The following is a 115,343-nucleotide window of genomic DNA, read 5'->3' on the forward strand; positions in this document are numbered from 1 at the left end:
TGAAAGCTATCTTTGATATTGTTTCTTATTCATGTAGTAAAATTGTTACTAATTCTTATAGTACCTCATTTTCCTTAGCCTCTAAAATGCTATCTGATTCTATCAGACAGGACATTTATAACATTTATGGTTTTGTTAGGTTTGCAGATGAGATTGTGGATACATTTCATGATTATAACAAAGAAGAATTATTCAATTGTTTTGAAGCTGAAATGTATAAGGCTATAGCTGATAGAATTAGTCTTAATCCTATTCTTAACTCTTTTCAAAAAACAGTTCACCAATATGATATACAACCCGAGCTATATGAAGCTTTTATGAAAAGTATGCGACTGGATCTCCATAAAACTAATTATCTAACCAATCAGGAATATAAAGACTATATCTATGGATCTGCAGATGTTGTAGGGTTAATGTGTTTAAAAGTTTTTGTAAACGGAAATGAAGAAAAATATCACGAATTAAAAGAAAGTGCTATGCATTTGGGATCTGCTTTTCAAAAAGTAAACTTTTTACGAGATCTTAAAGCCGATTATGAAGATTTAAATAGGACCTATTTTCCTGATACAGATCTTAATCACTTGGATGAAACTTCAAAAACTAGAATCATTAAAGAAATAGAAAGTGATTTTGAAAAAGGAATAAAAGGTATAATGAAATTACCTGTCGAAGCTAAATTTGGTGTTTACACAGCTTATATTTATTATAAAAAATTACTAAACAAACTTAAAAAAACACCTTCTTTAGAGATCAAAAACACACGTATTCGTGTTCCCAATTATCAAAAAATAGGTTTGCTTGCTAAATCTTATTTTGATTACCGATTAAACTTAATTTAGTATTATTTTTGTGTAAAACTCACTCATGAAAATCTTTATTCAAATAGTATCATTTCTTGCCGCTTTTGGCATTATGGAATTTATGGCTTGGTTTACTCATAAATATGTAATGCATGGATTTTTATGGTCTCTTCATAGAGATCATCATCATAAAGATCATGGCAGCTGGTGGGAACGTAATGATTTTTTCTTTGTATTTTATGCAATAGTTAGTATGTCCTGCATTTTTTTTCATGATAGTGATACTTTTTGGGTGGGCAGGCCTATAGGCCTAGGTATTTTAGCATACGGAATAGCATATTTTATTGTTCATGATATATTTATACATCAACGCTTTAAGCTATTCAGAAATGCAAATAACTGGTATGCAAAAGGTGTGCGACGTGCACACAAAATACATCATAAAAACATAGGTAAAACCAAAGGAGAATGCTTTGGTATGTTAATAGTGCCCTTAAAGTATTTTAGAAAAAGTTACTCTGCTAGTAGTTGATCTATCGTTTCTCGTACTTTATCACTATTCCAGTTTGCAGCCCCTACTTTATCAATAATTATATTTCCTTTTTTATCTATTAAGTACGTGGCAGGTATCGATTTACTTATAAAAGGTTTAGGGTGTTCTGACAGCGATCTGTATATGGGATAATTATAATCTTTATCACTCATAAACTTATTTAATTCTGGATCATCATCTGTAGTCACAAAAAGAAAAACCACTTTATCTTTATAATCATCATATAACTTTTGAAAAGAAGGCATTTCCGCTATACAAGGAGGACACCAGGTAGCCCAATAATTAATAAGTACTACTTTATCCTTAGCAGTGTTAAAGTTGATCGATTCTGTATTTACTCCATGCAATTTCCAATTATATGAAGCCACTTGAGTTCTCTCGTCTACATTAACAATCCCAGGACTAAATGAAAAAATTCTGGTAAGTAAGATCTGCATCATCCCTCTCGTATTTGGGATAAAAAACAGGATTAAAATAATTACAAAAATCAGGTTAGAGATCTTCTTTTTATTGAATTGCATATATCAAAAATTAAATCGAGACTACTTCTTTTGTCTATAAAAAAACAAAGCCTTACAAAAGTATATAATTGTATAAAAACCTAGTGTCTTATTTTATAATTAATAACAATAATGTATTATATATCAAAAATAAAGCGCAATCATAGATTGCGCTTTTGCTAACAAAAAAACAACAGCAGTTGAACTATCGGGATACGGTTCCTGAAGGGAATGAAGCCGCATTAAGTCCAAATGTATAGCTTGCTGGTGCTGTGTCTGTTCCTGCAGTTCCTACTAATGGCTTTAATAGAAAGGGAGCAGGAGAATTATCTGGATCTGGTTCTACAGAAATAACTACCATTCTGTTTCTGATATCTAAAGGAAATGTTTCTCCTGTTGGCGCATTTCTTAAGAAATCTTCACCTGGAATTTGTGGCCCGTTAGAAGCGGTTCCGCTAAATCCATCAGCATCTCCTACATTATCATCAAAATCATTAACAGCTGTAAATGTTCCTGTAGACAAAGGTCCTGAGTCACCAATTACCCACCCTTCATATTTCCAACCTGGATTTAAGGTTGGTAATGTTAAGCTAGGAGAAGGGGGCATTCCTGGTATTCCAAACCATACTCCGTTTTCGTCATTTCCATTATTAGGGGATCCTGGAGCTTCATCTGTTGGAGCTCTTAAAAAGAAACTTCCGGCAGAAGCATTAAAATCTCCATCGCCTACTGGTCCTAATCCTACTGTAGCTGTATTCCCAGTTCCAAACTCTGCTCTAAGAAGTTTTGTTGGTGCGGGGTCAGAACTTGGATCTGGATCTGGTTCAATAGATAATACAAATGCAGTTGCAGAATTTAAGGTGGCTGCATCAATACTAAATGTAGTCTGAGATAATTCTCCAGAATCATTTACTGAAAATGTTCCTGTAGAAACTGGTGCGTTATCAACGATTACCCATCCTTCATATAAGTAACCATTACCTAAATCTTCTAATCCAGAAAGATTAAGAGTTAAGTTAGATACAGGGGCTCCTGCATCATCATCATTGTTACAAGAGACTGCAATAAAACCCATTGCAAGTACTCCTATAATTGCTTTTTTAAACATTGCTTTTTGTTTTATAATTATTACATTATAAAATTACTCAGATAAAAATTTTTGAAATGTTAGCTAACTAACATTAAGCAACATTTTTTAATCGAATCTCTTTTCTATTGAAATCCAATATATTAGATTCTTTTAATTCGTTAAGGATAATATTAAGTGTAGGTCTCGAAGCTCCAATTAGATTAGCAATATCCTTTTGTGTATAGGGATGTTGAATAACAGTATCTCCAGTATTAGGACAACAATATCCATAGTCCTCTTTAAGTTCATCAAGAAATTCAAGCAACCTGGTTTTGGTATCTTTAAAAAGAAGTAATTGTAACCTTCTTTCTAATCGTTTAAAACGCATCCCGATAAATTTGTAGATATTAAGACTAAAACTGCGATTATCACGCATTAATTCATGCATAGTATCGACATCTATAGGACAGATTGAAGTAGTATTATCTACAGATTGTGCAAATTCTGTTCTTCGATTTTCTCCTAAAATTGCTTTTTCTCCAAAAATTTCACCTTTGGTGAGAATTGCTTTGATGACTTCTTGTCCATCTTCAGAGTAATACCCTATTTTAACTTTACCCTTTTCAATTAAATATACTTTATTGGCAGAGTCTTCTTCAAAATAGATGTAATCACTCTTTTTGTAAGCATCAAAATCGTGTTCTTCTTTAAATCTTTTAAATTTATGAGGACATAACATTTTGAAAAGATCAGCATCCTCAAAAAACCATATAGTACTCATGATGTTTGTGTTTTACGTTGTGAGTTGTAAATAAAAATACAGTCGTGAATATGAGTAATTCCTTACTGTTAAAGGGAAAAAACTGTATGTTTTCCGGTCTCTTTTATATTAATAAAACAGTTTTTTTACTAAAAACCCTAAAATTTATGGTTCATAAAAAAACTCTCAAAGAAGGTTTCTTTGAGAGTTTATAACTGTAATTAACAATGGTTTATTGTAAGAGTCTTTTTCTGATGGTTGATAAATCTTCTTCGACTACTAATTTTCCGTTTTTAAATATTGTATTTAATAATCCTTCATTTTCTTCTTTTATTGATACCTGATCTTTAAATCCAATTGTACCATTTTTTTGATATAATTGAATGAGTCCTTTTGCAGATTTTTTAGTTCCATCATCAGTAATTGGATCTTTAAAAATTTCTCTTCCTTCTCCTTTTACTTCTACATAAGTAGCCTTCATTGCAAATCCAAATGTATCTCTGGTATTGTACTGATAAGTAAAACTTCCTATCCCTAATACCACGTTTGTAGAAGCAAATCCTTTTTGCTTAAGGCGTTCACAAATCTGAGTAGCTCTTTCTATTGTAATACTATCACCATATATAGCTCCTATTTTGGGATTTAACACCTTATATCCTTGATCATTTATTATTCCTCCAAACTCATCCCAAAGTAATTCTATAACTCCTTTTGCTACTGCAGGGTCTTTGTGATCACAACCGCAAATAATATCTACAGGATCTCCTGAATCTGGTCTGATTACCAACTTACCTTCTCTTTCCAAAATTTCTTTCTTAAGTTTAGGAAGGTATTCTGTTAATACTTTCCATAAATCCCAGGTATCTGAAACTACAGATAAAATACCGGTTGGATAAGTTTCTAACAATCTCTTAAATGTTCCTATTTCGTCATCCTTACTTCCTGCACACATAACACTGTGTTCTGTAGCGTTAACACTACCTATTACCAATTCTTTTGTTACGTCTGCATTGTAGTATAATTCATAGGCTTTAGCTACCGGTAGAGTATCACTTCCTGAAAAGGAAAGTGCATGTCCCATACCACTCAATATTGAAGATTCTGTGCCAGACATTCCTCTCATTGAGAAATCATGTCCTTGCCATGTAATAAATTCTAGGTTTTCTTTATCCGTTTGAGATGCATAAGTACTAAGAATTTTTTGATACTGCTTCGCAATAGTAGCAGATGTACAAGGCTGCCAGATGATATTAGATAATAAGGTTTCCAGATAATTAGTTAACCAAAAAAAATCTGGTCGTGTATTTACCAATGTAAACATAGGAACTCTAATTGGCACCTCTGTTCCTTCTGGTAACGCTTTAATTTCAATTGGCAAATACCCCAAATCATGTAATGCTTCGATATGAGTTGTATCATAATCTACTCCCAGATAATGATCTACATATTTTTTATATTCTGATACAACGGTAACTTTAGGTTGATCAAAAAAGTCTTCATTAAACTTCTTTATCAAGTATTCTTTAATAAAATACTGCAATCCAAAGAACACAACATTATCTATTCCTTCAATTCTACTCTTTCTTGGAGTCCAGTTGGAATATACTAATGTTGTACCATTAGGGTATTGCTCTCTGTGACCTAATTTGTAACCATCTGTTAATAGTAGTGGATTCATCTTTGAATTATTTTGCGTTATTTATACGCAAATATAAAGTATTTTGTTCAAACTAAAAATAAATTGTTGCTCATATTTCAAAAAGCACTTATAAATTACTCTTCTTCAGTATATTTTTTATTGAGGTATACAGAAAAAACTTTTTGAAAATCTATAATTGTAATTTTCTCTTCCTTGGTGATTTTTCCGTTTTTATATTCTCGATAATAATTTTCATTCTTAAAAAACCTAATTCCATCTTTAATTCTTCCTTTTTCGTCTGAAGAAAAATCACCTATGGCATTTGGAGGATCATCTACCTTATTTTTAGTCAAAAACCCTTTATATACAATTATATCCTCCAAAAATTGATTAAAAATATCCACAGGATCTTTTGCATTATAAATTTCTAATTGATTAAAAATCTCTACCATTATCTGAGCTTCATCATATACTTTAAATGTAGTATCAAAGTTTTGATAGGACAATCCCTTGACTTCGCCAAACTCTTCATAAATACTTATATAACTATCAGCAGGGAATATAGATTTTTGCTCATCAATGTTTTGCATTCTGATCAAGGTCGAATCATTTTTAAGCAACTCGGCTGTTATGAAATTATTTTTCGAAAAAAGTTTAATTTTATAACCCTGATCTTGCATAGACTTCATCTCTATTACATTCTTTCTTTTTTCAAAACTGATCCTATTAAAATAATGTATTGCAAAAATATCGACATGAAAGCCTTTAATTTTACCCTCTTCATAGTATTCTGCTAATATCCCATCTTTTATATAATGATGTTTTACTCCATCATAAATTTCTCCATCTTTATAAATAGATTTAACACCTAATTTTAATCGATAATCTCCTTCTGAATCATCGTTATACATTTGTTGTAATACATCAGTAGAATAATTATATTTCTTAATTCCTTCTTCGTAATAATCTACTGTAAATAGTTCAACATCGTCTTTTTTGAAATACCCATTATAAGGTTTTTCTTTTACATATATTCCTTGGTAAAAACTCTTTGGATTTTCTATAATTACAAAAGAATTATCTTTTTTTATTGATTTCATTTCTTGCGCGGTACTACAGTTATAAGTAAGAATTACTAAAAAACATATGATGGTTTTCACAATTGTATAGTTGGTTGTTTTTTCATAAAATAAACTCATGGTATCAAAATTAAAATAGTCTCTAAAATTAGCCTACACTAATATTTATGAAACAAATATGAATGTATTTACCTTCTAAAAACACCCTGTTTCCCGTGAAATAGATACAGTTATATACCTCATATTATAGAGATAAAATGTTATCAACATCTCATATTACCCTATACGATCTTATCTAATCATATTGAATACTTAACCTATTCAGTATTTTATAGTACATATTAGCTCTATTTAAATATATTGTATCTTTTCTAAAATTTTTTTAACAAACTCTTTTACCTATTTAAAATTTTAAACAGAAGATGTCTAACCAAAAAAAAGTTTCTTTTTTCCATTTATTATTACCAATCCTATTTCTTATTATTCTTATAGTTTATGGATTAATCATTCAACCCAAACTTTTAAATCAACCTCCATTTCCTTTAGAGGTTATTTTTCTTTTGGCTACAGTTTTCTCTTCGGCTCATTTATTATTTCTTGGTTATTCGTGGAAAACTATTCAAGATTCTATTGTAGCTAAACTTTCAAAAGGTTTTCCGGCAGTACTGATTTTATTTGCAATAGGGATTATTATAGGTACCTGGATTATAAGCGGTACTATACCAATGTTAATTTATTATGGGATCAAACTCATTAATCCCAGTTATATGTATATCCTAGCTTTTCTTGTTCCAATTATATTTTCTACCATGACAGGTACTTCCTGGGGATCTGTAGGAACTATAGGAGCTGTTATTATTGGGGTTGCTTCTTCTGTTGAGGCAAATTTAGGTATTACCGCGGGTGCTATTATTGGCGGGGCATATTTTGGAGATAAGATGTCACCTTTATCTGATACCACTAATCTTGCCGCAATGGCCGTGGATATAGATTTATATGATCATATTAGATCTATGATGTATACTACTATACCTTCTGCTATAATATCTTCGATAGTATTTTTTTCTATGGGTTTTGTTTATCCTCCATTAAGAACAGAAATAAATGGTGTTGAGATTACAGAAACTCTATCTGCTATAGAATCTATGTTTTCTTTTAATATTTTTCTTTTAACCCCTCCATTAATTGTATTGTACGGATCTTTAAGAAAAAAAGAAACTTTACCTGTTTTGTTGGCTTCGGCAATTGCTGCTTGTGTTCTTGCTTTAATTTTTCAGAAATTCGGAATTGATGATGTGATGACCGTATTAAAAAGTGGATTCAACACAAATATGGCTCCCTGGATATCAGAAGTACCAGAACAATTACATAAACTTTTTAATAGAGGTGGGCTTTTTGAACTTAATGAAGTTATTGTTTTTACACTTATGGTTCTCACTTTTATTGGTATTATTGATGTTACTAATGCAATGCCAAATATTGTAAACCGTGTTTTTTCTTTTGCAAAAACAAGATCTGCAATTATATTATCTTCATTATTTTCTACTGCATTTACAAATTCTATTACCTCAAATCAAAGTGCGACAAGTTTTATCATTGGTGATGCTTTTAAGCGAAGATATGATGAATATAAGATTTCAAGACGCGTACTTTCCAGATCAATTGAAGATTATGGAACCATGCTAGAAAGTGTTGTTCCGTGGACAGCAACCACTTTGTTTATGTCTACTACATTAGGGGTTAATTTTGAGGACTATTGGCACTGGCAATTATTGTCTCTCATCAATCTCATAATTGCTCCTCTCCTAGCTATTTTAGGTATTGGTTGTTTTTACGACAAGAAAAAGGATCTCAAATAATAAACATAATACATTTCGATATATCATAAGCTTTATGAAAAAAGACTCAAAATTAGAAACAATACTTACTCATTACGGAGAAAGTCGAGGTAATTATCACGGTGCTGTAGTGCCACCTATTTTTCAAAACTCATTATTTACTTTTGATGATTGGGAGTCTATTGATACTGCTTTTGATGATCGAAAAAACAATTTTATATACTCTAGAGGAAAAAATCCTACTGTATCTATTGTTGAAGAAAAAATAGCAAAAATGGCTGGAGGGGAAAAAGCTCAATTATTTCCTTCTGGGATGGCAGCTATAACTGCAGCTTGCCTACATTTTTTAGAGCCCAATGATCATGTGATCGCTATTAAAAATCTTTATGGACCAGCGAGTACTTTGTTAAAAAGTTATCTGGCCAAAAAGATGAATATTGAAACCTCCTATGTATCAGGAGAGTGTGTTACAGAATTTGAAAATGCCATTCAAGAAAATACAAAATTAATATATCTAGAGAGTCCATCATCAGTAGTGTTTTCATTACAAGATATTGAAGCAGTGGCTCAGTTAGCTCAGTCAAAAGGGATCAAAACAATAATTGATAATACCTGGGCTACTCCTATTTTTCAGAAACCATTAGCAATGGGTATCGACCTAGAAGTACATTCTTGTTCCAAATATTTAGGAGGTCATAGTGATTTGATTGGTGGTGTAGTTATTGGTAAAGAAGAAGATATTGATAGTATTTTCTTGCACGAATATGAGTTATTAGGATCCAAAACCGCCCCAATGGAAGCTTGGTTGTTAATTCGTAGTTTAAGAACATTATCTATGCGTTTACAACAACACCAAACAAGTGCTCTAAAAGTAGCTGAATTTTTAGAAAATCATTCAAAAATCAAGCAAGTCACTTATCCCGGGCTTCCTAGTTTTCCACAATATGAGCTTGGTAAAAAACAAATGACTGGATACGGTAGCTTAATGGCTTTTCAATTAAAAACCAATGATCTTACTAAGATAAAGGCATTTTTTAATAGTTTCTCTGTCTTTCAGAAAGGTGTTAGCTGGGGTGGCCATGAAAGTCTAGTATATGTTCCTGCTATCAGTTACCTTAAAGAATTAGATGAAGAGCAATTTAAAGGTATGGGAATCTCTGTGGGTGATATAAGAATTTTTATAGGGTTAGAGCATGTAGATGACCTGATCCAGGACCTTGACGAGAGCCTAAAGTTGGTTTAGTTATATAGTTTTACATTTTAGTTCCTACCTCTTTCATTAGGATACAGAGAGGGTAAAGAGTCACTTTGCCAAAATTCTTTGGTGTCAGTATCCAAAATGGTAAGCTTTCCTTTAAATGCTGCCCCCGTATCTATATTCCATAGACTATAAGCCTTGATTGGAGTATTCTGACCATAATTTGTGGTTGGAGTATGACCTATATAAATCTCTTTATAATGCTGAAATCGTTCTGGAGCATAGCGATTATTTATTAATTGATTTTCATCTATTTTATCGGCCAGTAAAGCTGCTTCCCATAAAGTACGATCCCAATAATAATTAGAATCGTATTCTTCTCTTCCTACTCCGTGCATCGAAGTAAATCCTGCGTGGACATATAACTTATTATCAGCATCTAAATAATAATCTTTTAAATTCTTAAAAAACATTTTATGCGATTTTTTAGTCAAAAATCCTGTTTTCGTATAACTATTAATAGTCTCTTTTCCTCCATGAGCCAGCCAAACAGGATTTCTCTTGCCTTTATCTAACCATAAATCACACCAAAGGTCATGATTACCTCTAATAAAAATGCAATTATTGGATTCAGAAAGTTCTATCAGTTTTTGAATAGTTTCTGCAGATTCACTCCACCCATCTACATAATCTCCTAAAAATATAAGAGTATCCTGTTCAGTAACTTGTGCTCTTTCTAAAATCTGAACTAGCGCTCTATATCCTCCATGAATATCCCCAATTACCAGTGTTCTCATAAACTTAGTACTAAATTATGTTTGATACCCAAATTTAATTATTCATTCAACCTATACATAATATCTGTTCTTAAAACATATTTTGTACCCGATATAATTGGCTTTCCTTCATGGCGTAACGGATGGTGAAATAAAAGCGCATCTCCTGTTTTAGGCATAATTGTAATCCCTTTTTCAAAGTATGTCTCTCCTCCTTCAAAATCGTTATTCAGGTATATTAAAAAAGAAAAGAAGCTACGTTCTTTTTCGTTCTTACGATGGCTTCCATCTCTATGCATTTTAAATCTTTGTCCTGGTTTATATTTATAAATCCTGAACATCTCATTAAGCCCGTAAGATGTATGTCCTTCAAAAACAGGTGGTACAACAGACTGTATTTTCTTCCAGATACTACGTTCTAATTGATGATCAAAAAACAATACACGTTGATTATTACGGATTCCTTTATTAATCACTTGTCTTTGGCCTCCAACATTTACTTTTGCCTCTTCAAAAGAAACCAATTCTCCTTTCTCTATAAAATGATCGCATTTCTCTTTTGAAAGGAAATCTTTTATTAGAAATACTTCTGGATGTAATTCGATTTTGTTCACCCTTTACTTCTTTTAGAATTCAACTTTTAAACTCAATATATTCTGGTGGTACGGTTTCTGTTAACCATACTCCATTATCTGATTGATAAAACTTAAAACCGTTTGCCTGCATCTCACCGGACTTAATAGTCAAAATAATAGGTTTCCCTCTTCTGGAGCCTACTTTGGTGGCTGTTTCTAGCTCTTCACTAAGATGTACGTGATGCCTACTCATTTTCAATAATCCTTTCTCTCTAATGGCATCCATAAACTTAGCAACTGTTCCGTGATACAAAAACACTGGTGGTTCCTGAGGTTGGTAATTTAAATTTACTTTTATAGAATGTCCTTGATTAGCTCTGATTCTTGTGTAGTCTTCATTAAACGCATAGCGTTTTTTATCATTTGTTACTACAATTTCTTTTAATAATTCAAAGTTTAATTGTGGTTGCAGTCTTTTTGTTTTGTGTAGTAATTCTGTTACATCAGCCCATCCATTTTCATCTAATTGCAATCCTATCTTATCAGGATTATGCCTTAGAATCAGGCTTAAAAATTTACTTATATGTTTATGATTTGTTTTCATTTTTAAATCGGTATCTGTTTCTTTTCTCTAAAATCTTTTACATTTCTTCGATACTCGGATAATTTAGCATTAAACTCTCCTATAGTATTTGTATGCTTGATATACTCATAATATTTATTTTTATTGAGTACGTTTTCTAATCTAAAACACCAGTACATGGTCATTAATGGGTTAATCCATAACTCACTTCCTTTGGTTCTACCTGTTCGATGGTAATTACCGTAGTACCCTTCTAAAGCGCTGATAATAGAGTTAGAAACGATACTTTCCATTCCTTTCATATGGTCATCCACAAAATCAATTGCCTCTTTATATTTTTGACCTTCTGACATAGAATTCAGGATTTGAAATGATCCTAAATATGCTTCTTCTCTATCTAATTCTGCAAGGTTTTCTAAAAATCTGTAGTGCGAGACTCCATGATAATGATCAACTCCAAAGCCTATGCTTACTAACAATTTCTTATCTATTTTGGTTTGAAAAACTGCTGCCATAGAAGAAATATCTTCTTGCGGTGTTCCCAACCCTTCTTCATCCCCAAACATTAAACAATCTGTTCCTCCATCTACTAAGATCAAGGTATCAATTTCGTGTTTATGAACTAAGTATTCGTATGCCTTTTGCAATGGTTTGACAGCTATTCTTTCAAAACCATAGATATCAACCAAAATACCTTGTTCTTGAAACCACAACTTGAGGTACTTTTCTGGAAAATATTTAGGTTGAGAATAGATATTATCGCCAGATCGAATTTTATAACAATAAGGAAATACTAATTCAGATGATGTATCATTTAAATTTGTAAAAGAATAATTTGCAATAGTAACTTTTTTCCCTTGTTTAATCAGATTAAAATATAGTGGTAACGCTGCATAGATATCAAATCCTCCACCCATTCCTGCTAATAATATATTATTACTTTCTTCAATCTCCTGAAAAAATGGTATTCTATCTAATGTATACATAACTCGTCATTTTAATTTCTTCTGTACTTCATTTATCAATTCTTCTAAACTACTTACTTGTGGAATCTTATATCGTTCACAAACCACATCTACATTTCCTTTTCTCCAAAAACCTTCTGGACAACAAACAAGTAGTTTTCCGCTTCTTGCAAATAATCCTAGTTCTAACAATGTAATTGGTGACTTTGTTTCTTTATCAAAATACATAATGATTATATCTGCAAGTTCCAGCGCATCTAATTCCCAGTCGACTTGTTCCTTAAAAATTGGATTTTCTATTTCTTGTTTCCAACTACTATCCCAACTTGCTCTTCTAGGATTTAATAAGGTTACATTTGCTTCTGATAGCTCTTTAACAACTTTGTCTTGCCATCTTTCTGCAACACCAACTTCTATGCTTCCGGCCAAGAATACATTTAAATTCTTATCTAATTCTATTTTTGTTGGTGCTGTGATTATATTCATTATATATAATTTATAATTAGATTCCTGTCTACCTGAAATGATAAAACTCAACTAACTACTGAAAACTGTATTACTTTTTCTTCTTCTATATCTCTAAAAGAATTCGTAGTGAAAACAGTATCGAATGATTCTTTTAATGCTTCAAGTCCTTTACTAAAAATCCCATGACTTACTACTAAACTCAATTTTCCTGCATTTTTTTCTTTTAAAGAGGTTGCCAACCCCAAAAAAGTACCTCCTCCATCGCAGATATCATCTACAATCACACAATGTTTTCCTTTTAAATCTTCTTCATATACTCTAAACCCAGAAAGTTGTCCTGTTTTTACATCTCTTTTCTTAGAACATTCTATCACTTCGATTCCTCCTAAGTATTCAGACACTTTATATATCTTTTTTAAAGCTCCGCCATCTGGAGAAATTAGTAAAACCTCTTCGTCTATATTTTTTAAGCATTGTTTAACAAAGTCATAATTATGAATAACTTTTACATTATTTAATAATGCAGGTGTTACTTCAGAGTGAGGATCAAAAACTGTTATTTGATTATAATTTTGAGCATTAATTATATCTGCATATACTTTTACACTAAGCGCTTCTCCAGAAACCATTACTCTATCCTGACGTGCAGCCGGAAAATATGGAATCAAAACATTGATCAACTTTACATCCATTCTTCGCAATGCATCAGTAGCTATTAATAGCAACCCTAAATCATTAAATGAATTGATTCTATGCGTGATAGTAACCTCTTCTCCCACTGATTTTTCTAATATCTTTATATGTGGTTCTCCACCATTAAAAACAAATGATTCAAATGCAATTGATTCTTTAAAAAGTCTAAATGTTGGATCCAGATGTAAATAATTCATAATTGTGTTATTTTTACGCAAAATTAAAACACAAATTTGATTCAACAAAATATTTTGCGTAAAAAATACATTAAAAATTAATTAACAACGGGAAAATCAGGTTTCTAACCTGTATGTAAGTAAAGAGAATTATCTATTTAATATCAAATAAGAAACCTTCGTTTTTAAGTTTGAAGTATTGTTTTTGATTGAATTTAAAAAGATTTGCAGGCCTGCCTCTACCTTCTGAAACTTTCTCTTTCAGTTCTTCTAAAATGCCAAAACTCAGTATTTTCTTTCTAAAGTTTCTTCTGTCTATTTGTTTTTCCAGAATAGACATGTACAATTTTTCTAGATCCGAAAACAAGAATTTATTAGCTAATAAGTCAAATCCAATAGGTTCATAGATAAGTTTATTTTGTAATCGTTTTTTAGCTACATCTAAGATATTTTGATGATCAAACGCTAATTCTGGAAGTTCATTGATATCAAACCAAGCAACATCTTGTGCATCTGTATCTGCTTTGATTGTGTGGTGTTCTGGTTTTACTAACCCAAAATAAGTAATGCTTACCACTCTATTTCTAGGATCTCTACCCGGGTTACCAAAAGAGTATAATTGCTCTAAATAATCTACTGTAACATTAGTTTCTTCTTTTAACTCACGTTCAACAGCTTGCTCCAGGCTTTCATCTTCTAATACAAGTCCTCCTGGCAGCGCCCAAGAATTTTTAAATGGTTCTATATTTCTCTTTATTAATAATACATTTAGGGTTCTCTCCTTGTATCCAAAGACAACTGCATCTACCGCTACTTTTATATTTTGGCGTATCATATACGCAAATTTACAAATTTTATAAAGGTTCTAAAAACAAAAACTCCCTGATGATCTCAGGGAGTTTTATTAAAATATTTGGTATTTATATTCTTAAGCGTTTTGTTTCTTTATCAGATTTAACGCAGAACCTTCTTTAAACCATTCTATTTGAGAATCGTTATACGTATGGTTTAATTTTATAGTATCCTTTGATCCATCTGCGTGAACAATCTCTAGTGTTAATTGTTTACCTGGTGCAAATTGATTTAAATCTGTAAAGTTAAATGTATCATCTTCTTGTATTAGGTCATAATCTGCTTCATTAGCAAATGTTAACCCTAACATTCCTTGCTTTTTAAGATTAGTTTCGTGAATACGAGCAAATGATTTTACTATTACTGCAACCACTCCTAAATGTCTAGGTTCCATCGCTGCGTGTTCACGAGAAGAACCTTCTCCATAATTATGATCTCCTACAACTATCGTAGGAACTCCAGCAGCTTTATATGCTCTTTGAACATTAGGAACTCCGTCATACTCACCATTTAACTGGCTTTTTACAAAGTTTGTTTTCTTATTATAAGCATTTACTGCTCCAATCAAGCAGTTGTTAGATATATTATCAAGATGTCCTCTGTAACGTAACCATGGTCCTGCCATTGAAATATGATCTGTGGTACATTTACCAAAGGCTTTTATTAATAATTTACCTCCTTTAATTTCATCTCCAATTGGTTCAAACGGAGTTAATAATTCTAATCTTTCTGAAGTTGGGCTTACATTTACTTCTACACCTGAACCATCTTCTTGTGGTGCAATATATCCTGCATCTTTTACTTCAAAACCTTTTGGTGGTAATTCCCATCCTGTAGGTTCATCAAACATTACTTCTTGCCCTTCTTCGTTGATTAACTTATCTGTCAACGGATTGAAATCCAAACGTCCGGACACAGCAATTGCTGCTGTTAATTCTGGAGATGCTACAAATGCGTGCGTATTTGGGTTACCATCAGCGCGTTTGGCAAAATTTCTATTAAACGAGTGAACTATACTATTTTTTGGTGCATTTTTAGGATCATTATATCTAGCCCACTGCCCTATACACGGTCCACAAGCATTCGTAAATATTCTAGCATCCAAATTTTCAAATATCTCAAGGATACCATCTCTCTCTGCTGTATATCTTACCTGTTCAGAACCTGGGTTAATTCCTAGTTCTGCTTTCATTTTTAAGCCTTTATCTAGTGCTTGTTGTGCAATTGAAGAGGCACGGGATAAATCTTCGTAAGAGGAGTTTGTACAAGAACCAATTAATCCCCACTCTACTTTCAATGGCCAATCATTAGCTCTGGCTTTTTCAGTCATTGCTGTACCAACTTCTGTTGATAAATCCGGAGTGAATGGTCCGTTTAGTAACGGTCCTAATTCAGATAAGTTAATTTCTATAACCTGATCAAAATAATCTTCTGGATTTGCATATACTTCAGGATCTGCAGTTAAGTGTTCTTTTACTTGATTTGCTGCATCTGCAACATCTGCTCTTTCTGTAGCACGTAAATAACGCTCCATAGACTCATCATAACCAAATGTAGATGTAGTCGCACCTATTTCTGCTCCCATATTACAGATAGTTCCTTTTCCTGTACAAGACATTGCTGTAGCGCCAGGTCCAAAATATTCTACAATAGCTCCTGTTCCTCCTTTTACAGTAAGAATTTCTGCTACTTTTAGAATAACGTCTTTTGGTGCAGTCCAACCTGATAATTTACCGGTTAGTTTTACACCTATCAGTTTAGGAAATTTAAGCTCCCAAGCCATTCCTGCCATTACATCCACAGCATCAGCTCCACCTACACCGATCGCTACCATTCCTAATCCTCCTGCATTTACAGTATGAGAATCTGTACCAATCATCATACCACCTGGAAATGCATAATTTTCAAGTACAACCTGGTGTATAATACCTGCTCCTGGTTTCCAGAATCCAATTCCGTATTTATCGGATACTGATTCTAAGAAATTAAATACTTCGCTACTGGTATTCATAGCAGATTGTAAATCTTTATCAGCACCTACTTTGGCTTGAATCAAGTGATCACAATGCACTGTAGTTGGCACTGCAACCTTCTTTTTTCCTGCTTGCATAAATTGCAATAAAGCCATCTGAGCAGTCGCATCCTGACAGGCAATTCTGTCTGGTGCAAAATCAACATAATCTTTTCCTCTGGTAAACGCCTTCTTACTTTTACCATCCCAAAGATGTGAGTACAAAATTTTCTCTGCTAATGTTAAAGGTTTCCCAGTTACTTCGCGAGCAGTATCTACCCTCTCAGCAATTTGAGCATACACCTTTTTTATCATATCAATATCGAATGCCATAAGACTTTTATATATTTCCGTTATTTTATTTTTTAAGTATTCCAAGATACAAAATATAGAGTGACTACAAAAGGAGCTAAAGAATATAGAATGATTATAAAAAAAGAAGTTATTTACCTAGAAAATAACACCTTATAGATCCAAACAATTATCTCAAAAATTAAACTAAAGAGATCAATTTTAAATCTGATTAATTAATAAACTTCTTAATTAACAGAAAGTCTTTTACGCAAACCAAAACTCCTCTTATCAAACTCAGGTTATGCAATAAAAAAGCCTTAGCATAACAAATACTAAGGCTTTATATTATTATCATACATCTTTGATTATATGACTAATTGTTTTTGAGATGGCTTAAACTTAGTTAATACAATACCATCAACAGCTGTTTCATATTCTTCCATCGTAGGAGTTCTACCCAAAATTGTAGACAATACTACTACTGGGGTAGATGATAATAAAGATTCTCCTTTTTTCTCACCAGAATCCTTTACAACTCTTCCTTGAAATAAACGAGTTGAAGTAGCCATTACCGTATCTCCTGGTTCTGCTTTTTCTTGATTCCCCATACAAAGGTTACATCCTGGACGTTCTAAATAAAGCATATTTTCATATTTAGTACGTGCTAAACCTTTTGGCGCGCTATCATCAAACTCAAACCCTGAGTATTTTTGTAACACTTCCCAATCACCTTCTGCTTTTAACTCATCAACAATATTATATGTTGGTGGAGCAACTACTAAAGGGGCATTAAACTCAACATTACCTTCTTGTGCTTCTATGTTCTTTAACATTTGAGCTAGAATTTTCATATCTCCTTTGTGTACCATACAAGATCCTACGAATCCTAAATCTACTTTCTTAGTACCTCCATAATAGGATAATGGTCTAATGGTATCATGAGTATAACGTTTAGACACATCTTCATTGTTCACATCTGGATCAGCAATCATTGGTTCAGCAATCTCGTCTAAATCAATAACTACTTCTGCATAATATTTAGCATCTGCATCAGGTTTTAAAGCTGGTTTAATACCTGTATTTATTTCTTGAATTCTAGCATTTGCTTTATCTACTAAACCTTTTAGCATTTGCTTTTCGTTATCCATCCCTTTTTCAATCATAATTTGGATACGATCTCTAGCAATTTCTAACGATTCAATTAACGTTTCATCTTCTGAAATACAGATAGAAGCTTTTGCCTTCATCTCTGCGGTCCAATCTGTAAATGTAAAGGCTTGATCAGAAGTTAGTGTACCAATGTGAACCTCAATAATTCTTCCTTGGAACACATTTTCTCCGCTAAATTGCTTTAACATTTGTTGTTGCGTTGCATGAACTACATCACGGAAGTCCATGTAACTTTTCATATCTCCTTTAAAGGTTACTTTTACAGATTGTGGAATTGGCATTGTGGCTTCTCCTGTAGCTAAGGCTAAAGCAACTGTTCCTGAATCGGCTCCAAATGCAACACCTTTTGACATACGTGTATGAGAATCACCACCTATAATAATATCCCAATCACCTACTGTAATATCATTTAATACTTTGTGAATTACATCAGTCATGGCGTGATAGCTTCCTTTAGGGTCACGTGCAGTAATTAACCCAAAGTCATTCATAAACCTCATTAATCTAGGAATATTAGCCTTTGACTTATCATCCCATACTGAAGCTGTATGACAACCTGATTGATAACCTGCATCAACAATAGGAGATATCACTGTAGCAGCCATCATCTCTAATTCTTGAGAGGTCATTAACCCTGTAGTATCCTGAGAACCTACAATATTTACTTCAACACGAACATCAGAACCAGCGTGCAATGTTTTACCTGGTGTGGTTCCCACCGCATTTTTATTAAAGATTTTTTCTACTGCTGTTAATCCTTGTCCTTCAATAGAAATTTCTTTTGAAGTAGCATATACTTGAGGAACATCTATCCCTAAAGTTTTGGCGGCAAAGGACTGTAATTTTTTACCGAAAACAACTGCATAAGAACCACCTGCTTTAATAAACTCCATTTTTTGAGGTGTTAATGCAGCTGAAATATCCTTTAATTCTTTGTCTTCGTTATATAACTTTTTGGTTTTTGTATTAATGGTAAGCACTGTTCCTGTATCAACAGAATATTCTTGTTTCAAAATTGGTTCACCATCTTCATCTACAATAGTGTTTCCTTCAGCATCTTTTTGCTTTACCCAATTTTTAAGGTCAATCCCTATACCTCCTGTTACTCCAACAGTTGTCAAGAAAATTGGTGAAATTCCGTTTGTTCCTGCAATTACAGGAGCAATATTAATAAATGGAACATATGGACTAGATGAAATACCTGTCCATAAAGCTACATTGTTTACTCCAGACATTCTTGAAGAACCAACTCCCATAGTTCCTTTTTCAGCAATTAACATTACTCTTTTATTAGGGTGTTTTTCTTGTAATGCCAGCAGTTCATTTTGCATATCCTTGTTATGCTCAAAAATACATTGACCGTGTAATTCGCGATCTGATCTTGAGTGTGCATCACCACCTGGAGAAAGTAAATCTGTTGAGATATCACCTACACCTGCAATGTAAGTTACTACTTCAATTTCTTCATCAATCTCAGGTAATTTGGTAAAAAACTCTGCCTGGGCATAACTTTCAATAATATCTTTGGCAATGGCACTTCCTGCCTTGTAAGCTTCTTTTAATCGTTCAGTATCTGCTTCATAAAGGAAAACCTGGGTTTTTAAAACTTTAGCAGCTTCTTGAGAAATAGTTTCATAATTACCCAAAGCTAAGTCCAATAACACTTCTACTGAAGGCCCACCTTTCATATGAGATAATTGTTCAAATGCAAAAGCAGATGAAATTTCCTCAACAATAGATTCACCAAGAATAATTTCTTTTAAAAATTTAGCTTTTACCCCCGCAGCACTAGTAGTACCAGGTAAAGTGTTATAAATAAAAAAATTAAGAGATTCTTTTCGATGTGCGTTATCTTTATCTTTGATTTGCGAAATAACTTCGCTTAATAACTCAGCACCATCAATTGGTTTAGGGTGTAATCCCTGCGATTTTCTTTCTTCAATCTCCTTGATGTAATCTTTGTAAGTGTTCATATAATACGTAATAGAATTCTTTCAATGTTAAATGCAAATGTATAAACCAGTAATTATCATATAAATTTCTTTTTCACATCTGCATGAATTACAATAATCAATTTATATGGTTGTATTGTAACAACGTATAAGATCTGTAGCAAAATCGATATAGTCCTTACACCCTGTGTATACTTTATTGGTTTTAACTTTTCAAAGGCATGAACATCAAATGTTCTCTACGAATATTAGAGATTGTCCTGTTACTTAGCAAGTAGTATTTACTGTTTCAGAAACTTGGCATATATCTCTTTTATCATATCAATATCGAATGTAATATAGTCGTATTCTATGTATTGAAAAGCCCTGCAAAAATAAGAATTTTAAAGGATTTTATTAAATGAATACTAATAATGGCCTCTTTTTGTAAGATTGAAAAAATAAGGGCATTCATTTATCGAAATTCATAATTTCTAATTATTTAAAATATATAATCGCTAAAAAAAATCAAAAGAAAATGATTCGATAACTCTAGATTTCACGAAAACGTTATAGTAAATATGCTTTTAAAACGTTAAAAAAAGTTAAATTACGTGTATATAACAAAAAAGATGAAGTTTTAAGACTTCATCTTTATATATCATTAGGCAAAAAACTTATTTTCTAACAACGACCTCTTCTACCTCTTTTCCTTTTGTGTTTCATTTTTTTTATCTCAGAAAAAGTTACTAATTGTTCTTTACTAAGAGATTTTTTGAATTTTTCCTTTTCAGCTTTCATAGCTTCCTTATTCTTTTTGGTCATCGCTTTTTGGGACTCACTAAGTGTAGGAAGTAATGCTTTTCTCTTTCCTTTTCTGGAAAGATCTTCATTATGCACTATTTCCAGTTGCTTTTTTGAATAAGTAGCTTCAACAGTTTTGCGTTGTTTTTTACGCAGTTCTCGTTGATTCTTTAATAGTGTTTTTTGATCTTCTGAAAGGCTTTCATGAAACTCTTTAATAAGTTCTCTGTTTGCTTTACGATCTTCTACCGACTGTGCATGTGCAGGTGCCATAAAAATCCCTGAACATACTACGAATACGCATATTAAAATATTCTTCATCTTTTCTTTTTTTTCATTTTAGGTATTAAACATTAAATAGGTGAACGTTCAATACTAAGACACACGAAAACCAAAAAGGTTTAAGAACGATGCTTAAATATTTTTAAATAAAAATCTGAGAAGTTATTATAAACAGAATATGTATATAATCTATTAGAACAAACTTTTTACTACTTCTTCTACAGTAATTCCTTCTGCCTCTGCTTTATAGTTTTTAATAATACGATGACGAAGAATCCCCATAGCTACTGCTTGTACATCTTCGATATCTGGAGAAAATTTTCCTTTTACTGCTGCATTAGCTTTTGCTGCCAGGATTAAATTTTGAGAAGCTCTTGGTCCTGCTCCCCAATCAATATAGTTTTTAACTAATTCTGTAGCACTATCACTATTAGGCCTGGTTTTTCCAACCATACTCACGGCATATTCGACCACATTGTCTGCAACTGGAATACGACGAATTACATGCTGGAAATCTATAATTTCTTGTGTAGTAAATAGAGCATTTATAGTTTCGGTATTATCACCGGTAGTACTTTTTACCACCTCAACTTCTTCTTCAAAACTAGGGTATTGCAACTCTATTGCAAACATAAAACGGTCTAATTGTGCTTCTGGAAGAGGGTATGTTCCTTCTTGCTCGATAGGGTTTTGAGTAGCTAATACAAAATAAGGTAAATCAAGTTTGTAGTGATGTCCTGCAACAGTAACTGCTCTTTCTTGCATAGCTTCTAATAAAGCTGCCTGAGTTTTAGGAGGAGTTCTATTAATCTCATCTGCTAAGATGATGTTAGAAAATATTGGGCCTTTGATAAATTTAAAGTGTCTTGTTTCGTCAAGAATTTCACTTCCTAAAATATCACTTGGCATCAAATCCGGAGTAAACTGGATTCGTTTAAAATCCAATCCCAAAGCTTGGGATATAGTATTTACCATTAACGTTTTAGCTAGTCCTGGAACTCCTATTAGTAAAGCGTGCCCTCCTGAGAAAATAGAAAGAAGTATCTGATCGATTACTTCTTCCTGACCTATAATTATTTTAGAAATTTCTTTTTTGAGCTCGGCATGTTTGCTTACCAGTTTTTTTACTGCTGCAACGTCGTCTGACATATTATTTTTCTTTTTTTAACCAGTTACCGCTATACTCACAGTCTCTGTACTCTCCGTTAATTTTTATATATGTATCCCGAATTTTTTCTTCCTGCCATTTTCTAATCGCTTCAATCTGCTTCTTTTTTAAAGCCAATTCCTGGATTTTAAGATAATCTTTTGAGTAATCCGCGATATGCTCATCATAACGATTAAGTACAGTTATCAACTTATACTTTTTACGTCCTTGACGATCCTGATCAGGAATTACTAATGATACTTCATTAGTTTTTAACTTAGATACTTGATCGTACAATATAGGGTCAATTTTGGTAAGTTCAAAACGAGTATCTCCCGTTGTAGGGTTAATTAACTGACCACCATCTTCTCGCGTTTCTTTTTCATTACTAAATTTCCTGGCAGCTTCTTTAAACTCAATAGTTCCTGATGTTATGCTTGTACGCACAGAATCAATAAGTTTCTTAGCACTTTCTACACTTTTACTCGTTACATCAGGTATTAAAAGAATGTGTCTTACATCAATTTCTTCTCCTCGTATTTTATCTACTTTTATGATATGCCACCCAAATTCTGTTTTAAAAGGTTCACTTACTTCTTCTTCCTGAAGACTAAATGCTACGTTTTTAAATTCTCTGGCAAAAGGAGTCTGGCGATTTAATGTATATTTTCCTCCAGTAGATTTAGATCCCGGATCTTGAGAGTATAAAACCGCTTTTGTTGCAAAACTACTTCCGTTTTCTATAATATCTACTCTAAATTGATTTAACCTATCTATTACTTTTTGCTCTTCTTCTTCTGGTATCTCTGGTTCAATAACAATTTGAGCTAATTCTAATTCTGTTCCAAAAAGAGGTCTTTCTTTTTCTGGGATCGCATCAAAATACTCTCTTACTTCTTCTGGTGTTACTTCTATTTCTCTAATAATACTAGATCGCATATTCTCTGCAAGCTTATTTGATTTGTTAATATCAAAAAGCTCCTTTTTAAAATCTTCTGCATTATCTTTTCTATAGAATTTTAATACTTTTTCCAGGGTTCCTAACTCACGAGTCATGTAGCTCAATTGTTGATCCACCATTGCATTAACTTCTGCATCACTCACAGTGATACTATCCTGAACCGCGTGATGTGCATATAATTTATTCTCAAACAAACTTCCTGCTAATTGACAACGGCTTACATCTGTTGCAGAAACACCTTCACTAATTAATTGTTGATATGCAACATCGATATCACTATCTAATATTACATGTTCCCCTATTACTGCAGCTACTCCATCTATCTTTTTTCTCTGTGATTGAGGTTCACTTTCTGTCACTTCTGCTACTTCTTTCTTCTCATCTTCAATGATCTCCTGCCCCATAACTTGTGAACTTACACCTATGATCATTAAAAAGGTATAAAGTACTTTCATCTTAATTGTAGACTTCAAATTGTTTGTTCTTGACTGCATCTTTTGTAATATCCTTTTCTAAATTCTTTATCAATTCGCGCTTTCGCTGATTCAATATAATTTGCCGTATGGTCGGTTTTATATATTCTAAGGGAGCGGTCTGGTTTTGCTTTAATACTTTGGCAATTTTAACCATATATACCCCTGTTGAATCTCGTAATTGAGTATATTTCCCATCTTTTAAGAGAGTTTTTTGATCCTTTTTCCTTAAGATCGGTAATTTATTTAGTACACGATCAAAAGAAACCCATACAGAATCATTAAAGGAATGTGATATAAATTCTAATTTTCTTCCTCCTAAATCCTCTTTATCTTCATCATTAAAACGATTTAATTTTCGTTGCGTTGCAACAATATCGCTATAATCAGATGGCAAATGTAAGTAACGTAACTTTACTATCTCTTCATTAAGGTTAAAATTTTCAATATTTTGCTCATAAAATGCTAATAAGTCATCATTTGTGATCTCCATATTAATGGATTGAGTAATAACAGCATCTTTATACGCATTTATATATAAGGTGTTTTTATAGTCATCTACTAACTCATCGAATTCCTGAAGTTCATTTTCGGTAAGATTGCGTTTTGCCTGATCTATAAAGAGCTGCTCAGTAGCCCACCTCTTTATATAATTATTCACGATATTAGTACTATCATCTGATGAAGCTCCCTTGGGCGTAATATCTTTAATATCTTCTTTATAAAGATACTTATTATTCACTCTGGCAATAGCTTCTTTTTTAACCTTTTTATCAAAGTCTTTACAAGAAATTACTAGTAAAAATAATATTATGAGCTTGCTATATTGCATTTATATGGAAAGATCTTTTTTAATTTTCTTTAAAGTCTTTTTATTCAACTTTACCGAATATTTATTTCTTAATCCGTTTAACCATTGCTTTTCCAGGTTTTCCTGAAAATCATTAATTACTTTCCCTCTAGTTTCTTCAAACGTTTTTAACTTGGAAGGCACTACCTCTTTTACCTGCATTAAGATAATATAATCTCCTTCATTAGTCATTGTTAATCCTCCGCTTTTTGCAGAAAAACCTTTTGGTAATTTATCCTCTCCTTTAATTAATTCTTCTTCAGAAAAAAGAACAGATACTTTTTCATTTTTGTTAACTTCTTTCTTTATTTCATCTAATGGTTTTCCTTTTATCAATAGCTCCTTGGTATTGTCAATTGCTTCTTTATTTGATGATGAAGCTTTTAATACTTTATAGGTTTCATTTTGAACATACTGGTCTTTATGAGATTGATAATATTTTTGTAAACCTATTGAATCTGTTTTTGCAGCATTCCATATTTTTGATTCCATCAGATCAAATAATAAAAGTCCGTCACGATATTCTGATAATACATTAGCAAAATCTTCATTATCTTCTTCAAGATGTTCTTCATAGTAAGAAAGTAAGGTCGAGGATTCAAAATCTCGATACATTTCTTCTATAAACATATTCTTGTCTGTATATTTTCTGGCACTACCAATTTTTCGCTTTAAATGGTTTGCAAAATCTTTGTACTTATATGATTGATTTTTGATAGTAAAAATGTTCTTATCTAAATCTCCTCCTTCTTGAGCAACTTTCAATTGTCCTTTTAATGCTTCATCAGGAATTATTTTTTTAAAATAAGCAACCACTTCATCATTTTTCACAACACCATATTTCTCTTTTAAACCATTAATAAAAGATTTAGTAACTAGTTGAGACCTTCCATCTCGTTTTACCAATTTAGTGAGTTCATTTTTTTGTTCTGCAAAAGTCTTGGGTGGAAATTTTTCTATGAGTTTAATTATATGCCATCCATATTTTGTTTTCAAAGGTTTTGAAACTTCTCCTTTATTTTGAAGACCAAACGCAACTTTTTCAAATTCTACAGAATTAAGAGCTCCTTGTCCAAAACGATTAATCTTACCGCCGTTTACAGCTGTATTACGATCATCACTAAACTGTTTTGCCAAAGATTCAAAAGAAGTTCCTTGTTCTAATTGTTTATTGATTTCTTTAATTCTATTCTCAGCTTCTTCTGCATTTCGGTTTTTACCTTCTGCTACCATTATATGAGCAACACTTACTTCTCCAAGAGTTTTCTCTTTATCATCTACTTTTACAATATGGTATCCAAACTGAGTTCTGAAAGGTTCTGAAACTTTTCCAACTTCGGTTTTGTATGCAGCATCTTCAAATTGATATACCATTCTAAAAGCTGTAAACCATCCTAGATCTCCACTGTTTTTGGCTACAGAAGGATCCTCACTATATTCTTTGGCTATTGTTTTAAAATCCCCACCATTTAAAATTTTGGCACGAGCTTCATTTATTTTCTTTAATGCTGCAATGGTATCTTCTTTTGAAGCATTAGGTCTCGCCATTATCAAAATATGACTTGCTTTTATTCTTTGTTGTGAACGATCGTATGCTTCTTTTACAAGAGCTTCTGAAGCTTGTGAATCTGTAAGGTATCCAGAAGATAATTGTTTTTTATAGCCTTCTAATTCTTTAAGGTATGTCTCTTTTTTATCTAGCCCTAATTTCTTAGCTTCTTCAAGCTTTAGTTTGTAATTAACAAACAGATCTAGATATTCATCTACATCTTTCTGAGACTCATCTTTCACCAAGTCTATATTTTTAAGATATACTCGTTTAAATTCTGAAATATAAACGGGAGATTCATCAATTGTAAGCAATACAAGATCTTTCTCTTGTGCATAGATGAATGAAAAGAAAATTAATCCTAAAAACAGTAAAAATGAATTCTTATGCATAGTTTCTAATAATGAGGTCCTAAGTCGGACAAAAATAATAATATTAACACGTTTTACAAGCCATTAATCAAACGAAAGGGTATACATTATAGTATAGACTTTTAATTTTTTAATCAACTCTGCATCATACTTGCACAATAAGGCAGTTAATCAATTATATATTTTACTTAAAACTTTTATAGTAGAAAGAAAAAATGTTTCTAGTCAATATTAAAGTATATATTAGTCTTTAAATTTTTATCTATTGGAAAGAAAATTAAAACTGATATGGGATTTTAGAGGTCCCGCAGCCAGTAAAACAGCTCAACATCACGAAATACATCTTAAGGAATATATTGCCTTGGAAAAACTATCTATGTCAATCACAGGCTATCAAGACATTTCAGAAATGCATAGCATTGCTTTTATGGTGGTTACTGATTCTGAAATGAAACCTGTTAGAGATGCTTTAAAACCTCATCGCGGTCAACTTTATGAAGAATAGGTTTTTAAAAAATATTATTACTGGCACGTATATTGTTTAAGACCTTATATATTTGCAAAAATTAAAAATCAGTAATTAAAATAACAATGAAGAAAATATTATTCCCGATCTTATTATTGATCGCTAGTTTTCAGGTTATTGCGCAAACCAAAACGGGAACCGTAGATAGCGAGCTTATACTTTCTAAATTACCAGAACTTACTAAGGTTCAAGAGGATTTAAAAGCATACAATGCAAAACTTGAATCTGAATTGAAAGTAAAAATCGATGACTATCAGGCAAAAGTAAAGGACTATCAAGAGAAAGTGGCTAGCATGACTGAGCCAATGAAAAAAACAAAGCAGGAAGAAATTATTGCTTTGGAGAATGATATTGCTAAATTCAGACAGAATGGAGCACAATTAGTACAAATCGAGCAAAATAGATTGTTACAACCATTATATCAAAAAATTGGTAAAGCATTAGAAGAAGTAGCTAAAGCTGAAGGATATGCTCAAGTATTTACAATCTCTAATAGTGGATTAGCTTATATTGATCCAAAATTTGATCTTACTAAAACGGTTATGACTAAGTTAGGAATCAAGCCTGAATAGAGTTATAACAACTGTATTAATATAAAAAAACGCGATCTATTCTGGATCGTGTTTTTTGTTTCTATTTGCTTCTTATCTCTTTCAATTTATCTTCTACCTGCATTAGATAGATTTCATTGTATACCTCTTTATAAGGATCTGATTTTTTATATCCTTTCTGTATAAGGGTTTTTGCTTTCTCTATATGGATTATTGCCTTTTCTATTTCTCCTATTTCTAATAAGGTTAATCCCTTATAATAATATGCCATAGAAGATTTATCGTATACTTCTATAGCTTTATCAAAATCTACTAGCGCTTGTTTATGTTTTTTTAGATGAGATAAGCTGATTCCTCTATACACAAATGGAGAATCATCGGTAAAGTCTTTTTCTTCCTTTATCATAATAGTAAACTCATCAATAGCTTCTTTATGTTTTCCCAAAGCTTGTAAAATTTCTCCCTTCAAGAAGTTTACATTATTTCCCCAGGCGTAGTCTACTTTACCTGGTGTATAGTCATCATATTGATTTAAATATTCTAATGCTCTATCATAATCTTTATATAAATCCGTCATTAACCACGAAGTATAGTAAAGTGTTTCTTTAGGGTCTAATTGCATTGCTTTTTGTAATAAAGGAAACGCAATATGATAATCTCCTATTTTACTATGCGCAATTGACTTACCTGAATAATACTCTGCGTTTTGAGGGTCCAACATAATTAAAGAATCTGTATATGCTTGTCGCATACTACTTGCTTGATAATAAAACCCTCTTTCATATGTTAATTGCTTAACTTTAGTTTCTTTCTCCTCTGGAGTAAGGGATGAAAGATCAATTTCTTTTTGATTGCACGAACATACGCTCAATAACAAAAATACTTTAAGGATATATACGAATGATTTTCCCATCTTTTATTCTAAAACTTAAATAAATATAAGTATCTATTACTTGATTAGATTTTGAATTTCTACCCGGATTCCAATCCTGCAAACTCTTAGTTATCTCATAAATTTGATTGCTAATCTTTGGCGAAAACTCTTTTAAGTTATAATCATAATCAAAAGCTTGTTGTTCAAACATACCTGCTTTCCCTTCACAATTAACTACAAAACGTACTTGATAAATCCCTGACTCTTTAGAATCTTGTGGAGGATCATATTTTTCATTGAATATTTTACGAATATGATATAGTCCTCCTTTATATTCAGTTCCTTGATAATAATAGCGATCTCTAGGATAATTTTTATTTATATACGGATTACATAACTGAAAATCCATAGGTCTAGACTCTGGAACTTTTGAGGTGGGTTTATATTTTACTTTTTTAAAATCTCCATCAACAAAACCAAATGTTTCGATTTCGTCGCTTGTAACAGATATTATCTCTTCAATAAACTGAAAATCTCTTTGACAACTTAATCTATTTCCTTTCTTCAGTAAAAAAACGTGCCCCTTATAGGTAACAAGTTCAAAACAATGAGTACTATATTCATCACTATTTACTGGAGTAAACTCAAATGTTTGATCTTTTTCATAAAAACGAAAAGCGCCTTTTTCATTTTGCCAATAGCCAGAGCTTAAAATAGATTTTGTTTTCTTTATGTCCAATGGTTGCCTAGGACGTAATCGATATGCAATACTTTTTATAAATTGAAGTTTATTTTTATCAACACTGAATTTATTAATAGGAAGTCGCATACTATCTATCCCGATAGAATCTATTGAAAATTCTAATTTGTTTTTACCTAAAAGTTCTTCATTCTTAATATTTTTATAGTATACCGTATCACCATTAAACTCCATTATGATAGAATTTGGTCTATAAAAATCTTTATCCATATGAACTGCCTGAACAAGCCACTCTCCTTTTACATTTTCTCGAGTAAAGGATGGTTCATTTTTTATAGTACAACTCGTAAGATTTACGATTGTTAGCAAAGTAGTTAATAGAAGATATATTCTTTTCAATTAATGAAATTTTTATAAAGTAAACATACAAAAAAAGCAGTATAATATTTTATACTGCTTTTTTAATAATTTGTATTTTATTTCTATCTCCTACTGTAGTTCGGAGCTTCTTTTGTGATAGTTACATCGTGAGGGTGACTCTCATGAATACCGCTAGCTGTAATTTTTACAAAACGTCCATCTTTCTGTAATGCATTAATATCTTTTGCTCCACAGTATCCCATACCTGCTCTCAATCCACCTATAAACTGATGAATACTCTCTATTAGATCTCCTTTATACGGTACGCGACCTACAATTCCTTCAGGAACTAATTTTTTGATATCATCTTCTACATCCTGAAAATAACGATCTTTAGATCCTTTTTTCATTGCCTCTACAGATCCCATTCCGCGATAAGTTTTAAACTTTCTTCCTTCGTAGATGATAGTTTCTCCTGGAGATTCTTTGGTTCCTGCTAATAAGGATCCAAGCATTACTGTATCTGCTCCAGCGGCAATAGCCTTAGGTATATCACCTGTATATCTAATTCCTCCATCTGCAATAACCGGAACTCCAGAACCTTTAATAGCGGCACATACTTCAAGAACTGCAGAAAATTGTGGAAATCCAACTCCTGCCACGACTCTAGTAGTACATATCGATCCTGGTCCTATACCTACTTTTACAGCATCTGCTCCTGCTTCTACCAAATATTTTGCAGCGTCACCAGTTGCAATATTACCTACGATAACATCAAGATCAGGAAATTTAGCTTTTACATCTTTTAGAACACTAACTACTCCTTTTGTATGGCCGTGTGCGGTATCTATAACAACAGCGTCTACTCCCGATTTTACCAATGCTGCTGCACGATCTACAGCATCTCCTGTAACTCCAATAGCTGCTGCAACCCGTAGTCGTCCATATTTATCTTTATTTGCCAAAGGTTTTAATGTAAGTTTTGTAATATCTCTAAAAGTTATTAAACCTACCAAAACATTTTCTTTATCAACTACCGGAAGCTTTTCGATCTTATTATCCTGAAGTATTACTTCTGCTTCTTGTAATGAAGTTCCTGCTCCAACAGTTACCAGGTTTTCACTGGTCATTACCTCAGAAATTGGTCGATCATCATTTTTTTCAAAACGTAAATCACGATTAGTCACAATCCCTATTAGCTTGTGATCTTTATCTACAATAGGGATTCCTCCGATACTATGCTCTCGCATATTATTTTTTGCATCGATTACTTTGGCATCCACTGGCAATGTAACAGGATCTATTATCATACCGCTCTCTGCACGTTTTACTTTACGTACTTTCATTGCCTGCTGTTCAATTGTCATGTTTTTATGCAACACTCCAATACCTCCTTCTTGAGCCATAGCTATTGCCATACGACTTTCTGTAACGGTATCCATTGCTGCAGAAACAATAGGAACGTTAAGCGTAATATTTCTTGTAAATTTTGTTTGGATACTTACTTCTCTTGGTAATACTTCTGAAAAAGCAGGGACTAAAAGAACATCGTCATATGTTAGACCTTCTCCGACGATTTTGGATTCGTGTGCTGTCATGGCAATTAAAATTTAATTGCGTGCAAATATACACCTTTTTTAAAGTAATACCTGATTCACAGCTCTTTTATTTTTATAAGATATTCTTAAAATTAAAAGTATTTAAACGCGAGAGTATACTTTACTCATATTAGTTCAATTGATCAAAGCACTTATTTATCAAATCCTAATCAATTCTCTTCTATAAATAATAATAATGCTTTTTTATCACCATTAAAAATGTCGAAATCGGTATCCTGAGAATCAACTTTATAACTGTCACTTTTTTGCCAAAAGGCATATCCTTTTTTTTTCCATTGATCAGGAAGATCAGGAGTCTTGTTTGTAGTGTACTCTGCTAGCCATATTGAATAATTACTAAAAGCCTTTGAGTTAAGCCAAGTGTTTGCAAAATTTTCGTTTGTATAGATCATTGGACATCTATTGGTTTTTTCTTCTACTACTGCTAACCATTTTAATATATCATCCTGTACTTTTTTTACTGAAGGTTTCCCTACGATTCCTCCTTTTTCTATATCCAGAATAGGAGGAATATCAGACGAATCTAATGTGTTTATTGCTTCTAAAAAAAACAATGCCTGTTGCTCAGGGTCATCATTAGTACGATAGAAATGATACGCTCCTCGAATCATTTTTTTCTTTGGTATCGTAGTCCAATTTAGTTTAAAATCCGGATCTGTATAAGTAACTCCTTCTGTAGCTTTGCATATAACAAAAGAAAAACCATCTTTATCAGTAATCTCTGTAATCATTTTTCCTTGATATTTAGATATATCAATTCCCTTAGCAATATCCTGAGAAAAGAGTTGAATACTTAATAAAAAAAATAAGCAGTATACTATTATTCGATAACAATGCTGATTTACAAAACTCATTGACACTTTATTTTTGAGATTAACTTTGATTCTGAAAGTTACACTGAATGCAAGAATTTTTCTTGCGGAAAAACCACAAAACTTATAAAATTTGTTACAAAACCCTTCTTCAATTCAAAAAAAGAATGCTTGATTCTTAATGGATTGGAATCAAAATTGTTAATTATATTAACAATTTTAGCATTTTATTAACAATAACACAATAATACCTTCGTTCTAAAGATTACTCTAGTATTAAATATATATATTAGAAAAGGTGATTTTTTATCATTTTGATTGAAAATTATCTGCCGCCCCAAAACAAATACTATGAAATTGACTACATGCTTGATAGTAATGGTCTTCTTTTTTGGCTCTATACATGCCCAATCTAAAAAAGTCGAAACCATTGACATCCAAAAAATTAAATTCGAGAAAAACGAATTTACCCCAAAAAAAAGATTATTCACTAAAAGAATTTTACCTGTTACTCTTATTGCAGCTGGAGTGCTTTTATCCAAAAACGATTTTGAAAAATCACTACAAAAAGATTTAAGAGGATCTGTCGGAAAAGATTTTTATTCAAAAATTGATGACTATACTAGGTATGCTCCTGTTATTCAGCTATACACTGCTGATATACTTGGTGTTAAATCAAAAAACCATTGGTTTGATCAGACAAAGAATCTTATGCTGTCTACACTTATCACAGGCGCAACAACAGCTTTTATAAAAAAAGAAGTCCATAAAAGTCGACCTGGTGATTCTGAACAAACGAATTCTTTTCCTTCTGGTCATACATCTATAGCTTTTGCTACAGCTACCGTTTTGTATGAAGAATTTATTGATTCGAGTCCTTTGTTAGCATATAGTGGTTATCTATTTGCGGCTACCACAGGTAGTTTGAGAATGTTGAACAATAAACATTACCTATCTGATGTTTTAGTTGGCGCCGGTATTGGGATATTATCTACACGTCTCGTATATCATCTTGATCATCTTATTCAATGGAATCCTTTTAAAAAAATGGATGGAGTAGCTTTTGCTCCTCAATATCTTGAAGGTGGATTAGGGTTTTATTTTGCTAAATCTTTTTAAATATCAGTTGGCAAAATCATAAAAATCTTAACAATTTTAATATGCTATTCCAGGTGTTTTATGAAGATATTTTTGATCATGCAACTGATGCAACATAAAATGAGCTACATCTGCTCTTGAGATTACCCTGGTAAGAATATAATGCCCTACTTTGATACCATGTTTATACCGGGTACGTTTTTTTCCATTAAAGAGTTGAGCTGGACGTATTATGGTCCAGTCCAAGTCACTTTGCATTATTAATTTTTCCTGCTTTGATTTATCCAAAAAATAAAAGAATAGTATTACAGGAATCGTAAATAGTGTATAATAAAGTCCTAATTTAAAACGACTTTCATTAATTCCTAGTGAAGTGATACATATAAATCGTTTTATATGATGTTTTGACATAGCATTTATAATATTCTTTGTTCCTTCTGAGAGAATATTTGTTTTGATAAAAAACTTTTTATGTCCTAGTGCAGATAATACTGCATCCTGGTATTTGACAATATTATTCATACAATTAGAATCCAGGACATTTCCTTGTACAACCTTTAAGTTAGGATGTATCACTTTTATTTTATCGGGATTACGTGCTAATGCTGTTATGACATATCCTTCTTCCAAAGCCTGACTGATTAACTGCTTTCCTGTTCTTCCGGTTCCTCCAATGATTAATATTTTCATGGGTGTTAACTTGGTATTGATAAGTGTTAAATGTATCTTATTTGGCTTATTGGTTAAATTTTATCTTCTCGAATCGTTGTTTTAGCGGGATGAATTGTAATACTCCCAATCTCCAGAATAAGAAAGAATTTCTCCTGATATGTATTTAAGATAATCAAATTTCAACCTGGTGATCTGCCCTAATTGAAATGTTATTCTGTATGTTATTATATCATTCAAATATCACAATATTGAGGTGAATCTTTTAAAAATACGAATTATCATAAAAGGGCAGGATAATGCCCCATTAAAAAACCCGTGTTTTCCCTCTTTTTTTATGATTTTTAATAGTTTATTTTTGATATAGACATTTCATACAAGTGATTTGAGTTAGCTTATTACCATTTCAAAATTAAGAAGTGGTATAATTAGAAAAGTCCTGAAGAGACAAATTATAATACACACTCTCACCTTGTAGCATGGGCCAGCCGGAAAAAGAGAGTATAAAAAAAATATCATTTTCAGTAAGGTAACCTTGTAATTGAGACCGGCAATAGTGGAAATGCTACTTGGTAAAAGATAAATTTGAATTTTCAGGACTTTTCTCTTTTACAATACAACTCGTTTTTCAAACCACACACACTTCTTAGTCTACTAATCAATACTTTAAAGGCATATATCGTTTTGCATTCTGATCTATTTTTTGTAAATTTAATAAGACCTTCTATAACCAAAATGTGAGAGGTTTGCTTTCTCTCCTGTGTCTGGTTACTATATTATAAATTTCTAAGATTTAACCTACCTGCTCCTCGCATATCTTAGATATTTCTTTAGCGTTTACTATAACTTATAATACAATAAAATTATGAATCCTATCACCATTTTCAGTGTTGTATTTGTATTATTTCTTCTTGCAGGAGTTCGAATTATTTTTGAGTACAAAAGAGCCATAAAATTTAGATTCGGAAAATACATTAAGGTTTTAAAACCTGGGTTTAGATGGATTATTCCAATCGTTGAAACTATTCAGGTTGTAGACATCAGGGTAATCACTATAAATATTCTATCGCAAGAGGTTATGACGGAAGATAATGTGCCTTGTAGTATTGATGGAGTTGTTTTTTTTAAAATCAATAATCCTGAAAACGCTGTCTTAGAGGTAGAAGAATACAAATTTGCCATTACTCAACTATCTCAAGCTGCTTTAAGAGATGTTTGCGGTAAAGTTGAACTAGATGTTATTTTATCCAAAAGGGAAGAAATGGGTAAGAACATCAAAAATATTGTTGAGTTAGAAACAAAAGAATGGGGTATTGAGATCATTGACGTAAAAATTAAAGATATCCAATTACCAGAAAACATGAAACGTATGATGGCTAATCAAGCTGAAGCTGAAAGATCAAGAAGAGCAAGAATTATCCTTGCTTTGGCAGAAGAACAAGCTGCCGGAAAACTACTAGAAGCTGGAAAACTAATCGATCAATCTCCTTCTGCGATAAAATTGAGATTGTATCAAACCTTATCTAACATAGCTTCTGAGAAAAACTCTACAATTTTATTTCCTTTTCCTGAAGAAGTTCTCCCTACAAACTCAAAAAAAGGTAACAAAGATGATTAGCTAGGTAATCAACCGGTTTCCACCCAAGTATTAATCATAGATTTATTTGTCTTCTTTCCCCAAACTCTTTAATAAGGCAAGATTTTCTTTCAGTTTTTGTTCTCCTTTATCCCATGAAGGTTTCCAGTTAGGTCGTGAAATCGCTATTATTTCTATGATTATATCAAAACCTTCTGTACCAATAGCAAAATCTTCAATCTGATTAATAATTTTTATACTAGCAATCATTTTATCTGACCCCACCTCATCTGTTCTTAATAATCTAATAAACTCTACCTCGAATGTATGTTCTTTATATCTTGCTACAAAAAAAGTATCTGTCTCGACACACTTCCATTGTAGCAGACCTGTATAAGTAAGGCGTCTTATTTCTTTTAATATTGCCAATTTGTATTCAAATGATTTCAAACTCTTACTATTTAAAAAAGGATATTATCCATTTTGATTTTTTTTTGCTTTAATTATATTTAGAATAAATACTACTAAAGAAATTATTCCTATTATTAATACAATTTCAAATTGAATATTCCAGGAAGCTATAATCAATGATAGTATGATAATTCCTAAATGAACTATAGATAAGGTTTCTTGTGTTTTTAATCCTAGGAACTTAATGATACCGTAACCAAACAAAAAAGATACCCATACTCCAAACTCAAAAAAATAAAACAGATTGGTAAAATCCCAACCCCAACCAACAGTTTTATTTATGCCAATAAAATACACTCTTGTTCCTAAAATAAATTGAAAAATCGAATATGTAATTAATACTAAGAAAAACATGTGTTTTTGAAACCATACTTTCAAATTCATTCTATTTATTCTTTAAGGTTCTTTATTTTATCTGCAACAGTTCCTTTTTCTCCTAATCTGATTATTCCCAAAATAATATTAGCAATAAATCCGGGGTTAGTTATAATATTAGCTTTTTCTGCTACTTTATGATCGCGTTGCACAATTAGTTCGTTTTGTTCGTTCTCTAGAGTTTCGGCAATTTGTACTGCAAATTTCCAGGCACCATCTCTTGCCAATTCCATACTAAAATCAATAAAAAAATCATCTACCTTACGAGTCAGTTTTAATATCTTTTTTAAGGTTGGCCAGATTTCTTCCAGATCATTTTCAACTTCATTTACTAGTGATGAAAGAATATCATTAATCTTATCAAAATCACCTTTCAGGTTATTAATATCCTCACCTTTTGCCACTTCTGCGGCAGCAATACCCAGGTCGAGATTGATATGGGCATTCATTCCTATTAACAAATGTTGCAAGACTATAGGCCAATAATCAGTTGATAAATCAAAAGCTTTTTTCCAGGACTGTGTTACCGGTAGATTATCTTGATAAGCAAAATAAGCATCTAGGTATCTGCAAGCAAAAATTATGTCCAGTTTTTCCATCCTGGGACCATTATCAAAAAAGTTGTTTTCTATTCCTTCTTTTACTTTGATCGTTACTTTTCTGTATAGTGCAGCAAAATACCCTAAAGGATTATTATTTGTTTCAGAATCTTGGATGATATCTCCCAAAGTAGTGATGACATCATCGATAGTGTTTATTGGTTTCAAGTGTATCGATTTATTTATGTAATATCTGTATTTTCTGAATTTTGTATCACTTCTTCTGAAGTTAGGCCAAAAATTGGTGGTGTGTTAACCTGTAAGATCCCTAAATACGTATATAGGACGCCTCTATGGTGAATTTCATGCTCTACCATGGCTCTTAATAATTTCCATACACTTATTTTGGTTCCGCCAGGTGTTTCGCATCTTTGTAATAAGTTATCAGGAGTAAGTTTTGACAGAATCTCTACAGATTCTTTATGTAGTTGATCATATAATCGAATTGTCTCCTGATATCCTTCAGCAAAATTCTCTCCACACCCAGAATACAAACTTGGTTTTAATTGTGTATTCTCTACATACATCCAGCGTTCAGTTAATGCCAAATGCCTAATGATATCTCCTATAGTGAACTTACCTTTTTGATAAGTCCATTCAATATGTTCTTTTGGAATATGTTCAAAGAGTCTACGTGATCGGCTTTTAACTCTACTATAATACTGTAAAAAGCTATGTATATCTTTTATTTCCATAGGAAAATTGTATCCGATTTTGATTAAAAACTGAAGTATTACTAAGGTACGGATTATTATTTATGAAATAAAGCAAGTCTATTCATCCATAAAATTGTAATACTAGCTTCTCATAATTCACGATAATATTTTAATTTTCAGTATCTTATATTATTTACAAAGATGAAAAGAATCATTCTATTATTAATTACGCTATACTTTTACCAACCACTATGTAGTCAAGTAAGTGCGACATTCTATGGTATGAAATCGCATTATGGTTTTATCATTGCACATACTCCGGACCTGAAACCTATTTCTCAAACCAACCCTTTTGGGTTACAGTTAGAATATAGCAAATTAAGAACTAGTGATAAAGCTTGGAAAACGTGCCATTGTTATGGTCGTAGTGGAGTTTCTTTTACTTATTTCAATTATGCAAATCCCTCTGTGTTAGGCAGTTCTTATAACCTCATTTATTTTGTAGAACCTTATTTTACATATAAAGGTCCTTTAAAATTTTCTCTTAGAGGATCCATTGGTGCTACGTATCTCGATACTATATTTGATGAGGAAACGAATCCAGAAAACCTTCTTTTTAGCACAAGATTTAGCTTTTATCTTGCTCTTTCTCTTAACTTAAATTATCATATTAGTGACACCTATGCAATTAATGTATCCGCAAATTATAATCATATTTCTAATGGCGGCCAAAAGCAGCCTAATAAAGGAATGAACTTCCCTACTTTATCTATTGGTGTCGATAAAGTTATTGGCTATACTTCTTTAAAACCCAAACCCAGAGAACTACGTCAATATGATCGTTCTCTGGATTATTATCTGGGATTGTTTGCCAGTTTGCGATCTTCGGATCGCGAAGCTGAAGCTTCTAATCACCCTCTAATTGGTGTTTTGGGAGGTGCTTTAAAACCTTTATCGGGGATTAATGGTGTAAATCTAGGTGCAGAGTTTTGGTATGATTACTCTGATGAAAAAATAGCACAACAACAAAATATTAGTGACTCTGCTTTTTCATCAGCTATTACCGTAGGACATCATTTCAATTTTGGTGATTTCTATTTTTTACAACAATTTGGAATCTATATAACTCGCCCAAAGAATATTCAAGGAAATTCGTTATATCAGCGATATTCATTCTGGTATCAATTACATAAAAAATGGACTATTGGAGCTTCACTCATCGCATATGGACGCGTAGCAGATCATATGGATGGACGATTGATTTATTTGATCGATTAAAGAAGTTTAAAAAATCTATTTTTCATTATCCTCTCCGGTTTCTTCAATAATTCTATTTTTTAATTCAATAATCTCTTCTAATTCACGGATTTCTTTTTTTACATTTTTTCTGATTACCTTAATTAATATTACAGCTCCCACTACATAAGAAACATCCATAAGGACCATTTGCCATAACTCAAAATAGATATTAAATTCTGGGTTAATCATATAAAAACCTATTGTATATAAAGCTATGATTGATATTGTCAAGGGGCCATGAATTTTTTTCCTGAATTTATAAAAGGTAATGGTGCTCTGTGTGTTTTTTAAAACATTATCCTCTATATCAATTTTTTTTGACTTAGTAACACTTATCAATTCTACAACAATTCTTACTATCAATCCACCTATCATTAATCCAGCTCCTACTCTACTCAATACTTCTTGTACGGGAGCTACAAAATAGAAAAAAGCAGTAATTACTATTAAAACAATAAATAAAATGACACTGTTACCATAATGAAATTGATGACTCCATTTTTTCTTTTTTTCTATCGATAGTAATATATCACTCATAGTATTGGGTTGATTCTCTATATCTTTTTTATCTTCTTTCCACTTACGTTGTAATTCTTCAAAATTGCTACTCATGGTCTAATATTTTTTTAAGTCTTTTTTTAATTCTGTGAATTTTCACTCTAACATTTGTTGGCTTTATCCCTATTACTTCGGCAATATCATCATAGTCTTGTTCTTCTAATACCATCATAATAACCAATCGATCCAGTTCATTTAATTTCCCGATAGCTTCATACAAGTTCTGATCTTCATTGATTATCGTGTTTTGAGATTCATCTGCTAATGCATGTTCTACTTTTTCTATTGATAATCTATTCTTCTTTTTATCTTTTCTAATATATTGTAAACAGGTATTTACAGTAATTCGATACACCCATGTCTTATATGTTGATTGCCCTTTAAAACCACTTATCGCATTCCATATATTAATAAATACTTCTTGTGATAAATCTTTTGCCAGGTCCTTATCTCCTTTCATAAAACCCAAACACATTTGTAATACCATTGCATAGCATTGGGAATACATTTTTTCAAAAATTTGTTGATTTTCTCTACTCATTCGCCAAAAAAGCATTTACCTTTTTATAAAATAATTCAGGCTGGTCAAACATAATAAAGTGTTTACTATCAGGAATCATATCAATAGTTTTATTTGATAATGCAGCATATTGTTTTTTATAGTTAGCCTCTGCTATTTCTATTGTAGGGAAAGCTGCTCCAAGAATTAAAGTTTTTGAAGATATTTTATCCAGTACTTTTCTAAGATCTAACTTTAACAAATCTGTATATCCGTAAACATAAGTTTTACGATCTGCTTCCATCATCCAGTCTAGTAGGGTAGTTACTTTATCTTTTTTATTGGTCATATTTTGAGCCATCATCATTGCTGTTTGCTTAAATTGGGTTTCGTTCATTGCCAACATTTGTTGATTAAAAGGGCTTTTGTATTGAATCTGATCTTCTGTAACTCCTGGCATCATAAGCTCTCTCATACAAGGAATTGAATCTACAAGGATTAAGCTTTTTATTTTATTGGGTACTGCTGCAGCAAGATCAATTGCCAAATTACCTCCCATACTATGTCCTATAATTCTGATATTTTTTAAGTCCTTATTCTTTATATAATCAATCAACTCGTTTTTTATGGTATCATACCAAGGCATTTCTATAGGTGCATTGCCATTAAATCCAGCGTACGATACTAAATAACTTTGAAAATCTCCTTCTAAGTTACTTACTGTTTCGTTCCATATAGTTCCTGGATTGGTAAAACCAGGTAAAAACAATATAGGATCACCTTGTCCTGTAATTTCTACAGTGATAGCAGAGGTTTGCCCAAAACTGAAGTTAATAATTGCAAATAATACGATTGTAATACTAAATTTTTTCATGGTGTTTTCTTTAATTTTCCTCTTTGATGCAAAACTTCTTGGATTGTTACACCCCAATAAAAAAAACCTGCAATATTATTTTATGCAGGTTAACATCTATGCTTATTTAGTTATTACTTCTTACTTCACATCCTTTGATTTAAACTTCAATTTTTTTCCATAGACATGTACACAGGTTCTATAATATAATAGTACTATAAACATTCTCTTAAAGCAAAATACTATTATTGATTTTTATCAATATTTATTTCGAATAAACAAGCAGGTGCTGTACTATAATGATCAGGTAATCCTTGTGTATTTTTTAAATCAAACATTCCTAAAAAATCAAAACCTGCATTCGTATAATGCTTGATCAACTTGGTATTATTTCCTAATGTATCTAATCGAATAAAATCTTTATTTTGATGTAATGCATATTCTTTTGCCCAGTTTACAATCATTGCAACAAAATTTTCTCCTCTAAACTCAGGGTTTGTTGCAATTCGATGAATATAAATTGCAGAATCCTTATTTCTCTCTTCCCAAATTTGTTCATCACTATAGGTTATTGTCCATATACATGCTATTTGATTATCAATTATTAATTTCCACTGTCTGTTTTCTTTAATTTCTGTTTCTACTAATTCTCTTTCAAACTCTGGCCACACTACTACAGTTTTCTTAGATTTCTGATATTCTGATGCTATTTTGTATAACCTAAATATTTCGTCAATATCATTTGTTGTACTGTTTTCAACTTTCATCATTATACTTTTGTTAGGATTTAAATATTCTCAGTTGTCATTTATTTATTACAAATGTTGAAATAATTTGATAACCCTAAAACCCATTACTTGCTATTATTCTTATTCAAATACATAAAAAAGTATAGCTAAATTGTATTTTTATTTAATCTATATTTTCAGGAAGATAATCTCCTAGAAGATTCCAATCCATGCTATTTCCCCATCCTTGTCCATGATCACTAGTGTTTTTAATTTTATGTGCTTCTCCTATACGATGTTCTCCAAATGCAAGTAATGCCAAAATTGAGCCGGGACGTAAATGTTCACTTGCCCAACTAAGTGGTGAATCTCCATGAGCATCTTTTGCTTCTTTATCAGCACCATGTTTGATTAAGAAATCTATTGTACGCTCATCGGCATAAGCTGCAGCACGATGTAATGGGGTTTCTCCTTTTGTTCTTACATCCCTCATAAAAGCACCGGTTTCTATTCCTGGGACGGTTTTGACATTAACATTAGCTCCGTTTTGCACAAGTAATTGTATTGTAAAGTAGTAATAAGGTCTTCCTGCTTTTGCTAATGCATTGTGAAGAGGAGTTTCACCTGTCTTATCGATTATAGCATTAGGGTTTGCACCTTGTTTGATCAAAAAATCACAAATTTTCCAATGCCCAAAGAATGCTGCATTACCCAGTTCTTTATTAAGATCAATGCTATCAAGGTTTCCTCCATTCTCAATAATCGCACGTAGTGCAGTAAGATCATTATAGTACACAAACCATTGTAATGGTTTTATATGCCCTTGGTGTAAAACTTCTTTCCAATCAGGTTGGCGAAGGAGATGAAAAACAAAATCTGTTCTCCCGCGACTTATATATTCCAAAATCTTATCGGTTTTCATACAGCTACTATTTTTAATTATTTAAAACAAAAACCATCACCAGTCTTATTAGAAATTGAATAGCTCTTTTTATACAATAACACAAAAATGATTGTCTATACAATTTACATCATTTATACTTATAGGTGGATACTAATATTATGAAATTATAAACTGAAAATATTATTTATGATCAACTATACATGTCTCTTAGAAAAGTCTTCTAGTTTAAAACCGTTGCGATCTTTTGTTTTAGCAACTGTTGCTCTGGTTTTGATTGTGTTAATCCCAAAGCTTTCTTATAATTTTCTATTGCTTTGACAGGTTGTCCTAAGCGTTGATGTATTTCTCCTACTGTAGCAGGAAACAAGTAATATTTAGTCAATATCTTATTATCATTTAGTTCTGATATTGTTTTTAAAGCTTCTTTTGGTCCTTTAAGTTCGAGAATTGCAAGGCATCGGTTAAGGTATACAATTGGATCGTTGGTTATTTTAAGTAATAGGTTATAATATTCCAGAATCGCTTCCCAATTTGTTTCTTTATATGTCCTAGCAATACAATGCTGATATGCTATAGCTGCTTCAACATGATATGTCGTGAGTGTATCTCCAAAAGCTGCTTTATTAAGATAACTATTTCCTACTTTTATAAGTTCTTCATTCCAGGTTTTTCTATCCTGATCTGATAACAATATCAATTTCCCTTCTGATGTTACTCTACTCTCCAAACGAGCTGTATGAAAACACATTAATGCCATTAATGCGTAAACTTCTGGTAATTGTGTACGTTTAACAGTCAATAGAGATTTGCATAATAACATAGATTGAGATATCAGATCTTCTCGAATCAATTGATCGGTATGTGTGGAGCTATATCCCTCGTTAAACATTAAGTATACAGCATTAACCACTGCAGTAGTTTTATCAACTATGGTTTCTTTTTCAGGTATTTGAGGGCGTATTTTATTTTTTCTGAAATATTCTTTGGTACGATATAAGCGTTTTGAAATTGTAGCTTCGGTCGTTAAAAAAGACCTGGCTACCTCTTTTGTACTAAAACCACATAACGATTTAAGAATAAACGTGATTTGACTTTCTTGTGATATTTCAGGATGGCAACAAGCATACATCATAGCTAAAAAATCATCTTGTATATGTTCTTCTTGCCAAAAATCATTCATTGTTGCTGTTAAAGTATATTCTGAAGTGAGAAGCTGCTTTTGAGGATCAGAAAAATCAATAGTTTTACTATGCTTTTTTCTTCGGATAATATCAATGGCTTTATTTTTTGCAGTACGATATAACCAGGCTCTGGGATTATCAGGCATTCCCCGATATTTCCATGTTTCTAACGCACTGACTAATGCATCTTGAACGACATCTTCTGCTAACTCGATATTTTCAATACCGAATATTTTAATTAAAACTGAAACCATCTTTCCTGACTCTTGTCTAAAAAGATGGTTTAACGTTTCTTTTATGTTCTCATTATTTTCCAAACGCTATTCCATTGGACTAATTTCACGAACTTCTATACTACAATTATATTCTAGACTTGGGCAATTTTTTGCAAGCTCTGCCGCATGACTTAATGATTCTTCTTTGATTAATAAATAACCTCCTATGAGTTCTTTCCCTTCTGCCAAGGGTCTATCCATAACTTTTGCGCCTCCTTCTATTAGTGTTTTTCCTTCGCTCATTAATGGTTGACCTCCGGTAAGTTTCCCTGCTTGTGCTAAGCTACCCATCCATTGTTGCCAATGTTCCATATGTTTTTGCATTTCTTCGGGAGAATTAGATTCATATTTCTCCTGTCCACCACGTATAATAAATAAGAATTCTTTCATTTTTTTGTTTTTTATGTTGCTATTAATGCTCTGGCCACACTTCTCTTACTTCTAATGAGGATTCCCATTGCAATCCTGGGCATCCTTTTGCAATTTCTGTGGCTTCTTCTATAGTTTCTGCTTTTACAACAATATATCCGCCTACTAGTTCTTTGCTTTCTGCTAGTGGTCTATCTGTTATTTTTGTTCCTCCAGGATGAATTGTATTACCGTGCGGATATAATCGTTCTCCTCCTACAAATTTTTCTTGTTGTGCTATTTCACCAATCCACTTTTGCCAATGTTGCATGTGTTCTTGTTGTTGTTCGGGAGATTTAGTATCCCATACTTCATCTCCTCCTTTAAAAAGGAACATAAATTGTTTCATTTGGTACTTTTTTTATGATTTATATGGTTATGACGTATCTATCCAAAAAAATTGGACATTGAAACAAAAAAATTATTTTCTATATCCCTCACTCCCGTGAGCTTCTCCTTTTCCTGTTTGACAATATTGCCTCAAACTTTCAAGATACCTACCCCAACTAAAACTACAAATACCATAAAAATCATCTTGCTCTTTCCAACCATCATGTGAAAAACGTAAACGAGTTTTTCCTTCATTATTATCAAGTAAAAAGACAAATCTATGCCCTATCCAACCGTGATTGCTTTCTATACACTCCCAAACAATTTTAGCTTCTTTTTCTAATTGAATGATTTTCATTTTAGGTCCTACAGTATCACCAAAATCAAATTGTATTGTATCATTAATTTCTGAAGCTCCTTTGGTTTGTGTAGTCCACCAATTTGATAATCCTTCAATCGTCTGTATAGCCTCAAATACTTTATGTATTGAAGCCTCAATATGAAATAAATGCTTAATTGAATAATTCATTATTATATATTTTATGTTTGCTATTGAGACGAACCTCTGCTCTATTTTTGGACAGTGTCACCTAAATTTAACATAAAAATTATAAAACTTGATAATAACATCTTTCTTTGACTGCGGCACTTCTTTTATAAACTTCTTTTGACACCTCCATCATAAGACCTTAAAAACCGGTAGTAAACAAATTTCTGGCTCCTTTGATTCCACATTTTTGATATTTATGGTAAGTTTGCGCTGCGCGTTCATCTATCTGTGTTCCTGATTCTCGTAGTATCCATCCATCTATTGCAGATTTTAAAGTATATGCTTCTGGAGCCATTAAATGTGTTGTCCACAAAACAGGGTTCGCTTGAGCCTTTTTTATTTCGGGAGAAAAATAATTCTTACTATAGCAGGCCAGAATAATAACATCTCTTTTACCCTTAGGTTCAGGATCAAATTTAATGTCTATATCAAAATCCATAAGACCATCATGTCCTACATAACTTACTAGATCAGATTGGCCGGCAAAAACAAGTTTTCTTGATTCATAAATTACCTCAACAGAATTTTGACCATTAGTTGCTTTTAAAAAATCTTCTATACAAGTTTTAATCTTTGCTCCATCATATGCATCTGCAAGCATATATACATTTTTGGTAGTATGTTTATATAATAATCTCTCTAGAATATCTGCACGGCCTGAAGGTATTGTTTTAATCAACTGCCAATCTTTTGTCTTATTCTTAAAAAAGTTTTTTACTCCATATCCGGCTCCCCAATATAAATTATTCCTTGTGTCTTTACCATTACCTAATTTTTCTGGTACTGGTACTATTCCTTGGTTTTTATTATCACATAATGCTACAAATACATGTATAGTTCTAACCTGGGTTTGTGCCAATGTTTTAAATGACAAAAGGATACATATAAATGCTACAAAAAACTTCATGTTAATTAATTTCCAGGCTTCTGATTAAATCAATATTTGCTTTTTCTATTACCGAAAGCTTATCAACCACGTCTTCTTGCGTAGGGTCATACCAACTTTTGGGCGCAAAGTAATCCTGCCATTTTTCAGTTTTAAATATGTATCCATGTGCTGCAAAAATCTCATTTCTAATAATTGATAGTTCTTCTCTGCTTTTTCCTTGTAGATCTGATGCTTCAAAAATTCTACACGAAGCATCATAATGTTCTCGATCTAATGCAATTATTTTGGTATATGACATTTTGGGTTTTCCATTTTGAGCTAATGGTTGAAATTCTAACCAAACTTTTTTACTAGTCATACGACCATCACCCAAACAATCTAGTCTTTCACGGGTTTCTCTAAAAACCAATAACGAGTCTGATTGTATAACGGAATGTCGTGTATCATTAAAAGAGCAGTCTGCCATAATTCTTTCATAATCTATTTTTCCAATTCTCTCTCCCACATAATTGAAAAATGTTAACCTAGATACTTCACACGATCCTCCGGCAGAACAATCAGAGAATGTAGATACAGCAATAAAATTATTGGCTCTAATTACTACTTGATCCGTAACCAGTTTATCAAAACCTTCACTTGGTGTAAATTCAAAATATTTATTGGCAAGAGTTCCTGGTATTTCAGTTTTTGGTTCTCTAAACAATTCTAAAAGTTTGCTAAACTCTTGATCTTGCGCATATATTTTGGGTATAAAAGCAATAAACGCTATAAGTAAAAATCTCATGTAAGTAACTATTAAAATGACTGTGTATGTGTGTGATGTATATGAGATTTCTTTTTTCTATCTATTTAAAACCTCATAACCACTTATTAGCAAGATACTTAAAACATTAAACATGTATTTAATCTCTAATTAAAAAATGGTACAATAAATATAACTCAAATTCTCACTCTGTCATTGTGTTGGATTAGGATATTTTACAAAGACTTTAAATATCTATCCTGTAAAATCTGTATATGATGCAATTCATGGCCTAGAATATGATATCCTAAGGCTCTGACACTTGTTTTATTTTTATTTGCTGTGCCGATTCGCAAAAGAGCTTCATCAGAAAATGACTGAAACAATGTGATAGTAGCCATTCTTACCGCATCATATTCTTCTATTATACTTTCGATCGTTCTAGAATATACATCTGCATACTTAGTATATCTTTCTTCATCAAACCCTGGTAATTCGGTTTTATCATTTCTAGCAAAAGTAAGTGCTCTATATGCATAAATTCTTTCATCATCTATAATGTGAACTAACACTTCTTTTAACGACCATTTTCCTGGTTTATATCTATAGTTCAATTCTTCTTCTGATAATGAACTTATAAACTTTTGAGTAGTTATTTTGGTTTCTTTTAATTGTTTTAAAAGGCTTCCGTCTCTTATAACCAACTTCATATACATTTCTGCATAAGATGGATACTCTGTATTTAAGGGAAAATCTATGCTTTTATTCATAAAACACTCTTCTTATTTCTTTTTAAGCATCATTAATGTAAACCAACCTAGTAAAATTATAATGATCAACATTACCGCCCACAACCATAATTTATTTTTAAATAGTGCTTCTTGAGAATCTTCTTTTATTTTTTTGATCACCTGCTCTTCTCCTACACTAACATCTTTGAGAGTTTTTGGTATTTTAGATGTTAAGTAATTCAAATCATACCGAGGTTTGTTAGCTTTTTCATTACCATAAGTCAAATAATAAGTTGCTGGATTGGTAAAACGTGTTATCAATTCATGTTTATATCCTTTTACCTGAGTTTTATTGATTACCAAAGGTTCATTATCGTGATTATGTATAATCACTCTTATTGTTTTTAAAATAGTACTGTTAAACTTAAATTCTTGATTTTCTAAAGAACTTAAAACCCCAGATGCTAACGTAGAATATCGAGGTTTCCATCCTTCAGCCGTTTTAATACTATCAACTACATAATGAATAGTAAGAGGACGATAATAATCTATCGAATCTTTTATATTAAGTTTTAAATAACTAACTGATGTAGGAATATCTAAATCTATATCTAAAATGGTCTGTTTTAAGTCTTTGTTTTGTTTAGTATTAAAATGTGTTATTTTACTATCAAGATAATTAGCATTTTGGGTATCATTTAAAGTTACAAGAGCACTATTTAAAATTGGTTTATCTGATGTTTTAATCCATAATCTTAAATATTGATATTGAACATCTTGAAACTTGAGAGTCGTAAATCGATAGTTTGTCAAATCATTGGTGATAGAAAGTACTCGATAATTATCAACAATTGTATACCACTCTTTTTGGTCCTGACTTCCTTGCAATGTTAACGGCCAATCAAAATTAGATTGTTTAAAATCTAAATTAATTCTATTAACCGATTCTTTTGTAGGAACTTCTAAAGTTACATACGTTCCCTTTTGATTATATACTTTATTAAGGGTTTTGAATTGTACATTTTTATTAAATACTTTCTCTTTCTTCTGTTTTAAAAGATAGGGTGCTTCTATAGTATCTTTTTGATCTGTTAAACCATATACTCGTATATCTGATAGATCAGGAGAAATCTTACCAAAAATCTCTTCTGGTAATTGCACACTATGCCATTGATCTGTTATTTGCTGAAGTTCTCTCTTAAATGAGTATTCTGTTAACTGACCATAACTGTAACTACTTATAAGAAATAGAAAACAAACATGAGTTACTATCTTAAAACTATTAAAATTGATATTAATTTTCTTGATCATCTGCTATAATATGTTTGTATTTATTGTACAAGAATGAAATAATAAGAAGCAATATTCCTAATGATAAGAATACGATAGTTTTAGGAATCGTTTCTAGATGCGAAATATCATATAAGAAGAGTTTCAATAAGGTTATTCCAAATAGTATTATAGCCATAATACGTAGGTATTTTTTCTTTTTCCAAATACCCAATACAATGAGAAATAATGCATAGATCCCCCAAAGAATACTAAGTGCTAACTTATAGGCCTTTGTAGATTCACCCATATCTAACCAATGGATTAGTTCACTACTAATAATCCAAAGTATAGAAATATGTAATACAAAATCAAATGCCATTATAAAGGTTCTATGTAAAAATTTCTGACGTACATATTTATAAAAAACAAAAAGAAATAGCGTTATAAAAGCCAAAGAGATATATCGGATCCCTAGATGAAATATAGTACTTTGATTAAATTCTGATACTTGTTGTTCTAAGTAACTTTCGCGTAATTCACTTAACAGGTATAAACCTCTGGTTAAAAAAAACAAAGTCATTAATAGATTAACAATCAATGTTACATAGCCAAACACACTATCCTTTATTTTTTTGATATTTATAAATGATACTATTATCAAAAACAACAGAGTATAATTAATCAACCATATAGCTTTAAAATCTCTTATATCATTTAACTGATCATATATCGAAAATGTATAATCTGAATCTGTATTATTTATAGATAACACATCGATATCCGCATATACTTGATTCCAATAAGTTGCAATTTCTATTCTAAAGGCAAAATATATGGTCGTAATTAATAAAAATACTAAACCAATAGTTAACATTTTATACCACCATTGTAGATTAGGCCAAGGAAATGAAAAGTTTTTATTGCGATGTATTGTATAAATGAACCAAAATGAAGTTATGCATCCAATAGAAGTTAACATATTAATATTGAATATAGGAAAAACACCACTTCCTGGCACATCAGGTATGTATCCATTATATACGGTTGTCCAGTCATGGAGTAAGCTAAAGAATGCTAACCATATTAGTGGATATGAAAGTTTTTCATAGATAGGCACCTTTTTGGTTCTACCGATCCAAAATAACAATGCCGCTTCACCTGCCCATAACAAAGTAACCCAATTTCCATCCAATTGAACCGGAAATGCAATGGTTATAAATACTAATACCATTCCTGAAACAAAGTAAAAAAGGTTTTTGTCTGCCAGTTTTAATCTATAAACCGTTATACTAACTATAAAATGAATAATAGCATTCACTAAGGTGTATATACCTAATAGTTCTTTTCCTGTCTCGTGATCATTTAACATAGAAAATCCAATCCCGTAAAAAATAAAAGAATTAGAGAGCTGTAATATCAGATCCCCAATATCAAATTTTTCTTTCCTTTTTAACTTATACATCAAAAACATAAGATAAAATGTGACAAAGAAAATTATTAGAAATACAAAGGCTCCAGTAAAATGTTCTTCTGTAGAATACTCAAACGCATACCAGGAGAAGTATATCAACCAGGTTAATATAAAAGAAGAAATATATAATGATTTCCAATACTTTAACATGGCAATAATCAATACTCCAACATTAATTATGGCCATATAACTAAACAAAATGACAAAATTCCCAGACCCATCACTTAACAAAAAAGGTACTGCATAAGCTCCAACGAGACCTATATGCGCAATTATTTGTTTATTATAGTGTATAGCTGCCACTACTGTGAAAATGGTAAATACAACCATCAACCCAAAGGCAAAAACCTGAGGAATAAGATCATATAAATTGTATGCTAAAAATGTAATGAAATACAGGATAGTCATTGCTCCACTTACCAATACCGCACTATAACTATGGTATTTCTTTTTCAATTTCATTCCAACTAGCAGAAGTCCTACTCCTGCTAAATACCCCAATATAATCCTTGTTAAAGGACTAATTAAATCACGTTCTATAGAATATTTAGCACCAATTGCAACTCCTATGATCGTGATGATAATTCCTATTTTATTGATTAGGTTTTCGCCTATAAATTTTTCTAGGTTTGATCTAGTTTTATCCTTTTTCTTTATGACAGAAGGAGTATTGGGTGATATAGCCTCTTGTTTTATAGGTAGGACCTGTTCTTCAATAGTTTGATTGGTTTCTTCTTCTAAAGCAGTTTCCTGAACAACAGAATCCAAAGTTCCTTTTTCATTTTTTTCGTCTGTTACAACTGGATCTTTTTCAGAAGCTTTAAGTGTATATATCTCTTCTTTTAAATTCTTTATCTCAGTAGAAAAATCTTGTTGTTTCTTAAGAAGGGCATCCAACTTTTCCAGAAGGTGATTAATTTGATCTTGGTTATTTGCCATAGTGCCTTTTTACAATAGGATATATTTGATCAACAGTCTTGTTTTAGTTTGATAAATCATTACAAACCTGATCTCATTCTAAAAAATAAACCCATTTTTTATCCAAAAAAGGTAAGAAGATTTTCTTTATGACTAGAATATTGGCTAATAATTTTTTGTACAGGTATAAGGAATGTATTGATTTTTAATATATAAAAACACCTTTTATACCTTTATATATAGATTTTAATTAAAGGGGTAGGGTGATTATGATTCTAAACGTTTTATATATAAGTCCATTACTAATCTATGGCGCGGATGGCAAGAGGGAATACTCATAAAAAAGTATTCCCTTTTCTTTTTATTCTAAGCTCTTTCTATTTTACATATAAAACAACAAGCTTCTGCATTTCTTGCATGTAGATAAGCTATTTCACTATGTTTTTCGAATATGTGAGGAATTAATACATCTACATCATTGTTCCCTACCAATTGTGTAAAAATCATTTTCTGATTTTTGTTATACCCAATAAGTGATAAAGGAAAGTTTTTCTTATCTGCCTTAATTTCTTCTGGAAACTTATAAATATCCTGATATGGTGTTACCTCTTCTTTATGGATAAAGATAGGACCTGGTTGGTTAAAAGCATTATTCTTTTCAAACGGGCTATGACTTAACAACAATCGTTTATCCTTTCCTGGTATAAAAGGTTTTAAAGATACCCTACACGGTCCATAACTAGTTGCTATTTGTTCAACTATCTTATTATTAAAATCATCTAGTTTTCTTGATCGTATATCGGTAGCAAAAGCTTTTGTTAACGGAACTATTTTGAATCTATTCATATCACTGTGTATTAATGTTTATACAAAGATGACATTCAAAGAAGAGTTTAACCACCCGTTTCTTGCTTAGATAACTTCTGCTTTTGCAGCTTCCCAACCTATAATTGCAGTTTTTCTAATATTTCCCCAATGATATTGCCCTAAGTTACCCGTCGATTGGATTACTCGATGACAAGGAATCAAAAAAGCGACTGGATTATTACCTATTGCCGTCCCTACAGCTCTAGAAGCTTTTGGTTTATGAATACAATTAGCAATGTTTCCATAAGTAGTTAATCCTCCAATAGGTATTTTAAGTAAAGTTTCCCAAACCTTTAGTTGAAAATCAGTTCCTTTTAAATGCAGTTTTATCTGTGATAGATTTTTCCAATCCTGAGTAAAAATAAATAATGCATTTCGTTGAATTCGATCAACTACTTGATTAAAAGTGGCATTAGGAAATCGTTGTTTAAGTTTAATAAACGCCTCTTCTTCGTTATTTAGAAAAGCCATATGGCAAATCCCTTTGGGTGTTGACCCCACTAACACTTCTCCAAAAGGACTCTCTGCATAACTATAATTAATTACCAATTTCTCCCCTCCGTTTTTATATTCTCCTGGAGTCATTCCTTCTATTTTCACAAAAAGATCATGAAGTCTTCCTGTTCCGGAAAGCCCTGTTTCATATGCGGCATCAAAAATAGTTGTTTGATGATCTTTAAGAACCTGTTTTGCATATTCAACACTCGTATATTGTAAAAATTTTTTAGGACTTACTCCTACCCACTCTTTAAATAATCGTTGAAAATGAAATGAACTGGTATGTACTTGTTCCGCTATTTCATCAAGGTTTGGTTGCTCTTGAAAGTTTTGGCGAATATAAGTTATAGCTTCTGCTATTTTGGTATAATTAATCTGATCTTGTTCCTTCATTATGCTGTTTTTTAATAATAAAATAAAGGTATATGTCTATGTTTTTTTATAAAACCCAAAACTTGCTGAATTATATAAGAATATCTTTTTTTACTTATCGAAGCTAAATTTATTTTATTTTCAGTAAATTCATTGCCTTTACACAAAACAAAGGGTTTTAATCCTTATTTGATGTTTAGGAAATATGAGGGCTTACTTTATATAAATTAGTAATAATGACACTAAGAATATGATCATTTTTTGAAGTCGTTTTCTTTGTAATACCATTACCCTAATGTTTTTTTGTAAAAATTTTATATTAAAAAATAAGCCTTGGATTCTACTTTCTCCGAATAAAAGTTTCGTTAAGATCGGAGTGATCTTTATTTATTTTCTCTTTAATAATTTGTGTCTAGCACAGCATCAAAAAGATGTATTTCATATTAAAAATGATAGTTTAGATTTTTTGTTAGATAGATCATCAGTATTATTATTTGATGAGTTTAAAGTTAAAGAATCTCTTGAGCATGCGGTCACCGCAGCTAATTATGCCCATCAATTAAAAAACGAATATTATATTTCTGAATCTTATTATGCTATAGCCGCTAATTATGATGTTATATCTGATTTTGATGCCGCAGAAGAAAACTACAAAAAGGCATTAAAACATGCTCAGTTATGTAAAAACTTTTACTTAATAGCATTTATTTATAACGGATTAGGAAATACTGCTATTGATAATAATGATATTCAATCTTCTGTTAAGTATTATCAAAAATCCTTAAAAATTGGAAAATCCATTGATAAGTTCAACCCTTTATCTGCAACCTTAAATTTAGCCAGGGCTCATACATATTTAAACGAGTATGAAAAAGCTTATTACTACTTAACAGCATCAGAAGAAATTTTAAAAAACAATAACGATATACAAGGTGTTTGTGAGATCAAGTACTTAAAAGGAATGTATTTTTTAAGTAAAAATGATACTGATCTTGCTTTATCATATTTTGAGGAAGCTATTAAGGTCGCTACAGAAAATAATATGTTGAGGCAGTTGTTACTTATTTATAAATCAAGAGCAGAATTGTATGAGCGTATAGGAGATTATAAAAATGCACACCATGATCTAAAAGCCTATCAGGAATTTCAAGAAAAGTTAAAAACTGAACAGATAGAAATTACTAAAATCAATTTTAGTATTGATGAATATGAAAGAGAATTGGCCGAAGCCAAAAGAGAAAAGGAATATCAAGCCAATCTGGCTAAAAATAATAGAACTATAAACATTATTTCTTCAATAGGGATTCTTTTTATGCTAGGAACGATCTTTTTTCTATTACAGGCATATCGATCCAAGAAAAGATTAAATGATAATCTCGAAGGAAAAAATGAAGAGCTCGTTGTAGCTAAATCTAAAGCAGAGGAACTTACACAAATAAAATCTCAATTTATATCTACAGTAAGTCATGAACTCAGAACCCCTTTATATGGAGTGATTGGTATTACATCCTTACTTCAGGAAGATAAAGAGGTGGTAAGAAAACACGAAAAACTCTTAAGTTCGTTAAAGTTCTCAGGAGAGTACCTTCTTGATTTAATTGGTAATGTTCTTAAAGTGGGGGAAATAGAATCTCAAAAAATAAAACTTCAGAAAGAATCTGTCAATTTAAAAGAGTTATGCCAAAACCTATTAAATTCTCTTAATTATCAAGCAAAAAATAATAACAATCAACTTCTTTTAGAAATTGATAATAGATTACCTGAATTATTACATTTAGATTCATTACGATTGTCAGAAGTATTAATAAACTTAATAGGTAACGCTATTAAAAACACCCGTAACGGAAAAATTTGGTTGCGAATAAAAGTAATTTCTGTTGTAAAAAATAATGTTGATATAAAGTTTGAAGTCGAAGATAATGGAATAGGAATACCTGAAAACAAAAAGAATTTTGTTTTTGAGAAGTTTTCTCAGATCAATCGAGAATTGGACAAACTTGATGGAACAGGATTAGGGCTTTCTATAGTTAAAGAACTTCTGGATATGATGGGTTCTCAAATACACTTAGAGAGTACTCAAGGTATAGGTACTCTATTCAGTTTTACTTTAAAATTAGAAGTAATCAAAGAAAAGAATACTTCTTTTAATGACCAGGATAAACCAATCATCGAATCTAATGACATCTCCATTCTTGTTGTAGAAGACAATAAAATTAACCAAATGGTTACTCGCAATCTTCTTAAATTAATTGGTTATGATTGTGTTATTGTAGAAAACGGTTTAAGTGCTGTAGAAATTATTGAGAATCAAAATTTTGACCTTATCCTTATGGATCTTAATATGCCAAAACTTAATGGTTATGAGGCGACAAAACTTATTCGAAAAACAAACTCTTCAATTCCTATAATTGCATTAACGGCTTCAGAAATAGAAGAGGTAGAAAATAACTGTATAAATGCTGGTATGAATGCTGTTATAAATAAGCCTTTAAGTAAAGATACCCTTAAAAATATACTTCAGGAAAAGTTAGAGGGTTTTCAATAAAAAAACGAATACACCAAAACGGTATATTCGTCTTTTAAGTTCGATAAAATTGAATTGAGATAAATAATTGCAATATGCCCTATAACTTTGGACATCTTTTGCAATTGGTCTTTCCTTTCTTTTTATACTTCTTACAGCATTTCTTCTTCTTCGTACCACATGCGACCTCACAATTCATATTTGTACAGGGGGAATATAAAGATGGTGTTTCCAACACTTTTATTTTATTTTAATTGAATCTAAATAAAGTGCAAAAATATAAAAAAAAGATTCCTAAAAAAGGAATCTTTAAATTTTCTTTACTTACTTATTAACAATAACTTAGAACAAATATCTTATTCTTCACCTGTTCCTTGAAATGTATTAATATCTCGATCAAATAAATAATGTCCAGATTTGTCTTCTCCTATAATTTTCAACTTATCCAATAATGTTCTTGCAGTAGCTTCTTCTTCTAATTGTTCTGCTACATACCATTGCATAAAATTATGCACATTATAATCTTTATGTTCTAAACATTGAAAAATAACGTTGTTGATTTGTGCTGTAACAAATTCTTCATTTTCTAAAAAGGTTTCGAACAACTCCATTAATGATTTAAAATCATCTTTAGGTTTTTCTAATGCAGGAATCACAGCTTTGCCGTTTCGTTCATTAATAAACTTAACAAGCTTGGTCATATGCACTCTTTCTTCTTCTGATTGTGTGTAGAAAAACTCTGCTATACCATTGTATCCATTTACATCTGCCCAACAAGCCATAGAAAGGTATTGAGCAGAAGCTGCAGCTTCATATCTTATTTGATTATTCAATGATTTTTCAATCTCAGGTATCATATTTTACTCTAATTTTTTTGAAGTAACTAAAATACACAAATTATTATGCTTTGGCTTGTATTTTCAAGTCAAGCCTTTAATTTAAAATCAGACTATTTAATAACACTAAAAAAAGAAGTTAAGAATTCTATTTTTGATCAAATCCTGCTGGTTTGGTTAAGCAGCTTTTTCAAAAGCAATATAATTAATCAATTTACCTTTAGTATCAAAAACAGGGAACCCTTTAATTTTGCATATATAGGTTGTTTTATCTTTCTTATAATTAAGTATCGATAATTCAAAAGGTTTTCTGTTATCAACTGCTTCTCTAATTTTTCCAGAAGTCTTCATACAAGTATCTTTACCTTGAAACATTTTTGGTGATTTACCTAAAACCTCATCCACAGAATATCCATTCATTTTATGCATATTATGAGATGCGTATACAATTTTTAAATCAGGGTTAGTAACTAGAATTACGGATCTGTTTTGTGTAAATTCTTTATGATAATTATGATCAAAATCCCAGCGCTCAGTAATTTTTTCTAAAGACTCTAAATCTTTCTTAAAACTGCTCAGTAAAGAGTAACTCTCTCCATAAAACTCCCAAGAAATTAGTGGTAATGAAAAATTTGATTCTTTCTCAGCACGTTCTGCGATCATCTGATCATATCCATATAACTCTAACATATATTGCAATTTTAATCAAATGTATATAATTATACTTATACATAAGATTGAACAAAAGTTAATTATTTGATCAGCAAAAGATTACTTTACAATTTAAATTGCAGTGTAGCATACCAAGATATCGGAGCTGAAGGAATAATTCCTGGACCTGGATAGCCAGTTGCTCTTTGTGTAAAATAAGTCTCATCCAGAAGGTTGTTAATTCCTGTTTCCAGCTTAAATTTTTTATATGTATAAGAAAAAGAAATATCCAAAATAGAATACGCAGGTATTTTACCTAATGTTCCTTCTTCTTTACTTCCTGGAGTTCCTCTATCAGCATTGGTAACTTCTGTAAACTGCTCAGATAAGTGCGTAAATTGTATGTTACCTAAAAAGTTTTTATATCCAAAACCAATTCCTGTTTTCAAGTTGATTAGCGGGATAAACTCTACTTTGTTTCCTTCAATTGGTTCTTCTGAACGTGTATATTCTGAATCTGTTATTGCCAGGTTAACAAAAGTATTCAATACATACTTGGTGTCTGTAGGAAAAAAAGTATTGATAATATTCCAATTCGTATAACTTTCTACTCCATATATAAAAGCATCTCCTATATTTCCACGAACTCTTTGTGCTCTATCATTAAAAACTTCTCCTATTCGATCATCATACCATAGTCCAAAAACACTTGCATCATACGTAAATATGTCTCTTATCTTTCCTCTTAAACCAACATCTGCCGTAAACCCTTCTTCATCGCTGATATCAGGACGTATTACAAAAGTGGGGTTAATGATTCTGATATCATTAAAAGTTACTGATCTGTAATTCTGAGAAATATTTGCATATGCTTCCAAGTTTGAATTTACTTTATAACTAGATCCTAGTCCTAATAAAATAAAAGATCTTTCTAGTTCTTCATCATCTGTTTCGGTTGTATTACTTATTGGATTTCCGGCATTATCAAAAACTACATTATTATAAGTTCCTTCTGCTTGTGTTTTAATATACTCAAATCGCAATCCGGGAGTAATTGAAAATTTATCTGTTATATTAAAAATATTTTCGCCAAACACCGCTATATTTAAATTAGGAAAATCAAAAGTAGATTGATTCGCATAATCAGGAAACGTATCGTTTTGAAACTCAAAATTTGCATCAGCTCCTAAACTTCCAGGGCCTTGCCTCGAATCATTATTTGCCTGATAGTATTTAGATCCTATTAAAAAGACAGATTCTTTACCTAAAAAATTATATCTACTTAACAAACGAGCTTCTGCTCCCCAGTTTCTAAAATTTCCCACAATAAGATCTCTTGGGTTTACAAAGTTACCTTGTGGATCTATTTCATCTACTGCTGTAATAGGATTAGAATTAAGATCGGTAGGTATTCCTCTAAACCCTAATGCTTTTCTTGAAGCATCTAATCCAAAAAGATTTAAACTAAAATCTGTTTTTTCGGAAAATTCATGTTCTAATTTTAATGAGAATAGTTTCCAATCTACTTCAAACCAATTTCGGGTTCTATTGCTAAAGTCTTGATCCGTTTCAAACTGTGTATCTGTTAATCCTCCAGGTTGTTTAGCTAAATAATCCAAATATGTAAACTCTCCGGTTAGTTTTGTCTTATCTGAAATTTGATATCCTATGTTTGCATATACGTTCTTAGAATCAAAATCTGAGTTAGGTCTAAAGCCATCACCAGTTTTATAGTTAAAGTAGGTGTAGTAACTAAATTTACCTATTGTGCCTCCAATACTATTAAAACTAGTAAAAAGGTTAAAAGATCCCAGAGATTGTCGAGAAACCAATTCAAACTTTTTATTTGGGTTTGGTTCTTTCATTTTAAAATTAATCAATCCTCCAAATTGAGTACCATACTGCAAAGAAGCAGCACCTCTTACTACCTGTATCTCTTTTAAAGCTTCTGCCGGAGGAGTGTAATAGCTTTCTGGATATCCTAAAACATCTGCGCTAATATCATATCCATTTTGTCTGGTATTAAAATTAGCAGTTCTATTAGGATCCAATCCTCTTCCTCCTATGTTTAATTGTAACCCTCCAACACTATTTTCGTAGATGTTTAATCCTGCTACCTGAGCATAAATTTGTCGTGCATTGTTTGAAGCTAGATTACCTATTGTGTTTTCTAATAATACAACCTCACTTTTCTTTCCTGCATAAATAGCTGTTCCTTCAACAGGTTTAAGTTGTTTTAACCCAAATATCCGTTCTCTTCGATCTATAATTAACACCTCAGAAAGCTCTTCTCCTAATGGTTTTAATGTAAAATCAACATTAGTATTGTTACTAACGCTAACTTGTTTTTCCTGAATCTTAAAATCATAACTAAAAATAGTAATAAGGTATTTACCTTCTTTCAAGCTATCAAATTCAAAACTTCCATCAGCTTCTGTAACAGTTTGACCTCCTGTATTCTGATTAAACACTTCGGCATTAGCGACCGGTTGACCATTCTGATCCTTAACCTTACCTGTTATAGTATATTGTGCTAGGCAAAAGTTTGAAAACAGAATAAATATTAAAACTACATTATAACCCTTTAATCTCATCATTGAATGGAATAATCCACGTTTTATGTTTAAATGACTCTTTTTGTTTCCCTAAATCCGTTTCCGGATCAATATATTGAGCACTTAGTCTCCCATTAAGTGCAACGTAACTCTCTACATATACCTGTACATTTTGATGTCCCTGATCCTCAAAATGATTTTTAAGATAATGCGCGTATTGTAATATAAAATCTGGCTGTGTTGCCATTTGTTTTTGCTGAAAAGCTGTCAGGAAATCATCATTATCTACATAGAATCTATTTCCTGTTTTGCTATCAACTATCTTAAAATTTGCATATCCTGCTTTTTCCATTAACATTACTCTCCAGGAAAAACGATACCCTTCTTCTGTCCAAAATAACTCTCCCGGATACAGCAAATAACGAAACGGCAAAAGTAATTGAATTACAAAAAATATTGATAGGACAGATAGTAATATTTTACTTTGTTTTGGAGCAAACGAAAACTTCTTTTTATTATTAAATCCAAAAGGATTTACTTTTAATACCCGTGCGATAAAACTTATGATCCTTTTATGAAAGCCTGGGTTAAAAAATATCAGTGTACTTACGATCATGATATATGGGAACATACCAATAGGAAAAAGTACTCTGGTAAGCACATGAAATACAACCACCATGATAAAGGCAAAAAATCTGGTTTTTCTATACAAAAGTAAAAATGGAATGGTAAGATCATAAATAGCTCCTGTATAGCTAAAAAGATAATGTACCCATTCTTCTTGCATAAAATCTCCAAGAAGAGGAATGTTATATTTTGAAGGAAGCCATATTTTGAGTGGCATCGCCTTAACTAACCAATCTGAATTAAGTTTGGCCAGTCCTGCATAAAAATATACAATTCCTAATAATAATTTAACAGCATCTATTGTCCAGGATGGAACAAACTGAAATGATTTTTTATTTCTCCAGGCATCTATTGAAAAATAGGCATTTGCAGGTAAAAAAATCATCAAAAAGCTAAGGATACTTATAAAATAATAATGATTAAGGTATGTTGTTTTATCCATTAATTCTATATAAGTAAAACTTAGAAAAAATGTGATAATAGCAATTCTATACTTAAACCCTAAGGCTACAAATATTGCTGAAAGTCCACAAACACCAAAAATCAAGTATGTAAAATCCCCTAGCGGTTTGATAAATTCAAACCCATAATAAGAAAAGAAAAATTTGGGTTGGATATATAATGTATCAATCCAACCATAACTCCAGAAACGAATAATGCTGATGAGCATCATGACTCCAAAAAAAATACGAAAGACTGCAAGTGGTGCAGTCTCTGTATTTTTTTTAAAATATTCGTTTAGATAATAATTCATATTGAGTACTGCTATTTAATCTCCATCAGCATCAACAAAATCAATTCTAATTGAAAATGCCTGTACCATATCAACTTTTAAATGAACTACATTTTTCTGAAGTTCATCATATGTATTAAGCATTAAACTATTATTTGTTCTCACCTGTGTTGAGAAATTATTATCTAGTGCTGCAGCAGTAGTTCTGGCCAAGTTAAACTGATCGTTTATAATCTTAGGAAGATCCACGCCATCTTTAATTGTATTAAGAAAATCTAAATACGTTTTAAAACTTTCTCCAGTAGTTGAACTACCAAAATGTTTCCCGTTAAAGAAATCCTGCATTGCTTGTAGATTTGCATTAAATAAGGTTTTTGACAAATCTCCTTTATAAAATGCCTCTACTTTATCATCAAAAGTTTGTGTAGCAAAAACTCCTGCCGGAATTCCTATTTTTCCAGCTCTAAGGTGTTTCTCATAATGAAAAATGTAATCGTTTACTATTTTATCAACTGAGCTTGTAGCAGAGGATCCACTATTATTCACAAATGCATCTCTAAACTCTCCTGTCCAGTTAGTAAGCACTTCATTAGTAAGTGCTTCTATACGATTTACAAGAGCCATTAAGTAATCTTCATACTTCGTTCCATTTGCAGCATCAGTATAAAAACCTACAATTCCTGCATCAGAATCTGATAACCCATTAATGATGTAATCTAAGGCACCTAGCCCTTGCTCATCTTGTTCAGAAACCGCATTAAGGTCATACGAACCTGAATCAATATTTGCATCAATATCTGTAACATTTACAGGAAATACATTTATAAAATTTCTATAAGAAAGTTCTTCTGCTTTTCCTATTTCAAACATACTTACTGATTGCCATGATACATAAACCTCTGACCAAGCAGTTCTAAGTGCTATCAAATTAGTTTCATCAGTAGTAGAAACAAATGTTGATGCTGCAGTTTTAAGAGCCGATACATCAGTAGAAAAGTTTTGATACGCAGGAATAATTATATTATCTGCCAAATTTTCGAGCATGGCTTTTCTATCAAAGTTATCGACAGTTCCACCTCCATCATCATCACTTGTTGAACAAGCACTTAGAATTAATACAAAAGCAATCACTGAAAACACTACCTTCTTCATCTTATTATTTTTATTTATTCTTAATAAAACTTTGCAAATGTAAAAAAAAGAGGCCTAGAACATAGTATTTCTAACCTCTTTTTTTATCATTTTATATTTTGTTTAAGCTTTTAGCTTCCTGCTTGAGCTACTGTAAAGTCAAATTTGGCTGCAATAGCCTCAGAAATTGTTTGCAATGTTATTGGAGATACATCCCATAACCCATTTGTTCCAAGCATTAACTGGTTTATGAACCCTTGTACTTCGGTTCTACTAAAATAAGGCGCATTAGTACTAGGGTTTCTTGTAAATTGAAGACTGTAAATAAAACCATATCCTTCTGAAAGATCGTGGAAAGCACTAGCATAATCCACGGTGGATGCTTCTAAAGCATTTTTACCTTGTTGTAAATAATATACTGCTCTTACACCTATTACCTCAGAAATTTTTTCTCTTACAATAGCTGCTTGTTGATCTCTAACTGTATAGTTTTTAGCTACAATTGCAGCTCTACCCAATTTAAGTGCATTATATATATCTGCTGCGATTCCTTCAAAATCAGTATCTCCTTCTACTCTACCAATGTATTTATTAAGGAAACTATCATCATCACCAATAGTAAGGTTAGGGTTAGCTGTATTCTGAGAAGTACCGTATAAATAACCATAAGCTTCATCCCACTTATGCTCCATAGTTGTATAGTTTTTACCATCAGCAACTACTCCATTATTATTATTAGCAATATTATCTGCTTCATCAAGAACAGCAGTACCTAAATAATTATTTAATGCTTGATCAGTCATCAAAGCACCTATTAAACTCTTAGCAAAAGCTTGATTTAACTCAAGACCTTTTGCAGTTACGTATCTATTAGATCCGCCTCCACCTTCTTGAAGTACTCCTGGTACACCAGCCGATGCTGTATTTGCCCAGTTTGGAAAAACATCATCTACCTGGCCTTTGATCCATCCATCAAATTCTTCCTTAATTGCAGTAGCATCTGTTGTGTTTGCTGAAAAATAATCTCTGGAAGCAGCAGTTTTGCTACGTACACTTTTATCTGACGCATTAAGATCTGCATCAGAAAAATCGTTTGCATCTTCTACGTGAGCAAACATAGCATCGATTTGAGCTTCTGTAAAACCCGTATCTTTGAATGCATCGATAATTTCTTCAGCCATTTTGATTCTTGTCGTTTGACCACCAAAACTAACCGTCGTTTCTCCGTTACGCTCAAACACGTATGTTGCTGGAGCTTCTACAATAGCTTCTCCTGAATCATCATCTGATGAACAAGCACCTAAAGCAAGTACTCCTGATATACTTAAAACTCTTATTAAACTGTTGACTTTCATTGCTTTTTTTTATTTAGACTTACTAAAAATAGTTAATTAATATTTTGCAAATATATTTATCAAATTGCTTTTGACAAACTTTATTTGTATTAAATCTAAATAAAATCAACGGAAAAACATTTAACATTCTGTAAATCAGAACACCAATGTTTACAAACTAATAAATGTTAAATTTTTATTGGTAAGAGTTTGAGAAATTATTTTACAGAAGCATATTGAGATCTTAATTTCTTCACCCAATCAATTAATATTTCTTTTTCACCTTCTTCCAGGTTTCCATGCAGCCAGGTATATGATGAAAGTGGCATTTCGCCTTCTTCAACCTCTTCTATCAACTCTTCTAATTTATGATCTCTCTTTTTATCAGAGTATTGCTCCCATTCTGAAACATTAAAGTGTTCTTTTCCTTCTTCTACATGATCTGATAGCCAATACGAAACCGGAGCTATCTCTGCATACCATGGATATATAGTTTGATTACTGTGACAGTCGTAACACTTATCTTTTAAAATAGTTTGAATTGCCTCTGTAGGCTTTGTTGCTGTTTCAAAATATGCTACAGATTCATAACCAGATTCATTTTTATCTGGTCGAATAAATTGCATCACAAGTAATATTATCAATAATGCAATGCCAACTTTCTTTAAAATCTTTTTCATTTGTTAAATTGTTTAGTGATATACTGTAAAAATTTTGGTTGCTTCATTATGAGATGATTCAAAACTTAATGTTCTTACATTGGTATCTGCATCTACTGATGTAAAATAAGATAACATTTTTTCTGTAGGCATATTACCTGTTAATTCATCTTTTGCCATAGGACATCCTCCAAAACCCTGGATAGCGCCATCAAAACGTCTACATCCAGCTTTATATGCAGCATCTACTTTTTCGTGCCACGAAGTTGGTGTAGTATGAAGATGTGCTCCAAATTCGATCTCAGGATAAGCAGGAATCAAATTAGCATATAAATAATCAATGATATCAGGAGTAGATGTTCCTACGGTATCGGATAATGAAAGAATCTTTACTCCCATTTTACTAAGTTTCTCTGTCCAATCTCCTACAATATCTACATTCCATGGATCACCGTATGGGTTCCCAAACCCCATAGAAAGATAGGCTACAACTTCTTTATTAGCTTTATCAGCAATATTTAAAATTTCTTGTAAAGTCTGCACTGATTCTGCAATCGTCTTATGCGTATTACGCATTTGAAAATTCTCAGAAATCGAAAACGGATAGCCCAAATAATCTATTTCTGCATGTTGTACAGCATCATTAGCTCCTCTGAGGTTAGCAATAATAGCAAGTAACTTACTCTCTGTATTAGAAAGGTCTAACTTGGCTAACACCTCTGCCGTATCTACCATTTGAGGTATTGCTTTGGGAGATACAAAACTCCCAAAATCAATAGTATCAAAACCACAACGCAATAGCGATTGAATATACTGTACTTTTTTATCAGTAGGAATAAACTCCTTTATACCTTGCATGGCATCCCTGGGACATTCAATAATTTTTACTTTTTCGGCCATTTTAGAGCAACAAAATAAAAGAAATTTAATTTAGGATATAAAAGTATGATTATTTTTCAAAATTTTAAATATCATATCTCTTCTTGGCATAATTTTATAAATTAACTTTTACTCATATAAAAAAACCACCTGAACTCGTCCAAGTGGTTTTACAAATCTCTATTTGAGTATCGACATTTTAAAAACTCTCTATGTATTTAAATATAATACTCCTTTATATATCTAAAGAAATTGTACAAATGAGATTTAACATCCATCACTTCCTACGTGTTGTACTTCTATACAATTTTTTGTGCAGGTTGGATAATCAGAAGAGCTAAGTGGCCAAAAAGCCCTATTTATTGTTCCTCCTCCACGAATAAGTGACGGATTATTTATTTTAGCTACTTGCATTTTTTTTAAACTTAACTTACTTCGTTTTTTGTTTGTTTTCATTGTGATTGAGTTTAAAGATTAATGATATAAAAATATGGTTTTCACTTAGTTTTCAGGGAAATTTTAACCGGAAACTCTCTGGTTTCCGGAAATCAGACCATATAAAATCAAAAAAACATGGTATTTGATCTTCCTCCCAAATTAATCTGCATACTCAACCATTCTCTTAATAAAATAAGAAGGATACAAGCCTGTTTTTTTATGAAAATATTTAGAAAATGCCTCTGTTGTATTAAAACCTATTTCACTGGAAATTGCTTTAATTGTATAGTTTCTGAATTTTTTATTGGTTTTAAGTTCTTGAATTAAATATTCTATTCTTAAATCATTTATATAATTAGTGAAGTTTTTTTCTTTATAAGTATTTACAATTCTCGAAATGTACTTGCTATTAGTTTTAAACCGTATTGCAAGACTCGTAGTTGTAATATTAGATTCAAGAAATTCAAGGTTTTTTTCAAACTTATCAATCTTATATAAAATATCTTCTTTAATCTCTTCTGATATTTTGAGGTTTCTTTTTTCTAAAACTTCGGTAGTATTTATTTTATACTTTTTAGTATCTGTCTTTATAACAGGAGTATTGGTTTTCATTAACGTATTAAAACGCTCTTTGTACAACCTTCTTTTATAATATTGATAATAAAAAAGTGCACTTATCACCAAAACAGCAATAGCCAAAATCCATATAAAAATTTTAAAATTGGTGTTTTTTTTATGAATGAATTTAATTAACTGTTCCTTTTCTGCTAATAATTCTGGAGTATCATATTGCTTTATAAGTTTCTCATTTACTTGTGTATTATTTTTATGCATAATACTATCAAACTTCAATAACCTATCTACATAAAGTAATTGATTTTCAAAATCCTGTTTTTCTTTATAATCATTAATCAAAAACAAATAACTATCTCTCACTTCAGGAACGATAAATTGTGTTTGTTTGAACACTGAGTCTACCTTTTTATAATAATGTATTGTTTCTTCATCGTCTGATAGAGATTCTTTGATTTTACCTAAATAGAAATAGGCCTTAACCATAAATCCCTTATCCTCCATCTTTTCAAGATCTGGCAGAGCTGATTTCAATGTTTTTCTTGCCTTTACATATTCTTTCTTATAATAAAAATTAACTCCTTGATTCAAAAGTAATTGATAGTGCAGTTTTTCATTATAATGACTCAAAAAAGAGAATGTTTTATTGATATAATAATCAGATGAATCTATTTTATTGTTTTTAGTATAGGACTCTGTTAGGTAGACCATAATATCCATATAATCTGTAGTATCTCTTATTCCTCTTTTTTCTTCATACTCTCTACTCTTTCTAAAAATATCCAAAGCTTCATCATGCTTTCCTAGTTTACTTTTTATAACCCCTATATTATATTCGGTAATATGCTGAAAAGCCTCATTCTTATTTTTTTTAGAAAACTCTAATGCGATCAAGTAATTATCTAGTGCCTGTTCATAATCCCATTTTCCTAAATAAAAATTACCCTTAGAAGAATACGGAAAAGCAGGGTAAAAATTATGATTTAAGTTTTCACTTAATTGAATTGATTTATTTAAAAATTCAACTTTTAAGGAATCATTTTTTTCGTAGAAATAAAACATAGCATACACCTTGGCTATTTTAAAACTATCCTTCGTTCTTGTAGCTTTCTTAAAGCAAGAGTTTAAATATACCTGAGACCTTAAGGTATCCTCATAGTTGTTTAAAAACTTCTCAAAAACTTCATCATAAGATTTATTTTTTAAAGAATCTGGTACAACAAAATTATTTTCATAGGATTGAGAAAATGAGAAATAGGTACTAAATAAAATAATTACTAGCTGCGTTATTCGTGCTATTTTATTCATGTCGGCTTAAGAGTATGTAATATCAATGACTATAATTAAAAAACAATAAATTCTTGATTTGTTACAGTTAATCAAAGAATTAAAAGCTAAAATCTCCTTAAAAAAACTAACTCTTTCTGTTTTACAGATTTTATAATCACAATTTAGCTGGTTAATGCTTAGTAAATATACCAATTTCTCTTTTAGCACTCTATAGCGTTTACACTGTTATAACTCACTAAATTTTAATTTTTTATAAAAAATTATATAAAGTCTGTTTTCCAGAATCATCACTCGTGATTCCAGAAAACAGAGATCAACATCTTGTTTTTAAGAGCATTAGCCTGTTACCTTTGAGTAGAAGAATTCCCCGAAATAACACACAGCATTAAACTTCAATAAAAGGAGAAACCCGAAAATCCTAAACAGAGTAGGGATTATCATTAATCAATAAAACATGAAAAATTCAAAAAAATTTAGCATTCCAGGAATGAAACTTCTTAGTAGAGAACAAACAAGAGTTATCACAGGAGGAACAGGAATCACACAAGAACAGTGTGAAGAACTGGGAGGTGATGGCGTACAATGTGACTGGCTAGGTAATAGATGTCGTTGTAGAGTCATTATAACTCCTTGCTAGTTTCAAAAGTTAAAACCCCATGTTTTAACAACCTAAAAATATGGGGATTTCAAAAATCTCAATCGGATTTAAAATCAATTACTTACAAATCTTAAAACCAAACATTATGAAAAAGTTATCATTGATATTCGTTTTTTCTTTAATTCTATTCTCTTGTAGTAAAGAAGAAGCTACTGTAGGAGAAGAAGCTTTAGTAGATTCTTTTGCTCTAACCTATAAAGGAAATCTATATACGGTTCAACTTGATGAAAATGGAAACGTAAACACCTCTAGTTTAGATACAGAAATATCAGAAGTTATCAATAGAGGGTATACACTAGAAATACCTAAAGAAGATATGATCTATTTATTTGATAGTGAAGATGAAATGAATGTATTAATTTCAGAAAAGTATCCTACTTCATCTGATACAAATATTAATAGATCATCCGGAACTGCTACTTGTATTTCTTATAAACACAAGAATTATGATGGTATATCAATCTCTGGGTCTAACAACTTTTCTTATCCAAATCTAAAATGGCAAGGGTTTAATGATATCATTTCTTCTGCTATCATAACAAACTATACCAGTAGAGCGTATTTGGTTCAATTCTATAAGCACGATTATTTCAGCGGAAGCTCACATAGCGTCATCATTGATCCTGTTGTACAAAGTGTTATCACGATAAGCAATTTTAGAGTAATAGGTCTTAATGACGAGGTTACTAGTATAAGAGGAATTCTATTATAACCTCTTTTTCTGATTTACTCAACACATTATAAGGAGGAACCTGAAAATCCTTAACAGAGTAGGGATCAACTATAATCACAATTTGAATATGAAAAATTTAAAAAATTTCCACATCGATGGAATGAAAGTATTAAACAAAGAACAAACAAAAGCAATCAAAGGAGGAAATGACGATAATATGGTATGTGATTGGGTTGGAAGTGAATACATCTGTTTTGATGTGATCGATGTCGTTGGGTAACCCTGTTGAAACACTGTTTTGAAAACAGTGTTTCATATTATCGTATTTGATTTAAAAAAGATGGATTTAAAGAGTAGAAAAATACACTGGCAAGAATAGACACATATTGTGAGTGTCTCTAAATGTTCACATCATTATCATCTTTAAATTCATAGTTATGTTAAAAAAAATTTTAAATCTTAACGGTACTCATCAATTAAAAAGGGACCAGCAAGCATTCATTAAAGGAGGAGTATTGATACATTGCTCCAGAGATTCAGATTGCCCACCTCAATTCTCGGTATGTAGTAATGCCGGACATTGTTTCAGACCTCAATGTACCTCGAATTCAGATTGTGGAGCAGGAGATATCTGTGTAAACTATCATTGTCAAACTTGTTAATTACAACATAACAAGAACTCTTACTAATATGACAATCCAAATCCAGAGGCTGAATTCAACACACCGGATTTAGCCTCCATATTGACTATAGAATATAACATACACTTCTACCTCTAACAAATCACAAAGGAGTGTTATTTCTATAGAAGATCAATCAATTTCACAACATAAATCATAAAAATTTAAATCATGAATAAACTAATTTTAAAATCACGTTTTCTTATTACTCTTTCTATAATTTTGGGATTACTCTTTGTAGTTTCTTGTGAGAAAGAAGAAGCTTTTAATAATGAAATTGAAGCTGTAGATACTACTCAAGCTTCTGAAAGAAGTTTTCCTCTTCCCGATCGTCCTGATTTTACACCTCCTAATATTCCACAACCTCCAAGATATGATGCACATTGCGTAGTACGACTTTCTTATCTATCATATCTTAGAAGATGTCCAGAGAATGCTGGTGTTGTAAACTACTGGATCAATGTTCTTAACACCCAAGGATTTGATGATCTTGCTAAGGGATTCATTACTTCAAATGAAGCAAGTGTTAAATGGAGCTCTCAATATCATAGTTATTTATCACGCAATAACCTAAACAGTGTAGAAGTGCATAAATTTATTTATATAGCCTATAGAGGTTTATTATTAAGAGAGCCTGATGTAAATGGAGGAAGATATTGGACCAATATCTTTTATGACAATGGTATTAGAGCGGTTGCCAATGGTATCGGTAATTCTCAGGAGTTTCGTAACAGGTTAAACAACATACAAACAGAATGTACCAACGCTGCTAATCAGTGTACTTATTAATATCAGTTTTTATATCATATCATTCGTAAAGAGGAAACCGTTTAAATATTTTTTTAGACGGTTTCTTCAATTCTAAATATATTCTGATTTTTAATAACAGTTATTTTTCAGAAAAAAGCACAAAAATGCCTATTCCAATAAAAACAATAATCTGTAACCATTTTAGAAATACTCCTACCTTAGAATTCTTTTTGATATATTCAGAAATATAACCTGAAAGAACAGCTATCCCCCCAAAAATAATAAATGAGACCAGCATAAAAACACCTCCCAAAATATAGAATTGTACTACGTGACTAAGGGTTTTACTAAAAAGAAAGCCAGGAAAAAAAGCCAGGAAAAAAATAGAGACTTTAGGGTTTAAAACATTCATTATAAATCCTTGTTTAAACAATTGTCCCAAACTTTTCTTTTCTACTGTTTCCCCAGAAAGCTGGATAGATGCATCACTTCTAAAAACCTTGTAAGCTAAAAAGAATAAATATAAAGCTCCTAGTAGTTTAATAATAAAAAATATAGTTTCGCTTTGTTTGATGATGGCCGAAACCCCAAATGCTACCAATGTTGTATGAACTAAACATCCTGTCATTAAACCTGCGACGGTTGATATTCCATATTTTTTGCCATTAACCACACTTTGCATCATTACAAATATGTTATCCGGTCCTGGTGTAATCGCTAAAATAGAAATCGCTAAAATAAAAGCGTAAAGTATTTCAATATTCATTAAACATGTATGGTTTTACATTGTAATTGGTTTCGTAAAGATATATTATATCACCACAAAATCAATCACTAATAAAAAAGCTTATTCTAAAAAAAACAATCCAGATCTTAGCAATTTATATTATTAAGATGTATCTATTGAGAATACACAATTCTATCAAGAAGATCAAGAAATTAATTTTAGAGCAAATAATTTACAACCCTTGTTTTAAAACGGCTTTGTTAATCTTTTTAATCAATGCAGGCCCTTCATAAATAAACCCTGTATAAAGTTGAATCAAGCTTGCACCAGCTTTTAGTTTTTCTACTGCATCCTCAACACTATGAATTCCACCAACTCCGATTATCGGAAAAGCATTATTACTTTTTTCTGATAAAAATCGAATTACTTCTGTTGATCTTTGTGTTAATGGTTTACCACTTAATCCTCCCGTTTCATTAGCTAATGTGAGAGGAGCTTTTAAGCCTTTTCTTGAAATCGTTGTATTAGTAGCAATAACCCCAGCTATTTTGGTATCCTTTACAATATCAATAATATCCAAAAGTTGTTCATCTGTTAAATCTGGTGCAATTTTTAGTAAAACTGGTTTTTGCACAGGTTTTTCCTGATTTTTAAGCTGCAAAGTATTAAGTAACTCAGTAAGAGGCTCTTTATCTTGCAAAGCTCTAAGGTTTGGAGTGTTCGGAGAACTTACATTCACTACAAAATAATCTACATAATCAAATAACGCATCAAAGCATATCTTATAATCTTCGACTGCTTCTTCATTAGGAGTAACTTTATTCTTCCCAATATTACCTCCTATTAATACTCCTTTATTTTTCTTTAGTCGTTTAACCGCTTCTTCTACTCCACCATTATTAAACCCCATTCTATTAATAATGGCGCTATCACTCCTAAGCCTGAATAACCTTTTTTTAGGATTGCCGTCTTGAGGTTTTGGAGTTAATGTTCCGATTTCAATAAAACCGAAGCCAAAATCTGATAATTCATTAAATAGTTTAGCATCTTTATCAAAACCTGCAGCCAAACCTACTGGGTTTTTAAATTTTAACCCAAAGATTTCTCTTTCTAATTGAGCATTTTTAACTTGATAAACACTCCTAAAGATAGATGGAACCAAAGGTATTCTAGAAAGTGTTCGAATCATCTTGAAAGTAAAATGATGGACTCCTTCAGGATCATAATTGAATAGAATCGGACGAATAAGTGATTTGTACATTAGAAAAGGATTTTGATTGCGCAAAAATAAGTTTTACAAGGCTCTAATAAAAGTGTATTTTTGAAATCTTTAAATCTCATTATCAACAACGTTTATGATCTCAAAAAAACATATCACAGATAGATTCATCAGTTATGTAACGATAGACACAGAAAGTGATCCAAATAGTACTACAACTCCTAGTACAGAAAAACAATGGAACCTTGCCAATAAATTAGTAGAAGAATTAAAAGCTATAGGTCTTGATGATGTTACTATCGATGAGAACGCTTATATCATGGCTACATTACATTCTAATGTAGATCACGAGGTGCCAACCATTGGTTTTGTTTCTCATTTTGATACCAGCCCAGATTTTACAGGTGCCAATGTAACTCCTCAAATTATTGAGAAATATGATGGTACAGATATTATTCTTAATAAGGAAGAAGACATTATTCTTTCTCCAGATTATTTTGAAGATTTAAAATTATATGTAGGGCAAACTTTAATCACTACTGATGGCACTACATTATTAGGAGCAGATGACAAGGCAGGGATTACTGAGATTGTTACTGCTATGGAATATCTTATTCAACATCCAGAAATTAAACACGGAAAAATACGTATTGGTTTTACTCCAGATGAAGAAATCGGTCGCGGTGCTCACAAATTTGATGTTGAAAAATTTAATGCTGATTGGGCTTACACTATGGATGGTAGTCAGATTGGTGAGTTAGAATATGAAAATTTTAATGCTGCTGGAGCCGTAGTTACTGTAAAAGGAAAAATTGTTCATCCTGGATATGCCAAAGGAAAAATGATTAACAGTATGTATATCGCTCAAGAGTTTATTGATGGATTACCACGACTAGAGACTCCAGAACACACTACCGATCGGGAAGGTTTTTTTCATCTGCATACAATAGAAGGAAATGTTGAAGAGACAAAACTACAATATATTATCAGGGATCATGACAAGACACTTTTTGAACAAAGAAAAGAGGTTATGAAAAACCTTGCTGATACTATTAATACTAAATATAATAAAGAAGCCATATCTATAGAAATCAAAGATCAATATTATAATATGCGAGAAAAGGTAGAACCTGTTATGCATATTGTAGATATTGCAGAAGAAGCAATGAAATCTATAGGGATAACACCATTAATCAAACCTATCAGAGGAGGAACAGATGGCTCTCAATTAAGTTTTATGGGATTACCTTGCCCTAATATTTTTGCTGGTGGTCATAACTTTCATGGGCGCTATGAATACGTTCCTGTAGAGAGTATGATAAAGGCTGTAGAAGTCATTGTAAAAATAGCTGAGCTCACCTCTAAAACGAAAAAATAAATACGTTCGATACATTTTTTTCTTCATTAAAGCAACTGTTTTTGTTTTCTGGCATCTAATTTATGTATAACCCGGAAAACAAAAACAATCACGCAATGAAGAACATTTTCACAGTAATTTTATGCCTTGTATTATTTAATATCCAGGCACAGGAAGATAATTATATAAACAATCAAAATCGTCATGAATTTAGATTAGATGCTCTTGAAGCTCTTGCTATTCCTAATATAGAAGTCAACTACGAATACGTAATCAGTAAGTACTCTGGAGCAGGATTAGCGGTCAGTATTAGCTTAGATAACGATTTTAATGAATACCAGAAATATGCTATCGAACCGTATTACAGACAATATTTTTTAAACAAAAAAGATTTTGGAGCCAGAGGTTTATTTGTTGAAGGAGTTTTACGCTTTGCTGGCGGGGAACAAGATGAGTTTTTACCTGATTTAACAACGATTCAAGAAGAAAATTGGTTTGATATGGGAATTGGTCTGGTCGTAGGTCAAAAATGGGTAAGCGACAATGGTTTTGTGTTTGAAATTAGTATAGGCGGTGGTCGTTACCTACTAAACAACAATAATGATGAAGGTTTTATAAGAGGTGGTGTTTTAATAGGGTATCGTTTCTTTTAAAAAAAAAGCATAAAAATAAAAGCGCGATACCATTTATATAGTATCGCGCTTTTAACAAATAAGCTATTTATTATTTCTTTTCAGTCGCTGGCTTATTTAACTTTTGACTCATCTCTAAAGAAATAGCCGATTTATCAAAGGTTAATTTACCTGATCCTGTTTCAATAATAACAGCATTGTTTTTTTCGCTGAAATCAAAAACTTTACCGTGAAGACCACTTTTGGTTACTACGCGATCTCCTTTTTTAAGCTCTTGAGCAAATTTTTTCTCCTTTTTTGCTTTTTGCATTTGCGGACGTATCATAAAAAAATACATCACTACAAATATTAGCAGTATAAAAGGGAGTTGTCCTCCAAATCCTTCCATATAATTATTTGCTTACTGGTGTTCCGCTTGCTGGTTGAGCTTTAGGAGTTACCATAGCTTTAATTTTAAGAATTTCTTTACCTGCTTCAGTGTTAGCAGTAATAGTTACTTGCTTGTTCTGAAGGTTTGGCTTACCGTTAGAATTAAACTTTACTAACATTTCTCCAGTAGCTCCAGGAGCAATTGGTTCCTTTGGCCACTCAGGTACTGTACATCCACAGCTTCCTTTAGCACTTACGATTACTAGAGGTGCTTTTCCTGTGTTAGTAAATGTAAATTTATGTTCTACTACGTCTCCTTCATTAATAGTTCCAAAGTCATGCTCTTTTTGAGCAAAAGTCATAACAGGAAACTCTGCATTACTTGCATCACGTTCTGCAGCTATTTCTACATTTTCTTCTTTAACTTTTTTTGCAGCGTCATCTTTACAAGACACAAATGTCATAGCAAAAATCCCGGCTAAAATTAAGATTCCTTTTTTCATTACTTGGGTTTTTAAATATTTGAGGGTTAAAAATACTATTTTTTCTCGGACTACATTAATCCACGGCCTACTTTATTTAATTTACCGTTTTCCTTGTACTCCTTAGAGATCTTATCAAGAATCCCATTTATAAAAATACTACTTTTAGGTGTACTGTATTCTTTGGCAATCTCTAAATATTCGTTAATTGTTACTTTTACTGGTATTGAAGGAAATTTTAAAAACTCACAAATTGCCATATTAATGATAGCTTTATCCAATTCTGCGATACGATCCTTATCCCAATTTGGAGTTTTCCCTTCTATCTGTTTGGTAAACTCTACAATGTTAAGAACCGTTTTTTTAAGAATATCTGTCGCAAATTTTTTATCGTCCATATCCTTATATAAACTTGGTAAAGACATGGTTTGATCATGAGAAGATTTGACCTTGCGTAACATCTTAATAATTGCCGTATTAACAATAGGCAAATCATCAATCCATGTTAATTTTTTATCCTCTATATACTCGTAGAGCTTATCATTAGGAGCCACAATTTCTTTAAAAATGTCAAGAATAAAATCTTTATCTTCTTTAAAGGAGCTTGTACTAGTATTCATATACTCTTTATAGTACTCACTCTCTTGAATGGCTTTCCATAGTATAACTACATACTCATCATCAAGATCCCAACAATTCAGTTTTTTCCTATCTATTTCAGTATTAAGCTGGGTATTTTTCTCCAGCAATAACAATACTTCGTTATTTATAAATTTTGTATTTGGATTCTTCTCTTCTGAAGTAGCAAGGTATTTCTTCTGACTCTTGGCTAAAAAATCAGCAGCGTGCTTTCTAATTTCTACCAAAAGCTGAAGGTTTATCAGAAATAAATCATACATCTGATCAATACTAAAAAGAAGAAATTTAACTTCTTTATCAAGGTGGCTATCTTGAGTCTGCCCCATCGCATAGAGAGACTGCATTACTTTTACTCGAATATGTCTTCTGGTTAACATAGAATAATTACAAAGAACATTATATTAAAAAAGGCGAAAATGCTCCCCACTTTCGCCCTGCAAAAATACTATTATTTTTAATCTACGCTATTCTAAAAAATTCTTTTTTATAACTTTTTTCTAGCTGCGATTCTTTCTTCAGCAATACTAAGCGCTGCAGCGTTAGTAGTTATGTTAGTTGCTTTTGCTTTATTCAGTATATCTAGTGTGGTATTATAAATATTTTCGGTTTTATTCATAATCTCATCTCTACCATACCCTTCGATCTCTGCATATACGTTAATTATACCTCCTGCATTAATCAAAAAGTCTGGAGCATATATAATACCTTTTTTCTGTAATAATGGTCCGTGAATATTTTCATTAGCTAACTGATTATTTGCTGCACCAGCAATAACTTTAACCTTCAATTTATTGATAGTTTCATCATTAACGGTTGCTCCAAGAGCACAAGGTGCATAAATATCAGCAGCCTCTGCGTATAGGTCGTCTCCTCTATAGATATCTACTCCATACTTGGTGCTTACTTCTGATAATCTTTCTTCATTAATATCAGCAATTACTACGTTAGCTCCTTCTTCAGAAGTTAAGCGAACCAGCTCCTCCCCTACATGACCAATCCCTTGAACCAAAATTCTTTTTCCTTCTAATACATCTGTACCATATGCGAATTTTGCTGAAGCCTTCATCCCCATATATACACCATATGCTGTAACCGGAGAAGGGTTACCTGCTCCTCCATTAGATTCTGAAATACCTGTTACATAAGGTGTAACCTCTCTAACTGTATCCATATCAGAAGTCTCCATTCCTACATCTTCTGCCGTATAATATTTTCCACCTAGTGTATGAACAAATTTACCAAATCGTTTCATCAACTCAGGCGTTTTAATCTTTTTAGGGTCACCAATAATTACTGCTTTTCCTCCTCCAAGATTTAATCCGGTAATTGCAGCTTTATATGTCATCCCTCTTGATAATCTTAACACATCATTAAGAGCATCCCATTCTGTCTTATAGTCATACATTCTGGTTCCTCCTAATGCAGGTCCTAAAATTGTGTTATGCACACCAATTATTGCCTTCAATCCTGTATCTTTGTCTTGACAAAAAACAACTTGTTCGTGATTGTCAAAAGATAGCTGACCAAATACTGGGGCTTCTTTTTTTAATTGATTTGCAGTAAGCACTTCGGTTATCATGTTCTAGAAAATTTAAACTGTTATAATTATATTATAATCAAAATAAGGATGCTAAAATAATATATTTTTACGAATTTAAGTTTTTTAGCTGTTAAACTTTACGAATTCTTTAATAATTAAGTTTTAAAACCTCAAATCTATATGCGTGCATTACGCCACCTTAACAAATACTTTTTAAAATATAAATTTCGTCTTATAATTGGTTTGATTATCACCATCATAGCCAGAATTTTTGCTACCATGGTTCCTACACTTGTTGGAGACTCTGTAGATGTGGTAGAACAATATATTAATAAAGAAATTACAGATATCGCCGAAGTAAAAAGCGGACTTATCATTAATATACTTCTTATTCTTGGAGCTGTTCTTATATCGGCTTTATTTACCTTTTTAATGAGGCAAACTTTTATAGTAGTCTCACGATTTATTGAATTTGATCTTAAGAATGAGGTTTTTCAACATTATGAACGATTATCACTTAATTTTTATAAGAAAAACCGAACAGGAGATCTTATGAATCGTATTAGTGAAGATGTTTCTAAAGTAAGAATGTATGTAGGCCCGGCAATAATGTATAGTGTCAATACCATCACCTTATTTGTGGTGGTTATAGGTTATATGATTAGTATCGCTCCAGAACTTACTTTGTACACTGTTGCTCCTTTGCCCATACTTTCAATATCTATATATAAATTAAGTGTAGCTATTCATAAACGCAGTACAATTGTTCAAGAGTTTTTATCTAAACTAACCACATTTACTCAAGAATCTTTTAGCGGTATAACGGTAATCAAAGCCTACGGTATCGAACCTCAGACTCAGGAAAATTTTACTGATTTATCCAATACCAGTAGAGAAAAGAACTTGGATCTTGCCAAAGTACAGGCTTTGTTTTTTCCTTTGATGGTTTTGTTAATCGGTTTTAGTAATATTTTAGTTATCTATATTGGGGGTAAGCAATTTATAGAAGGTACAATACAAGATTTGGGAGTAATTGTAGAGTTTATCATTTTTGTTAATATGCTTACCTGGCCTGTTGCTACTGTAGGATGGGTTAGTTCTATTGTACAGCAAGCAGAAGCTTCTCAAGTTAGAATTAATGAATTTTTGAGTCAAGAACCTGAGATTACCAATACTGTAGAAAATACAACTCCTATAAAAGGAAATATTAGCTTTAAAAACGTATCATTTACTTATGATGACACCAATATTACAGCTTTAAAGAATCTAAGTTTCGAAGTTCAAACAGGTCAAACCTTAGGAATTATAGGAAAAACCGGATCTGGTAAATCTACCATTCTCGATCTTATCGGCAGGTTATATGATGTTTCTAAGGGTGAGATTACAATTGATGAAAGTTCTATTAAAAACCTAAACCTTATTGATCTTAGAGAAAGTATCGGATATGTACCTCAGGATGCATTCTTGTTTAGTGATTCTATAAAAAATAATATAAAATTTGGAAAAGAAACAGCTTCAGATGAAGAAGTATACCAGGCAGCAAAAAATGCTGTAGTGCATAAAAACATAATAGGATTTAGCAAAAAATATGATACTGTTTTAGGAGAACGTGGTATCACACTTTCTGGCGGACAAAAACAACGAGTTTCTATTGCAAGAGCTATTATTAAGGATCCGGCTGTGCTTCTTTTTGATGATTGTTTATCTGCTGTTGACACAGAGACTGAAGAGGAAATTTTGGGGAATCTTACTAAAATATCTCAAAATAAGACCACTTTTATTGTTAGTCACAGGGTTTCGACTATTAAAAATGCAGATAAAATTATTGTTCTCGAAGATGGCCAAATCATCCAGCAAGGCACTCATAATCAACTAATCAACAAAGAAGGATACTATAAAGAACTCTTTTTAAAACAGCTAAGCGAAAAAGAAATTTGATATTTTGTTGTGCGATTAACAATTTTTTTAGATTTTTGATTCCATCATAATATACTAATTAATATAAGAACTAAGGATTATGAGTGATAATGAAATGATGGAGAAAGAAGAAATTTTCTCAAAAGTTTTAAGAGCAGGACGAAGAACATATTTCTTTGATGTAAGAGCTACCAAAGCTGGAGATTATTATCTAACAATAACTGAAAGCAAAAAATTTACTAACGATGATGGATCTTTTCACTATAAGAAACATAAGATTTATCTCTACAAAGAAGACTTTGCCGGATTTACTGAAATACTAAATGAGATGACCAATTTCGTTATCAATGAAAAAGGTGAAGAAGTAATCAGTGAAAGACACCAAAAAGATTATCAAAAATCATATGACAATCATTCATCATCTGATAAAGTTGAAGAAGTAACTGCTTCTACAGAAAACTTTACAGATGTAAGCTTTGATGATATCTAAAAGAATATAAAGTAACTTAAGTTAAAGTTATGTAAACCGCTTCATTCTCTGAAGCGGTTTTTTTTATATTCACAAATTAAAAAACTAACTCAACCAAAATGAAGTACCTCTTTTGTGTATTCACAGCACTTATCAGCTTTATTGCTACAGCTCAAAACGACATCTCTTTAGAATATTATTTGCCAAAAAACACAACGTATAACCCAAACATCCCTATTCCACAAAGCGTTTTAGGGTATGTACCAGGTAAATGGCACGTGAGCCACGATAAGTTGGTTAATTATATGAAAACGCTTGCAGAAGCCTCTCCAAGAATAACTATTGAAGATAGAGGTCGCACTTTTGAAGATCGACCTATATTACTACTTACTATAACTTCTAAAAAAAACCACCAGAACCTTGAACAAATTAGGAATCAACATTTACAGTTGACAGAAAACAATTCTGGTTCTGTAAATATCGACAACCTACCTGCCATTGTTTATCAAGGATTTTCTATTCATGGTAACGAACCTAGTGGGTCTAATGCTGGTTTAGTTGCAGCTTATTATCTCGCTGCCGCTCAAGGACCTAAGATAGATGAACTTTTAAATAATGTTGTAATTTTATTTGACCCCTCTTTAAACCCTGATGGCCTGCAACGTTTTGCTTATTGGGCAAATACTAATAAAAGTAAAAACATCTCAACTGATCCACAAGATCGAGAATACAGCGAAGTATGGCCAGGAGCAAGAACCAATCATTATTGGTTTGATATGAATAGAGATTGGTTACCAGTACAATTACCCGAGTCTAGAGCTAGAATCAAAACTTTCCATCAGTGGTATCCTAACATCCTTACAGATCATCATGAAATGGGGTCTAATAGCACTTTCTTCTTTCAACCAGGAATACAATCAAGAACACACCCTTTAACTCCTAAATTAAACCAGGAGTTGACTAAAAAAATTGCACATTACCATGCCAAAGCCTTAGATAATATTGGTTCATTATATTATACCGAAGAAAACTTTGACGATTTCTATTACGGAAAAGGATCTACTTTTCCTGATATTAACGGAAGTATTGGTATTTTATTCGAGCAGGCTAGTTCTCGTGGTCATGCGCAACAAACAGATAACGGAGTACTTACTTTTCCCTTTACGATACGCAATCAATTTACTGCAACACTGTCTACTCTTGAAGCAGCAAAATCTATGCGTAAAGAGCTTTTGGAGTACAAAAGAAGTTTCTACACCAACGCTCGTAAAGAATCAGTAGCAAAAAATGCTTACATCTTTGGAAACGAAAAAGATGCAGCCTCTGCTTACCATCTTGCAGAAATACTTAAGAGACATAAAATAAAACTTCATGAGTTGAAACAAAACACTACTATAGGTGGCAAAAGCTATAAAAAAGGATATAGTTATGTAGTTCCAAAAAATCAACGTCAAAGTAGGTTAATCAAAGCTATTTTTGAAAAAAGAACAAAATTTCAAGACAGTCTTTTCTATGATATATCTGCCTGGACATTTCCTCTGGCATTTAACCTTGACTATACTGATAAGGCTGCACTATCTAATATAGGAGATGAAATATCAAACCTTACGCATCGCCCTTCAAATACAGTCAACAAAAGTAGCTATGGATATTTAATGGAGTGGCACGAATATTATAGTCCAAGAGCATTATATCAAATACTAGCAAAAGGATTACGTGCCAAAGTAGGTATGAAAACTTTCTCTTTAGAAAATAATGACTACGATTACGGTACTATACTTATTCCTGTTCAAAATCAAAAATTAAACGCTCAAGAACTACATACTTTCTTAAAAAAAATTGCATCAGATAATCATGTAGATATCACAGGTGTATCAACAGGACTTACAAAAGGTATTGATCTGGGAAGTAGTCAATTTAGAGCTTTATCCTTGCCAAGAATAGGTTTATTTACCGGCCGAGGTATTACCTCTTATGATTCTGGAGAAGTATGGCATCTAATGGATCAACGATATGATATCCCTATTACAAAGTTAACAACAGACAACTTTGCAAGAGCAGATTTATCTCGATATACGCATCTTATTTTACCGAATAACTGGGGATTAAATATAGATAAAGAAAAATCTGAAAAATTAAAAACCTGGATTCGTAAAGGTGGTACATTAATAGGATATAGAAATGCAGCTCAGTTTTTCAAAAACATGGAATTCATGAAAATTGAATTTACCAAACCTGAAAATGATGCAAAAAACATTTCTTTTGAACAAAGGAGAGATTTCTTTGGCGCTCAGGTTATTGGTGGAGCAATCTTTGAAGCAAAAACAGATCGTTCTCATCCTATAAACTTTGGATACAAAAATAATAAGGTTCCTCTATTTAGAAATACTACTCTTTTTGTAAAACCGGATAAACAGAGTTATAACAACCCTATTCAATATACAAAGAATCCATTGTTAAGTGGTTATATTAGTAAAAAGAACCTGGATTCATTATCTGGCACAGTACCTTTCAGACATAATAATATGGGTAGAGGTAACATCATTTTATTTACAGACAACACTAATTTTAGAGCATTCTGGTACGGAACTAATAAGTTACTTATGAATGCTATTTTCTTTAGTGATGAGATGTAATGTAAAGATTAAAATTTAGAGAAATAACATATAATTCAACTCAAAATAACAGTTATAAGATTGTTATTTTGAGTTTTTTTGTTTTAACTCCTCACTTTTTCTCTAAACTCATAATAATGTGATAGTACTTTTTCGGGTGCTTCAGTTTGTGGGTAATGTCCTATCGTTTCTAAAATGATAACATCTGCATCAGGAACTATCTCTTTATAAAATTCTGCCATGTGTTTTCCCGAAATTGGATCTACACCACCATCAATAAGACGTTTGGGCATATTAGTATATTGAATCGCCTCTCGCCACCGGATTTTATAAGTATCTCTTTCTTTAAGATACTTAATCAGTTTAGGAATCACTTCTTTACCTGAGTTATAATCAATAGTTTCCCAAAAATCATCTATTTCCTGTTCTGTAGGTTGTGTATCTTTTCCAAAGATTTTTCTAAAGTTTTTAGCAAGTGTATTTCTTCCCATAAAATGCTTCAAAATCACTCCAAAAGGAGTTAGTAACATTCGTTGCGTAAGTGTGGGAAAATTGGTTTCCGGAAACATTCCTCCGTTTAAGAAGCAAACAGATTTAATAGTAAAACCATATTCTGGATTTTCTTTTAACCTGGCAAGCATTTCCTGTACAACTGTATCTCCAAAATCATGAGCAAGAATATGAAATTCAGAAATATTTTTTTCTTTTAGAAAAGCTTCCCATAAATCTACTTGCGCAGCAATGGTATACTTAAAATTGGTAGGTTTTGAAGAAAACCCATATCCCATCATATCCAATGTATATACTGTATATTTTTGAATCAGAGAATCCCAAACTTTACTCCAGTCCCAGGAACTAGTTGGAAAACCATGAACAAGAATCAAAGGTTCTCCACCACCTGCTTCTTTACAAAAAATTTGATGTTCCTTATACTGATAAAGAGTACCAGAATTTTTCCATTCTTGTAGTGTCATATTATTTATTTCCAAACATTTTTTGAAGTACCCAAGCCGGGCCGATTAATAAAAACTGAAGATCTTTTAAAAAAGAAGGTTTTTTTCCTTCTAGTTTATGCCCATAAAACTGTCCTACCCAGGCAACAGCAAAAATAATAAGCGACACCATCCATAAAGGAGTATATACACTAAAATAATAATTAGCTATAATACAAAAGGCTGAGAATATCAATATCTGAAGTGCCATTTTAACAGATAACCTTACATAGAAGAATAAGACAAATAGCAATACGACAAAAGCCCAGTTTTCTATAAATTGATTATCTCCAGGAATTAAAGACACTAAAAAACCATTAGGAATACTCATTAGCAACCCTACAATCGAAAAAAATATAGCAGGTACACATATAAAATGAATAGCAATATTTGTCTTGTTTTGATGACTCACAGCATATTCTTGAAACCAGTTCTCTAAAGATCGCATAAAATCTATTTTAAATGTAACTAAGATAACATTTTTCAGACTTATATAATGATCTGATATAGGTTTTCCTATTCATTTAAAAATTGTAATTTGACATCTTAAAAATTGACACTTATGGCACGTACTCCATCAAATATGCTTCCTCTGGGAACAATAGCACCGGATTTCACTTTAGTTGATACAGTTACCAATGATCAAGTATCTCTAAAAGATGTTAGAGGAGAAAAAGGTACTATAGTGATGTTTATCTGTAATCATTGCCCTTTTGTTATCCATGTAAATGAAGAAATTGTACGTATAGCTAATGATTATCGAGCACAAGGTTTTGGTTTTGCAGCAATTAGTAGTAATGATATTGTAAACTATCCACAGGACGCTCCAGAACATATGTGGAAAACAGCACAAAAAAACAATTATACGTTTCCATACCTTTTTGATGAGACACAGGAGATTGCCAAAGCGTATGATGCCGCTTGCACCCCTGATTTTTATCTTTTTGACGCAGAATTAAAACTTATTTATAGAGGACAACTTGATGATTCCAGGCCTGGTAATGGGATCCCTGTAAATGGTCGTGACCTTAGACAAGCACTAGATGCTGTTCTTCGCAATGCCAAAGTAGCAGAGCCTCAAAAACCAAGTATTGGATGTAACATAAAATGGAAGTAATAAAAGATGTCTTCTACAATTGAATTCTATATATGTACAGAAGAGGACATTGATGATTTGGTAGCTATAAGTCAACAATTCTATCCAGAACATTATTCACATATATGGATAAATGAAGATACCAGTTATTATATCAATTTAAGCTTTACTACTTCTGCTTTTGCAAAAGATCTTAAGGCTGAAAATATCATTTATTTTTTGATTAAAAAATCTAAAAAAAACCTGGGACTATTAAAATTAAGAAAACATCAAGAGGTTGGCGAATACATTAATATGGAGGCGTTACAACTCGAAAAAATATATCTTCTTGCCTCCTCAACTGGTCTTGGTATCGGAAAAACAGCTATTGATTTTACAATCAATTATGCTCAAGAGCTAGGCAAAAAAGTAATTTGGCTGGATGTGATGACTACAAGTCCTGCTTTGCAGTTTTATAAAAAAATGGAGTTCAATACCATATCATATTATGATCTTGATTATCCAGGTTTAAAAGATGGATATCGAGAAATGCAACGAATGATTTTAGCTATTTAGTAGCTTCTGCAACAATTTTTAAATGTGCGAGATGATGATTCCCGTGCCAAGCGTATTTTCCAATATTTTCGGCTAAACTAACTGTAACATTGCCTTCTGGGTGAATAAATTCTTTTTTAAGATCATCCTGAGACAATCCTTTTAATAGATATACCAGTTTAGCATGTAATACTTTTAAATACTCCAATGACAAATCGATAGGTGCCGATTTTGTATCAAAAAGTTCTGCCCATCGATCTTCATGATACACTTTGATCACAGGTGTATCTTCAGTTAATGCCCATTTAAATCTGATATAGCTATTATGATGACTATCTCCAACATGATGGATCACTTGTCTTGCTGTCCAACCACCTAGGCGATATGGCGTTTCTAATTGTTCGTCAGTAAACCCTGAAACCAATTCTGTAATTCTCTCTGGAAGTGAAGCTATTTCTTCAATCCATGTTTGTACATGATTTTCAGTGATTGTTTGAGGAGCGTTAAATTTACCTATAGGATATCTTAAATCCATCATTGATTACTCTACTATTTTAGCGTACATAAATTCTTCTTTCGAAAAAAGATCTGTTAAGGTAAGTACGCTTTCGTCTATATTTTCAATTTTATACCTGTAGATACGATCATCCATCGGGAACCAGCATTCGAGAACATTATCTTCTATTTTTGTTTTTAAACGGTTGGCAAATTTGCCATTATAAAAGTTAAATCGAATAGTACCTTCAAATATGATATAATCATCTGTATTCTGGACAAAAACCCATTTTCCTTGCAAAGCAGCGTATGTATCTCTATTATAAAATTTGTTATCCAGTAGTGATTTCATTTTCTTGGCATAGTCCAAAAATTCTACTTCTGGCTTTAAATTTTTCATTGGTTTCCCAATTTCTTCTTTCTTTATTCTATTTTGATTATTATAGTAATGTTTTGACTCAAATTTAGTAAATGCATTTGAGTAATCCATAATCACCTGACCATTCTCATTTTTTGTTTCAAAATAAGGTCTTTGCTTATAATTAACATAAATTAGCTGATCATTCCAGAAATAAAAAACGGTAATTACATCTGCAGATGGGGTTCCTACGGTTTTTGTTATTTTCTTTAGGCGTTCGTGTTCATAAAATCCTTTAAGTTCGGCTCCGTGATCGGCCATTACGTCAAGAAATTCTTCGGGGTCTAAATAAAAAGTATCGAATTCTATATATCCTTCGATAATTTCTATCTGATCTTTTATTGTTGCTAAGACTTCATCATTTCCCTGTCCAAAAGAAACCATAGCAAAATAAAAAATAAAAAAAGTTGTTAGGGCGTTTCTCATATTCTTTATTCATAAAAGGAACTCTTATCATCTATTTCTTACATAAATCGAAAGAGGTCCAAATCTCAAATATACGTGTAATCTTCTATAATTTAGCAATAACTAGGCCATATCAATATAATGATTTTGAATTATATATAAAATTAACACGGGGATTTATTAAATAAAAACTTATACAATCAACGGCATTCCCGCAGTATCATTGACAAAAAAAAGCTTCTGACACATATCAGAAGCTTCCTACATATTTTTAAAAGAAATATGTTAAATATTATTTTACCTCTACTAATTCAACATCAAAAATCAGTGTTGCATCAGGAGGAATAACTCCACCCGCACCTTGTGCTCCATATCCCAGGTATGGAGGGATCACAAAACGAGCTTTATCTCCTACTTTAAGTAATGCTATTCCTTCGTCCCATCCAGAAATCACATGCCCCATTCCTAAAGGAAAATCAATAGGCTGGTTACGCTTGTATGAAGAATCAAATACAGTACCATCTGTCAAACTACCTTTATAGTGTACAGATACTGTTTTTCCTTTCTCTGCTTGTTTTCCATCTCCATTTTGGATTACTTTATAACGTAAACCACTTTCTGTTTTATCAAATCCCGCCGCTAGTTCTTCTAATAAGGCTTCTGCTTTTTTCTTTGCAGCTTCTTCACGTTCTGCTTTAGCACCATTAAATTTTCTGAAAGTTTCGACAGCATTAAAGTTTTCTGCTTCTGCTCCTACTCTTACAATCTCCAAAGATTCTATTTCATCTCCCTGAGCAATCGCATTTACTATATCTTGTCCTTCTACTACTTTACCAAACACAGTATGTTTACCATCTAACCAATCAGTATTGGTGTGCGTGATAAAAAACTGACTTCCGTTAGTTCCTGGACCTGCATTAGCCATCGATAATACACCTGGTCCATCATGTTTAAGATCTGGATGTATCTCATCATCAAACTGGTATCCTGGTCCTCCAGCTCCTGTTCCTTGAGGATCACCACCCTGAATCATAAAATCAGCAATCACCCTGTGAAATTTTAATCCATTATAATATGGTTTTCCTTGTGGGATTGCTTCGTTTTCAAGGTTTCCTTCTGCCAAACCTACAAAGTTACCTACGGTACCTGGTGTTTTGGTATATTCTAAATTAACAAGGATGCTTCCTTTGTTTGTATTGAATTTTGCGTATAATCCGTCTTGCATAGCAACGTGTTTTAAAGAACTCTTTTTAAATTTTAGGTTGCAAAGATAATTAATTGCAGATGGTTACCGCGAACTCATACTGAGTTTTTTATCAAAATAAAACAAAGTAAGATTATTGTATTTCTTTTAGGAGTTGTTTTGCTTTTTCTGCATTATAATTCCCTGGTTTTGAAGCAATCGATTTTAAGATCTCCAGTAGTTTTTCTTTGTCGTTCTGCTTTAGGAATACCATGGCTTTATACCAGTAAGCTTTTTTACTGTGCAAGGTATTGGAGGCGGATAATTGATCAAATTGATCCACAGCATTTTTATATTGTCCAATTTCAAGATGTGCAATCCCATTATAAATATAACTTAACGGATCTACGGATGCTGCTTTTTCTTGATATTCTTCAAATGCATTGATTGCCTTTTTATATTTTTTATCTTCAAAAAACAGTTGTGCATTTTCTAACAAGGTATCATTATCTTCTCCTCTGGAAATTAAAGAAGGAATATTTTCTATATTAATATATTGCGCATAAAGATCATCATAGGTATTATCTTTAAAGACAAACAAAGAAACCGTTAAAAGCACAGCAATAGAAGCTGCAATACCGATAAACCAAAAACTTCTCTTCTTAGTTGGTGTTCTGTTTTCTGATATAACTTCTGCAATGGTGTTTTTAAATGTAGCTGCCTCTTCACTCCTAAAAAAGGTTTTTAATTGCACAGCTTCTTCATTTTGCAATATCCCTTTATCTTCATCCAGCCATTCTTCATCTCCATAAATCACCCGCATTTCTTTCTCCATTTTTAATTCTTCTGCCAATGCAGGGTCAGCAGCTACTTTTGTCTCAAAAGCTTTTTTATCAGCTTCAGACATAAGACCATTAAGGTAATTATCTATGTCCAACAAATTGTCGTTCATAATTCTTTGAGTTGGTTATATCGAGTATCTTTTTGAATCAACTTTGTTAACTGCTTCTTACAGTTAAAAATACGTTGTCTTACTACATTATCAGAGCTATACCCCAGTTTTTCTACCATATCTTTATATGGTATTTTCTTAAAAAACAATTCTAGCAATTGCCTACAGGTATCAGAGAGTGCAGACAGTTTTTCCTGAAACAACTCCCATTTTTCTTGCTCTAATGTCGCCATCGTCATGTCATCCTCTTCACTTGATAGTTCAATAACTGTCTCATTTGTTACCATCCTTTTGGATTTATTTAGTTCTCTCCTCCATAGATTACGGCATACAGTAAATACATATCCATCAAAAGAGCTCTCTATAACAAATGATTTTACTTTATATCGGGCAATTAATTGTAATAATGCTTTCTGAAAAACATCTTCTGCATCGTTTTGATCTCCATTATTTTTAAGCACAAAACCCATTATCTTAGGAAAAACCTTTTGATACAAATCTTGTATCACATCTTTATCTCCATTTGCCAGGGCTGCTAAACGGTTATTTTCAGGTATTTGCATCAAAGACGTATCTCTTTTTTTAATTTTTTCTACTTTTGCGTGTTAACAAAAGTAACATAAGGGAAACATACTAATAAATTAGTAAACAAAAAAATTATTTAAGGAATGAAAAAAATCATTTTATTATGTGTAATGGCAGTTATTGCAATTGGAATACAAAGCTGCTCTACAGAAGAAAATTCTGTGCAAGAAGAATTATTATTAGAAAAGAAAGGATTAACTCTTATTGAAGGAGACGAACAAGAGATGGAATGGGTTAAACTTAATGTAACCTATCCAAAATTCTCTACTTTTAAAGAGCAAGAAAAAATTGCCCTAGCCTTTAGAGAACATGTATTTCCCGGACTCCTTTTATCAGTGAATGTATTAACTGGCACCACAGATCTTAATATTTGGCATGTCCCATTGAGAGATCTAGTAGGGTTTGGAGGAATTACTTCCTCAGATGGAAAACCTGAAGAAGATGGTAAAGTAATAATTGAAGAAGATGAAGAAGATGAACGACCAACAAAATGGACAATTCACTTTTGATTAATTTAGATTTTGATGAAATTATGAAATATAATATTACGTCAAAAAACATATTTATAGAGGGATTATCAATCCCTCTATTTCTTTTTTTATGTATTTCTACCCATTTATTATTTGGTCAAAAAGAAACTTCTGACAAACTTGACTCTATCCATAATTTATCTATTGATCAAAACATAAAAAATGAATTGTACTATAATCACCTGCAAAAATTAAAAGAGAATCAAGATTATTATCAGCTTGGCCATGATGCTCATCATGTTTCTCGATGGCTATATAAGCAAAAAAAAACAGAAAAAGCTGCAGAAATTGCGGGTATAGCTGTCAAAGGAAGACAAAAAGCCAACCCTTATAATCCTACTGATCATCGAAGAAGTCAATTTAATTTAGGGTTTTATAATAAAAAAAATGGAAATTATGCTCTTGCCATCACGTATTTTAATCAATTGCTAAAAATTGAAGGATCTTATCATCTTAATGGTAGAGCATATGTAGAAATAGGAGATTGTTATTCCAAGTTAAATGATCATCATCATGCGCTAAGATATGTTGAACAATCTTTAATACATTATGACATCCGTAAAGATTATAATAAAGTAATTAGGAGTTATATCAAATTAGGAATTATTAATAAAAGAATAAGGAATAAAGAAAACTCAAAGGCGGCAATATCACATTTACTTAAAGCTGATTCTTTAGTTAAAGTTTATGAATCTAAAAATAATAGATTAAAGTATCAGATTAACTTTTATTTAGGAGCATTATACAGACAAAGTCTATTTGATTACAAAAAAGCAATAAAATATTTTGAAGAAACTTTAATCAATATAAAAGAATTAAATCGACCTATTCTAATTGGACAAACATATTATGCCTTAGGGCTTTCAAATATCTCTATTAATCCAAATAAAGCTTTACAATACTTCAATAAATCTTTGGAATACAAAGAGAATCCTTATAATAATTCCAATTTTTTTGGTATAGCAGAAGTTTATTTTAAAAGTAAAAGCTACGAAAAAGCTGATTTTTATTACAAAAAGTCTTTATCACATATCTTTAATCAAAACACTTTAGATTCACTTTTTTCAATCAACAAGAAAAAATTAATTGAAATCAAAGACAAAACTTTTTTATTAGAGATTTTAAAAAGTTGGCAAGAAAATTTAATTGCCTGGGGGCAAGATGCTAATGAGCCTACTCATTTTAATAAAGTAATACAGATTACCAAAATGAGTGATCTACTTATTGATATTTTATTAGAAGAAGACACCTCAAATAATACTAAGTTATTCTGGAGAGATGTCGCCGCCGAAATATATATACTAGGATTAGAAGCCAGTTATTTACTTCAAGATCAGGAATATGCTTTTTATCTTATCGAAAAAAGCAAAGCCTTATTATTAATCCAAGACCTTGATAGAAGAAATGAAGATATTCCTGCTACGATATTAGATACTGAATTACGGTATGAAAATAACATTGTAGACTTAGAGTTGCAACTAAAAAAAGCATCTAATAAAATCAAAGATTCCTTATCTAACCTTTCATTTAACATAAAAGAGAAATTTCAAAATTTTAAAGATTCGCTACGCCCTATTTATCCAATACATTTTTCAGAGACTCCTGAGGTTCCTAAGGTAATATCTCTCAAAAATGTTACACCTAAACCCAATCAGGTCATTCTACAATTCTCTATGTCTCCCATTGTTGCAGGATCACTACCCAGAGCATATGGAATGATGACATCATCAAAAAATACTACACTTTTTAAGATTACGGATATAGAAGAATTGATTTCTAATATCAAAACTCTTAGAAAGCTTTTGCAAAAGCCTTTTATAACGGAAGAAGAAGAATTTGCTTATTACTCTACTGCATATAACATTTACGACGCACTTTTTTCAAAAGAAATACAAAACCAAATTAAAGGCAAAAAAGTTACAATTGTAGCTGATAACATTCTCAATTTCATTCCTTTTGAAGCTTTGGTTACAGACAATAAAACGAATACGTATCTTATTGAAGAATGTGAAATTAGTTATGAGTATTCTTTATCTTTTTCTAAAAAGATGGAGTCAATCAAACGTAATGCTGATAAGGAATTCTTTGGAATTGCCCCTATAGAGTTTTCAGACAAACTAACTCCACTAAAAGGTAGTAAAAATGAAATCCAAACAGGATCTAATTATTATACAGGTGATTTATTAATTAAAGAAAAAGCAACTAAAGAAAATTTCATTAAAGAAGTTCGTAACTATAAAATCTTGCATCTGGCTACGCACGCAGATGCTTCTGATTCAATTATGCCCTGGATAGCGTTTAAAAATAAAAAATTACTACTCCCAGAACTTAATGTACTTAAAAGTGAAGCTGAATTAGTACTATTAAGTGCCTGTAACACTTCTTTAGGGAAGTTATATAATGGTGAAGGTGTATCAAGCTTGGCCAGAGGTTTTTTTAAATCAGGAGCTAATACAGTATTACCATCTCTCTGGAACACCAATGATAAAGCGACCGCAACGATCACCGGTGATTTTTATAAAAATTTAAGTGAAGGCAAAACCAAATCAAAAGCTTTACACCTCGCTAAACTTAATTACTTACATAACAATGAAGGCGCAGAAGCCTCTCCTCATTATTGGGCACCGTTAGTACTTATTGGAGATACTGGTACGCTAATACCAGAATCTAATGGGTATTGGGTTTGGTTGTTGATTGGAGTAATTGTATTAATTATTGTTATGTTTAGCTATCGATCATTTAAAACCTCAAAATGAATAAAGCTATAAAAAATCGTATTACCGTTTTTATAGTTATACTAATCTCAATAATTGGTTATGGTCAACAAATATCTGCAAAATTAGATTCTATACATAAACTTTCAGAAAGTGATTATGATAAACTAGAACTCTACTACTCTATTTTAGATCAATATCAAAAAGATAAAGATTATACTCAACTTGGATATGATGCGCATCAATTGGCTAAATGGATTCATAAAGAAAAGAAATGGGATACAGCAATTGAAATTGTAGAGATCGCTTATAAAGCTCGTGAAAAAGCTTCCCCTTATGACCTAGAGCTTCTTAAAAGAAGTTATTATAATTATGCAATTTATAATCAAAGAAAAGAAAATCATACCATAGCCATTCAATATTTCCAAAAAATGCTCAATTTAGGAGGAACCGATTTTTTAAGAGGTAGAGCATATGGCTTAGTTGGAGAAAGCTATGATGAAATAGGTGATTCATATTCTTCTATTGAAAATCATCTTCAAGCATTTCCTTATTTCAATTCAAAAGCTCAAGAAAAATATCTTATTGCTAATCATATTAATATTTCTGTTACCTATAAAAACATTAGAACTAAAGAAAGTGCAATAAAAGCCCTTAAACATCTTCAAATTGCCGATTCAATTATTAAAAATAAAAATAAACTTAAAAGTTCATATCTTATAAACACAAACCTTGCTGGGTTATATTATGAAGGTGTTAGTATTAGGGATCCCGAAAAAACAAAGATACATCTAGAAGAAGCACTCAAACGGGCAAAAGAAATTAATAATTCCCATTTTCTTTGTAACACATATTATAATCTTGGTATTGCTTATATAGAAGAAAAGCCTGTTTTAGCAAAAAGATATTTCAATAAATCTCTTAAGCTATCTAATAAATATCAAAATCTAACACCTCGGATTCTCACTGGATTAGGAATGGTTGCTCATGCTGAAAAAGATTATTCTACAGCTTTAAAGCATTACAAAAATTCATTTTCATCATATTTTAATACTACAATTTATAATCTTAAATGGTTACCCGAAAAAAGATTATTGGATAAAATAACCAATAAAGCGCTGTTTTTGGAGTTTTTGAAACGTAAAATTTTAACTCATTTGGCTTTAGCCAAACAAACTCAAAAGTTATCAGATTATCATGAAGCAATTGATGTTGTTAAAACTAGTGATCAACTTATTGACATAATATTAAAAGAAGATCTTTCATATAAAACCGAACTACAATGGAGAAGTTTAGCTTCAGAAATCTATATTTTAGGTTTAGAAGCTTGTTATCAATCCAATAGAATAAGTGATGCACACTATTTTATGGAAAAAAATAAATCTTTACTATTAATTCAAGAATTAAATAAGAAAAAGATTAATATTCCAGAGATAGTTCTGGAAAAAGAAAAAGAATTAGAGCAAAAAATTATTGATCAACAAAACTTTTTTCTTACTGCTCAAAATAATCAAAAAGATTCGATTTCAGAAGTTATATTAAATACCAAAAGTACTCTCAAAAAATTTAAAGATTCTTTATCTACTGATTACCCTAGTTATTTTTTTAAAAAGAATTTACCCAAGATAGTTTCTATAAATGATATTAAAATAAAAAGTAGTCAAGTTATAATTCAATACGTCATGGCAGAAAGGGTTGCAGAAGTTTTACCTGAGGCTTATGGACTCGTTTTATTTAATGATCAAAAAGTGTTTTTTAAATTAGAAAACATTAAAGAGTTATTAGACAATATCTATACGTTAAGAAAACAACTTAGCACTCCATTTAAAAATGAAGAAGATATTGCTGCCTACAAAAAAACTGCATATCAATTGTATACTTCTTTGATACCTATGGAGGTTAGAACAGAGTTAAAAAATAAAAAAGCAACCATCATAACAGATCATATGATCAGTATGATTCCTTTTGAAGCTTTGGTTACTGATATCGATTCAGGCAGATATCTTATAGAAGATTCTCAAATTAATTATACCTATTCTTTATCTTTTCAAAAAGAAAACACAACTGTTTCAAGGAATGCGGAGAAAGAGTTTTTAGGGATTGCTCCTGTGCAATTTTCTGATGGGCTTACTTCTTTAAATCAAAGTAAAACAGAAATTAGTACTGCGAATACTTATTATGATGGTTCATTATTAATTAAAGAAAAAGCTACCAAAGAAAACTTCATTAAAGAAGCCCGTAATTATAAAATTTTGCACTTAGCTACACACGCTGATGCTTCTGACTCTATTGCTCCTTGGATTGCATTTCATGACGAAAAACTCACTGATTTAGAACTCAATGTTATACCAAATGAAGCTGAGTTGGTAGTTTTAAGTGCTTGTAACACTTCTCTTGGAGAAGTACGACGTGGTGAAGGTGTTTTAAGCTTAGCCCGAGGTTTTTTTAAATCAGGAGCTAATACAGTAGTACCATCTCTCTGGAATACCAATGATAAAGCTACTGCAACGATTACTGGTGACTTTTATAAAAATCTAAGTGAAGGTAAAACTAAATCTGAAGCTTTACACCTGGCAAAATTAAATTACTTACATAGTAATGAAGGTGCAGAAGCTTCTCCTCATTATTGGGCGCCGTTAGTGCTTATTGGAGATACCAGTACTTTGATCCCAGAATCAAATGGATACTGGATTTGGTTGTTGATTGGAGTAATTGTATTAATTATTGTTATGTTTAGTTATCGATCATTTAAAACCTCAAAATGACGTGATTTTCTCATGCCAAATTACATTATTGTAAAATAAAAAGGCTTTGAGAAAATCTCAAAGCCTTTTTATTATATTTAATCTTAAGTATATTAATTCGCTACTTCGCTGATAAATTTGATACGATACAATCGTAGTTCTTCATCATCATAATCTCCATCAAACTCTTCTATCGCAATATCAATCTTATCACTTTCTGCTTCAATAAAATACTCATGTATCTCTTCCTGCTGATCTTCATCCAATATATCATCAATCCAATAGGAGATATTAAGCTTAGTACCACTGTACACAATAGCTTCCATTTCTTTGATAAATTCTGGCATTTGCATGCCTTTTGCCGCAGCAATATCATCTAATGGCAATTTTCTATCTACGTTCTGAATAATATATAGTTTTAAACCACTATTAGCTCCAGTACTTTTTACCACAAAATCATCTGGGCGAAGAATCTCATTTTCATCTACATACTTAGCTATTAGGGTAACAAATTCTTTACCATATTTCTTAGCTTTCCCTTCTCCTACTCCATGAACATTTCCTAATTCTTCAACACTAATAGGATATTTTAATGCCATATCTTCTAATGACGGATCCTGAAAAACCACAAAAGGAGGTACACCTAGTTTTTTAGCTACAGATTTACGTAGATCTTTTAATATCCCGATCAATTTTTCATCACTACCACCTTTTCCTCCGGATTTTGCAGCGGTTATGATAGTATCATCTTTAGTTTCATCATATACATGATCTTCTGTCATCATAAAACTAACTGGAGTATCAATATAGTCTCTTCCTTCTGGGGTTACTTTAATCACTCCATAGGTTTCAATGTCTTTGCGCAGGTAACCCGCAACCAGTACCTGACGAATCAACGCCATCCAATATTTATCTTCTTTCGATTTTCCAGAACCAAAAAATGCTTGTTCATTGGTTTTATGAGAAAGGATTAACGCATTGCTTTTACCAATAAGTGTATTGACAACATTTTTGGATTTATAGATGGCTCCTGTTTTGCTAACTACTTCGAGCAATAGTTTTACTTCATCCTGAGCTTCATGTTTCTTTTTAGGATTGCGTACATTATCATCCATATCTGCTCCTTCCCCATGAACGTCATCAAAGTCTTCTCCAAAATAATGTAATATGAATTTACGTCTTGAAATAGATGTTTCTGCAAATGCAACAACCTCTTGAAGTAATGCATGACCAATCTCTTGTTCTGCTACTGGTTTACCACTCATAAATTTCTCCAGCTTTTCTATATCCTTATAAGAATAGTATGCCAGACAATGTCCTTCTCCTCCATCTCTTCCTGCACGACCGGTTTCCTGGTAGTAACTCTCTATACTTTTGGGGATATCATGATGGATCACAAAACGCACATCGGGTTTATCAATACCCATCCCAAAAGCAATCGTAGCTACTACAACATCAGTATCTTCCATCAAGAACATATCCTGATGTTTTGCCCTGGTTTTGGCATCCAATCCTGCATGATATGGTACTGCTTTTACTCCATTAACCTCCAAAGTTTGTGCTAGTTCTTCTACCCTTTTTCGGCTAAGACAATATACAATACCGCTTTTACCACTGTTTTGTTTTACAAAACGGATAATATCAGCATCTACATTTTTGGTTTTTGGACGTATTTCATAAAACAGATTAGGCCTGTTAAATGATGCTTTAAAAGTTTGAGCATCACTCATCCCCAGGTTTTTTAATATATCTTCCTGAACTTTTGGTGTTGCCGTAGCAGTAAGTCCAATAATAGGAATATCTTCTCCAATTCGCTTTATAATGTTACGCAGATTACGATATTCTGGTCTAAAATCATGTCCCCACTCACTAATACAATGCGCCTCATCTACCGCTAAGAATGATATTTTCTGTCCTTTCAGAAAATCTACATACTCTTCTTTGGTCAAAGATTCTGGAGCTACATATAGTAATTTAGTGACACCATTAACGATATCATCCTTAACTCTCTTTACTTCTGATTTATTCAGGGATGAATTTAAAACATGGGCAATCCCATATTCTGAAGAAATACTACGTATAGCATCTACCTGATTTTTCATTAGTGCAATAAGCGGAGAAACCACAATAGCAGTTCCTTCACACATTAATGCAGGTAGCTGGTAACAAAGGGATTTTCCACCACCTGTAGGCATAATTACAAAAGTATTCTGCTTTGTGAGAACACTATTAATAACTTTTTCCTGTAATCCTCTAAATTGACTAAAACCAAAATGCTTTTTTAAGGCAATTTGTAAGTCTGCTTCATTCAAACTCATTAAATCGTTTAACTTTTATATACCAATTAAATAAAGATCTCATTATCACTAAAACCTGGTTCCCCAATACAAGTTTAGTGGATGTTTTCATTTTTAGTTTTCTACCTCCCAAATATAAACAAAGCTTAAAATATTAAGCTTTTTTTAGACGGTATTTAATATTCATAAGGTATTACATACCTTTGCATATTTAAAGATAATAAAATCTTTATTTATAACACGAAATTTTTATAAATTTTGACTACACAAGACACTATTATTTCATATGCCAAAAAAACGATCGCCGAAGAAGCACAGGCGATTGCTTATTTAGAACAACTTATTGACGATGAATTCGCCAAAGCTGTAGACACGATCCGCCATTCTAATGGTCGGGTAATCATTACAGGGATTGGGAAAAGCGCCATTATTGCATCAAAAATAGTTGCGACTATGAACTCGACAGGAACGCCTGCAGTGTTTATGCACGCAGCAGATGCAATACACGGAGATCTGGGGAATATTCTCAAAGATGATGTAGTTGTTTGCATTTCAAAAAGTGGAAATACCCCAGAAATAAAGGTGTTGGTTCCCTTAATTAAAAACTTTAACAATACTTTAATTGGTATTACATCTAATAAGGAGTCTTTTCTTGGAAAAGAAGCTGATTATGTTTTACACGCTTATGTAGAAAAAGAAGCATGCCCTAATAATCTCGCTCCTACCACAAGTACAACTGCACAATTGGTTATGGGTGATGCTCTGGCCGTTTGTTTATTGCATTTAAAAGGTTTCTCCAGCAAAGATTTTGCAAAATATCATCCCGGCGGAGCACTAGGAAAAAAATTATACCTGCGAGTAAATGACATTACTGATTCTAACGAAAAACCTCAGGTATCTCCAGGTTCTAATATTAATGAGGTCATTGTAGAGATTACAGAAAAGAGACTTGGAGCCACTGCTGTGACAAATAATGGCAGTATCCTTGGAATTATTACGGATGGAGATTTAAGACGAATGTTAACCTCAAATACTTCTTTTGATGGCTTAACAGCAAAAGATATCATGTCTCCTAACCCAAAACGTATCGATTGTGACGCTATGGCGATTGATGCTCTGGACAAGCTTGAAGAATATGGAATATCGCATTTACTTGCCGAAAAAAATGGGAAATACTCAGGCATTTTACATATTCATGATTTAATGAGAGAAGGCATTTTATAATGGGAAACACAACTAAAAAGAACCCTCAGTCCATGTCTTTTCTGGATCATCTGGAAGAGTTACGATGGCATTTAATTAGAGCTACTGTGGCTATTTTAATAGCGGGTATCGCTGCTTTTATAGCCAAAGAATTTATTTTTGATGTAATAATTTTTGGGCCAAAGAAAGCAGATTTCCCTACCTATAAAGGTCTTTGTAATATCTCAAAACTTCTTGGGCTTGATGAAAGTCTTTGTTTTAAAGAATTACCTTTTAGTGTACAAAGCAGAAAAGTAGCAGGTCAATTCTCTGTACATATCTGGACTTCTATTACTGCTGGATTTATATTAGCATTTCCATATGTATTATATGAATTCTGGAAATTTATTGCTCCGGCGATGTATGATAATGAAAGAAAATATTCTAAAGGATTTATCATCACCTGTTCATTCTTGTTTTTCTTAGGAGTTCTTTTTGGATATTATGTTATCACTCCACTATCTATCAATTTCTTAGGAGGATATCAAGTAAGTAAAGAAGTATTGAACGAATTTGACATTGATAGTTATATCGCATTGGTTAGAGCCTCTGTAATCGCATGTGGATTGATTTTTGAGCTTCCGGTTATCATGTTTTTCTTAACCAAAGTTGGATTGGTCACTCCAGAATTCTTAAAAAAATATCGCAAATATGCATTGGTAGTTGTATTAATACTTTCTGCAGTAATTACTCCACCGGATATTGCAAGTCAGGTGATTGTAGCAATTCCTATTTTAATACTTTATGAAGTAAGTATAGTTATTTCCAAAATTGTAATCAAAAGACAAAATAAAAAACTAAAAGACCTCGCAAAATGAGCAATATAGTTGATGAATTTAATGCGTATAGAGAAAAAATGAACTCACGCATTCTTGAAGATAATAATAAAATTATCAAAAGAATTTTTAACCTGGACACGAATGCATATATGGAAGGTGCCCTGGATATTAAAACAAAAGAATTATTAGGGTTAGTGGCATCTGCTGTTTTACGCTGTGATGATTGTGTGCGTTATCATTTGGAAACCTGTTATAAAGAAGGGTTACAAAAACAAGAAGTAGTTGAAGCATTAAGCATAGCAACACTTGTAGGAGGAACTATTGTGATTCCTCATCTGCGAAGAGCTTACGAATTTTGGGATGCTCTAGAAGCAAATGCTTCCTAGGTTATAGGTTAAAAAGAATCATGTAAATTTACCGGCGCATTCTAGCAACACTCAATAAATAAAGAAGTCATTCTGATATGCAGTTAAAAGCAGATAATTTAATAAAATCGTATAAAGGTCGTAAAGTAGTAAAAGGAATCTCTCTGGAAGTAAATCAAGGAGAAATTGTGGGTCTACTAGGACCAAATGGAGCTGGAAAAACTACTTCTTTTTATATGATCGTTGGTTTGGTAAAACCTAATGGTGGCCAAATCACCCTGGATAATACAGATATTACCAAATTCCCAATGTACAAACGTGCTCAGAATGGTATTGGTTATTTAGCACAGGAAGCTTCGGTTTTTAGAAAATTGAGTATCGAAGACAATATCCTTAGTGTATTACAGCTCACCAAACTTTCTAAGAAAGAGCAATTACATAAAATGGAGTCCTTAATCGAAGAATTTGGTCTTGGGCATATCAGAAAAAATCGTGGTGATCTATTAAGTGGTGGTGAGCGTCGTCGTACCGAGATAGCAAGAGCTTTGGCAACAGATCCTAATTTTATACTTCTGGATGAACCATTTGCAGGAGTAGACCCTGTTGCTGTAGAAGATATCCAGCGTATCGTTGCTCAACTTAAAAATAAAAATATCGGTATACTCATTACCGATCATAATGTACAAGAGACACTTGCTATTACTGACAGAACATATCTTATGTTTGAAGGAAGTATTCTAAAAGCAGGAATTCCAGAAGAACTGGCAGAAGATGAAATGGTTAGAAAAGTATATTTAGGTCAAAATTTTGAACTTAGAAAAAAGAAATTAGATTTTTAAGTACATCATTGAAAACCTAACTTTCAGGCAACAATTAGTCAATAGATAAGTTTTCCTTTGTATTTTTTCAGAGAGTGATTTTTATTTCTCCCTATTTTCAGGGGTATAAAATAATATCGGATTGATACATATTTGATACTTTTCAAGAAAAAACTGAATTTAGATAAAGGTAAAAATTCCCCTTTTTCGTAATATAATAATTCTTCTAGTAATCTACATTAACCTAGTTAAATTATAGAGTAAAGATATATCTTTAAAACATCTAATAAATTAAAACTTAAAACCATGTTACAAAGAATTTTAGATTTAAAAGATGTTCAAGTATTGGAAAAGAAAGAGCAGGAAAAAGTTTATGCGGGGCATTACTTTATTGATTGTCGTTACAGTCATAACTGGCAACACCCTTGTTGTATTAACCCTCAATTATGTCTGCCATAATTTTAAAAACAATAGTAAGCGAGCTAGTCTCGCTTTTTTTATTCTTCTTTATTAGATAAAAACCCATTAAGTATATAATGGACTCATCCTGTCTATTCTTTTTCTACAAAAAACAATGACATTAATACATATAACAATATTGCACAAGGTATTGCTATAAATTTAAGAAGTATAATCAAAATAATAGTTAATAATAAGAAGAAGTATCGAACCTTATTCTCTGCAAACCCCCAGGTTTTGAATTTTAAGGCAAACAATCTAATTTCTGCATTTAATAAGTAACAACTTACTATAGTTAACCCAATCAAAAACCATTTATTAAGAATTAAAGCAACTACCCAATCCTCTGGCTGAAATTTAAGGATCAAAGGTAAGCTGATAATTACTAATGTATTTGCAGGTGTCGGCAACCCTATAAAAGAGGTGGTTTGACGTGTATCTATATTAAATTTTGCCAATCGATATGCTGAGGCTAAAGTAATGAACAAACCTATTAATGATATATAAGATAGATCAAAACTCGATATAATCTCATCTGCACTCCAATCGGTTGGCTGTATATAAAAAGGTTTACCAAAAACCTGCGATAATAACTGATACATTACTATTCCTGGAACCACGCCACTAGTAACCATATCTGCCAGAGAATCCAGCTGTAATCCCAATTCACTTTGTGCTTTTAAAATACGAGCGGCAAATCCATCCAGGAAATCAAATCCTATACCTGCCATTACAAAAAATGCTGCAGCAGGCAAATTATTTTGGACTGCAAAAATAACTGCTATGCATCCTGATAAAAGGTTTAAAAGAGTAATACTATTAGGAATTTGCTTTTTAAGCCACATTTGGTAAGATTTTTGTGTAAAAATAGTAAACTATTTTCGTCTATTAATAGTAGTTACACAATATGAAAAGGCAAATAAAGTTTATCATGTTGAAAAATAGTAAGATATTTGTGAAAAATTGCTACGATTGAAAAGAATAATATTTGTTTTAGTTGCTCTGGTTACCCTCATTGGTTCGGCCCAAACAACCAGAAAATATTCTAATGAATTCCTCAATATAGGTGTTGATGCAGGAGCTTTAGGTATGTCTAATGCCGTAGTAGCCACTTCTGGAGATGTTAATTCTGGATACTGGAACCCGGCAGGATTAATTAATCTCGAAGATAATCAAGCTTCATTTATGCATGCCTCATATTTTGCTAACATCGCCAATTACGATTATTTGGCTTTTGGAATGCCATTAGACGAAAAAAGTGCCATTGCTTTTTCATTAATTCGTTTTGGAGTTGATGATATCTTAGATACAACTAGTCTTGTAGATGCTGATGGTAATATTGATTATACCAGAATCAATTTATTTTCTGCAGCAGATTATGCTTTTACATTTTCATACTCCAGAAAGTTACCAATCGAAGGGTTAAGTTATGGAGCTAATGCTAAAGTAGTACGCAGAGTTATTGGTGATTTTGCATCTTCTTGGGGATTTGGTTTTGACGCTGCTCTTCAATATAAACGTAATAATTGGCAGTTCGGTATTATGGTAAGAGATATTACAACCACATTTAATGCCTGGACGATAGAAGAGTTTACCGTTGGTGATCTTAACGGTGATGGAATTCCTGATGAACAACAGATACCTCAATTAAGAGATCAGGAACTACCTGAGACTACTGAAATTACTATTCCTAAATTACAATTTGGTGCTGCCAGAAGTTTTGACTTGGGTAAAAAGTTTTCTTTAAATACTGAGTTGGATATGAATGTTCGTTTTGCAGAAACTAATGATATTATTTCTTCATCTGCAATAAGTGTGACTCCTGCTTTTGGGTTTGCTTTAGATTATTCAGAAATTGTATATCTAAGAGGTGGTGTTGGAAATTTTCAAAATATAGAGCAGTTTGATGGCTCTGATGAAGTTGGATTTCAGCCCAATTTTGGTGTAGGTTTTCAATACAAAGGAATTCAAGTAGACTATGCCTTGACAGATATTGGTGATCAAAGTGCAGCTATTTATTCTAATGTGTTTTCGATAAAAGTAGACTGGAGCGTTTTTAGGTAACATCTCTTAAAACATTACATTTTTTTATCATTCTATTTTCTGTATTGTAACGAAATAAGTTTAATTTCGTTATTAACACAGAGTACTCTTATATGAAACGAGCATTAAGAAATTTAAAAATTCCTTCATAAAAGAATGTGTTTAAAATTCTTAATGAGAGAACGAAGTGTTTGCACGCGTTCTCAATTTTATAATTAGTTTATTACTAAATGATTAATAAAATTTAAACGTGTGAAAAACCTATTATTTGCAATACTTACGGGCTTATTACTTTCTATCAGCTGGCCTACTTACGGTTTTCCTTTATTTCTATTTTTTGGTTTTATTCCTCTCTTAATTGCTGAATATAAAATACGCCATACTAAATATCATATCATTAAAGTATTTGGATTAGCATTTCTTGCCTTTTTTATATGGAATATGATCACTACCTGGTGGATCTATAATTCTTCTGCCTTTGGGATGTGGTTTGCAGAAATAACAAATACGGCATTAATGGCCATTGTATTTTTAGTATATCATATTATTGCTAGAAAAGCTTCATTTTTAATTGGATCTCTTTTTCTGGTATGTCTATGGATAAGTTTTGAATATTTACATCTTCAATGGCAGATTTCGTGGCCTTGGCTTAATCTAGGTAATGGTTTTGCAAATTATACTTCCTGGATTCAATGGTATGAATACACTGGTACTTTTGGAGGCACACTATGGATTTGGATTGTAAATATTGGGGTTTTTAAAAGTATCCTACTATTTATGGAACATAAAGACAAAACAATTTTATACCGATCTGCACTACGCAATGCAAGTATTATCATTATACCTATTATATTATCTGTAATTATACTAAAAACATATACTGAAAAAGGTAAAGATGTTGAAGTAATTATGTTACAACCTAATATCAATCCATATACAGAAAAATATAACACTTCTGATGATCGTGTAGGACGATTACTTGATTCTCTGACCAATACCGTAATTACTTCGCAAACAGATTTTGTTATTGCTCCTGAGACCGTTTTTGCGGATAATAACAGGTTAAACAATTTTAAGAATTCAATTGCCAAAAAAACAGCCTGGAAGATTGTTAATGAGTATCCACAAACTCATTTTCTATCTGGTATCTCATTAATCGATGTTTTTAACGACCCATCCAGAATGCGTCCTCAGACCAATATTTATAAAAAGAATATTTTTTATGATGATTATAATTCTGCCTTTTTTGTTCGTCCCGACGCAACGGATGAGTTATACCATAAAAGTAAACTCGTTGTTGGCGTTGAGAATTTTCCATATCAGAGTGTTTTAAAGCCTATTCTTGGTGATGTTATGATCGATCTGGGAGGAACGGTTGCAAAAAAGACTACACAAGAAGATCGCGAAGTATTTTTTACTAAAGATAGTATTGGCGTTGCTCCTATCATTTGTTATGAAAGTGTATATGGCGAATATGTGACTGGGTACGTAAGAAATCAAGCTCATTTTTTATCTATTATTACGAATGATGCCTGGTGGGGAAACACTCAAGGACATAGACAGCACCTCGCCTATGCAAAGCTAAGAGCCATCGAAACCAGAAGAAGCATCGCTCGAAGTGCAAATACAGGGATCTCAGCAATCATCGATCAGACAGGAAACATTGTTTCTTCTCTTGGATATGAAAAACAAGGAGCTCTCATAGGAAACTTAAAAACTAATGACAAAATTACTTTTTATGTAAAAGCTGGAGATTACATTGCTCGAATCTCTATTTTCTTAATGATCTTTATCTTTTTGTTTTCAATTACCCGACGCAGAAATAAAGTTTAGTTGAATTTACAAAAGTACCTACATTGTTACTTCACAACTTTGTACCTTTGCAACTTTAGAAAAAATTGTGAATTACGTATCAGTAGAAAATATAGCCAAATCTTTTGGAGAACGTGTTTTATTTAAAGACATATCTTTTGGGATTAATGAAGGGCAAAAAGTAGGATTTGTAGCAAAAAACGGAACAGGGAAAACTTCACTTCTTAACATTATCGCAGGTGATGAAGAGCCCGATGAAGGTCAGGTGGTGTATCGTAAAAACCTAAAAGTAGCTTTTCTTCCTCAAGAACCGAATCTCGATCCTAAGTTAACGATTGAGCAAACTATTTTTGCTTCAGACAATGAGACTTTAAAAGTAATTAATCGTTACGAAAAAGCATTACAAAACCCAGATGATTCTGAAGAGTATCAAAAAGCTTTTGAGCAAATGGATGCGATAAATGCCTGGGATTTTGAAACGCAATACAAGCAAATACTTTTTAAACTTAAATTAGAAGATCTTAGTAAAAAAGTAGATCAGTTATCTGGAGGTCAAAAGAAAAGGCTTGCTTTGGCCAATATATTATTAAGCAAACCCGATTTATTATATCTCGATGAACCTACCAACCACCTGGATCTCGAAATGATTGAGTGGTTAGAAGATTACTTTGCCAAAGAGAATTTCACTCTATTTATGGTTACGCATGATCGCTATTTTTTAGAAAATGTGTGTAACGAAATTGTAGAACTCGAGAATGGTAAATTATACAGTTACAAAGGTAACTATGCTTACTATCTTGATAATAAAGAAGCGAGAATCAGTAATGAACAAATCGCTACTGATAAAGCAAAACAGCTCTATAAAAAAGAATTAGATTGGATGCGTCGCCAACCCAAAGCACGTACTACCAAATCTAAATCCAGAATTGATGATTTTTATGAAATCAAAGAACGAGCTCATAAACGAAGAAATGATCACGAAGTACAATTAGAAATTAATATGGAGCGATTAGGAAGTAAAATTCTGGAGCTACATAAAATTTCTAAAAGTTTTGAAGACTTATTACTACTAGATAAGTATGAGTATGTTTTCAAAAAGGGAGAACGAATAGGTATCATAGGTAAAAATGGGACCGGTAAATCTACTTTTTTAAATATGATCACAGGTTCTATTACTCCCGATCAAGGAAAAATAGTTATTGGTGATACGGTAAAATTTGGATATTATACCCAAAGAGGGATTACCATAAAAGAAGGACAAAAGGTAATTGAGGTAATACGTGAGTTTGGAGATTATATTCCTTTAAAGAAAGGAAGACAAATCTCTGCGCAACAATTGCTGGAACGTTTTTTATTTGATCGTAAAAAGCAATATGATTTTGTCGAAAAACTAAGTGGTGGTGAGCGTAAAAGACTTTATTTATGTACCGTATTGATTCAAAATCCTAATTTTTTAATTCTGGATGAACCTACCAATGACTTAGATATAGTTACACTTAATGTTTTAGAAAACTTTTTACTGGATTTTCCTGGGTGTCTTATGGTGGTTTCTCACGATCGTTATTTTATGGATAAAATTGTTGATCACCTATTCGTTTTTAGAGGTAATGGTGTTATACAAGATTTTCCTGGAAATTATACGGATTATCGAGTTTATGAAAGCAGTAAAGAGCCTGAAGCTCCTAAAGTTGAAAATATAGAAGCTAAGACCAAGAAAACCTGGAAAAAGGATAATAAAGCTGGCCTTTCTTATAACGAGCAAAAAGAATATAATAGAATAGAACGTGATCTAAAAAAATTAGAACTCAAGAAAAAAGAAATTGAAGCTCTTTTTGTTGAAGGTAATCTAGATGGTGATAAAATCAATGAAGAATCTCAAAAGCTACAAAAAATCATTGCTGAGATCGAAGAAAATGAAATGCGTTGGTTCGAATTATCTGAAAAACTTGAATCATAAAACATAGCGATTCACCTTAAGATGTTCTTTAAATTTATAGCATATATAAAATTTCTTACCAAATCTACAAATCAACACGGAGTACACTCTCCTTTTGTATACAACTTGGTAACAAAGTGTTTTTATAATAAAGAAAAAAAAACCTCTTCTCCATCTATTATTTCAATAGTAAAACAAAATAAACCATTTCCTGTAACTTTAAGAATTGCCAAGCTTTTAAACCGTTTGATTCCATATCTAGATTGTAAGACGGTCTTGGTTCTCGGAGATTCTTACGATACAATACATCAAATCTTAGCTAAAGAAAATACTATTTCTATTACAAATGCTATAGAAAACTGTTCGCATTATGATCTTATTTATCTCGACATCCTTACTTTAAATGAAAGCTTAGATTTCTTTAAAAAAATACTAGCAAAGACGCATAATGATACTGTTATTATCATAAATTCTTTATATGAATCTAATGATACTCTTAAGGTTTGGGAGAAAATAAAATTGCTCTCTTCAATAAAAGTAACTATTGACACCTTTCATCTAGGGTTCGTTTTTTTAAGAAAAGAACAGGTAAAAGAACATTTTACTATTCGGCTATAGATGCAGAGATTAAAAATCATTCTTGCTATTTAACCTCTGCACATATAAGATTATAAAAAACTATTCATTAAATTTTATTTAAACATTCTAACAAAAAGTCCTTTTCTTTTATAGTATTGTAAATCTTTCATATCATTCGTTTTCTCTTTATGAAGAAAGCATATTTCTTCTATGAATTCATCATATGTTTTTCCTTTTTCTTCTAAATATCCAACCAGGTATTTTTCTGACACTTCTATTCCACCTGCTTGTTCGATGGATAATAATTTCTGGTATAAATCTTTGATTATAGCGATCGTTGCTCTAGGCGGTGTCTTTCTCCTTCCAAAAAGTGATTTTATTTCACCCTGATCGTTCAATTTTACTTCAAAGTCAGTAATTACCCAATAATACCTTCCATCTTTAGCGAGGTTCTTAACAACTGCATGTATATTTTCTTTACTTTTTAAACGTTTCCATAGCCATTTAAAAATTACTTTAGGCATATCAGGATGTCTGATTAAGTTATGGGGCTGACCTATGAGTTCATATTCTTCATATCCGCTAATCTCCATAAAATAATCATTTGCATACTCAATGACTCCTTTAGGATCGGTTTTACTCATTATAGTTTGTTCTGGATCTAACACAATCTCTTCATTAACAGGAGTAGGTCGCTTAAGTGCTTTCATATTTATTATTTTGGTTAAAACTGAAGTAAAATTAATTCTCTATATCTCTGCAAAAAATGACAACTATCATTGTTTTCTACTTCTTATTGTAAATACCAAAGGGTTCAAAGACTTAAAAACCTCAATAAAAATGAGGCTTCCCGATAATTTTATTTTAAAAATTAAAGACCATTAACAACACTCAATATCAAACTCGCATTTTTTAATAATAAATTATTTCAAGTATTTTATTTTTTTGCTTGTAACAACTTTTACATTGATGCGTCATATAGACTAAAATCGTATATTCACCATACCTTAAAGGTCATCATATGGGAAATGTTATAGAAATCAGAGGCATTGTCAGAAATTTTCAACTGGGTCAAGAAACAGTTTATGTTTTAAAAGGTATTGATCTGGATATTGTAAGAGGAGATTATCTGGCTATTATGGGACCATCTGGCTCTGGTAAATCTACACTTATGAATCTTTTAGGATGTCTTGATACACCAACAGCTGGAAGTTATAACCTTAACGGAAATGATGTAAGTCAAATGACGGATAATGAACTAGCAGATATCCGAAATCGAGAGATTGGATTTGTATTCCAAACCTTTAATTTATTACCTAGAACCACAGCCTTGGATAATGTGGCACTTCCTATGGTATATGCAGGAACTTCTAAAAAAGATAGAGTTGCTAGAGCTGAAGAAGTACTAACTGATGTTGGTCTTGCTGACCGTATGGATCATAAACCTAATCAGCTTTCGGGAGGCCAACGACAACGTGTAGCAGTGGGACGCGCTTTGGTAAATAAACCATCGATCATCCTAGCAGATGAGCCAACAGGAAATTTGGATTCCAAAACTTCGTTGGAAATTATGCAGTTATTAGATGATATCCATGCAGCAGGTAATACTGTAATTGTAGTAACTCATGAAGAAGAAGTGGCTGAGCATGCACACCGAGTTATCAGACTACGAGATGGGATGATTGAGAGTGATGTTAGAAATCGATAATCTTCAATATATTCTAATAAAACAGTATTGTATTAGAGACTTTCTATTTTCAAATTATTAAACGGTTTTTTATATTATACACTTTAGTAATATGGTATATAAATTTTGATTTCTTCTTCAATGCTTTATAAAGAGTTATAATCATTTCATCTACAAACTCATTATAACATCTAAGTTTTTCTTCAAAAACCTAGAGTAATTTGATTACTTAAACAGATCAAGAACTTCATTTAAAATTTTATAAAAATAATCGTATTTCAAATATGCATCTTTAGATGTAATACTCTTTTGCCATTTGGATTATTTAAGTGAATTTTCCCCATATCGTTTTGGTAATTATTCCCGTAATAATATCCTATTAAGCAAAAAGCAACAAATAACTAATTAAATGGTTAAAATTCAATCACTTTACATAGTGTCAAAACCCTAAATTTAACACTGATAAAAGCAATAAAAAACTTTTAAAACCATACATAACACATACTTCTTTATAAGATAAATATTCATTCTAAACATCACCAGAATATTTTTATCAATCTTTCGCCATAACGAACACAAATTAACATAAACTCATAAAACCATGAAAAAAATTACTCTTAAGTGTTTACAGATTATTATGATCATTGGCTTATTTAATATTCAATTGAATGCCCAAGAAATTATAAGAGGTCCATATCTCCAGCAAGGAAGCCCAACAAGTATTATTATAAAATGGAGGACAGATGTTGCCGAAAACTCTAGAGTGCAGTTTGGAAACAGTACCGATAATTTAATTCATACGGCTCAGGATGCGGCTGTGACAACAGAACATGAAGTATTGATATCTGGATTAAATTCAGATACTAAATATTACTACAAGGTAGGATCTCAATCTAATTTGTATGATGGAAGACTAAATCAGTTTTTTAAAACGGCTCCTAATTATGAATCACAAGAAGCTTTTAGAACTTGGATTTTAGGAGATCCAGGAACTCAAAATGATCGTCAGCGTGCGGTGCGAGATGGGTTTTTAACTTTCTCAAACAATACATCACCAGACCTAATGTTATTATTAGGTGATAATGCTTATGATTATGGTACAGATGAGCAATATCAAGCAGCATTATTCGAAAATATGTATGAAAACATATTGGTTAATACGCACCTATGGTCAAGTACAGGAAACCACGATCTCTTATACGGTTATGAAGATATCTATTATTCTATTTTTTCGTTTCCTACCAATGGAGAGATGAGAGGTACTCCTTCTGGTAAAGAAGGTTATTATTCTTTTGATTATGCTAATGTTCATTTTGTAACTATCGAATCCTCTGATGAAGACAAAAGCTCTAATGGAGTTATGGCAAACTGGTTACGCCAAGATTTACAAAATACCAACCAGGATTGGATTGTTGCCTATTTTCACCACCCTATGTATAGCAATGGACACGATACTGATGATGAAGGTGATCTAGTAGAGTTACGAGAAAGTTTTGCTCCTATTTTAGAAGAATATGGAGTTGACTTGGTTGTATACGGTCATAGCCATAGATACGAAAGAACTGGATTAATTAAAGGTCATTACGGACTCTCAAACACTTGGAACCCAAATACAATGGCTATAGATGATGGAATGGGGCAAGAAAATAATGGAGGTGCTTATAACAAAACCACTAAGGATGGTACCGTTTATGTTACTACTGGTAATGCAGGAAAAAGAGGAAGCACTTCTGAAGGAAAACCTGTACATAAGTTTGTATATTCCAGTCTTGGATCAGGAGTATTGGATATTAAGGGTAAAAGGCTTGATTACAAGCAACTGGATAGAGATGGTGCTGTAATTGATTATTTTACTATTCGTAAAGATAATTTTACTGATCCTGACCCAGATCCATCAATACAAACGATAACATTATCGATTGACAATGGTAATGATGATGTAGAAGAAGGACCTAATGGAAATTTAAACCTAAACAGTAGTGATCTTGAATTAGTTTATGATCATTCCTCATTACAGGTAGTAGGACTTCGTTTCAATTCTGTAGAATTACCTAAAAATGCAACTATAGAAAGTGCTTATATTCAATTTACTGCAGATGAATCTAATTCTACTGATTCAGAACTGGAGATCTCGCTACACAATCATGCTAATTCTCCTGCTTTTTCAACCTCTAATCTGGTATCTACCCGAAGTTCTTTTTCTGAAAAAATAGTATGGACTCCTGGTGCCTGGTCTAGTGATCAAGCTTCATCGGATCAAAAAACTCCAGATCTTAAACAAATGATACAGCTCTTAATAGACAGGAATGATTGGGTATCAGGAAATAGCTTGAGTTTTATTATTCGAGGAAAGGGTTCCAGTCTAACAGATACTAATGCAAAAAGGGTTGCTGACTCTTATGAAGGAGACGCTACTAAGGCAGCTAAACTTACTGTAACTTACAAAACTGGTTCTGATCCTGATCCAGTTTCATATTGCTCTTCAAACAGTAACAATACAACTTACGAATACATCCAAAGGGTTCAAATACAAAATATAGATAATCCATCCGAAGCTTCAACTAATGGGTATAGTGATTATACTGACCTACAAATAACTCTAAGTACAGAAAATACGATCACGATAACACCTAATTGGCCTCGTGGCACCTCATACCCCGAAGGGTATTCGGTTTGGATCGATTACAACCGAGATGGTGATTTTAATGATAATAATGAACAGGTTTTCTCTCAAGAAGCAACCAAAAACACTCCGGTATCAGGTACTTTTAACATTCCACAAGGAGCTGGTACTGGCGCAACCAGAATGAGAGTATCTATGGAGTATAAATCTATTCCTGATAGCTGTGATGATATTGGATATGGTGAAGTAGAGGACTATACTGTTATAATTTCTGGTGACGGAAAATCATTATCATTCCCTTCTTTTCAAAATACAATGATAATTTCTCCTAACCCAGTTAAAGGAGATACATCTATACGTATTTCTTTTTCTAATGCAAAAAAGAAAAATCATACTTATACCATTATAAATTTATTAGGTCAAGAAGTAATGAGTGGTACTTTAAATACTGAACAAATTATTCCGATACACTCATTGCAAAAAGGCATGTATATTATTGAACTTAAAAACTCTGGAGCATCCTCTAAAAATAGTTTTACTAAAAGATTTATTATAGAATAGTATTCTGGTCTAAAGGGATACAAATTATTCTAACATTTAGAAGACCAGAAGTATTAAAACACATAATCAATATAAAATTTAAACAATATTTATGATTCATTTTGTTCGTTTTAAATTTTATTATCAAAAAGACTATCTAAATAACTTGTGTGACACTCAAGTTATTTAGATAGTCTGATTACAATTGATGGATGTATTGAATATTCAATATCTTATCTAGTAGATAAAAAATAAGGTTCTGGAAAAGTCTTTACTTCTAAGTTATTAACCAAGCAAAATAAAATATTACTAACCAAAGCAGCTGCCAAGTGAGATCCTACAACCAATTGTGGAGGGGTTATTTTAGTAGAATTCTTTTTATACGATTCAAAAAAATCGTAAAACCACCTCAAATCCATATCTTTTCTTTCTTTGAGGTATTCTAGCATATTTTCGATTAATATCAACTCAAATCTTCCGTCGTTTCTTTCTACATCATAAATTTGCTCACTATCCGGAGTTACTACATAGGCTGCTCCACCCCATCCAAAATTCAAAGGATGAATCACAGAAATTCCTTTTTCTTTACATACCTCATCAAAAACAAAAGGAGTATGAGCTGTATCAAAGTCAATCGCATTGATTGCAATATCACACCCTTCTACATATTTTGAAATTGTTGAAGGTTCCAGGAATAAATGATGATATTCTATGGTGACATCCGGATTGATTTTTTTCAACCGTTTTGTAATAGCCTCAACTTTAGATTTATTAATATCTTCTACATCATAATTTTGACGATTAAGATTAGATATCTCTACCTCATCACCATCAATAAAAACAAAATTTTCAAACCCTAATCTCAAAGCAGCTTCTGCTATAACGCTTCCTAATCCTACTCCTCCAAACAGGATTTTGGTATTCTTTATTTTATCCTGCTCCTGAGCTTTAATGTATAGCACATTTTTATGATAACGTTCATCATCGTGCATCTCAGGAATCTTTTTTGTTTCTCTCTGCTCTATAACTTTATCCATTATCTTATTATTTCTAAGGCATATATTATTTATTACAATACCTCTTCTAGTTTATTTATAGTATTTTCTTTTATCCACTTTCCTATGTCTGTAATAATCACAGGATATGTAGGACTCCCAAGGCATTCTTTTAAATCACCAATAATCTGCATATTAACTCCTAGTTCTCTAAAAATCTTGTATATCAAAACATCTGATTCTGCAATTATAAGGCTATCAGGCTGTTGATTAATCACTTCAAAAGAATGTAATAGTAAATAACGAAGAACTTCTCTCGAAGTAATTGGTAATTGTTGTTTTCTAATTTCTTCAGAATTTATAGCTAGTCTTCCTAAATGCCATATTTCATTTACTTGTAGTCCTACCTTTTTTATAACATTTTCAATATCAATATTGAATTCGTACTCTATAGGAAAAAGTATCCCTTCTCTTTTGCGCGTTGCTTTAATAGTACCCAGAAGATTTTGTTGTGAACTTCTAAATCCAAAGTATACAGAATTCTTAAATTGTTCCTCATCACTTTTTCGCATATTTAGATGATCCCCTGAAGAGGGATACCAACTATATTTCTTAAAGTAATGATAAGCGTACTGTTTAAACACAAAATCTGAAAACTCAGAAAGATTTTGCTTTCCTATATTATATAAAGAAACTCCTTGATAAGAAGTTATATATACATCGGTTAATGGTTGAGTAGTATACATCATAGCAATAAAATAGTGTTCAAAACCAGAGGTTTTTTTAACTTTTTTTCATCGCCGCGAAATTACTATATCGTCAATAAAAATCCCTCACCCTAAAAGGGTGATTTTTTATTAAATTCTTTGGTTAAAGAAATCAGTTTGGGAGTATAAAAAAATTAAGGCATTACACTGAACAGTAGTCATTCAAAAGATGATTCTTTTTTAAACTATAGATTTTTACTAGTTTCTCAAACTTCTTAAACTTGAGATGAAGTTTCTATAATAAAAAAACCGCTCAAAAAGATATCTTTGAGCGGTCTTGTTATTTTATATTATATACATTACTAATGTTTGATTATCTGTAATGTTTCAGAATGTGTTTGGGTATATACTTTTACAAAATAAGCGCCTAACATTGTTATTCCTTCATCTATAACTATGTTGATGGTTCCTTTGTTATATTTTTTAGAAAAAACTTGTTCCCCTAGCATATCATATACCATAACTGTGATTTGTTCTCTTCGTAATTGAGATACATCTACTATAAATGATTCTTTAAATGGATTAGGATATACACTAATTTTACTACTTGTTTCTGATGCGTTTATTTGTTTTGTTGCTATTTCATTTGGTCTTTTTGTAAGCAAACCTTGATCAGCTGTAGTATTATAAGCATAATCTTCTATTACATATGAAGATCCATCATTTGATACGGTGGCATAAAACCAACCATAATGTGTTGCTCCATTTATTGTAAAAGTAAAACCTATATAACCTGACTTACCATTCCAGCTAGTATGCTCAGTAGAACTTACTACAAAACTATTAGAATTAGCTACAAAATTGCTAGCGGCTCCAACTTCTACTCCTTCTGCCAAGAAAGTAATGTTATTGGTTGTTCCTTCACAAACCACATCTTTTTCATAAGTTGCTAAGCGAAGTGTACCTCCAGAATACCAAGGTCCAAAACTGTTATTGTCCCCTACTTCTATTCGAAAAGGATTCCAAGTTCTTGAAGCATTCGTAATGATATCTGTATTATCTACATATACAACCGTTCCATCTCCCGCACAAGGCGCACAGGAAGATCCACCGCAATCAACTCCGGTCTCATCACCATTTTGGATACCATCAGTACAGCTAGGGGCTACTCCATCTTCAATAGAAATTGTATAATCTTCTACTTCACCATACTGAATATTAGTACAAGCATTATCACCATCATTAGTATTATAACCTAATACCACACGCATTCTAGTATTACCATTACTGGCAGTATTTGGAATAGCAATAGTTACACTACGAGAAGTACCAGTACCAGTTCCTTCAAACTTTTCACCAGCATCTGTAAAATCACCATCTTGGTTCCAGTCAATCCATACATATACTTCGTTATCGTTACCACCAGACCATCCATGGAATGTTACTGTCATGTTTTCTGAAGTTCCTTTAGAAACGTTAGCGACATTATCAGTATAATCATGGTATCCGGTAGTCGTATCAGAAGAGGCTTTATTAATTCCAGCAAAAGTTACATTGGTAATATTATCATCATTGCTATTATTACCTTTCATATCGCAATATGTAACTGTTGGGGTATCATTATCAATAATGGTTACTTTTCCTTGCATAAAATATGGGAAACCAAATACAGGATGATATCCGTATATCATTTCAATAAAAAACTCTTCATCTCCTTCTACTTCCTGATCATCTTTGATAATAGGGATTGCTATTGTTTTTTCTATTTCACCCTTTTCAAAAGTAATAGATTTAGCACCTTCAGTAATCTTTTCATAATCCTCTGATGATTTTGCTGACCCATCACGGGTAACGTAGGTAAACGTTTGAGCTTCTTCGGCTGTATATGCTTCAAGTACGGTAAATGTTACATTCACTATACTTTCATTTTCATTTACAAAAGCATCTTGAGGTCCGAAAGGCTTTTTATTTTCCTCTAACGTATACTCTATGTTAAATAGATCATCTGTTAGTGAACAACTTCCTTCTGACTCATTGATTCGTAAAATATTCGTTTGAAAAACAGCTTCTAATGCATGTTCATCACCTTCTAATAAAATACGGTCTTTAAATGCCAAATACTTTCCGCTAACTGGGATGTCCAATAGTGATGCGAAAACAAAACTAAAGTTCCCGTTTTTACCAAAAGTATAATGACTAGGAAGTCCATATTCATTATTACCATAGAAATTTATGTTATCCAGATTTTCGCCACACAC

At 31.9% G+C, this 115,343-nt stretch carries 108 protein-coding genes (2 of these 108 only partly in view); 34 read left to right on the top strand and 74 right to left on the bottom strand.

The window, feature by feature from the left end:
* Both U0D62_RS19145 and U0D62_RS19150 read left to right on the top strand, forming a co-directional pair.
* Positions 1–839: the 3' portion of a phytoene/squalene synthase family protein gene (locus U0D62_RS19145; RefSeq protein ID WP_322288940.1), read on the top strand. 1 nt of this gene lie to the left of the window's left edge; the window shows 839 of its 840 coding nt (coding positions 2–840); only part of the start codon is in view: it crosses the left edge, with 2 bases visible at positions 1–2; the stop codon is at positions 837–839.
* A 25-nt stretch (positions 840–864) separates the two neighbouring features.
* A complete protein-coding gene (locus tag U0D62_RS19150; RefSeq protein ID WP_322288941.1) occupies positions 865–1,332 on the top strand; it encodes a sterol desaturase family protein in 468 nt (155 codons plus the stop codon).
* Here U0D62_RS19150 and U0D62_RS19155 read toward each other — a convergent pair.
* The 5 genes from U0D62_RS19155 to U0D62_RS19175 form a co-directional block, all read right to left on the bottom strand.
* Positions 1,314–1,793: a TlpA family protein disulfide reductase gene (locus tag U0D62_RS19155; RefSeq protein WP_322288942.1), complete on the bottom strand. Its 480-nt coding sequence runs from the start codon at positions 1,791–1,793 to the stop codon at positions 1,314–1,316. The two genes, U0D62_RS19150 and U0D62_RS19155, sit on opposite strands and share 19 nt — an antisense overlap.
* 265 nt (positions 1,794–2,058) lie before the next feature.
* Complete coding sequence (locus U0D62_RS19160) at positions 2,059–2,961, bottom strand: anti-sigma factor domain-containing protein (protein ID WP_322288943.1); 903 nt, start codon at positions 2,959–2,961, stop codon at positions 2,059–2,061.
* A gap of 73 nt (positions 2,962–3,034) precedes the next feature.
* The gene (locus U0D62_RS19165) at positions 3,035–3,703 is read right to left on the bottom strand and encodes a Crp/Fnr family transcriptional regulator (protein WP_322288944.1); all 669 of its coding nucleotides are present in this window, start codon (positions 3,701–3,703) and stop codon (positions 3,035–3,037) included.
* A 211-nt stretch (positions 3,704–3,914) separates the two neighbouring features.
* Complete coding sequence (locus U0D62_RS19170) at positions 3,915–5,360, bottom strand: nicotinate phosphoribosyltransferase (protein ID WP_322288945.1); 1,446 nt, start codon at positions 5,358–5,360, stop codon at positions 3,915–3,917.
* A 95-nt stretch (positions 5,361–5,455) separates the two neighbouring features.
* Positions 5,456–6,481 carry a hypothetical protein gene (locus U0D62_RS19175; RefSeq protein WP_322288946.1) on the bottom strand — a complete coding sequence of 342 codons (1,026 nt, stop codon included), beginning with the start codon at positions 6,479–6,481 and terminating at the stop codon, positions 5,456–5,458.
* Between the two features lie 341 nt (positions 6,482–6,822).
* On the opposite strand from U0D62_RS19175, the gene nhaC reads away from it, so the two are divergent.
* Positions 6,823–8,259: a Na+/H+ antiporter NhaC gene (gene nhaC / locus U0D62_RS19180; protein WP_322288947.1), complete on the top strand. Its 1,437-nt coding sequence runs from the start codon at positions 6,823–6,825 to the stop codon at positions 8,257–8,259.
* 34 nt (positions 8,260–8,293) lie between these two features.
* Entirely contained in the window at positions 8,294–9,481 is a 1,188-nt protein-coding gene (locus tag U0D62_RS19185) for a trans-sulfuration enzyme family protein (protein ID WP_322288948.1), read from the top strand.
* Between the two features lie 17 nt (positions 9,482–9,498).
* On the opposite strand, the gene U0D62_RS19190 is transcribed toward U0D62_RS19185, so the two are convergent.
* The 14 genes from U0D62_RS19190 to U0D62_RS19255 all read right to left on the bottom strand — a co-directional run bounded on the left by U0D62_RS19190 (position 9,499) and on the right by U0D62_RS19255 (position 26,388).
* Positions 9,499–10,233 carry a metallophosphoesterase family protein gene (locus U0D62_RS19190; protein WP_322288949.1) on the bottom strand — a complete coding sequence of 245 codons (735 nt, stop codon included), beginning with the start codon at positions 10,231–10,233 and terminating at the stop codon, positions 9,499–9,501.
* Positions 10,234–10,271: 38 nt separating this feature from the next.
* The gene (locus tag U0D62_RS19195) at positions 10,272–10,826 is read right to left on the bottom strand and encodes a prolyl hydroxylase family protein (RefSeq protein ID WP_322288950.1); all 555 of its coding nucleotides are present in this window, start codon (positions 10,824–10,826) and stop codon (positions 10,272–10,274) included.
* 19 nt (positions 10,827–10,845) lie between these two features.
* Positions 10,846–11,391 (bottom strand): RNA 2'-phosphotransferase, encoded by a 546-nt coding sequence (locus U0D62_RS19200; RefSeq protein ID WP_322288951.1) that lies wholly within the window; start codon positions 11,389–11,391, stop codon positions 10,846–10,848.
* A gap of 2 nt (positions 11,392–11,393) precedes the next feature.
* Positions 11,394–12,356 carry a DUF1152 domain-containing protein gene (locus U0D62_RS19205; RefSeq protein WP_322288952.1) on the bottom strand — a complete coding sequence of 321 codons (963 nt, stop codon included), beginning with the start codon at positions 12,354–12,356 and terminating at the stop codon, positions 11,394–11,396.
* A gap of 6 nt (positions 12,357–12,362) precedes the next feature.
* Entirely contained in the window at positions 12,363–12,821 is a 459-nt protein-coding gene (locus U0D62_RS19210) for a nucleoside 2-deoxyribosyltransferase domain-containing protein (RefSeq protein WP_322288953.1), read from the bottom strand.
* A gap of 47 nt (positions 12,822–12,868) precedes the next feature.
* Complete coding sequence (gene prs, locus U0D62_RS19215) at positions 12,869–13,693, bottom strand: ribose-phosphate diphosphokinase (protein ID WP_322288954.1); 825 nt, start codon at positions 13,691–13,693, stop codon at positions 12,869–12,871.
* A 133-nt stretch (positions 13,694–13,826) separates the two neighbouring features.
* On the bottom strand, positions 13,827–14,507 hold the full coding sequence (locus U0D62_RS19220; protein ID WP_322288955.1) for an NUDIX hydrolase: 681 nt from the start codon (positions 14,505–14,507) through the stop codon (positions 13,827–13,829).
* 93 nt (positions 14,508–14,600) lie between these two features.
* Positions 14,601–16,868, bottom strand: a complete 2,268-nt coding sequence (locus tag U0D62_RS19225; RefSeq protein WP_322288956.1) for an aconitate hydratase — start codon at positions 16,866–16,868, stop codon at positions 14,601–14,603.
* A 326-nt stretch (positions 16,869–17,194) separates the two neighbouring features.
* Positions 17,195–19,972 (bottom strand): bifunctional aconitate hydratase 2/2-methylisocitrate dehydratase, encoded by a 2,778-nt coding sequence (locus U0D62_RS19230; RefSeq protein ID WP_322288957.1) that lies wholly within the window; start codon positions 19,970–19,972, stop codon positions 17,195–17,197.
* Positions 19,973–20,614: 642 nt separating this feature from the next.
* Entirely contained in the window at positions 20,615–21,055 is a 441-nt protein-coding gene (locus tag U0D62_RS19235) for a hypothetical protein (RefSeq protein WP_322288958.1), read from the bottom strand.
* A 153-nt stretch (positions 21,056–21,208) separates the two neighbouring features.
* Complete coding sequence (locus U0D62_RS19240) at positions 21,209–22,165, bottom strand: AAA family ATPase (RefSeq protein WP_322288959.1); 957 nt, start codon at positions 22,163–22,165, stop codon at positions 21,209–21,211.
* 1 nt (position 22,166) lies between these two features.
* The gene (locus U0D62_RS19245; protein WP_322288960.1) at positions 22,167–23,579 is read right to left on the bottom strand and encodes a peptidylprolyl isomerase; all 1,413 of its coding nucleotides are present in this window, start codon (positions 23,577–23,579) and stop codon (positions 22,167–22,169) included.
* Position 23,580: 1 nt separating this feature from the next.
* Positions 23,581–24,429, bottom strand: a complete 849-nt coding sequence (locus U0D62_RS19250) for a peptidyl-prolyl cis-trans isomerase (protein ID WP_322288961.1) — start codon at positions 24,427–24,429, stop codon at positions 23,581–23,583.
* Positions 24,430–26,388 carry a peptidylprolyl isomerase gene (locus U0D62_RS19255; RefSeq protein ID WP_322288962.1) on the bottom strand — a complete coding sequence of 653 codons (1,959 nt, stop codon included), beginning with the start codon at positions 26,386–26,388 and terminating at the stop codon, positions 24,430–24,432.
* A 244-nt stretch (positions 26,389–26,632) separates the two neighbouring features.
* Between U0D62_RS19255 and U0D62_RS19260 the strand changes: the two genes are divergently transcribed.
* On the top strand, positions 26,633–26,872 hold the full coding sequence (locus U0D62_RS19260) for a hypothetical protein (protein WP_322288963.1): 240 nt from the start codon (positions 26,633–26,635) through the stop codon (positions 26,870–26,872).
* A gap of 86 nt (positions 26,873–26,958) precedes the next feature.
* Positions 26,959–27,465, top strand: coding sequence for an OmpH/Skp family outer membrane protein (locus U0D62_RS19265; RefSeq protein ID WP_322288964.1), 507 nt, complete (start codon positions 26,959–26,961; stop codon positions 27,463–27,465).
* 61 nt (positions 27,466–27,526) lie between these two features.
* On the opposite strand, the gene U0D62_RS19270 is transcribed toward U0D62_RS19265, so the two are convergent.
* The 4 genes from U0D62_RS19270 to U0D62_RS19285 form a co-directional block, all read right to left on the bottom strand.
* A complete protein-coding gene (locus U0D62_RS19270; protein ID WP_322288965.1) occupies positions 27,527–28,357 on the bottom strand; it encodes a tetratricopeptide repeat protein in 831 nt (276 codons plus the stop codon).
* Positions 28,329–29,417, bottom strand: coding sequence for a hypothetical protein (locus tag U0D62_RS19275; protein ID WP_322288966.1), 1,089 nt, complete (start codon positions 29,415–29,417; stop codon positions 28,329–28,331). The genes U0D62_RS19270 and U0D62_RS19275 overlap by 29 nt, the downstream gene beginning before the upstream one ends.
* An 83-nt stretch (positions 29,418–29,500) precedes the next feature.
* Positions 29,501–30,976, bottom strand: a complete 1,476-nt coding sequence (gene guaB / locus U0D62_RS19280) for an IMP dehydrogenase (RefSeq protein ID WP_322288967.1) — start codon at positions 30,974–30,976, stop codon at positions 29,501–29,503.
* A 170-nt stretch (positions 30,977–31,146) separates the two neighbouring features.
* Positions 31,147–31,851, bottom strand: a complete 705-nt coding sequence (locus U0D62_RS19285) for a GH25 family lysozyme (protein ID WP_322288968.1) — start codon at positions 31,849–31,851, stop codon at positions 31,147–31,149.
* Positions 31,852–32,160: 309 nt separating this feature from the next.
* Between U0D62_RS19285 and U0D62_RS19290 the strand changes: the two genes are divergently transcribed.
* Positions 32,161–32,928, top strand: a complete 768-nt coding sequence (locus tag U0D62_RS19290) for a phosphatase PAP2 family protein (protein WP_322288969.1) — start codon at positions 32,161–32,163, stop codon at positions 32,926–32,928.
* 36 nt (positions 32,929–32,964) lie between these two features.
* Here U0D62_RS19290 and U0D62_RS19295 read toward each other — a convergent pair whose 3' ends face one another.
* Positions 32,965–33,597 (bottom strand): NAD(P)-dependent oxidoreductase, encoded by a 633-nt coding sequence (locus U0D62_RS19295; protein WP_322288970.1) that lies wholly within the window; start codon positions 33,595–33,597, stop codon positions 32,965–32,967.
* A gap of 81 nt (positions 33,598–33,678) precedes the next feature.
* On the bottom strand, positions 33,679–33,816 hold the full coding sequence (locus U0D62_RS19300; RefSeq protein WP_322288971.1) for a hypothetical protein: 138 nt from the start codon (positions 33,814–33,816) through the stop codon (positions 33,679–33,681).
* Between the two features lie 625 nt (positions 33,817–34,441).
* Between U0D62_RS19300 and U0D62_RS19305 the strand changes: the two genes are divergently transcribed.
* A complete protein-coding gene (locus U0D62_RS19305; protein WP_322288972.1) occupies positions 34,442–35,194 on the top strand; it encodes a slipin family protein in 753 nt (250 codons plus the stop codon).
* A 42-nt stretch (positions 35,195–35,236) separates the two neighbouring features.
* Here U0D62_RS19305 and U0D62_RS19310 read toward each other — a convergent pair whose 3' ends face one another.
* The 4 genes from U0D62_RS19310 to U0D62_RS19325 are packed head-to-tail and all read right to left on the bottom strand — an operon-like array spanning position 35,237 to position 37,292.
* On the bottom strand, positions 35,237–35,602 hold the full coding sequence (locus tag U0D62_RS19310; protein WP_322288973.1) for a hypothetical protein: 366 nt from the start codon (positions 35,600–35,602) through the stop codon (positions 35,237–35,239).
* Positions 35,603–35,626: 24 nt separating this feature from the next.
* Positions 35,627–36,007, bottom strand: a complete 381-nt coding sequence (locus tag U0D62_RS19315) for a hypothetical protein (protein WP_322288974.1) — start codon at positions 36,005–36,007, stop codon at positions 35,627–35,629.
* A 5-nt stretch (positions 36,008–36,012) separates the two neighbouring features.
* Positions 36,013–36,765, bottom strand: coding sequence for a DUF5995 family protein (locus U0D62_RS19320; protein ID WP_322288975.1), 753 nt, complete (start codon positions 36,763–36,765; stop codon positions 36,013–36,015).
* Between the two features lie 14 nt (positions 36,766–36,779).
* Positions 36,780–37,292 carry a DinB family protein gene (locus U0D62_RS19325; RefSeq protein ID WP_322288976.1) on the bottom strand — a complete coding sequence of 171 codons (513 nt, stop codon included), beginning with the start codon at positions 37,290–37,292 and terminating at the stop codon, positions 36,780–36,782.
* Positions 37,293–37,454: 162 nt separating this feature from the next.
* On the opposite strand from U0D62_RS19325, the gene U0D62_RS19330 reads away from it, so the two are divergent.
* On the top strand, positions 37,455–38,531 hold the full coding sequence (locus U0D62_RS19330) for an acyloxyacyl hydrolase (protein ID WP_322288977.1): 1,077 nt from the start codon (positions 37,455–37,457) through the stop codon (positions 38,529–38,531).
* Between the two features lie 15 nt (positions 38,532–38,546).
* Here the strand turns inward: U0D62_RS19330 and U0D62_RS19335 are convergent, their stop codons facing one another.
* The 16 genes from U0D62_RS19335 to U0D62_RS19410 form a co-directional block, all read right to left on the bottom strand.
* Positions 38,547–39,164, bottom strand: a complete 618-nt coding sequence (locus tag U0D62_RS19335; RefSeq protein ID WP_322288978.1) for a hypothetical protein — start codon at positions 39,162–39,164, stop codon at positions 38,547–38,549.
* Entirely contained in the window at positions 39,157–39,666 is a 510-nt protein-coding gene (locus tag U0D62_RS19340) for an RNA polymerase sigma factor (RefSeq protein WP_322288979.1), read from the bottom strand. Before U0D62_RS19340 ends, U0D62_RS19335 begins: the two co-directional genes overlap by 8 nt.
* Positions 39,644–40,483, bottom strand: coding sequence for an alpha/beta fold hydrolase (locus tag U0D62_RS19345; protein WP_322288980.1), 840 nt, complete (start codon positions 40,481–40,483; stop codon positions 39,644–39,646). Before U0D62_RS19345 ends, U0D62_RS19340 begins: the two co-directional genes overlap by 23 nt.
* 224 nt (positions 40,484–40,707) lie before the next feature.
* Positions 40,708–41,229 (bottom strand): GNAT family N-acetyltransferase, encoded by a 522-nt coding sequence (locus U0D62_RS19350; RefSeq protein WP_322289107.1) that lies wholly within the window; start codon positions 41,227–41,229, stop codon positions 40,708–40,710.
* A gap of 145 nt (positions 41,230–41,374) precedes the next feature.
* Positions 41,375–42,112, bottom strand: a complete 738-nt coding sequence (locus U0D62_RS19355; RefSeq protein WP_322288981.1) for an ankyrin repeat domain-containing protein — start codon at positions 42,110–42,112, stop codon at positions 41,375–41,377.
* 202 nt (positions 42,113–42,314) lie between these two features.
* Positions 42,315–43,592 (bottom strand): RNA polymerase sigma factor, encoded by a 1,278-nt coding sequence (locus U0D62_RS19360; protein ID WP_322288982.1) that lies wholly within the window; start codon positions 43,590–43,592, stop codon positions 42,315–42,317.
* Between the two features lie 3 nt (positions 43,593–43,595).
* Complete coding sequence (locus tag U0D62_RS19365) at positions 43,596–43,940, bottom strand: YciI family protein (RefSeq protein WP_322288983.1); 345 nt, start codon at positions 43,938–43,940, stop codon at positions 43,596–43,598.
* A 22-nt stretch (positions 43,941–43,962) separates the two neighbouring features.
* Entirely contained in the window at positions 43,963–44,307 is a 345-nt protein-coding gene (locus U0D62_RS19370; RefSeq protein WP_322288984.1) for a YciI family protein, read from the bottom strand.
* A 72-nt stretch (positions 44,308–44,379) separates the two neighbouring features.
* Positions 44,380–44,817 carry an SRPBCC family protein gene (locus tag U0D62_RS19375; RefSeq protein ID WP_322288985.1) on the bottom strand — a complete coding sequence of 146 codons (438 nt, stop codon included), beginning with the start codon at positions 44,815–44,817 and terminating at the stop codon, positions 44,380–44,382.
* 160 nt (positions 44,818–44,977) lie between these two features.
* Complete coding sequence (locus U0D62_RS19380) at positions 44,978–45,745, bottom strand: hypothetical protein (RefSeq protein ID WP_322288986.1); 768 nt, start codon at positions 45,743–45,745, stop codon at positions 44,978–44,980.
* A gap of 1 nt (position 45,746) precedes the next feature.
* Positions 45,747–46,511, bottom strand: a complete 765-nt coding sequence (locus U0D62_RS19385; RefSeq protein WP_322288987.1) for a YARHG domain-containing protein — start codon at positions 46,509–46,511, stop codon at positions 45,747–45,749.
* Positions 46,512–46,705: 194 nt separating this feature from the next.
* Positions 46,706–47,239, bottom strand: a complete 534-nt coding sequence (locus U0D62_RS19390) for a DinB family protein (protein WP_322288988.1) — start codon at positions 47,237–47,239, stop codon at positions 46,706–46,708.
* A gap of 12 nt (positions 47,240–47,251) precedes the next feature.
* Positions 47,252–48,511, bottom strand: coding sequence for a DUF3999 family protein (locus U0D62_RS19395; RefSeq protein WP_322288989.1), 1,260 nt, complete (start codon positions 48,509–48,511; stop codon positions 47,252–47,254).
* Positions 48,495–50,882 (bottom strand): DUF2339 domain-containing protein, encoded by a 2,388-nt coding sequence (locus tag U0D62_RS19400; protein WP_322288990.1) that lies wholly within the window; start codon positions 50,880–50,882, stop codon positions 48,495–48,497. Before U0D62_RS19400 ends, U0D62_RS19395 begins: the two co-directional genes overlap by 17 nt.
* A gap of 345 nt (positions 50,883–51,227) precedes the next feature.
* Entirely contained in the window at positions 51,228–51,707 is a 480-nt protein-coding gene (locus U0D62_RS19405) for a DUF1203 domain-containing protein (protein ID WP_322288991.1), read from the bottom strand.
* A gap of 66 nt (positions 51,708–51,773) precedes the next feature.
* Positions 51,774–52,619 (bottom strand): bifunctional helix-turn-helix domain-containing protein/methylated-DNA--[protein]-cysteine S-methyltransferase, encoded by an 846-nt coding sequence (locus U0D62_RS19410; RefSeq protein WP_322288992.1) that lies wholly within the window; start codon positions 52,617–52,619, stop codon positions 51,774–51,776.
* A gap of 385 nt (positions 52,620–53,004) precedes the next feature.
* On the opposite strand from U0D62_RS19410, the gene U0D62_RS19415 reads away from it, so the two are divergent.
* The gene (locus U0D62_RS19415) at positions 53,005–55,143 is read left to right on the top strand and encodes a tetratricopeptide repeat-containing hybrid sensor histidine kinase/response regulator (protein ID WP_322288993.1); all 2,139 of its coding nucleotides are present in this window, start codon (positions 53,005–53,007) and stop codon (positions 55,141–55,143) included.
* Positions 55,144–55,478: 335 nt separating this feature from the next.
* Here U0D62_RS19415 and U0D62_RS19420 read toward each other — a convergent pair whose 3' ends face one another.
* The 10 genes from U0D62_RS19420 to U0D62_RS19465 form a co-directional block, all read right to left on the bottom strand.
* Positions 55,479–55,979 carry a ferritin gene (locus U0D62_RS19420; protein ID WP_322288994.1) on the bottom strand — a complete coding sequence of 167 codons (501 nt, stop codon included), beginning with the start codon at positions 55,977–55,979 and terminating at the stop codon, positions 55,479–55,481.
* Between the two features lie 156 nt (positions 55,980–56,135).
* Positions 56,136–56,648, bottom strand: a complete 513-nt coding sequence (locus U0D62_RS19425; RefSeq protein WP_322288995.1) for a PAS domain-containing protein — start codon at positions 56,646–56,648, stop codon at positions 56,136–56,138.
* Between the two features lie 86 nt (positions 56,649–56,734).
* Positions 56,735–59,206 (bottom strand): TonB-dependent receptor domain-containing protein, encoded by a 2,472-nt coding sequence (locus U0D62_RS19430; protein WP_416135549.1) that lies wholly within the window; start codon positions 59,204–59,206, stop codon positions 56,735–56,737.
* Positions 59,184–60,545, bottom strand: a complete 1,362-nt coding sequence (locus U0D62_RS19435; protein ID WP_322288996.1) for an HTTM domain-containing protein — start codon at positions 60,543–60,545, stop codon at positions 59,184–59,186. Before U0D62_RS19435 ends, U0D62_RS19430 begins: the two co-directional genes overlap by 23 nt.
* A 15-nt stretch (positions 60,546–60,560) precedes the next feature.
* A complete protein-coding gene (locus U0D62_RS19440) occupies positions 60,561–61,676 on the bottom strand; it encodes an imelysin family protein (protein WP_322288997.1) in 1,116 nt (371 codons plus the stop codon).
* Positions 61,677–61,786: 110 nt separating this feature from the next.
* Positions 61,787–63,010 carry a DUF4856 domain-containing protein gene (locus U0D62_RS19445; RefSeq protein WP_322288998.1) on the bottom strand — a complete coding sequence of 408 codons (1,224 nt, stop codon included), beginning with the start codon at positions 63,008–63,010 and terminating at the stop codon, positions 61,787–61,789.
* A gap of 197 nt (positions 63,011–63,207) precedes the next feature.
* The gene (locus tag U0D62_RS19450; protein WP_322288999.1) at positions 63,208–63,669 is read right to left on the bottom strand and encodes a heme-binding domain-containing protein; all 462 of its coding nucleotides are present in this window, start codon (positions 63,667–63,669) and stop codon (positions 63,208–63,210) included.
* Positions 63,670–63,681: 12 nt separating this feature from the next.
* Positions 63,682–64,548 (bottom strand): hydroxymethylglutaryl-CoA lyase, encoded by an 867-nt coding sequence (locus tag U0D62_RS19455; RefSeq protein WP_322289000.1) that lies wholly within the window; start codon positions 64,546–64,548, stop codon positions 63,682–63,684.
* A 246-nt stretch (positions 64,549–64,794) separates the two neighbouring features.
* A complete protein-coding gene (locus U0D62_RS19460; protein ID WP_322289001.1) occupies positions 64,795–64,983 on the bottom strand; it encodes a hypothetical protein in 189 nt (62 codons plus the stop codon).
* 141 nt (positions 64,984–65,124) lie between these two features.
* Positions 65,125–66,846 (bottom strand): AraC family transcriptional regulator, encoded by a 1,722-nt coding sequence (locus U0D62_RS19465; protein WP_322289002.1) that lies wholly within the window; start codon positions 66,844–66,846, stop codon positions 65,125–65,127.
* 436 nt (positions 66,847–67,282) lie between these two features.
* On the opposite strand from U0D62_RS19465, the gene U0D62_RS19470 reads away from it, so the two are divergent.
* From U0D62_RS19470 to U0D62_RS19485, 4 genes are all read left to right on the top strand, one after another.
* On the top strand, positions 67,283–67,465 hold the full coding sequence (locus U0D62_RS19470; protein WP_322289003.1) for a hypothetical protein: 183 nt from the start codon (positions 67,283–67,285) through the stop codon (positions 67,463–67,465).
* Positions 67,466–67,571: 106 nt separating this feature from the next.
* Entirely contained in the window at positions 67,572–68,198 is a 627-nt protein-coding gene (locus U0D62_RS19475; RefSeq protein WP_322289004.1) for a hypothetical protein, read from the top strand.
* A 398-nt stretch (positions 68,199–68,596) separates the two neighbouring features.
* Positions 68,597–68,821: a hypothetical protein gene (locus U0D62_RS19480; RefSeq protein WP_322289005.1), complete on the top strand. Its 225-nt coding sequence runs from the start codon at positions 68,597–68,599 to the stop codon at positions 68,819–68,821.
* 189 nt (positions 68,822–69,010) lie between these two features.
* Complete coding sequence (locus tag U0D62_RS19485) at positions 69,011–69,628, top strand: DUF4214 domain-containing protein (RefSeq protein WP_322289006.1); 618 nt, start codon at positions 69,011–69,013, stop codon at positions 69,626–69,628.
* A 100-nt stretch (positions 69,629–69,728) separates the two neighbouring features.
* Here the strand turns inward: U0D62_RS19485 and U0D62_RS19490 are convergent, their stop codons facing one another.
* Positions 69,729–70,355, bottom strand: coding sequence for a LysE family translocator (locus U0D62_RS19490; protein WP_322289007.1), 627 nt, complete (start codon positions 70,353–70,355; stop codon positions 69,729–69,731).
* 193 nt (positions 70,356–70,548) lie between these two features.
* Positions 70,549–71,577: a quinone-dependent dihydroorotate dehydrogenase gene (locus U0D62_RS19495; protein ID WP_322289008.1), complete on the bottom strand. Its 1,029-nt coding sequence runs from the start codon at positions 71,575–71,577 to the stop codon at positions 70,549–70,551.
* A 94-nt stretch (positions 71,578–71,671) separates the two neighbouring features.
* On the opposite strand from U0D62_RS19495, the gene pepT reads away from it, so the two are divergent.
* Positions 71,672–72,913, top strand: a complete 1,242-nt coding sequence (pepT, locus tag U0D62_RS19500) for a peptidase T (RefSeq protein ID WP_322289009.1) — start codon at positions 71,672–71,674, stop codon at positions 72,911–72,913.
* A 95-nt stretch (positions 72,914–73,008) separates the two neighbouring features.
* On the top strand, positions 73,009–73,545 hold the full coding sequence (locus U0D62_RS19505) for a hypothetical protein (protein WP_322289010.1): 537 nt from the start codon (positions 73,009–73,011) through the stop codon (positions 73,543–73,545).
* A 70-nt stretch (positions 73,546–73,615) separates the two neighbouring features.
* Here U0D62_RS19505 and yajC read toward each other — a convergent pair whose 3' ends face one another.
* The 4 genes from yajC to U0D62_RS19525 form a co-directional block, all read right to left on the bottom strand.
* Positions 73,616–73,912 (bottom strand): preprotein translocase subunit YajC, encoded by a 297-nt coding sequence (yajC, locus tag U0D62_RS19510; protein ID WP_322289011.1) that lies wholly within the window; start codon positions 73,910–73,912, stop codon positions 73,616–73,618.
* Between the two features lie 4 nt (positions 73,913–73,916).
* Positions 73,917–74,396, bottom strand: coding sequence for a DUF1573 domain-containing protein (locus U0D62_RS19515; protein WP_322289012.1), 480 nt, complete (start codon positions 74,394–74,396; stop codon positions 73,917–73,919).
* Between the two features lie 50 nt (positions 74,397–74,446).
* Positions 74,447–75,391: a transcription antitermination factor NusB gene (gene nusB / locus U0D62_RS19520; RefSeq protein WP_322289013.1), complete on the bottom strand. Its 945-nt coding sequence runs from the start codon at positions 75,389–75,391 to the stop codon at positions 74,447–74,449.
* 107 nt (positions 75,392–75,498) lie between these two features.
* On the bottom strand, positions 75,499–76,593 hold the full coding sequence (locus U0D62_RS19525) for a Glu/Leu/Phe/Val family dehydrogenase (RefSeq protein ID WP_322289014.1): 1,095 nt from the start codon (positions 76,591–76,593) through the stop codon (positions 75,499–75,501).
* Positions 76,594–76,734: 141 nt separating this feature from the next.
* Between U0D62_RS19525 and U0D62_RS19530 the strand changes: the two genes are divergently transcribed.
* From U0D62_RS19530 to U0D62_RS19540, 3 genes are all read left to right on the top strand, one after another.
* A complete protein-coding gene (locus U0D62_RS19530) occupies positions 76,735–78,492 on the top strand; it encodes an ABC transporter ATP-binding protein (protein ID WP_322289015.1) in 1,758 nt (585 codons plus the stop codon).
* A gap of 79 nt (positions 78,493–78,571) precedes the next feature.
* A complete protein-coding gene (locus U0D62_RS19535; protein ID WP_322289016.1) occupies positions 78,572–78,961 on the top strand; it encodes a PUR family DNA/RNA-binding protein in 390 nt (129 codons plus the stop codon).
* Between the two features lie 98 nt (positions 78,962–79,059).
* On the top strand, positions 79,060–81,576 hold the full coding sequence (locus tag U0D62_RS19540) for a M14 family metallopeptidase (RefSeq protein WP_322289017.1): 2,517 nt from the start codon (positions 79,060–79,062) through the stop codon (positions 81,574–81,576).
* 83 nt (positions 81,577–81,659) lie between these two features.
* On the opposite strand, the gene U0D62_RS19545 is transcribed toward U0D62_RS19540, so the two are convergent.
* Both U0D62_RS19545 and U0D62_RS19550 read right to left on the bottom strand, forming a co-directional pair.
* A complete protein-coding gene (locus U0D62_RS19545) occupies positions 81,660–82,529 on the bottom strand; it encodes an alpha/beta fold hydrolase (protein WP_322289018.1) in 870 nt (289 codons plus the stop codon).
* Between the two features lies 1 nt (position 82,530).
* Entirely contained in the window at positions 82,531–82,995 is a 465-nt protein-coding gene (locus U0D62_RS19550; protein ID WP_322289019.1) for an Mpo1 family 2-hydroxy fatty acid dioxygenase, read from the bottom strand.
* A 114-nt stretch (positions 82,996–83,109) separates the two neighbouring features.
* On the opposite strand from U0D62_RS19550, the gene U0D62_RS19555 reads away from it, so the two are divergent.
* Positions 83,110–83,664, top strand: a complete 555-nt coding sequence (locus tag U0D62_RS19555) for a thioredoxin family protein (RefSeq protein ID WP_322289020.1) — start codon at positions 83,110–83,112, stop codon at positions 83,662–83,664.
* A gap of 6 nt (positions 83,665–83,670) precedes the next feature.
* Positions 83,671–84,198 (top strand): GNAT family N-acetyltransferase, encoded by a 528-nt coding sequence (locus tag U0D62_RS19560; protein ID WP_322289021.1) that lies wholly within the window; start codon positions 83,671–83,673, stop codon positions 84,196–84,198.
* Here the strand turns inward: U0D62_RS19560 and U0D62_RS19565 are convergent.
* The 5 genes from U0D62_RS19565 to U0D62_RS19585 all read right to left on the bottom strand — a co-directional run bounded on the left by U0D62_RS19565 (position 84,191) and on the right by U0D62_RS19585 (position 88,193).
* Entirely contained in the window at positions 84,191–84,715 is a 525-nt protein-coding gene (locus U0D62_RS19565) for a YfiT family bacillithiol transferase (protein WP_322289022.1), read from the bottom strand. The genes U0D62_RS19560 and U0D62_RS19565 overlap by 8 nt on opposite strands.
* A gap of 3 nt (positions 84,716–84,718) precedes the next feature.
* Positions 84,719–85,516: a hypothetical protein gene (locus U0D62_RS19570; RefSeq protein ID WP_322289023.1), complete on the bottom strand. Its 798-nt coding sequence runs from the start codon at positions 85,514–85,516 to the stop codon at positions 84,719–84,721.
* Positions 85,517–85,787: 271 nt separating this feature from the next.
* Complete coding sequence (locus U0D62_RS19575) at positions 85,788–86,720, bottom strand: peptidylprolyl isomerase (protein ID WP_322289024.1); 933 nt, start codon at positions 86,718–86,720, stop codon at positions 85,788–85,790.
* Positions 86,721–86,832: 112 nt separating this feature from the next.
* Entirely contained in the window at positions 86,833–87,630 is a 798-nt protein-coding gene (locus U0D62_RS19580) for a tetratricopeptide repeat protein (RefSeq protein ID WP_322289025.1), read from the bottom strand.
* A complete protein-coding gene (locus U0D62_RS19585; RefSeq protein ID WP_322289026.1) occupies positions 87,627–88,193 on the bottom strand; it encodes an RNA polymerase sigma factor in 567 nt (188 codons plus the stop codon). Before U0D62_RS19585 ends, U0D62_RS19580 begins: the two co-directional genes overlap by 4 nt.
* A gap of 105 nt (positions 88,194–88,298) precedes the next feature.
* Between U0D62_RS19585 and U0D62_RS19590 the strand changes: the two genes are divergently transcribed.
* The 3 genes from U0D62_RS19590 to U0D62_RS19600 are packed head-to-tail and all read left to right on the top strand — an operon-like array spanning position 88,299 to position 94,224.
* Complete coding sequence (locus U0D62_RS19590; RefSeq protein WP_322289027.1) at positions 88,299–88,724, top strand: hypothetical protein; 426 nt, start codon at positions 88,299–88,301, stop codon at positions 88,722–88,724.
* Positions 88,706–91,501, top strand: a complete 2,796-nt coding sequence (locus U0D62_RS19595) for a CHAT domain-containing tetratricopeptide repeat protein (RefSeq protein ID WP_322289028.1) — start codon at positions 88,706–88,708, stop codon at positions 91,499–91,501. Before U0D62_RS19590 ends, U0D62_RS19595 begins: the two co-directional genes overlap by 19 nt.
* Positions 91,498–94,224 carry a CHAT domain-containing protein gene (locus U0D62_RS19600; protein WP_322289029.1) on the top strand — a complete coding sequence of 909 codons (2,727 nt, stop codon included), beginning with the start codon at positions 91,498–91,500 and terminating at the stop codon, positions 94,222–94,224. The genes U0D62_RS19595 and U0D62_RS19600 overlap by 4 nt, the downstream gene beginning before the upstream one ends.
* Positions 94,225–94,316: 92 nt before the next feature.
* Here U0D62_RS19600 and U0D62_RS19605 read toward each other — a convergent pair whose 3' ends face one another.
* Entirely contained in the window at positions 94,317–96,521 is a 2,205-nt protein-coding gene (locus U0D62_RS19605; protein WP_322289030.1) for a RecQ family ATP-dependent DNA helicase, read from the bottom strand.
* A 237-nt stretch (positions 96,522–96,758) separates the two neighbouring features.
* On the opposite strand from U0D62_RS19605, the gene U0D62_RS19610 reads away from it, so the two are divergent.
* The 4 genes from U0D62_RS19610 (at position 96,759) to lptB (ending at position 99,725) form a co-directional block, all read left to right on the top strand.
* Positions 96,759–97,724, top strand: coding sequence for a KpsF/GutQ family sugar-phosphate isomerase (locus tag U0D62_RS19610; RefSeq protein WP_322289031.1), 966 nt, complete (start codon positions 96,759–96,761; stop codon positions 97,722–97,724).
* The gene (gene tatC / locus U0D62_RS19615) at positions 97,724–98,560 is read left to right on the top strand and encodes a twin-arginine translocase subunit TatC (protein ID WP_322289032.1); all 837 of its coding nucleotides are present in this window, start codon (positions 97,724–97,726) and stop codon (positions 98,558–98,560) included. Before U0D62_RS19610 ends, tatC begins: the two co-directional genes overlap by 1 nt.
* The gene (locus tag U0D62_RS19620) at positions 98,557–98,907 is read left to right on the top strand and encodes a carboxymuconolactone decarboxylase family protein (protein ID WP_322289033.1); all 351 of its coding nucleotides are present in this window, start codon (positions 98,557–98,559) and stop codon (positions 98,905–98,907) included. The genes tatC and U0D62_RS19620 overlap by 4 nt, the downstream gene beginning before the upstream one ends.
* 77 nt (positions 98,908–98,984) lie before the next feature.
* Positions 98,985–99,725, top strand: a complete 741-nt coding sequence (gene lptB / locus U0D62_RS19625; RefSeq protein ID WP_322289034.1) for an LPS export ABC transporter ATP-binding protein — start codon at positions 98,985–98,987, stop codon at positions 99,723–99,725.
* A 530-nt stretch (positions 99,726–100,255) separates the two neighbouring features.
* On the opposite strand, the gene U0D62_RS19630 is transcribed toward lptB, so the two are convergent.
* A complete protein-coding gene (locus U0D62_RS19630) occupies positions 100,256–101,008 on the bottom strand; it encodes a CDP-alcohol phosphatidyltransferase family protein (RefSeq protein ID WP_322289035.1) in 753 nt (250 codons plus the stop codon).
* A 127-nt stretch (positions 101,009–101,135) separates the two neighbouring features.
* Here U0D62_RS19630 and U0D62_RS19635 point away from each other — a divergent pair, with 127 nt between their 5' ends.
* The 4 genes from U0D62_RS19635 to U0D62_RS19650 all read left to right on the top strand — a co-directional run bounded on the left by U0D62_RS19635 (position 101,136) and on the right by U0D62_RS19650 (position 106,572).
* A complete protein-coding gene (locus U0D62_RS19635) occupies positions 101,136–102,227 on the top strand; it encodes a putative type IX sorting system protein PorV2 (protein WP_322289036.1) in 1,092 nt (363 codons plus the stop codon).
* A 231-nt stretch (positions 102,228–102,458) separates the two neighbouring features.
* Entirely contained in the window at positions 102,459–104,039 is a 1,581-nt protein-coding gene (gene lnt, locus U0D62_RS19640) for an apolipoprotein N-acyltransferase (RefSeq protein ID WP_322289037.1), read from the top strand.
* A gap of 67 nt (positions 104,040–104,106) precedes the next feature.
* Entirely contained in the window at positions 104,107–105,975 is a 1,869-nt protein-coding gene (locus U0D62_RS19645; RefSeq protein WP_322289038.1) for an ABC-F family ATP-binding cassette domain-containing protein, read from the top strand.
* Positions 105,976–105,996: 21 nt separating this feature from the next.
* Positions 105,997–106,572 (top strand): hypothetical protein, encoded by a 576-nt coding sequence (locus U0D62_RS19650; RefSeq protein ID WP_322289039.1) that lies wholly within the window; start codon positions 105,997–105,999, stop codon positions 106,570–106,572.
* Between the two features lie 74 nt (positions 106,573–106,646).
* Here the strand turns inward: U0D62_RS19650 and U0D62_RS19655 are convergent, their stop codons facing one another.
* Positions 106,647–107,243, bottom strand: coding sequence for a PAS domain-containing protein (locus tag U0D62_RS19655; RefSeq protein ID WP_322289040.1), 597 nt, complete (start codon positions 107,241–107,243; stop codon positions 106,647–106,649).
* Positions 107,244–107,554: 311 nt separating this feature from the next.
* Between U0D62_RS19655 and U0D62_RS19660 the strand changes: the two genes are divergently transcribed.
* Positions 107,555–108,241, top strand: coding sequence for an ABC transporter ATP-binding protein (locus U0D62_RS19660; protein WP_322289041.1), 687 nt, complete (start codon positions 107,555–107,557; stop codon positions 108,239–108,241).
* A 580-nt stretch (positions 108,242–108,821) separates the two neighbouring features.
* Positions 108,822–111,404, top strand: coding sequence for a GEVED domain-containing protein (locus U0D62_RS19665; protein ID WP_322289042.1), 2,583 nt, complete (start codon positions 108,822–108,824; stop codon positions 111,402–111,404).
* A 212-nt stretch (positions 111,405–111,616) separates the two neighbouring features.
* Here the strand turns inward: U0D62_RS19665 and U0D62_RS19670 are convergent, their stop codons facing one another.
* The 3 genes from U0D62_RS19670 to U0D62_RS19680 form a co-directional block, all read right to left on the bottom strand.
* On the bottom strand, positions 111,617–112,420 hold the full coding sequence (locus U0D62_RS19670) for a HesA/MoeB/ThiF family protein (RefSeq protein WP_322289043.1): 804 nt from the start codon (positions 112,418–112,420) through the stop codon (positions 111,617–111,619).
* A 32-nt stretch (positions 112,421–112,452) separates the two neighbouring features.
* Positions 112,453–113,127, bottom strand: coding sequence for a hypothetical protein (locus U0D62_RS19675; RefSeq protein ID WP_322289044.1), 675 nt, complete (start codon positions 113,125–113,127; stop codon positions 112,453–112,455).
* A 320-nt stretch (positions 113,128–113,447) separates the two neighbouring features.
* Positions 113,448–115,343, bottom strand: the 3' portion of a protein-coding gene (locus tag U0D62_RS19680) for a S8 family serine peptidase (RefSeq protein WP_322289045.1). It continues 1,791 nt past the right edge of the window; 1,896 of the gene's 3,687 nt are visible here — the last part of the coding sequence; its start codon lies off the right edge, out of view; its stop codon occupies positions 113,448–113,450.

Source organism: Aquimarina callyspongiae (assembly GCF_034322225.1).
Lineage (GTDB): Bacteria > Bacteroidota > Bacteroidia > Flavobacteriales > Flavobacteriaceae > Aquimarina.

Bases quoted from the DNA above. Each gene is read 5' to 3' on its own strand.
- U0D62_RS19150 (WP_322288941.1), top strand. From the start codon at position 865: ATGAAAATCTTTATTCAAATAGTATCATTTCTTGCCGCTTTTGGCATT.
- U0D62_RS19155 (WP_322288942.1), bottom strand. From the start codon at position 1,793: ATGATGCAGATCTTACTTACCAGAATTTTTTCATTTAGTCCTGGGATT.
- U0D62_RS19160 (WP_322288943.1), bottom strand. From the start codon at position 2,961: ATGTTTAAAAAAGCAATTATAGGAGTACTTGCAATGGGTTTTATTGCA.
- U0D62_RS19165 (WP_322288944.1), bottom strand. From the start codon at position 3,703: ATGAGTACTATATGGTTTTTTGAGGATGCTGATCTTTTCAAAATGTTA.
- U0D62_RS19170 (WP_322288945.1), bottom strand. From the start codon at position 5,360: ATGAATCCACTACTATTAACAGATGGTTACAAATTAGGTCACAGAGAG.
- nhaC (WP_322288947.1), top strand. From the start codon at position 6,823: ATGTCTAACCAAAAAAAAGTTTCTTTTTTCCATTTATTATTACCAATC.
- U0D62_RS19185 (WP_322288948.1), top strand. From the start codon at position 8,294: ATGAAAAAAGACTCAAAATTAGAAACAATACTTACTCATTACGGAGAA.
- U0D62_RS19190 (WP_322288949.1), bottom strand. From the start codon at position 10,233: ATGAGAACACTGGTAATTGGGGATATTCATGGAGGATATAGAGCGCTA.
- U0D62_RS19200 (WP_322288951.1), bottom strand. From the start codon at position 11,391: ATGAAAACAAATCATAAACATATAAGTAAATTTTTAAGCCTGATTCTA.
- U0D62_RS19205 (WP_322288952.1), bottom strand. From the start codon at position 12,356: ATGTATACATTAGATAGAATACCATTTTTTCAGGAGATTGAAGAAAGT.
- U0D62_RS19210 (WP_322288953.1), bottom strand. From the start codon at position 12,821: ATGAATATAATCACAGCACCAACAAAAATAGAATTAGATAAGAATTTA.
- prs (WP_322288954.1), bottom strand. From the start codon at position 13,693: ATGAATTATTTACATCTGGATCCAACATTTAGACTTTTTAAAGAATCA.
- U0D62_RS19220 (WP_322288955.1), bottom strand. From the start codon at position 14,507: ATGATACGCCAAAATATAAAAGTAGCGGTAGATGCAGTTGTCTTTGGA.
- U0D62_RS19225 (WP_322288956.1), bottom strand. From the start codon at position 16,868: ATGGCATTCGATATTGATATGATAAAAAAGGTGTATGCTCAAATTGCT.
- U0D62_RS19230 (WP_322288957.1), bottom strand. From the start codon at position 19,972: ATGAACACTTACAAAGATTACATCAAGGAGATTGAAGAAAGAAAATCG.
- U0D62_RS19235 (WP_322288958.1), bottom strand. From the start codon at position 21,055: ATGAAGAATATTTTAATATGCGTATTCGTAGTATGTTCAGGGATTTTT.
- U0D62_RS19240 (WP_322288959.1), bottom strand. From the start codon at position 22,165: ATGTCAGACGACGTTGCAGCAGTAAAAAAACTGGTAAGCAAACATGCC.
- U0D62_RS19245 (WP_322288960.1), bottom strand. From the start codon at position 23,579: ATGAAAGTACTTTATACCTTTTTAATGATCATAGGTGTAAGTTCACAA.
- U0D62_RS19250 (WP_322288961.1), bottom strand. From the start codon at position 24,429: ATGCAATATAGCAAGCTCATAATATTATTTTTACTAGTAATTTCTTGT.
- U0D62_RS19255 (WP_322288962.1), bottom strand. From the start codon at position 26,388: ATGCATAAGAATTCATTTTTACTGTTTTTAGGATTAATTTTCTTTTCA.
- U0D62_RS19265 (WP_322288964.1), top strand. From the start codon at position 26,959: ATGAAGAAAATATTATTCCCGATCTTATTATTGATCGCTAGTTTTCAG.
- U0D62_RS19270 (WP_322288965.1), bottom strand. From the start codon at position 28,357: ATGGGAAAATCATTCGTATATATCCTTAAAGTATTTTTGTTATTGAGC.
- guaB (WP_322288967.1), bottom strand. From the start codon at position 30,976: ATGACAGCACACGAATCCAAAATCGTCGGAGAAGGTCTAACATATGAC.
- U0D62_RS19285 (WP_322288968.1), bottom strand. From the start codon at position 31,851: ATGAGTTTTGTAAATCAGCATTGTTATCGAATAATAGTATACTGCTTA.
- U0D62_RS19290 (WP_322288969.1), top strand. From the start codon at position 32,161: ATGAAATTGACTACATGCTTGATAGTAATGGTCTTCTTTTTTGGCTCT.
- U0D62_RS19295 (WP_322288970.1), bottom strand. From the start codon at position 33,597: ATGAAAATATTAATCATTGGAGGAACCGGAAGAACAGGAAAGCAGTTA.
- U0D62_RS19305 (WP_322288972.1), top strand. From the start codon at position 34,442: ATGAATCCTATCACCATTTTCAGTGTTGTATTTGTATTATTTCTTCTT.
- U0D62_RS19315 (WP_322288974.1), bottom strand. From the start codon at position 36,007: ATGAATTTGAAAGTATGGTTTCAAAAACACATGTTTTTCTTAGTATTA.
- U0D62_RS19325 (WP_322288976.1), bottom strand. From the start codon at position 37,292: ATGGAAATAAAAGATATACATAGCTTTTTACAGTATTATAGTAGAGTT.
- U0D62_RS19330 (WP_322288977.1), top strand. From the start codon at position 37,455: ATGAAAAGAATCATTCTATTATTAATTACGCTATACTTTTACCAACCA.
- U0D62_RS19335 (WP_322288978.1), bottom strand. From the start codon at position 39,164: ATGAGTAGCAATTTTGAAGAATTACAACGTAAGTGGAAAGAAGATAAA.
- U0D62_RS19340 (WP_322288979.1), bottom strand. From the start codon at position 39,666: ATGCTTTTTTGGCGAATGAGTAGAGAAAATCAACAAATTTTTGAAAAA.
- U0D62_RS19345 (WP_322288980.1), bottom strand. From the start codon at position 40,483: ATGAAAAAATTTAGTATTACAATCGTATTATTTGCAATTATTAACTTC.
- U0D62_RS19350 (WP_322289107.1), bottom strand. From the start codon at position 41,229: ATGAAAGTTGAAAACAGTACAACAAATGATATTGACGAAATATTTAGG.
- U0D62_RS19355 (WP_322288981.1), bottom strand. From the start codon at position 42,112: ATGAAAACCGATAAGATTTTGGAATATATAAGTCGCGGGAGAACAGAT.
- U0D62_RS19365 (WP_322288983.1), bottom strand. From the start codon at position 43,940: ATGAAAGAATTCTTATTTATTATACGTGGTGGACAGGAGAAATATGAA.
- U0D62_RS19370 (WP_322288984.1), bottom strand. From the start codon at position 44,307: ATGAAACAATTTATGTTCCTTTTTAAAGGAGGAGATGAAGTATGGGAT.
- U0D62_RS19375 (WP_322288985.1), bottom strand. From the start codon at position 44,817: ATGAATTATTCAATTAAGCATTTATTTCATATTGAGGCTTCAATACAT.
- U0D62_RS19380 (WP_322288986.1), bottom strand. From the start codon at position 45,745: ATGAAGTTTTTTGTAGCATTTATATGTATCCTTTTGTCATTTAAAACA.
- U0D62_RS19385 (WP_322288987.1), bottom strand. From the start codon at position 46,511: ATGAGATTTTTACTTATAGCGTTTATTGCTTTTATACCCAAAATATAT.
- U0D62_RS19390 (WP_322288988.1), bottom strand. From the start codon at position 47,239: ATGAATAAAAGCATAGATTTTCCCTTAAATACAGAGTATCCATCTTAT.
- U0D62_RS19395 (WP_322288989.1), bottom strand. From the start codon at position 48,511: ATGATCAAGAAAATTAATATCAATTTTAATAGTTTTAAGATAGTAACT.
- U0D62_RS19400 (WP_322288990.1), bottom strand. From the start codon at position 50,882: ATGGCAAATAACCAAGATCAAATTAATCACCTTCTGGAAAAGTTGGAT.
- U0D62_RS19405 (WP_322288991.1), bottom strand. From the start codon at position 51,707: ATGAATAGATTCAAAATAGTTCCGTTAACAAAAGCTTTTGCTACCGAT.
- U0D62_RS19410 (WP_322288992.1), bottom strand. From the start codon at position 52,619: ATGAAGGAACAAGATCAGATTAATTATACCAAAATAGCAGAAGCTATA.
- U0D62_RS19420 (WP_322288994.1), bottom strand. From the start codon at position 55,979: ATGATACCTGAGATTGAAAAATCATTGAATAATCAAATAAGATATGAA.
- U0D62_RS19425 (WP_322288995.1), bottom strand. From the start codon at position 56,648: ATGTTAGAGTTATATGGATATGATCAGATGATCGCAGAACGTGCTGAG.
- U0D62_RS19430 (WP_416135549.1), bottom strand. From the start codon at position 59,206: ATGATGAGATTAAAGGGTTATAATGTAGTTTTAATATTTATTCTGTTT.
- U0D62_RS19435 (WP_322288996.1), bottom strand. From the start codon at position 60,545: ATGAATTATTATCTAAACGAATATTTTAAAAAAAATACAGAGACTGCA.
- U0D62_RS19440 (WP_322288997.1), bottom strand. From the start codon at position 61,676: ATGAAGAAGGTAGTGTTTTCAGTGATTGCTTTTGTATTAATTCTAAGT.
- U0D62_RS19445 (WP_322288998.1), bottom strand. From the start codon at position 63,010: ATGAAAGTCAACAGTTTAATAAGAGTTTTAAGTATATCAGGAGTACTT.
- U0D62_RS19450 (WP_322288999.1), bottom strand. From the start codon at position 63,669: ATGAAAAAGATTTTAAAGAAAGTTGGCATTGCATTATTGATAATATTA.
- U0D62_RS19455 (WP_322289000.1), bottom strand. From the start codon at position 64,548: ATGGCCGAAAAAGTAAAAATTATTGAATGTCCCAGGGATGCCATGCAA.
- U0D62_RS19460 (WP_322289001.1), bottom strand. From the start codon at position 64,983: ATGAAAACAAACAAAAAACGAAGTAAGTTAAGTTTAAAAAAAATGCAA.
- U0D62_RS19465 (WP_322289002.1), bottom strand. From the start codon at position 66,846: ATGAATAAAATAGCACGAATAACGCAGCTAGTAATTATTTTATTTAGT.
- U0D62_RS19470 (WP_322289003.1), top strand. From the start codon at position 67,283: ATGAAAAATTCAAAAAAATTTAGCATTCCAGGAATGAAACTTCTTAGT.
- U0D62_RS19475 (WP_322289004.1), top strand. From the start codon at position 67,572: ATGAAAAAGTTATCATTGATATTCGTTTTTTCTTTAATTCTATTCTCT.
- U0D62_RS19480 (WP_322289005.1), top strand. From the start codon at position 68,597: ATGTTAAAAAAAATTTTAAATCTTAACGGTACTCATCAATTAAAAAGG.
- U0D62_RS19485 (WP_322289006.1), top strand. From the start codon at position 69,011: ATGAATAAACTAATTTTAAAATCACGTTTTCTTATTACTCTTTCTATA.
- U0D62_RS19490 (WP_322289007.1), bottom strand. From the start codon at position 70,355: ATGAATATTGAAATACTTTACGCTTTTATTTTAGCGATTTCTATTTTA.
- U0D62_RS19495 (WP_322289008.1), bottom strand. From the start codon at position 71,577: ATGTACAAATCACTTATTCGTCCGATTCTATTCAATTATGATCCTGAA.
- pepT (WP_322289009.1), top strand. From the start codon at position 71,672: ATGATCTCAAAAAAACATATCACAGATAGATTCATCAGTTATGTAACG.
- U0D62_RS19505 (WP_322289010.1), top strand. From the start codon at position 73,009: ATGAAGAACATTTTCACAGTAATTTTATGCCTTGTATTATTTAATATC.
- yajC (WP_322289011.1), bottom strand. From the start codon at position 73,912: ATGGAAGGATTTGGAGGACAACTCCCTTTTATACTGCTAATATTTGTA.
- U0D62_RS19515 (WP_322289012.1), bottom strand. From the start codon at position 74,396: ATGAAAAAAGGAATCTTAATTTTAGCCGGGATTTTTGCTATGACATTT.
- nusB (WP_322289013.1), bottom strand. From the start codon at position 75,391: ATGTTAACCAGAAGACATATTCGAGTAAAAGTAATGCAGTCTCTCTAT.
- U0D62_RS19525 (WP_322289014.1), bottom strand. From the start codon at position 76,593: ATGATAACCGAAGTGCTTACTGCAAATCAATTAAAAAAAGAAGCCCCA.
- U0D62_RS19530 (WP_322289015.1), top strand. From the start codon at position 76,735: ATGCGTGCATTACGCCACCTTAACAAATACTTTTTAAAATATAAATTT.
- U0D62_RS19535 (WP_322289016.1), top strand. From the start codon at position 78,572: ATGAGTGATAATGAAATGATGGAGAAAGAAGAAATTTTCTCAAAAGTT.
- U0D62_RS19540 (WP_322289017.1), top strand. From the start codon at position 79,060: ATGAAGTACCTCTTTTGTGTATTCACAGCACTTATCAGCTTTATTGCT.
- U0D62_RS19545 (WP_322289018.1), bottom strand. From the start codon at position 82,529: ATGACACTACAAGAATGGAAAAATTCTGGTACTCTTTATCAGTATAAG.
- U0D62_RS19550 (WP_322289019.1), bottom strand. From the start codon at position 82,995: ATGCGATCTTTAGAGAACTGGTTTCAAGAATATGCTGTGAGTCATCAA.
- U0D62_RS19555 (WP_322289020.1), top strand. From the start codon at position 83,110: ATGGCACGTACTCCATCAAATATGCTTCCTCTGGGAACAATAGCACCG.
- U0D62_RS19560 (WP_322289021.1), top strand. From the start codon at position 83,671: ATGTCTTCTACAATTGAATTCTATATATGTACAGAAGAGGACATTGAT.
- U0D62_RS19565 (WP_322289022.1), bottom strand. From the start codon at position 84,715: ATGATGGATTTAAGATATCCTATAGGTAAATTTAACGCTCCTCAAACA.
- U0D62_RS19570 (WP_322289023.1), bottom strand. From the start codon at position 85,516: ATGAGAAACGCCCTAACAACTTTTTTTATTTTTTATTTTGCTATGGTT.
- U0D62_RS19575 (WP_322289024.1), bottom strand. From the start codon at position 86,720: ATGCAAGACGGATTATACGCAAAATTCAATACAAACAAAGGAAGCATC.
- U0D62_RS19580 (WP_322289025.1), bottom strand. From the start codon at position 87,630: ATGAACGACAATTTGTTGGACATAGATAATTACCTTAATGGTCTTATG.
- U0D62_RS19585 (WP_322289026.1), bottom strand. From the start codon at position 88,193: ATGCAAATACCTGAAAATAACCGTTTAGCAGCCCTGGCAAATGGAGAT.
- U0D62_RS19590 (WP_322289027.1), top strand. From the start codon at position 88,299: ATGAAAAAAATCATTTTATTATGTGTAATGGCAGTTATTGCAATTGGA.
- U0D62_RS19595 (WP_322289028.1), top strand. From the start codon at position 88,706: ATGGACAATTCACTTTTGATTAATTTAGATTTTGATGAAATTATGAAA.
- U0D62_RS19600 (WP_322289029.1), top strand. From the start codon at position 91,498: ATGAATAAAGCTATAAAAAATCGTATTACCGTTTTTATAGTTATACTA.
- U0D62_RS19605 (WP_322289030.1), bottom strand. From the start codon at position 96,521: ATGAGTTTGAATGAAGCAGACTTACAAATTGCCTTAAAAAAGCATTTT.
- tatC (WP_322289032.1), top strand. From the start codon at position 97,724: ATGGGAAACACAACTAAAAAGAACCCTCAGTCCATGTCTTTTCTGGAT.
- U0D62_RS19620 (WP_322289033.1), top strand. From the start codon at position 98,557: ATGAGCAATATAGTTGATGAATTTAATGCGTATAGAGAAAAAATGAAC.
- lptB (WP_322289034.1), top strand. From the start codon at position 98,985: ATGCAGTTAAAAGCAGATAATTTAATAAAATCGTATAAAGGTCGTAAA.
- U0D62_RS19630 (WP_322289035.1), bottom strand. From the start codon at position 101,008: ATGTGGCTTAAAAAGCAAATTCCTAATAGTATTACTCTTTTAAACCTT.
- U0D62_RS19650 (WP_322289039.1), top strand. From the start codon at position 105,997: ATGTTCTTTAAATTTATAGCATATATAAAATTTCTTACCAAATCTACA.
- U0D62_RS19655 (WP_322289040.1), bottom strand. From the start codon at position 107,243: ATGAAAGCACTTAAGCGACCTACTCCTGTTAATGAAGAGATTGTGTTA.
- U0D62_RS19660 (WP_322289041.1), top strand. From the start codon at position 107,555: ATGGGAAATGTTATAGAAATCAGAGGCATTGTCAGAAATTTTCAACTG.
- U0D62_RS19665 (WP_322289042.1), top strand. From the start codon at position 108,822: ATGAAAAAAATTACTCTTAAGTGTTTACAGATTATTATGATCATTGGC.
- U0D62_RS19670 (WP_322289043.1), bottom strand. From the start codon at position 112,420: ATGGATAAAGTTATAGAGCAGAGAGAAACAAAAAAGATTCCTGAGATG.
- U0D62_RS19675 (WP_322289044.1), bottom strand. From the start codon at position 113,127: ATGATGTATACTACTCAACCATTAACCGATGTATATATAACTTCTTAT.